We start from the raw sequence: 90,881 nt of genomic DNA on the forward strand, positions 1-90,881 counted from the left end.
GCCTGTAGGCCTAACAGGTTCGTGTTCATCAATCATAATATGATATTCAGCAGCTTTTTGCGCTACGCGGACATAGTGGTTCACCATCCATGCACCATCATGGTGTTCTCCCCGAGGGATGATTTTGCCCACATAACCCGTTTTAACTGATGTGTAGCCATACTTATTCATAAAGCGGAAGGCTGTATCCATCTGCCGCTCATAATCAGTTGCAGAGCCCGATGTTTCGTTATGCATAATCATTACCACGCCTTTAGCTTTTGCATATTGCATTATAGCTGCTACATCAAAATCAGGATAGGGGGTAACAAAGCTAAATACGTTTTCCTTCCAGTTACCAAACCATTCTTCCCAGCCATAGTTCCATCCTTCAACCAAAACACCCTTTATGCCATTCTTCGCCGCGAAATCAATATAACGTTCCACATTGGCGGTATTGGCGCCGTGAGTATGGTTTGGTATAAGTAAACCATCGGCACCAACGGTATCGGCATTGTTTGAATAATTCCAGGTACTTTTACCGGTTTGCATTTCCCACCATACGCCAACAAATTTCATCGGTTTTATCCATGAGGTATTTTCAATTTTTGATGGATCATTCAAATTCAAAATTATTTTTGAAGTAAGTATTTCTCCTGCTTTATTACTTACAATTATGGTACGCCATGGCGTATGACAAGCAGCACGCATATAAGCCATATTACCAACCGCATCGGGTACTAAGCTTGCTTTAAGTTTAAAGGTTTTAGTGTCCACATGTAATTGCATCGCGCTATAATTTACTAGAGCAGCTTCGTGAATATTGATGTATAATCCATCGGCAGTTTTCATCATCAAAGGTGTTTGCACGGCGTATCTATCGGGGCATACCTTAACGGCAATATCATCCGAGCCGTTAACCATGCTGCGGTTATCAATTTCACTTATTTTGGTGGTGCTGTAAGGATATTCATTGGTATCGTAATCACCGGGTATCCAAAAGGTTTTATGGTCGCCGGTTAGAGCAAACTCTGTTACCTCATCCGATACAATAAAATATTTTAAGTTTGGTTGTATTGGAAATTCATATCTAAAACCGACACCGTCTTCAAACACCCTGAAAACAATATCCATTAACCTGCCCAGATTGTTTTTTTGCTTTAGATGGATGGTTACCTGCTCATAATGGTTACGTATGGTACTCACTTCGCCCCAAACAGGTTTCCATTGCTCATCAACAGATTTTCTTTCTGTATTTATCACCATGAAATTGCTGTCGAGCGAAATATCATTTGCAAGTTTTATTCCCATGCGCGATGTATTAATTAATGGTTTTTCGGCATAGTCAACCTTATATTTAGGTCGCCCACCTGCATCAAGTATAAAATCAAGCTTAACTTTATTCATACTTGCACTAATGGGTGTAGCCTGCTGCGCTGTAACATGGTTAAGCAATAACAGACTAATGATGCAGGTAAGTATCTTTTTCATTTTTTGGATAATTTAATTGTGTAAGCTTCATAGGTTGAAGCATTGATTGCAAGTATGTTTTGGGTGAAAAAATAGCATAAGTGTTCACCCAAATAATTTCATTTGGTTAGCATTTGTATAAGATGATTTTTTCCGGAGAGATTAAAAAGCACGAAGCCTTTTTAGGGGCTCCGCGCTTAACCAACTATTAATGAGTATATCCGGGATTTTGAACGGCTTTACTGTTTGTATTTAATTCACTTAGCGGTATAGGCCAGGTATATGATTTGCTATCAACAAATGTGGTTGTTAGTGGCTGCGTTGTATTTAAAGCAGAACCATAGTAGGCGGCTTCGGAGTCACCAATTTTCCATCTGCATACATCAAACCACCAGCTGCCCTCATTAAATAATTCAGCCCACCGCTCATAGTAAAGTGGGTTATGGCCCAATACAGGATCAGGATCAAGCGAATTATTTGCAGGGGTTGCAGCTGTTGTTGATGCATAATCAATAGCTGAAGGTGTGTTGATAGGTAAGCCATAAGCCCTGCGTTTTACTTTATTCAGATATTCCAATCCAACAGCGGTATTGCCACCTTGAATATTAGCTTCAGCATATAATAAATATACATCAGCTAAACGTAACAGGTAGTAATCCCATTTATCTGAATTTATAGTATTTTCGTTATAATCAATAGGTGAGTATTTTCTTACACTAAAACCATAATGATTAGTTTGAAAAGCGTAAATGGATGGTTTAGCTACTTTTGCAAAATTGACTCCATCAAATTGAACTGAATCAACCCATGGCTGCAATGCATTAACAAATAAGCGAGGATCGGCTGTTTGGTTGGTACGAACATTTAATGATGCCTGAGTATAAGCAGGGTCTTGTATCAGTTTTGGATTTTTATACGATGCTGTTTGTGAGGCATTATATTTAGGATTTGCAACAAGGTTATATACTGAGCTTAATGGAAAACCGAAACGTATTACGCTTTGATCGTGAAAAAACTCATTGCCGTAACCCATTGACAAGACACTGCCTTCTGTTCCATCACCGCCGCCAAATGTATTTGGCGACCAGATGAGCCCATTAATTGTAGATGAGTTTGCGGCACTGCTGTATATACCGTAGCCACCCATTGAATTTTGATCAACGTACAATTCCAGCAATGATTCGCTATTGAATTTATTACTACCATTAAAAGCATTGAAATACGTTGTATAAGGCATTAATGATTTACCGCTGTTTTGGATAACATCCAATAGGGTAGTTTGTGCATCGGCCCAATCTTCTGTATAAACATAAGCTTTGCCTAACAATCCTTTTGCCGACCACTCGGTAGCTCTTGCCAGATCAGCAGAACCCCATACCTGGCCTTTAAGCAAAGTTGCAGCTTGCTTTTCGTCGCTTTCTATTAAAGCCCAAACATCTTTTACAGGAGACCGGGGTATTTGAGTTCCTGCTAAGCTGTTAGGTATACTAGTATAAATTGGTACGCCCATTTCTGTGCCGTTTACACCACCAGCTTTCATATAATCCTGGCCGTATAGGCATTCCAGCTGCATATAATACCATCCGCGCAGGCAGTAAGCCTGACCTAATATCAAGTTAATAGTTGGCTGATCAGCCGGATCAGTCTTCATTAGCGCGGCGGCGGCAAAAATGGTAACATTGCAGTTTTTAATACCGGTGAAGCAAGCCGCCCATGTTTCTGATGCGTACTCATTACCAACTGTAAGATTATTGGCTGCCATTTCATTCCATCCCGGATCGCCGTTATATTCAGAGTTTACTGTATGCATTGAATTTGACAATGCTTTGGGTAAAAAGTGAAATCCGTACAAACCCTGGTCGCGAAGGTTAGCATAGCATGATACCAGTACTGTTTGCAGGTCATTTACGGTTTGTGGATAATCTGCAATGGCATATGCATTTTTTTGCCCGACGTTGGTTGGGTCTTTTTTACATCCCGCTAAAATAATAAGTGCGAGTGCTGCTATATATTTTTTCTTAATCATCTTTGTAATTTTAAAGGGTTATTATTGAAAACTAATGTCAACACCGGCTGAATAGATCCTTGCCTGCGGATAGTTTGTTACAGCATCAATACCTTGTGTAGTAGTACTAACTGTACCGCCTGTTGCAATCTCGCTGCCTAATTCAGGATCGAGGCCCTTGTAATGGGTAAATGTTAACAGGTTATTAGCCATTACAAATATTCTTAAACTTTTAACATCCAGTTGCTGTAAAACATTACCCGAGAAGGTATAACCTAATTGTATGTTTTTAAGCTTTAAATAAGCTCCGCTTTCAACAAAATAACTGTTTACCGAAGAGTAATTCTGGTTTGGATCTAAAGTGAAACCACCTGTAGTAGGGATGCCTAACCTTGGTTGAGAAGTAAGCCCGTTTGAACCAAAGAATGAATCGTTGAAGATTTGTTTAGTAGAGTTACCATCCTGAAAAACAGTTTGCTCATAGGCTTTTACGCCGTTGTATAACTGTACGCCAGCAACTCCATTGAATAACATGGCTAAATCAAACCCCTGGTAATTAAAGTGCAGATTAAAACCATAAACCATTTTAGGGTTAGGGTTACCTATAACCTGCCTGTCATTTTGGTCAATGGTAGCATCGCCATTTGCATCAGTGCTACCATCGGTATTTGCATAAATTAAGTCGCCAACATTAGCATGCTGACCGTTAATAACTTGCTTTTGAGCCGCTGCTTCGTTGCTGAATATACCAAGCACTTTGTAGCCATAGAATGAACCAAATGGTAAGCCTACTTTTGTAATGGTTAGTGTTTGGCTAGGCTGCGCGCTAAAAGCTACGTTACCAGGATCGGGTGTATACCAATTGTAACCACCGTAAACAGCATCTGTAGCGGCACCGCTTAACTTAGTAACCTTGTTTGTATTAAAGCTGGCGTTTGCATTTATATCAAAACCAAGTTTCCCGAATTTATTATGATAGCCTACCATAAAGTCAAAGCCGTGGTTATCTACATCGCCAATATTAGTTATGAAGGGGGCTGTAAAACCACTGCTTTGTGATAAGGTAAGATCATATATCATATCTGACGTTTTTTTGTTATACCACTCTGCAGTAAAATAGAGGCTGCCATGTAAGGCTTCTCCGTCGATACCAATATTGGTTTCGGTAATGGTTTCCCAATGTAAATTAGGATTTGGTATACCCGCTAAAGTATTCGCGATTTGGAATGGTGCACCCGGTGCAAACCCTTGTGCCCCGCCTGCAATACCGGTAGAAACGTTGTTTTGTTGGTATGGCACAGTAAACGAGTACGGAGGTATTGCGCTGTTACCTAATTGACCATAACTTGCCCTGAATTTGAAGCTATTTAATTCAGGCAGCACTTTATTAAAGAAAGGTTCTTCACTTATTGTCCATCCTGCAGATGCAGCCGGGAATACGCCTTTTTGTTTATTAGGGCCAAATACAGTGTAATTAGCATCCTGCCTGATTGATCCTGATAAAAAATATCGCTCATTAAAATTATAATTTACACGTGCAAATTGTGATTTTATTAGGCTTTGCGGATCATAAGTGCCTGACAGGCTTAACGCCGAGGCGGAAGTTTGAATAAACGAGTAACCCGGTTCACCTACCTGGCTTTCGCCTGCATCAATATTATTGGTTTTATCGGTAATTTGTTCATAACCAACTAATGCACTTACATTATGCTTGCCAAAGCTTTGGTTATACGACAACACATAGTTGGATAGCAATTGGCTGCTTTGATTGTATGATTTAGTAAGTGAATTGACATTGGATGATACCGGCCCAAAATTATAAGTGTTTTGGAAGAGGTCTTCAGTTTCCAGGTAATAACTATAGCCTAAGGTTGTTTTAAAATCTAAATGGAAAGGTAATTTCAAATCAGCATAAACATTGCCCTGGAAATTGTTTTTGGTATCCTGCGCACTTGCAGAGTTTACTGCTCCTAAAGGGTTAGGGCCTGAATATTGCGCGCCATAACCTGATGGTTCAGTACCGTAAGAGCCATTTGAATTATATATAGGGATGATTGGCTGCGTACGGAATGGGGCATTTGCCAGGAAAGCCTGCGCGCCTACCAGTGGTGATGTAATGCGTTGAGATGCATTGATTTGCTCGCCAATGGTTAGATACTTGCTTAATTTATAGTCTGTATTAACGCGTACACCTCCAATATTTGAGTAATTCTTGATGAAAATGCCTGTTTGCTGGTTGTAAAAGCCTGATATCAGGTAATTAATATTGTTTGAGGCGCCTGAAATTGACAGGTTATAATTTTGCTCGGTACCTGTACGGTAAAGTGCATTAACCCAATTGGTGTTTGCAAGTGTATCTAAACCACCTTTGCCTGCAAATACAGTAGGGTTTAGGATGTCCTCCACTTTTAAATAATCATCTTTGTCAAGCAATTGTATCAGTTTAGGTTTGGTTACGCCATATCTTGCACTAAACGTGATTAATGGTGGTGCACCCGCATTTGCTCCCTTTTTAGTGGTGATGAGAATTACACCGCCAGCTGCCGCCGAACCATAAATAGCTGCTGAGGCCGCATCTTTAGCAATATCTATTGATGCTATATCCTGCGGATTAATGCTGTTTAAATCTGATTGCCTTACCCCATCAACAATGTATAATGGGTTGGGCTGATAGAATGAAGCAACACCGCGTATAATAATTTGCGGAACTGCATCCGGCGCAGCCGAAGCGGTAATTACGTTTACACCGGCAACACGGCCTTCTAAAGCCTCTATAGGGTTAGTGATGGGTTGATCTTTAAATGTATCGCCTTTGACGGAAGCTATTGATCCGGTAAGGTCCTTTCTTTTTTGTGTGCCATAGCCAACTACAACAACTTCATTTAGTTCCTGGTTGTCTTCCTGCATACTAACATTTATGGTTTGGCGATTGTTTACCGGTATCTCTTGTTTGGCATAACCAATGCTTGTAAATACTAATACATCTGATCTTTTAGCGTTTATGGTATAGTTACCATTTCCATCTGTGTTTGTTCCGTTTGAGGTTCCCTTTATCAAAATGGTTACGCCCGGAAAGGGATTTCCTTTTTCATCGGTAACTTTACCTGAAACTGATACCTGTGCGAATGACGACATGGACATCAATAAAAGCAAAGGACAAAAAAGTAACTTTAAGAGTAATTGTTTTTTATACATAATGATTTCATTTTAGGTTATTAATGGATAAGTTGTTTGGTTACTTGTCTGCGGGCGGATAGCTTTATCCGGAAAGCAGGTGGGGGTTCAGCTGTTTTTTTTGCATATACGGTTTTGCGCATACAAAAAAGCAGTTCAATACCCGGTTAAGGTTTTGATACATTTTCATAATTCAATAAAAGTTTTTAAAAGCGGTTATAATCAGTAATTACAGCCTATGGTTTAGCTTGCCGTAATTCTCATATCAAAGAGAGGAGATTTAATTATCTGCAACAAGTTTCAAAACTAAAATATAAAAGAGTTGAAAGTTTTTTTGTATTTAAATGATTGAAAATCAATTCATTGTATGATGTGTTGCAGAAGCAAAATATAAACCCTATATAAACAATATAAAGTTTAGGCTGGTATTTATATGGCTTTTATGGCCATAATAGCATGCTCAAATTCATCATTATGGATGATGGATTTACTTTTAATGCGGGCTTTATAGTTATAGATGGTATTTACAGAGTATTCAAGTATGTGGGCTATCTTTTCGGTATCGCTAATTCCAAGCCTTATTAGGGCGAATATGCGCAGATCGGTATTTAATAATTGGTTGGGTAATAGTTTAATCCGGTTCTCCTCACAGAATAATTCATTATAGCCATGTACAAAATTCGGGAAGATTTTAAGAAATGCTTTATCGAAATTAATAAACAATTCTTCGCGCTCTTTTGTAAGGTTGATGTTGTTAACCAGTATACGTATATCCTCATATCGTTTTGTGGTGAGCTTGTTATCTACAGAGCGCTTAAACTTTTCGAGCTTGTTTATGTATTCTGATATCAGGTTGAAATAGTAACCTATATATTCCTCTTTAATCGTATTGGCTTCGTTTAACTCAATAATGCTTTTTTCCAGGTGATGGTTAGTGTCCAGTATTATTTTATCGGCAACCTTTAATTTTTGTAGCTGCTTATAAATTATCACCGAAAACACAATTACTATACTTACCAAAATAGTTAACAACGATGCGTAAAAGAAAAGGGCGCGTTTCTGCTCTTCCTCGTTATTTATCCTATCGCTGGCAATAACGGGTAGTATGGCGCTTACCTGTAGTTTCCTTTGCCTAGCACCATAAAATATGGCATCATCCATGGCTTGTTTAATATATACGTAGGCATTTTTTACATCGCCGTTCTGGTATAATAGCTGGGCAAGGTTTGTCATAGCAGCGGCTTCCTTGGTTGATGAGCGTACATCGGCCATGGCGGCTCTTATCAGTAAGGAGATGGCACTGTCGGGCTCGCTTTTACGAATATAAATATCGCTTAATGTGGATGCAGTAACCGCGAATTGATGGTCGGTAAGTTTGTATTTGTCTATCAGTTGTTTAAGCGCTGTAATAGCTTTATCAGTATTGCCTGTTTTAAGATATTTTAAGCCGGAATAATAAATATACTCAAAAGAGTTACTGTTACATAGCACGGTACCCGAGTCGGTATACAGGCTGGCGCGCTTAACATAAAGAGGAGTGTAATAATTATCCTTGTCGAAGTCGGATAAGTCGTAATATGTGCGGGCGGTTAAAAAGTAGTATTCCTTTTTCGCGTCATTATCTAAAATCTTTACATTAACTGTTTTAAGTGAATCAAAGGTTTCCTTAAACATCCCCGATGAAAGCAATATAAAGCCAAGCTTAATTTTACTAACGGCAATTTTTGATGGGTCGTTTAATAGATGAGCTGTTTGCTGTAGTTTCTGAACATAGTCATAAGCCTTATTATAGTTAAAAGATTTATACTCATTGTATAGGCTTAAATACAAGTTATATCTAAAATTCAGATCATTAATACGGTTGCTATTGAGGTAAGTCTCCAGCTTTTCAATTCTTGTTGTTTTTTGCTGGTCGAATGTTTTTTTGTTGTCTAAAACATCGTTCAGCTTATTCAATAAAGTATCATAGTTCTGGTGTGAAAATGCCGGATAAAAAAATAATAAAAAAGGAATCAGGAGTACAATTCTTTTCATGAATGATTTAATAATCAAGCAGTTTTCAAAAAATAGTGTATAAATTGGTAAATAATCAGCCGGTTAAGTATTGGGCTGATTTATCTTTCTTAAAATTAGAAAAAATAATCAATTTACCCTTGCAAATATTAAAAAACAGAGATCGTTAATCAACAAGTTCTGCCCATTGTGTCTAATAGGTTATCTTTGCCGGAAATGCATATTACATCCGAATGTTAGAGATTTTATATAGTGATGAGCATTTAATTGCTATAAATAAGCCACATGATCTGTTAGTCCATCGTTCATCCATAGCTGCGGATGTTGAAGAGTTTGCCTTGCAAATATTGCGCGACCAGGTAGGGCAGTGGGTAAATCCAGTTCATCGATTAGATAGAAAAACGGCCGGGGTATTGCTATTCGCTTTTAACAAAGATGCGGAAATAGCTATGCATCAGCAATTTGCTGATAATCTTGTGAAAAAGAAATATCATGCCATTGTGCGTGGGCATACGCTTGATAGCGAGGATATTGATTATCCGTTAAGAAAAGAAAACGGAACGCTGCAAGAAGCTTTTACAAGTTATATCACTTTAAAACGTGCCGAGATTGATGTGCCACTAGGCTCGCATCCAACATCCAGATATTCATTGATAGAGGTTACACCGTCAACCGGGCGCATGCACCAGATCAGGAAACATATGGCGCATGTATCACACCCCATTATAGCTGACCGTACCCATGGCTGTAATAAACAAAACCGCTTTTTTAAAGCAAACTGGGAAATGACTACCATGTTATTGCATGCATCAAGTTTGTCTTTTACTCATCCTATCACCAAAAATATTATCAATATTGAAGCGCCTTTACAACCTGAATTTAAAAGGGTTATGGCTTTGATGAATTGGTAAGCAGGCAATTTGCCCGTCAACTTTAAACAAAAGATCACTAAATCGGTTACTACACTATGAATACTTCTTTACAGCACGCGTTCAACTTAACAGACGGCAAACATGATATTACTATAACAGCTATTGATAGTGATATAGCCGTAGGTAGCCTATCAGAAAACGGAAATTACAGATTAACCGAGGGGGAGTTGAACCTGGGTGATATACAGTTTGATGAGGAAATGGATTATTGGATATACAATGGGCAAACTGAATTTACCCGAGATGAATTGATAACAATAGCCGATTATATCAAGCATCAGCAAAATAGGGCCGCCTAGTTAATAATAATTGGTATTTACTGTCGTGATAATTCGTACTATATTTGTTCTGTAATCCTAACATAATCACATGGACGAAATAGAAGATTATTCAGAAAAAATTCATGAGCAAAGTGATGAGCATGCCCATGAAATATTGCATCATAGCGAGAGCAAGGATAGATGGGTAATGTATGTAGCGTTATCTACAGCAGTTATAGCTGTGCTGGCTGCTATTACCGGCCTTTTGGCGGGTAACCATGCAGATGATGCCATGTTAACCCAAATACATGCGTCAGACCAATGGGCATTTTATCAGTCGAAAGGGATTAAAGCAGAGTTGCTTGCCTCTACCGATCATGTATTGGTTGTAATGGGCAAACAATCAGATACAGTTGACGCTAAAAAAATAGCAACATATAAGCATCAGCAACAGGACATTATGAAAAAGGCTACTGAGTATCAGAAAGAATCTGACACGCACGTTGAGCGGCATGATGTACTTGCACGAGGTGTAACACTATTTCAGGCTTCTATCGCCATTGGCGCAATATCCATTATAACCCGCCGGAAGCCGTTGTGGTTTGTGAGTCTTGGCTTTGCGGCAATAGGCTTGTTTTTCCTGATACAGGAGCTTTTTTTCTGACAATACGTACTATTTAACCCCTTAATGCATTAAGTTGATTTTGCGGGGATTGTAATGGTTATCTTTGCACTTTCTAAGCAAAGCAAATGATAAAAAAAGTACTGGAGAATTTAAAAATAACCGCGTTAAACGAAATGCAAAATGCGGCGCTTAATGCCGATAAAAAAAGCGACATCATTTTGCTAGCGCCAACCGGTTCCGGTAAAACCCTTGCATTTTTATTACCCCTGCTGAGTGTATTAGATGCGAATGTGCCATTGGTACAGGCGTTGATATTAGTTCCCTCGCGTGAGCTTGCTTTACAGATTGAACAGGTATTTAAAGCCATGGGGAATGGTTTTAAAGTGAACTGCTGTTATGGTGGCCACTCTACAAAAATAGAAAGTAACAACCTATCGCAACCACCGGCCTTGTTAATTGGTACCCCTGGCCGTATAGCGCATCATTTGCGCCGCGAAACCTTCAGGACAGATAAAATAGAAACATTGATACTGGATGAGTTTGACAAAGCGCTTGAATTTGGTTTTCAGGAGGATATGTCGTACATCATCAGGCAACTTCCTTCCATAAAAAAACGAGTGCTGACATCTGCTACTCAAATGCAGGATATACCTTCATTTACCGGGGTGAAGCACCCTGTAGAATTGAACTTTTTGCGTAATAAATCAAATACACCTGATTTAAAATTGAAAGCTGTTATAGCTGATGGCGAGGATAAGTTAGATGTGCTTTTTTCATTGGTATGCAAAATCGGTAACGAGGCTACACTGATATTCTGTAATCATAGGGATGCTGTGGAACGGATTAGCGAGCTGTTATGGCACCAGGGATTGGTACATGATATATTTCATGGCGGGATGGAGCAGGAGGATAGGGAACGCGCATTGCTAAAATTCAGGAATGGTAGTCACCGTTTGTTGATCACTACTGATTTGGCCTCACGAGGATTAGATATTCCAGAAATTGAGCATGTGATCCATTATCAGTTACCACATAATGAAGAGGCCTTCCTGCACCGCAATGGCAGAACAGCACGTATGCATGCCAAGGGAACATCTTACTTGATACTTACCCCTGATGAACTGCCATCGTACTTAAAAGCAGTTCCTGAAATTGAGGAGTTACCGGCACATAATACCTTACCGAGGCCAACGCCTTGGGAAACCTTATACATCGCCGCAGGCAAAAAGGATAAAGTTAATAAGGTGGATATTGTAGGTTTATTACTTAAGAAAGGTGAATTGGACAAAGAAGATCTGGGTTTGATTGAGGTTTTAGACCATACTTCATATGCCGCCGTAAAAAGTAATAAAATTGCAAAGGTTGTAAGTTTGATAAAAACTGAAAAAATCAAGAATAAAAAGGTTAAAATTGAAATCTCAAGATAATTACGAATATGAGCAACAATGATATTATGAAAAAGCTTAGGGTTGCCCTAAAGTTTACCGATGATGACATTATTGAGGTGCTACAATTAGCAGATTTTAGAATAACTAAAACTGAACTGGGAGCAATCTTCCGCAAGGAGGATCATCCGAATTTTAAGCCCTGCGGTGACCAGATACTACGTAATTTTTTAAATGGACTCATCATATACAAACGCGGGCCAAAAGCCAGTTAATGGCCTGATCCGCCGCTTGTTTGTATTAGTTTAAGCTTGCCACTACGTAATTCGCTTTGTTGTTGCGGCGAAAATGATTCCCGGCCGCCAAAGTCCTGCACCCAATAGCTGTGGTTTTCGGCAACGCCAACTTCCTTAAATTTGGGGTTCAATAAATTTTTGCAATGGCCGGGGCTTTTAATCCAGCCGTCCATTACTTGATTAATGTTGGTTTGGCCAAAGGCTATGTTTTCGCCTATCGCGAAGCTCTTAAATCCGTTAAAAATATATCCCGCGAAAACTATACGGTCTTCCATACTGCGGCCATCCTTACTGGTATGGCTGAAATAGTTGTTGTTCGACATGTCCCAGGCATGGCCTGTAGCAGCTTTTTCCAAATTATCATTCCAAACCATGGGTGGGGCAGGAGGCATATAGGTAGTCCCGCAAGTGCAACCCGTTGACCTAACATGGTTAATCTGTTTTAAAAATTCATGTTTAAATTCTGGTGTGCCTGTTGCTTGGCTATATGCCCTAATGCCTGTTAAGCATAATACAGTAAACAAACAGCTTACAATTAATTTTTTCATATCTGTTTTGTTCGACTATAGAAACCGGCAGTAGTTTAATTGTGATGCCTGCGTTTACGACGACGACGTCGTCTGTAGAAAAATATAGTAACGGTTATTAATACAATAACAACTATTAAAACTATAACAAGGCTATTCTCCTGGATGAGTTGGTTTTGTAAAGCCGCTTGTTGCTTGTTAGATATACTTTTTTTTTGCGCTGAATAGAATCTGTAGCTATGGCTACTTTTGCATCCTGACTATGTAAGATACTATCGTTTATAGCGTCATGTCTTTTTAAAGCTATATCTGCTTTAGTGTACAGTTTCATGTTATTATAAAGCGTAACATAACCCATTTGTACATCAGCTTCTGTTTTTGGGAAGTGATGTTTTGACGATAGGGTTAATGCCTCGTTTAAATCACGCATGGCAAGCTTGTAATCTTTGATGTCGGTTTTAATCAATGCTAGCTCAAGCAGAGATGAGATAATATTAGGGACATCATTTTTAGCGCGTGATAAGGTATTTGACTGCAAAATGAACCATTTGGCCTGGCTGAACTTCTTTTCTGACCTGTATACTTTAGCCAAGTTGTCAAAACTTAAACGTAATCCGGTGGTATCGTTATATCTTGAATAATAATGAATAGCCTGTAAAGTATAACCAATGGCATTTTCCTGATATATATATCTTTTCCTTTTACTCGATATTGTATCATAGTTAAGATAAGTGCCTGCAATTTGGGTATATAAAGGTGCTTTTAATGAGTCGCTGGTTACGGCAACTTGTTGCTTCAGGCTATCAGGATCAACCGGAGTTGCTGATAGTTTTGCGATGCCCAAAAGCATGAAAGCTGAAATTGTAAATAGTATCTTCATAAAAACTAGCCTTGAATATAATCACTATATTCAAATAGCATGCCTGTTTAATGCGTTATTAAACCAGCGGTATATAATGCCGCAATGATAGGTTAAATTGCTGTGAGCCAGAAGGAAATGTGGAAAACTATTTCAGTGTGAATAAACAGATGGATAGGGATTAGAATGTAATAGTATACTAATTAGTACACTAAATACTACGCCCATTGATTATCGAATAATGGCCTCGTATTTATCTATAAAGCGCCTTATAAAGCCAACATGTTTTACAAGCAAGTTAAAAAGGGTGATGCCAATGGTTGCGGTTAGTATGCCCGCAATAACATCCAATACATAATGATGGCTTGCATATATTGCTGTAAACCATATGCCAAGCATTACAATTATAAAACAAACATTGGCCCATTTTAAACGGTTTTTTAAGCCATAGTAAACTACTATAACAGGATATGCAGAATGTAACGATGGCATAGCCGCGAATACATTAGATCCCTTTGAGTAGATGGATTTAAATAGATTGATATGGAAATAGGCATCGAACTTAGATAAGCCGCCGGTACTGCCAAGTGTTAGTGGGTGGAAAGTAAAACCATAGGTTTGTATATACCAGGGTGGTGCCGCAGGGTATAAATAGTATATTACAAAGCCCAGCAGGTTAACCAGCAAAAATGTGAATGCGAAATACAAGAATTGCCTTCTGTTTTTGAAAAATAAATATGCTGCAAAGGATAGGGGAACGGGTATCCAACATAAATAAAACAGGCCGGTTACTACATTTAGAAATGTGGTTCCTTTAATTTTAAGGTACTCGTTAGGGGTAACTAGTTTACCATTTAGGTTGATACCGAAGATGTGCTTTTCAAAGTGATAAAGATCGGCAATGTGTACCGTATTGTAATTATAATTAGGGATGGCCTTCATATAATCAAAAATCACCCAGTAAAAAATGAATATTAAAAAGCCTAAAATGAATTTACGTGTATTGGTGAATACAATAAATTTGCGTGTGCCCGGGAATATATTATTAACCTCTGGAAGATAGAACATGATATTGAATAAGAATACCAATGTTAGCTGATCAGATTTGTATCCAATCAAAAATGAAGATAGTAAAAGGTACGCAACTGATAGAAGCGAGACAATTACTACCGATTTGAAATTAATTTTTATGCTATTATCAATAGCCCCCATTACGCTATTTTTTTATAAAATCTGACCGGAATATTTTGTCCCATAGGGGAGAGCTAACACCATAACCTTTACCGGGGTCTTGATAATGATGCAGCATATGGTGTTGTTTTATTTTTTTCCAGATTTTACCTTTAAAATTAAAATGATGTATGGCATAATGCGATATATCATAAAAAAGGTAACCTAAGATAAATCCAGGGAAAAAGGCAAAAATGCAATTAAGGGGTAATATCGCTTTAAATAAAAAGTAGAATCCTGTTGCCAGGGGAATGCTTACAGATGGTGGTAATACCAGCCTTTTAGCGTCGCTCGGGTAATCGTGGTGTACGCCATGGAAAATAAAGTGCATGCGCATAGCCCATGGCTTATTAGGTGGCATATAATGGAATACAAAGCGGTGCATTATGTATTCAACCAAAGTCCAGATAAATAAACCAAGTAAAAAGAATTCGGCAAAAGTGATGATGCCTAACGAAAGCTCAAAGCATTTGTAAATGCAAATGCCAATAACAGGTATAAATATAAATAAGGGCACTGTAAAATGAACCTTGGATAAGTTTTCCAATAGATCACTTTTAAACATCCTTACTGATTCCTCTGAATTGGAGATATAGTTTTTTTTCATGGTACATCAGGGTTTAAAATGTTTTAAATTTCTCTACCTGTTTATGAAATTATTAAAAATAAGTATTGTGTAGACTGAATTTAACCGGCTACAATTTTACTAAAGATTTTTTGAAGTATAAATGCTTCGTGTAATTATTGCTAAGATATGATATTTTACAGCGATTGAGGTTCTCAACATGAAAATGATCATATCTAAGCAAGCATGTTAATCTTCTTTGTTGTTTTTTTCCATTTCTTCAATGGATTTTTTTGATCCCATCAACCTGTTGTATGCTGTAATGTTTGTTAATATCGCCATCATAGTTATTGGGATGGTAAATATCGACATGGTTTCAAAAACGTGAAATCTAATACCGGGTACATATAATTTATAGTCGCCGCCCATATATAATGATGCCACACCACATATAATAGCGAAAACACCTAATGTAACTACACGTTCAGGGCGTTGCATTAAGCCACCACTGCATTCAATTCCTAAGCCTTCAGCACGTGCGCGCACGTAGCTAACCATCATTGACCCCATTAGGGCTATAAAAGCGAATATAGAGCTCAGGAAGTAGTGATGTGCAACCAGATAATAACAAATACCCAGGAACATTATTTGTTCGCTATAACGGTCAAGTACTGAATCGTACAAAGCACCAAAGGTCGACTTCATATTACCGAGCCTTGCAACCTGGCCATCCAGCATATCAAATAAGCCGGCAAACAATATTAAAGCGCCTGCCCAGCCAATGTAGGTAAGATCGCCACGGTTGCCTTTTTCTCCACCTATGATAAAAATAACCGCTACGCCAATATTCAACACAAAACCAATGGTTGTTACAGCATTAGGGGTAAGGCCAAGTTTTATTAATACCTTAACAAAAGGATCAATAACTTTGTAGATACCCAGTTGAAGATTTTTCCGTGCGGATGTTTGCTGTTCCATCATTAATTATGCAATGTTAGCTTGTTTTAATTAAAAATCAAATTGAACTAATACACGTATGCCGTATTTAGCAACATCAGGGTTATCCAAATAAGTGAATCGCCTAACAAAGTCTACACGTACAAACTTAAAAATATTTTCAATACCAACACTGGCCTCAATATATGGCGTACTTCCTAATGCGTAAGTAATTGGCCTGCCATCAGGATATAGTGGGTATTGATATAAATTAGAGTGTAAAGCAGGATTATTTTGATCGCTTAAACCACCCCATATTCCCTTAAATGATGCAACCTCGCGCCATTTTAATTTTTTTAATAATGGGATCTTGTTAAAGAAGAAACCCTGGAAATGCTGATCAATATTTATACTCTCATAATGATCACCAACAAACTCCAGGAAGTTCATTAAGTTATATGAGTATAGGTCATATGCATACGTTTGATTCGCCCGGAATATATTTAACAAAGGGTAAGGAACCTGGCCGAATATATGGGCTACTTCAACCCTTACGTCAGCAAATCCAAACTGTGAATTATAAAAGCGTTTGTCAATTTGTGCATGTACTTTTTGATAGGAATAACTGCTGTTAAACACATCCTTAAATCCTTGTGTATAATCAAGTTCGTATACCGGGAAAGCGTTAGGGATTGGTGTACGATATATTTTGCCCTGATAAAATTGCTCACCCGGTGCATAGCGGAATTGTAAATTAGCTTCAGAAGTAGTTAAATCCTGGATATTAGTAGTATTACCATTATCATTTGTTAAAAATGTTAGTGAACCGGCAGGTGTTTGTGTACGGTTAGTGAAAGTTAAGTTATACGAGAAATGACTGTCAAATTCGTGTGTATAATTTAACCTGTAAAACTCGTTGTACAAATACTTATCGTTATTGCCACGTTTGAATGATAACAAGAAGTTGTCTTCCTGTACGAATTGCAGATCTTCGCCCGGTATGGTTACATCCTTCTGATAACTTGCCCGGATATAATCTTGCGGGAATTTATAAATAGACTTATCGTTCAACGAGTAAGTTGCACTTAAGAAATACTTCCACTTTTCATCTTTAAAACCGTAAGCAGCGTAAGTTTCAAAATAATACCTCGTGCTTAATTGCGGCGTGGTACGGCCTCCTAAACGCAGTCTGAAACCCTCAACCGGGTTAAAGCTGTAAAAAGTATTGGCGGGCCCAACCTCAAACCATCCAAAGCCTTTGTAACCTGCTAGTAATAAGGTGGCTATATCGGTAAGGCGTTTAAACGACGGCATGTTTCTTAAGCTATCGGTGTTTTTATAAACTTTTGATTCAGCAGTAGTTAAAGTATCCAAACGATTTTGACTCCAGTACTGATCACTCTGACTTGAAGAGTTCTCAAGCTCTGTAACCTCATTACCCGCATAAGTACTATCGGGCTGGGGGGCATTTACTTTATAATCGCTAAATGTTATTGTTCGGGTTCCATACAAACCGCCATCCTTATTTTTATTGAAACCAAAATCAGCAATCATGCTGTTTTTACTTAAGTGATAACGGCCGTCAGGGTTTTTTTCAAACGTGAGATCAACATTCAAATCCTTTACAAAATTCAAGTTGATGTTTTTATTAGCATATAGCCTGGCTTTTTGTACCGCGTAGTTGCCATCAAGGGTAATATATATTTTACCCATGAATAATAAATCGGTGGTATTGCGTGGGGTAAAACTTAATTCAACCACTTTTTTGCCATCAACAACTAACGTATCGGTAATAAAATATTTATAAAAAGTTGGCCCGCTGGCAGCAATAGGGCTAAGGAAGTTATTGGTCATTAAAAATATGCTGTTTTGATATATATCAATATCGGCATACATATGTTTAAAATATTGGCTAATACCGTTTGCATCCAAGGCTGCGCCAAAATCTACTTTCTTTTGAGCTAATATATTTGTTTTTGTTTTAGACGGGTTTTTACGGTAATAAACCTGTGATAATTTTTCGTCGAGATAAACCGGTAATAAAGATTTACCGGGTACAGTTGTACTGTCGCGATTATCAATAATGAATTTATATTTTTGAAAGAATTTTTTATCCGAAAATGTAGTGGAAACGTTGGCAAATGAAAATGCCATTTTATCATATTCTTTGTACTGCACGTAATCATATGAAGTGGGGCGGTTCTGCGGCTTATGGTCAATAACCTCGCGGATCAGTTCAACAGCAGGGTTACCTTTATTACGATATTTTGGTTTTTTGCCAGCTTTTATCGTCACGGTATTAAGCTGCTGTGCTTGTGGAAACAGCCTGACATTTACAACCTGTGTTTGGCCTGCTACGATAGGTAAAGTAGCATCTTTATAGCCAACAAATGATATTTTTATATGGTCAAATGTTTGTGTGGTGCTTATGCTGAATTTTCCATGGCTATCAGTGTTAGCACCTATAGAACTACCTGCAAATAAAACAGTTACATAGGATAACGGTTTTTTAGTACTTGCATCGTTTACCGTACCACTCACAACAGTAGTTTGCGCCAACAAAGTGTTGGTAAGTAGTAGAGCAAATGCTAATAATGAAAATTTCTTTAGTAAATATTTATAATCCATGTATTTTATGCAAGTGAACAAACCAGTTTTTGTTTTACAAATGGTATTATTAAGTGATATAGTTAACAATCCATTACAATAAGCGTTTTTTAATTTAATGCACTATTAAAGAGCATGTTTGAGTTACGTTTTTACTTAACTCAAAGTTTTATATTATAGTATCAAATCAAATACTGATTGCTGTGCTGCAAAGTTAATTAATCGTTTGATTAATTTTATATGTGAAAAGCAATAAGTTGTCAGTTAATGTAGTTTAAAGGTAAAAAAATGTGGATCGCTATTTGTTGACCTATATTTTTTATTGTTATATGCTTGTAGATTAAGCAAATACGAATTTTTTTTGTAGCATGTAGTTATACCCTACACCAACAATAATGGCTACTATTATTTTTGATATAAAATAACTAATGCCGCAATAGTGTGTTACAACAAATACACCAAAGGTGGTTAACAGCATGTTGCCGCCCCATATTATTAAATATTTGATAAGCTGGGCATGTACTTTTTTATCGCGGCCATCAAAAACCCATCGCCTGCCAAGTGCAAAATTTGTAACTCCGCCAACAAATGTGCCTGCAAAGCTGGCAGCGACGTACCAAACTCCAAAAAACTCTTTGCAAACTATGGTAGTAAGAAAATCGAAAAATGTAGAAATAATTGAAGAGGCTTGCGCCTTGATAAAAGTGGTTGACATTAAAATAATTTAAATGCTACAACGGCTTGTAGCAATATGTTAGTATAAACACCTGCCAACATGTCATCGGCCATTACGCCCCATCCTCCGTTAAAATGTTCCATTTCCTTTATAAAAAGGGGCTTTCTGATATCGAAGAACCGGAAAAGTATTAATGCACATAACACATATGTTACATTCACTGGCAAAAAAAGTAAACTAAAGCACATACCTGCAACCTCGTCAATTACCACACGTTGGTGGTCTTTGCCCCAAAGGGGCTCAACTTTATTCCCTGCCCAAACACCTAAGATGGTGATAAGCAAAGTAATTATTACAGATAATATAGCGGGTGGATAACCACCAGCCCAGGCGAAATACCAGCAAATACAACACGCAACAGCTGCTACTGTTCCGGCGCCTTTGCCAATATAACCTATGCCAAGGCTGGTGGCACTCAGTTTAAAAAACAACATTTACTATAAAGTATCAACCAATTCCTGGTAGTAATCTAAACCCAGGTGAGTGATCAAATCTTCGCCCATCATGTGGCGTAAAGTGTTTTGTAGTTTCATTAATTGCTTGAAAATATCATTTTCAGCAGGCAGGCCTGGTGCTGTTTGTGGCGATTTTAAGTAGAATGATAACCATTCCTGAATACCGCTCATTTCAGCTCTCTTAGCCAAATCGATAAATAAAGCAAGATCTAATGCAATTGGTGCTGCTAAAATAGAATCGCGGCAAAGGAAATTGATTTTGATTTGCATTTTGTAGCCTAACCAGCCAAAAATATCGATGTTATCCCAGCTTTCTTTATTATCGCCGTGTGGCGGATAGTAGTTGATACGTATTTTGTGATACAGATCGCCGTATAATTCAGGATTTTTTTCAGGTTGAAGAATGTCTTCTAATACACCTAATTTTGAAACTTCTTTTGTTTTAAAATTATCCGGATCATCCAAAACTAAACCATCACGGTTACCTAATATGTTGGTAGAGAACCAGCCCGAAACACCTAATGAACGTGCAGCCAAACCTGGTGCAAGTATAGTTTTCATTAAAGTTTGGCCTGTTTTAAAGTCTTTACCTGCAATTGGGGTATTTGTTTGTTTAGCAAGTTCAACCAAAGCAGGGGTGTCAACAGTTAAGTTAGGAGCACCGTTTACATAAGGTATGCCCATTTTTAATGCTGCATAAGCATATATCATACTTGGTGATATTAACTTATCATCATCTAACAATGCTTGCTCAAAAGCAGCAACAGTTTGGTGTATAGCTGAGGTTTCGTAATAGATCTCAGTTGATCCGCACCAGATTAGAACAATACGATCGCAATCATTTTTTGCTTTAAAGTCTTTAATATCCTGCATTACCTGTTGAGCAAGCTCATAACGGGTACCTGTTTTAACGTGGGTAGCAGTAAGGTTTTTAGCATAGTTTTGGTCAAAAGCAGCCTTCATTGGCACAATTGCTTCTAATCCGTCTTTTACTTTATTTAACAAGCCTTCTTCAAGTACCTTAGCATGCATTGCAGCCTCGTATACGTTATCTGAGTATACATCCCATCCACCAAAAACAATATCGTTAAGGTCGGCAATTGGCACAAACTCTTTAATCTTTGGGTTACGGTTTTCCGTTCTCTTACCTAAACGAATGTTTCCCATTTGAGTTAGGGAACCTACTGGTTGTGATATTCCTTTTTTTACAGCCTCAACACCGGCAATCAGTGTAGTAGCTACCGCGCCTAATCCTGGTATTAATATTCCCAGTTTTCCTTTGGCAGGTTGAATGTTACTTTTCATTTACTTTGTTTTATGTTAACTTATTTGTAGCTAAAGCCATTTATTTGTTTTGTACCAGTTAAGTGTTTCAGTTAAGCCGGCATCGAGGTTAAACAGGGGATAATAACCGAGGTCGTATTTAGCTTTGTCTATTTCACAAGACCAATTGACGGCCATTAATTCCAGCAATTTTTCGGAATTGAGTACAGCTGCTTTGCTGCTCAAAGAACCGACTTTTTCTGATATCAAAGCGATTAATTTCACAAAATTTACAGGGAGATGAAACTTTACGGTTTTCAAATTTAGCACATTTTTGGCAATTGTAGCTAATTCATAGCGGTTATAAAAGTTGCCATCGCTTAAATTATAAGTGTTCTGGTTGCTGATATAGAGTGCTTTAATGGCTACCGCTGCCAGATCTTTAACGTAAATAAAGCTTAGCTTTTGTTCCGTGTGGCCTATATAAGGCTCAATTCCCGCTTTTAACTGTTTGAAAAAAATAAAGATGTCTTTATCTCTGGGGCCATATATAGCCGTAGGCCTTAGAATAGTATAGTTTAATGAAGTAATGCTTTTTAGCTTTTCTTCGGCTAAAAGCTTGCTTTTGCCATAAGCTGTAATAGGATTTGGCGGGGTCTCCTCCGTAATTATTCCTGATAAGGTATTAAGGGGGCCCACTGCTGCAAGGCTGCTTATTAATACGAAGGATTTTAAATTTATATCCGTTGCCTTTGCCGCTGCTGCCAGGTTAAAAGTATACTCTGCATTAACGGTATTGTATTCGTCGGCGGTTCTGGCGGTGGTAACACCGGCGGCATGTATAATATAATCGTATTGTTTCTCTTTTAATTCCTTTTTTAGGGCGATAAGGTTGCCTAAATCAGGGTAAGTATAGGTAATGTCGAAGTGTTTAAGATGATCGATCTTGCTGGTTTTACGTACCGCTACATACACATCCAGACTACTGCGCAGTGCTTCTTCAATCAGATGATAACCCACAAAACCACTTGCACCGGTTATTAAAACCCGCCTTTTCATATATCTTTTTCGTAAAGCCTGTATTTTTTATACGGATCGCCTTTTATGGCGATGATGGCATTGTTTATAAGCACATTGTTTTCAAGCGTCCATCCGGCTTCGGCGCATTTAAAGCCGCGTTCCTTGTATCGTTTAATAATAGTGCCATACAAGCAAGCCTCGATACCCGTTTTACGGTAACCCTCAACTACGCCCAAGGCGTAAATGCGTATGCGTGATATTTTCTTTTTGTTAAGCAATAGTTTGAAGATACCTGTTGGCAGCAACCGGCCACGTTTAATAGTTTTAAATATTTGGTTATAATCAGGCAGTGCCAATCCGAAGCCAACTATTTTACCTTCCTTCTCTGCTATTAAGCAAAAATCAGGATCAAGTATTAGCTTAAGATCTTTGGCAAGGTAATCAAACTCATCATCGTTCATTGGAACGAAGCCGGTGTTTTGATCCCAGGCTGTATTATATACCTCCCGCAATTTAATGGTTTCATTCTTGAAATCTTTAAGGTTAACATTGCGGATAACAATATTGTTACGTTTTAAGCGCTCCTGTAGGGTGTTTAATAACCTTACCGATTTATCATCATAATTTTGGCCTTCCCAATTCCATGATATTAGGTCGATCTGTTTTTGATAGCCTTGTTTTTCTACCAGATTGATATAATAGGGCGCGTTATAGGTATCCATTAAAACCGGTGAACTGTCAAACCCTTCAACCAATAAGCCGCAAGGCTCATTAGTTGAAAAGTTTACCGGGCCGATAATTTTTTGGGTTACACCTTTTTCTTGAAGCCAGTTTTTAACGGTACTAAAAAGCTCAGCTGCTACAGCATCGTCATCAATACAATCAAAAAAACCAAAGAACCCATCATTGCGCTTATTAAACTCATTATGGGCATTGTTTAAAATAGCGGCAATGCGGCCTGCTATTTTGCCATCTTTATAAGCTATAAAAGTTTGTAATGAGTTGTGTTTGTGGAAAGGGTGCTTAGTTAGCAGATCCCTTTGAGCGATGAATAATTCCGGAACGTAGTATGGATCGTTTTTATATAGATCGTGGGGAAAATCTATAAAATCTGTCAGCTCTTTTTTTGAGCTGACAGGAATTATTTCAATCATATTTTTTCTTTAACAGCGGTTACGCCTACTTCTTTAAACGCTTTAATTATCTTTTCAATTGCTTCATCAATTTGCTCAAATGTATGAGTTGCCATTAATGAGAAACGCAGTAAAGATGAATCAGAAGGTACAGCAGGAGAAACAACCGGATTTACAAAAATGCCTGCTTCCTGCAGATATTTTGTAACCAGGAAAGTTTTATCGTTATCACGAACATAAATAGGCAATATCGGGCTTTCAGTAGGGCCAAGGTCAAAACCCTCGTCCAATAAAAGTTTCATTGCATAATTTGTGTTATCCCAAAGTTTTTGGATACGTTCAGGCTCTGATTCAATAATATCCAGAGCTGCAATAACACTGGCTACAGAAGCCGGTGTCATACTTGCGCTAAACATTAATGAGCGTGCACGATGTTTTAAATAATCAATAGTTATAGCATCAGCAGCAATAAAACCACCTAATGAAGCTAATGATTTACTGAATGTACCCATTATCAGGTCAACATCATCAGTAAGGCCAAAATGCGAGGCAGTACCTGCGCCTTTATGCCCGATAACACCCAGGCTATGGGCATCATCCACCATAATATTAGCGCCGTATTTCTTAGATAGCTCAACAATTTCAGGTAATTTAACAATATCACCTTCCATGCTGAATATACCATCAACTACAATAAGTTTAACAGCTTCTTCCGGCAAAATGCTAAGCTTGCGCTCAAGATCTGCCATGTTGTTGTGCGCGTATTTTATTACTTTTGAAAATGAAAGGCGACTACCATCAATTAATGATGCGTGGTCATATTCGTCTAAAATAAGATAATCATTACGGCCTGTAATGCAAGATAGTACACCAAGATTTACCTGGAAACCCGTACTGAAAAGTACTGCAGCTTCTTTGCCAACATAAGCGGCTAATCTGTTTTCTAATTCAATGTGAATGTCAAGTGTGCCATTCAAAAATCTTGACCCCGCACAACCTGTACCATATTTATCAATTGCCTTTTTTGAAGCTTCTTTGATCTTCGGATGACTTGTTAAGCCTAAATATGAATTTGAGCCAAACATAAGCACCCTTTTATGATCGATCATCACCTCAGTGTCCTGTCCTGACTCAATTGGCCTGAAATAAGGATATAGCCCCTTTTCCCGGATCGCGTTTGCATCCTGAAACTGAGCAATTTTTTCCTGTAGCTTTTTAACCATGTATTAACCCTGCTTAAATTTTTTGTAAAAATACCATGAATAAGTTTATAACCTAAATTTAGTGTGTAATTTTTTTTAACACTAAGTTTTTGCACTATTATTCATACTCGGCAAATTAATTAATTTTTTTATAAATATGGTATCACTATTTTTCATTTTGTTGTAAAAACATTAATGCACACTGTAAATAGTGTTGTTTTTATAATCAAACGGTAATTTTTTTTATGTCTGGTTTACGTATTGGATATAAAAATAAAATAATTAATCTAACTTTCGTATATTCCCCAATATCAAAACAAAACCTAAATTGATTTGGTTGAAATAGTTGTAAGCCAGTTCTAATATATGAAAAAAATCTATCTACTTGTCATAGTTAATTTAACATTCTGTTTACCTAAAGTTGTTTTTGCCCAATCATCTAGCGACACTGTAGTTACGTTAAAACAGTGTATTGGGTTTGCATTACGCAATCAACCGGTGCTCCGCCAGGCCGAAATTGACGAGCAAATTAATGAAAGAAACATCCGAATATCACTTGCAGATTGGTTGCCTCAGCTTAATTCATCAAATGAATATTTACATTATTTTAAAGGCAGCCCGGTTACAAGCGCTAATCCGGCAGTAGTTTCTCCGATCAATGAATATTCCAGCTTAGGCTTGCAAGCCAGCCAGGTTATATATAATAATGATGTTTTACTGGCTGCCAAATCAGCTAAATATTCACGCTTATATTACAAACAGAATACCGTAAGCAGCCAGATAAATGTGGTATCGGATGTTAGTAAAGCCTTTTTTGATGTGCTGTTATCAGAAAAGCAACTGGATATATTAAATGAGGATATAATAAGATTGCAACGTAGTTTAAAGGATGCCTATAATCGTTACCTGGCTGGTGTTGTTGATAAAACAGATTATAAACAGGCAACTATAGCATTAAATAATTCAATTGCAACCCGGAAGCAAACGCAGGAGGCTATAAAAAGTAAATCAGCTTACCTGAAACAAATTATGGGTATAGGTGCCGATAAAAATTTATTGTTAAGTTATGATTCAACCCATTACGTAAGTGAGGCTAGTATTGATACCAACCAGCAATTAAATTATAATAACCGTATTGAATACCAATTGCTGCAAACATCAAAAAGCCTGCAAAACTTAAATGCCCAATATTATAAGTGGAGTTTTCTGCCTTCAATATCAGCAGTTGGGGCTTATGACCTGATTTATTTAAATACAAAATTTTCAAACTTGTACAATAACAACTATCCAAGTTTATATGCCGGGCTTACCTTATCATTCCCAATTTTTACCGGAACTAAACGCTTGCAAAATTTAAGTAAAGCCAGGTTGCAGGTTGATCGTGCCGACCTGGATGTTGTAAACTCGGTGAATACTATTAATACAGAGTATGTGCAGGCTCTTGCAGATTATAAAAGCAACTACACCAACTGGCAGTTATTGAATCAGAATGTTAGCCTTGCTAAAGATGTATATAAGGTAGTAAGTCTGCAATATCGGGAGGGGATAAAAACATATCTTGATGTTATTGTGGCGCAATCTGATTTGCGTACTGCCGAATTAAATTATTATAATGCGTTATTCCAGGTGCTATCCAGCAAAATAGATCTTGAAAAAGCATTAGGTATACTTACTGTACAATAACTATGAATTATCACTATATGAAGCACAAATATATATTACTAATAAGTCCGTTAGCCGTGCTGTTTTTTTCGGCATGCCATCAAAGTGGTGCAAAAAGTACAGCATTACCACCAACACCTGTATATGTTGCTGAAGCAAAAACTGCCGACGCTGTTTATTACGATCCCTACCAGGGCTCGGTAGTAGCGCTAAACTCAGTAGAGCTACGCAGCCAGGTGGCAGGTTTTATTACGGCTATTTATTTTAAGGAGGGCGATGTTGTACAAAAAGGTGCACCATTATACGAAATAGACCGCCGAAAATATGTTGCTGCTTATGATCAGGCAGTGGCTAATTTGGCCAGCGCTAAGGCAAACCTGGTTAAGGATCAAAAGGATATTGACAGGTACACCATGCTGCTTAAAAACGATGCGGTTGCCCGCCAAACTGTTGACCAAGCCCAGGCGGCTTACGAATCAGGGAAAGCAAATGTTCAGGTAGCTAATGCTGCGGTACTATCAGCCAAAACAGATCTTTCCTATGCTACTATAGCAGCGCCTTTTACCGGCAGGATAGGCATATCTCAGGTTAGGTTAGGTTCTGAGGTTAGCATCGGTACTACATTATTAAATACCATATCAAGCGAGCATCCAATTGGTGTTGATGTTGTGGTAAATGAACAAGATATCAGTAGGTTTTATGCCTATCAAAAACATGCTACCGATTCAACTTTTAAGTTGCAATTATCAGATGGAACCACATATAACAAACCCGGGAAAATTTTAACTATTGACAGGGGCGTAAACAACGGAACCGGTACGATAACAGTTCGTGTGCAGTTTAGCAATGATGATGATTTACTTAAAGATGGTATGAGCTGCGTGTTAATGGTGCTTAATAGTGCATCAGGAGAACGTTTGCAAATCCCTTACAAATCGGTTTCGGAGCAGATGGGTGAGTATTTTGTTTTTGTATCGCAGGATACTATTGCCATAGAGCATAAGGTAAAATTAGGCCCACGCATAGGTAATGATGTAGTTATTTTATCAGGGTTGGAACAAGGTGATAAGGTAATAACCGATGGGTTTCAGCGCCTGCGCGATAAAGGTAAAATAACCCTTGGCAAACCGGGAGCGGCCGGTGCTAGTGGCAGTACAGGAGCAGCAAAATAAGCAGCTATAATAAATTAATAACACTGAACTAATCTTCCTAATAGCAAACGAATGATCGCAGATACTTTTATAAAAAGGCCGGTTACAGCAATAGTTATTTCAATAGTAATTGTTGTGGTTGGTATTTTGGCTATAAGCACTTTATCAGTAGGGCAATACCCTGATATTACACCACCAACGGTACAGGTTACGGCTAATTATCCGGGGGCAGATGCCGTAACATTAGAACAAACGGTAGCAACTCCTATTGAGGTACAGGTAAATGGTACGCCGGGCATGACCTACCTGCAAAGTAATAGTACCAGCCAGGGCCAAATGAGTATGATAGCCAACTTTGAGGTAGGTACCAATATAGATATTGCCGCGCTTGATGTGCAAAACCGTGTAGGTATTGCAACGCCAAGTTTACCGCAGGATGTGCAACGTTTGGGTTTAACCGTGCGTAAAAAAAATCCAAGTATATTAATGCTGGTGGCTTTGTTTGCCCCTAAAGGAACGCATGATGTTACCTTTATGGATAACTATACTAACGTATTTATAAAGGATGCCTTAACTAGTACTGCCGGTGTTGGTGACGTTATTACCCGTGCGGATGACTTTAGTATGCGTATTTGGCTAAAGCCTGATAAATTGGCTGCACTTGGTATGACCGTGGCTGATGTTACCGCAGCGCTAAACGAACAAAATGCGCAAGTTGCGGCCGGTATAGTTGGCGGTACCCCCCAGGAGAAACAACAACCCTTTGAATATACGGTATTAGTGCAAGGCCGCTTAACACAACCCGAAGAGTTTGGGAATATAATAGTAAAAACACAGCCCAATAAAGGTGCGGTAGTACATTTAAAAGATGTAGCACGTGTTGAGCTGGGAAAATTTAACTACGCTAATAATTCATATGTTGATGGTAAAAGGGCTTCGTACCTATTAATATACCAGGCACCGGGCAGTAATGCGCTTGCAACTGCCGATGCAGTTTACGCGACTATGAATGAGTTGAAAAAATCGTTCCCTGCTGATATTGACTACGTGGTTCCGTTTGAATCCATAACCGTGGTTAAGGTATCGGTACACGAAGTTGTTGAAACACTGCTTATAGCGTTGGCATTGGTAATTATAGTGGTATTCCTGTTTTTGCAAAGCTGGCGTACCACACTGATACCGGTATTGGCAATCCCGGTGTCTATTATCGGTACGTTCATCTTCTTTATACCATTAAACTTCACCATAAATACATTAACGCTGTTTGGTTTTGTATTGGCGATAGGTATTGTTGTGGATGATGCCATTGTTGTGGTAGAAGCCGTTCAGCATTATATGGATGAAAAAGGCATGTCGCCCAAAGAGGCTACCCAGCATGCAATGAATGATATTTCTGCGCCGGTAGTAGCTATCGCGTTAATATTGGCAGCGGTTTTTGTACCGGTTGGGTTTATACCGGGCATAGTAGGGCGGCTTTACCAACAATTTGCCATAACCATCGCTATATCTGTATTGATATCAGCTTTCGTAGCATTATCGCTAACTCCGGCATTGTGTACTTTGATCTTACGCCCACACAAACTTGACGAAAAATCAGGCGGACTGGATAAGCTGTTCTTTAAATTTAACGCGTGGTTTGAACGGGTTACAGGTAAATATAAAAATGGGGTCGACAGGGCGATTAAAAACTCAAAATTTGTAATTATTATACTGGTATGTATAGTTATAGGAACCATCCTGCTATTTAAAAAGAAACCAAGTGGTTTTATCCCATTGGAGGATGATGGTCGTTTATATATTACTTATGATTTGCCCGAAGCGGCATCAACCCAACGTACAGTTGCCGTATTAAACCAAATGATGCATGTATTGGATAGTGTACCCGGCATATTGCATTATGCGGCCTTAGGTGGATTAAATGTGGTAAGTTTTGCGAGTAAATCAAGCAGTGCTACCATGTTTGTACAGCTTAAACCCTGGGATGAACGTACTGCTGATAGTTTGCAAATAGGGGCTATTACAGCCAATTTACAAAAGAGACTATCAAGATTTAAAGAGGCTAACTTAGTGGTAATTCAACCTCCTGCTATACCTGGTTTGGGTAGTACAGGTGGTTTCTCATTTATATTGGAACAAAAAGCTGCCGGTGGCGATATTAAGGTTTTTGAACAGGTACTTAAGAACTTTACCATCGCTATTAATAAACGGAAAGAAATAGCCAAAGCATTCTCGTTTTTTACCGCGAGTACACCTGCCTACCAATTAACCATCGATCGGGAAAAGGCTAAAAAGCTGGGCATCTCAATCAGTGATATAAATAGTGCCCTGCAAACTTATATGGGGAGTTCATATATTAATGACTTTACCATTTATGGGCGCGATTTTCACGTAGTAGCACAGGCCGATACTAACTATCGGACAAATATCCAGAATATCGGTCAGTATTTTGTGCGTAACCAGCAAGGTGGGATGGTTCCTTTAAGTACATTAACATCGTATAAACTAATACAAAATGCACCATTAATATCACACTATAACCTATTCCGTTCTGCGGAAATAGACGGTGGTTCGGCCCCTGGATATAGTAGCGGTGATGCATTAACGGCATTGAAAGAAGTGGCAGACCAAACACTGCCGCAGGGCTTCGGCTATGAATTTTCAGGGTTAAGCCGTGAAGAATTGTTATCGGGTTCAAAAACTGTGTACATCTTCATGTTGTCTATTGGCTTTGTATTCTTATTCCTGGCTGCTTTGTATGAAAGCTGGTCGGTACCATTTTCGGTATTGCTTGCGGTGCCATTGGGCGCGTTTGGGGCCATACTCTTCCTGAACTTTAAGCCGGGCTTAACAAATAATGTTTATGCGCAGATTGGTTTAATTACACTGATAGGTTTAGCTGCTAAAAATGCTATCCTTATTGTAGAATTCGCTAAAGAGCGAGTCGACAGGGGGATACCGCTTGAAGAAGCGACCCTACATGCTGTAAGATTACGTTTAAGGCCAATTATCATGACTTCAATGGCATTTATATTGGGCGTATTGCCATTAGTATTTGCCTCGGGCGCAGGTGCGCAAGCAAGGCAAACCATTGGCTGGACAGTATTTGGTGGTATGCTTGCAGCAACTTCATTAGCTATATTTATAGTGCCTGTGTTATATTATACCATAACTAAGTTTGCTTATGGCAAAGAGAAATTGGCCGAGTTAGAGAAGAATTATAAACCGGATGAAGGTGAGTTATAAGTAATTCTATAGAATAAATTTATTAAGGCCCGTGTAAACGGGCCTTTTTTGCTTTTGTAAAGCCTAAATAAATGTCATATCAATCAAATAAAGATTAAAAAGGAGGCTGTTTGGCATGAAAAATAGATGAAAAATCACATTATTTTATCAACTTAACTTTTCTGATACTCTTAAAAAGGACACTAAAATAGACAGTTGTTTTTTTTCAAAAGTTATGGAAGTGATTTTTTTGGGCATATTGAAATGTTAAATGTACTTGTTTTTTAATTTGAAACAGATTTAGCTAAAAACGTTTGACTATCAATGGCTAAAATATCGTTAATGACTTGTAACTGCCTGAAGATTTACTTGAAAATTAGTCATTTGATTAACTTTAAGTTACAAGTTTGGCACATTGGCAGAGTATTTGTAAACTCCATGTTAAATAACTAACAGTTTATTTATACAACTTACAATTACACAACAATGAAAAAAGTAACAAATTTATTAGCCGCAGCAACAGTAGCAGTGGCTATATTTATTGGATCGAGTGCGAAAGCACAAACAATTACACCAGATAAATTCCGTTTTGGAATAGGTGTTGAAGGTGGTATAGCTACCGGAGCAGCGCACGATTATTCAAACCTTGAATTAGGTGGTACAGGAAGGGTACAATATGGTGTATCAAATAATTTAGCTATTACGCTTACATCTGGTTATTATAATTTCTTTGGTAAAACTGAACCAGGTACAGACAGTAAATATCAATCATTGGGTATGGTGCCAATTAAAGCAGGTATAAAAGCCTTTTTTACTCCAAACTTATATTTTGGTGCAGAAGTAGGTGCCGGTATTGAAACTAAAACTTTCTTACCACAAGGTGTAGATGAAAATTTTGCTGAAAAAGATACCAAATTGATTTTATCACCAGCTATAGGTTATGCCAGCAAACATTATGATGTTGGTGTACGTTATGAAAATTACTCAGGCCAGGGTAATAACTACGGCTTAGTAGCTTTACGTGTAGCCTACGGATTTGGACTATAATTTAAAGAAACCTATATAAAAGAAAAACCCCGGCCAAAACTGGCCGGGGTTTTTCTTTTATATAAACTTTAGGCTATTTTAATTTAGCTAAAGCTGCTTTTATGCGTTTAACTGCTTCAGTCAATTTCTCTTCGGAAGCAGCGTATGATAAACGTAATGATTTCGGGTCACCGAAAGAATCGCCACCTACCGTTGCTACGTGGGCCTCTTCCAACAGGAATATAGCTAGCTCATCAGAATCATTAATGGTTTTGCCATTATAGCTTTTACCGAAGAACGAAGTTACATTCGGGAAGAAGTAAAATGCGCCATCAGGCAGGTTTACTTTTAGTCCTTCAATATCGCTTAATAAACTATAAACTAAATCGCGGCGTTTTTTGAATTGTTCACGCATCTGCAAAACAGTTTCTAAACCACCTTCGTAAGCTGCAACACCGGCACGTTGGGTAATTGAGCAAGTACCTGAAGTGATCTGGCCCTGTAGTTTATCAAAAGCAGCAGCAGTTTCTTTGCTTGATGCTGAGTAGCCAATTCTCCAGCCAGTCATCGCGTAAGATTTTGAGAAACCATTAATGATTATCACGCGATCTTTAATGCTATCAAACTGTGCGATCGACTCATGTTTTTCGCCATAGTTGATGTGCTCATAGATCTCATCAGAAATAATATAGATATGCGGATGTTTTTCAAATACTTTAGCTAAACCTTCCAGTTCGCTTTTGTTGTAAACGCTACCGGTTGGGTTGCTTGGCGATGAAAACATGAACAGCTTTGATTTCGGTGTAATTGCCGCTTCTAATTGCTCAGGAGTGATTTTGAAATCCTGCTCAACTGTAGTATCAATAAATACACTTTCGCCTTCGGCAAGTTTTACTACTTCGCTATATGATACCCAGTAAGGGGTAGGAATGATAACTTCTTCGCCAGGATTAACCAAACATAATACCGCGTTAGCGATAGCTTGTTTTGCACCTGTTGAAACTACGATCTGGCTGAAATCATAATCAAGATTATTTTCGTCCTTCAACTTCTTAACAATCGCCTTTCGTAGCTCAGGGTAACCCGCTACAGGTGTATAATAGGTGTAGTTTTCATCCATCGCCTTTTTAGCAGCATCTTTAATATGCTCAGGTGTGTGAAAATCCGGTTCGCCAAAACTTAGGCTGATTACGTCTACGCCCTTGGCAGCAAGCTCACGGCCCATTTTGGCCATTTTAATTGTTGCCGACTCAGACAAGTTGTTGATCCTGTTACTTAGTGCACTCATGTTTTTTTGTTCTTAATGCGGCAAATATATAAAAACTCGTAAGTCTTTGACCTGATGTGTTAAGTCAATATGAATTTTTACAGATAATTAAATGTGGTTAACTTAACACTTGTAAGTTTCGAGTTTAACCCGAAATAATACAGTTGTTATTTATAAATTTGGCAATAAATTACAACGCTTTGCGCGAACAAAAAAAGATCATACTATTTTCGCTTGTTACCGGTATCATACTGATGACAGCCAAATTCGGGGCATATTTCTTAACCTCATCCAATTTTGTACTTACCGATGCTGCTGAGAGCATTGTAAATGTGCTTGCAAGTTCGTTCGCGTTTTTTAGTATCTACCTGGCATCTCAACCCAGGGATGAAAACCACCCTTACGGGCATGGTAAGGTTGAATATTTTTCTGTTTTTATTGAAGGTGCATTAATTGGTATAGCAGGTCTTATTATCATCGTAAAATCTGTTTACGGGATATTTTACCCCAATGCAATTCATAATTTGCTGGTTGGTGCTATTATTATAGGTGTAACAGGTGTAGTTAACGGTGCCCTGGGTTTTTATATGATAGGGAAAGGCAAGTCTATCCCCTCAATAACTATTGAAGCTGATGGGCGCCACCTGATAACCGATATGATAACCAGTTTAGGTTTGGTGATTGGCCTGCTATTAATCTATTTTACCAAGATATTATTGCTGGATAGTTTGCTATCAATCTTTGTAGGCCTGTATATAGTATTTACAGGATATAAGTTGGTACGGAGATCTGTTGCCGGTTTAATGGACGAGGCTGATTTTGACGTAGTAACAGAAATAGTAAAGATATTGGATGAAGAGCGCCGCGATGAATGGATCGATCTGCATAATTTCAGGGCACAAAAGTATGGTAATGAGCTGCATATTGATTGCCACATGACATTGCCAAATTATTTAGATTTGAATAGAGTGCATACCGAGGTATCATTAGTTGATAAATTGGTGAACAGCAGGATCACTAAAACAGAGTTATTTATACATGCCGACCCATGTTTACCTAATTGCTGCTATTATTGTAGCATGCCTAATTGCCCAATACGGTCTGAAGCGCAAACGACCCGGATACCGTGGACAATGGAAAAAGTTATCCGAAACAAAAAACATTTTGAAGATTAATGTATCAATTTAATGTACGTGTGTATGGCCTGCTAATTAACGAACACCAGGAGGTTTTGGTGAGCGATGAGCAGGAATATGGGATGCAATTTACTAAGTTCCCCGGTGGGGGATTAGAGTACGGCGAAGGATTAACCGATGGCCTGAAACGAGAATTTGTTGAAGAATGTAATGCGGAAGTTGAAGTTATCAGTCACTTTTACACCACGGACTTTTTTGTGAAATCTGCTTTTAATGATTCACAGATCATCAGTGTTTATTATCTGGTAAGAAATATCAATGCCCTGGATTTAAACTTTAAAATCAAAGTCTTTGATTTTGATGGCGAGGGAGATGTGTTGCAAGCATTTCGCTGGGTAAAGTTAAGCGAATTGAGAGAAGATGATTTTACCTTTCCGATAGACAAACATGTCGCAGGGCTTTTAATAAAGAATTTATGAGTTTAGCTGAAAGAGATTTAGCAGTTATATGGCATCCATATACACAAATGAAAACCGCGCAAAAGCCAATACCTATAGTAAGGGGTGAAGGCGCTTGTTTGTATGACGAGAATGGTAAAAAGTATATTGACGCGGTATCATCGTGGTGGGTTAACATTCATGGGCATGCTAATAAATACATTGCCCAAAAAGTAGCGGAGCAGTTATTAAAGTTAGAACATGTAATTTTCGCGGGATTTACGCATCCCACAGCCGTTGAATTGGCTGAACGGTTACTTGAAATATTACCATCGAACCAAAAAAAAGCATTTTACTCTGATAATGGTTCAACAGCTATTGAGGTTGCTATTAAAATGTGCCTGCAATACTGGAATAACCAGGGCAAACCACGCACAAGGATGCTGGCGTTTAAAAATGCCTATCATGGCGATACCTTTGGGGCGATGGCCGTAAGCGGCCGTAGTGCTTTTACCGCCGCATTTGATTCGTTATTATTTGAGGTTGAATTTATTGATCTACCTGATGAGTTGAATGTTGAAAGTTTAAAGTCTAAAGTTTCGAGTCTTAAGTCTGATCTGGCTTGTTTCATTTTTGAACCACTGATTCAGGGTACAGCAGGAATGGTAATGTACGAAGCCGAATACCTGGATGAGTTGCTTAAACATTGCCGTAATGAGGGTGTATTAACCATTGCTGATGAAGTATTCACCGGTTTTGGTCGCACAGGTAAGTTATTTGCCTGCGATTATTTAAGCCAGCAACCGGACATCATGTGTTTTTCAAAAGGGTTGACTGGTGGCACTATGGCATTGGGTTTAACTACTTGTACGCAGCAAATTTATGAGGCTTTTTTGTCGGATGATAAGTTGAAAACGCTTTTCCACGGGCATTCTTATACTGCTAATCCGGTTGCCTGCTCGGCAGCATTAGCAAGTTTAGATATAACCTTGCAGGATGCTACCATGCTGAATATCCAACGGATTGGGGCTCTACATAAAGAATTCGCCTCAAGAATAAAGTCTCACCCTAAAATAAGAACCATCCGCCAAACAGGTACTATTGTAGCTATGGAATGGGAAATAGGCGATAATACATCATATTTTAGTTCGTTGCGCGATAAACTTTACCAGTACTTTTTAGATGCGGGCATAATTATGCGGCCTTTGGGTAACATCATTTATATTTTACCCCCGTATTGCATTACCGATGATGAGCTGAACTATATTTACAGCAAAATTGAACAAGCGCTGGAGGAAATCTAAAAAATGGAACTATCAACTATATTACCTAATATTATTGCCGATAAACAATTGCATGCCCGCTGGTTGAATACGCTGTCGTTAATGGAAAATACAGGCGCAAGGAAAATATCAGCAAGTGAAGACCCGGTTACCGTAACCTATATTATTTTAAAGCATGCGGCTGAGGAGCATCGCCATGCATTCTACCTGAAAAAACAAATAGAAAAAACAGAAGACGGACTATGCCCAACCTATGCGGGTGAGTATTTATTAGCTCCGGCTTACAGTAAATATTATTTGAACCAGCTGGATATTGATGTTTGCCGTTATTTAAAATCAGAACTTAAGCTAACCGGCCGCGAGCTTAGGTTTGCAGCATATTTATTAGTCACCTATGCTATTGAAGTGCGTGCAGATGAACTTTACCCGATTTACCAGGATGCGTTGGATAACGCAGGTAGCAAGGTGAACGTGAAATCGATTATTTTAGAGGAGGAAGGACACCTGGAGGAAATGATCAATCAGTTACAACACTTTTCGCCGGATTGGCAGTTGCATGCTCAAAAAGCAGTTGATATGGAAACCCATTTGTTTAAAAGCTGGGTTAATGAGTTGGGTGCGGTTATAAATAACTAACGTTTAATATTTAAGCGTCATTGCGAGGAACGAAGCAATCCCAAGCTATGCAGAGCCGCTCTGTAAGTAGGGGATTGCCACGCTGCGCTCGCAATGACAATTCTTAAACATCTTCTAAGATTATTTCCCAATACTGTTCGAAGTTTTTAACTTCAGGCGGTGGTAAATAATAACAGGATGAAAAGCTTTTTCACAATTGTTTTTTACGTTGAAGTGCGAACTTGGCTGATAATTCACTAGTTATTTTCTCAGTATCACTTACTGATGCGACTTGGTCGAAGATTGATTCTCTTTCATTACTACTCATTTGATATAGCTGTGGATAATCCTTTTTTAAGATTGACTGATAAATAGCAATTAAACGAGGAGTACCAAAATATTCTATAGGATGGGTAATTCCAGCAGACCTAAGACACGCAATTATTTCATTCGCATTCTTGGCATGTGGTAAACTCGCATGCAGTTTTGCATTTGTTGCATCATTTATATTGTATCTATTTGACATGATTTTTAAAGCAAAAAGGGTCCTCGATTTCAAGTAAGCATGTGCGAATTTATCCTTCTTTAACTTTTCAACCAATGTATCTGTGTGAGCAAAATTTCTTCTGCAATTGGTTGATAATATTGCCATGACTAATATTAATGTGATTCTGAGTCTCATTGTATTTCTTAAAGTGAGCGTGTTAACTAGTGGAATACTTTTTAAATACAATAGCCGATTTTAGTTTACTCCAATACTGTTCGGAGTTTTAACTTCGGACGACTATGACTGGGTGCGGTTATAAATAACTAAGCAACTGTTTAAAAATGATAAAACTATCGTCATTGCGAGCGAAGCGTGACAATACTAAGCTATGCAGAGCCGCTTTGTAAGTAGGGGATTGCCACGCTTCGCTCGCAATGACGTTTTTGTTTTATATAAAAGAGGCTGTCCTTTTGAGACAGCCTCTTTTATTATTATCAGTTCTTTTTTAATTATTGACCTGAGTTTAAGTCTTCCAGGTTAACTTTTTCAAAATCGCTACCGATTGCGAAAGTACCGGCTGGTGCTTTACCTTCGGTTATACTTTTAATTGTGATGTTTAATTCCTGACCTTGTTGGAAAGAAGTGTATTGGATAGGAAATCCGCCTGCGGCAGTATAATAAGGAGCTATAGCCGATTGCGGAACGCTTATATCATTGGTGATCCATAAATCATAGCTTTTGCCACTTTTAGCCTCTTTGGCGATCACTTTTTTACAGTTAAAACCTGAAATTACTTTGGTTTCGGCTGTTGGTGTAAAAGTGAATGACGGTAAGCCTGCAAAAGCTTGTTCTATTTCAGCAGCAGAAGCAACTCCTGCCTTTTTCAAGCCAGCAACCGGAATATTCAGTACAATAGCAAAGTAATCACGTTTGGCATCAGATAGTATTTTTACATTTCCTGCACCAAAAGTTATTACGCTTGCTGATGAATCTGGTGTGAAATACGATTTAACAGTTGCCGGGTTACCCCTTAATTCTGTATCGTATGCAAAGTAGCCTTCTTTATAAACTTTTTGGGCGTTCGCGTTAATAAGGGTACCTACTGTTAAGGCAATGCTTAATGCGGCTCCTAATACTTTATTATTCATAGTTTTTTAGATTTTAAACCAATTTAGGGATTTGTTTATTGAAACCAAATCTTTTTATTTTTTAATTAGATACGGCGATGAGTGCTTTGTTACGCTTCAACAGAATAAAATTTTCCACCGGCCACTTGATCTGCTGAATTTGATCTACGAATCTGTCGCTGTTTGCCGCGCTTATAATCAACTGTTGGTACATGTAGTTTTTATTTATGTTGTTAAAATTGCTGTATGGATTGCCGGTGATGTAAATGTAATTGGCTGTTAGTTTACTGTTTAATGCGCAATTGCTTATAGATTTATCAAATAACAATATCCGTTTATCAAAAAACTGGATGAGGTTTGATCGTTTCAAAGCATAATTGCTGTTAACATTCTGTTTTGGGTTGTAAACGGTAATATCTGTTAACTTGCAACTATCTAAATAAGGCTGAATAGAATAGCGGTAATTTTTATTGGTGTCGCTAAGGTCTGACAATACAATCGCTTGATTGCCGTTTCTCATCACAATGCCCATATGGCTGCGCATATTTAAGAAGGCGATGGAATGGGTATTTGCTGATGTGATCCTTTTATAGCTAAAACTAATGCTGAGCAATAACAAGCAACAAAGACTTAATCGTAGTAACCATATCTTTCTATCAAACAAAAAATAAAACAGGCTGATTATCATCGCGTATAACAACAGATACTCAGCTGTATTTAACCAGATTTTGTTGATGGTTGATAGTGGGAATTGCTCAATATTTGATAAGCCTTTATTCATAAGCAGGATCGTTTTTTCTAAGATCCATCCGAGGTAGTGCGATACATAAGCTATCTGCGGCAGCAATAAATAAAGGATTCCGGTATACATGATGATGGCGGCGGGTATAATCAGCAAAACATTACTCACCAAAAAATAAACGGGGAACTGGTGGAAATAAAACGCGCTAAGCGGAAAAGTGATGATTTGCGCGGCGATGGAAACCGAGCAAATCGCCCATAATTTATCGACGAATTTGTTTTTGAACTTGAACCAATCATAAACTACCGGCCTTAAAACGATCAATCCGCCAACGGCTAAAAATGCCAATTGAAAGCCGACTTCGGTAATTAAATAAGGATTGTACAAAAGCAATACAAATGCCGAGAATGCCAGTATATTAAGCGTATTGATGTATCGGTTATATATTTTACCAATCACAACCATACTCACAACCAATACCGCACGGCATATGGCAGGCGAAAAGCCAGTAAGCAGGGCATAATACCATAAAACGCCTATAATGATTGTTGCCCTTAGTAATCTGCCGTATTTGTGTCTGCTTAAAAAGCTTAGGGCATAAGTCAGCAGGAAATAAATGATGGCCACTTGTGAGCCGGAAACAGTAAGTACATACACGGTACCTGTACTGGAGTAAGCTTGCAGTACATCGTTACTTAAATCTGCCCGGTAACCTAGTAGCATGGTTGATGCCACAGCGATGGCATCGGGGTTATGCAAGTTGGCTTTAAGCTTTTTGACTAATTGCTGCCTTAATTTTAATGCATAAACTACAATGGGATTCCCGGCATCATGAGCCAATATCACGTATTTATGGCCATATAAAAACGATTGATAATAGATGTTTTGATGAGTTAAATACTGTTTGTAATTAAACTCGGCGGGGTTAAATGGTGGGTCGACAAGGGTGTAATTTGCAGGGATGAGTACTTCATCGCCGTAAGCGAGCGTTTGGGCCAGGCTATCTTTTAAGGTCACTAATAAAGTGCCGCTGGTTGTTGCTTTATTGCCTTTGTTGATACTTTGTTCAACCTTGGCTGTGAATCTTATTAATCCATTTTTTAAAATGGGCTCGTTGTTAATTCGGATAATGACGAATTGGGCGGGAGATTTTGAGAAGTGGTTTGGGCGGTTTAATTCACTATAATTGGCTATGCTGATCCAGCCAAAAATAAACAATATTAAATTGATGAGTATTCCGCCAAGCCATCTTAACTTATAAATGTTGAATTTTTTATAGCCGATATTTAGGGTGATGAAGGCAGTGCTAAGGGTAAGCAAAAGAATTAATAGGATGGTTGTGCTAGCAAACTGAGCAAAGTTTAACCCAAGGGTTATCCCCAGCAAAAAAGGTATCAGTAAAATAACAAAAGGAATTTCGCCTTTGTGATTTGCTATCATTGTGATTTTGGTTATCTATCCCTTGTCATTCTGAGCGTAGTGAAGAACCTGTAAAGTGGTTTATACCAGTACAGATGCTTCGTTCCTCAGCATGACAATCTTATTTATAAAACTCATTGTCATTCTGAGTGCAACGAAGAATCTTCTAAATTATGCAAAGCGAATTATACAAGACGAAGAAGATTCTTCGTCCCTCAGAATGACAAACGTGGAATAAAGATACTTTTTCGCGGAGAAATTACAACTGGTCGCGGACTTCCAGCAGGAATTTTTTTATGTTTTCGAGGGAATCGATTACACGTTGGGTTTCTTTGGTTTCACCGGAATTGTTTTTCAGGTGATCTTTGGCGCCGTTAAGGGTGTAGCCTTTATCGCGTATCAGGTGGAAGATGATTTTTAGGTTCTCGATATCTTCAGGGGTGAAATAACGGTTGCCCTTTTTGTTCTTTTTGGGTTGAAGAACGTCAAATTCTTTTTCATAAAACCTTATCAACGATTGATTAACATCAAACATAGCCGATACTTCACCCATGGTGTAGTACATCTTGCTGATCTCGCGTTCTTTGTAAGGCATATGCAAAGGTAGTAATTATCTGAACCAGGATTTATAGGATTAAAAAGATTTTTAGGATGATAGAGACTTAAATATAATATCCCGAGAATCCTTAAAATCCGTTAAATCAAGGTTCAGACAGTTTCCAACAAATAATTACATTTGCATTCTATGACCGCTACCCAGATACGCCAGGCTTTTTTAGATTTTTTTGCTGCTAAAGGACATACTATTGTGCCTTCAGCGCCTATTGTTGTTAAGGATGACCCAACACTGATGTTCACTAATGCAGGGATGAACCAATTTAAGGCCATTTTTTTGGGCGAAGAACCAGCGAAGTTTCCTCGCGTAGCGGATACACAACGTTGTTTGCGGGTATCGGGCAAGCATAATGATTTGGAAGAGGTGGGTATTGATACCTATCACCATACCATGTTCGAGATGCTGGGTAACTGGAGTTTTGGCGATTACTTTAAAAAGGAAGCCATCGACTGGAGCTGGGAACTATTGACCAAAGTTTACAAACTAGATAAAGACCGCCTGTACGTTACCTATTTTGAGGGCGACGAAAAAGAAGGCTTGGCAAAAGATACAGAAACCTACGACTTGTGGAAACAGTATGTAGATGAAGCGCATATCCTCCCCGGCAACAAAAAAGATAATTTTTGGGAAATGGGGGAGACTGGTCCGTGTGGGCCGTGTTCTGAAATACACTTTGATAGTCGACCAGACAATGAACGCAAGGAAGTTAGCGGCGCTGTTTTAGTAAACGCCGACCATGACCAGGTAATTGAGATATGGAATAACGTATTCATGCAGTTTAACCGCCTGAAAGATGGTTCGCTGCAATCGTTGCCTGCGCAACATGTGGATACGGGTATGGGTTTTGAGCGCTTGGTTAGGGTGCTACAAGGGAAGACATCAAACTATGATACTGATGTTTTTCAACCGATGATCCAGTTCATCGCGGAGAAATCAGGTAGGAAATATAACAGCGCTGCTAAACCCGGCGATAACGATTGGAGCGAAGCAGTTGCCATGCGTGTAATGGCAGATCATATCCGCGCGATCAGTTTCGCGATAGCTGACGGGCAGTTGCCGTCGAATAATAAGGCTGGTTATGTAATCCGTCGTATTTTACGCAGGGCGGTTAGGTATCAGTATCAATATTTAGGCTTTAAAGAGCCATTTTTAAACCAATTAGTGCCTTTGTTAGCAGAGCAGTTTAAAGGGGTGTTTGATGAGTTGTATAGTCAGAAAGATTTTGTGCAAAAGGTTATTTTGGAGGAAGAAAATTCATTTCTGAGAACCTTGGAGAATGGTATAAACAGGTTTAATAACTATTTTATAAACCCAGACTATATCAATCCAAACCCAATATTAAAAAGAGGCCTTATTAAAGGTTCTAATAGAGAGGAACTAGATAAATCACTCCACGATGAGAGAAGCGTTGATAATGAAATTGTTTCTGGAAGCTTTGCTTTTGAATTGCAAGATACTTATGGTTTTCCAATTGACTTAACTGAGCTGATGGCTCGTGAGAAAGGTTGGGCTGTTGATTTAAAAGGTTTTGAGGAAGCTCTACAGGCTCAAAAATCCCGCTCACGTGCTGCAACTAGTATTGATACCGGCGATTGGGTGGTTTTAAAGGATGATGACAAGGTAGAGTTTACCGGTTACGATGAAACGGAAACTATCGCCCATGTTGTAAAATACCGTAAGGTAACTGCTAAGGGAAAAGAGCAATACCAGATTGTTTTGGACAAAACACCATTTTATGCAGAAAGTGGTGGTCAGGTAGGTGATACCGGGGAATTGGTTTTCCCGGATGGTGAGGTGATAGAGGTAACAGATACTAAAAAAGAGAATGGACTTATCGTTCATTTTGTAGATAAGTTGCCTGAGGATATTGATGATGCATTAACCGCTATTGTTGATAACGAGAAACGTAATAATACTAATAGCAATCACTCGGCTACGCACTTGCTGCATGCTGCTATGAAACAGGTTTTGGGTAGCCACGTAAATCAAAAAGGTTCACTGGTAAATGCGGAATATCTGCGTTTCGACTTTTCACACTTCGCCAAAGTAACTGAAGAAGAACTAGCAAGAATTGAAGCCATTGTTAATGAAAAGATACGTGAGAACATCGCCCTTAAAGAAGAGCGCGATGTGCCTTATGATGTGGCTATAAAAAGCGGCGTAACAGCCCTGTTCGGCGAAAAATATGGCGACAAAGTAAGGGTGATCACTTTTGATGATACCTTTAGTAAAGAGCTTTGCGGTGGTACGCATGTTAAGGCTACGGGTTATATCGGTTACTTTAAAATAGTATCTGAGAGCGCGGTTGCCGCTGGTGTTCGTCGTATTGAGGCTATTACGGGTATTGCCGCGGAGAATTTTATTAATGAGCAAAGCAAGCTGGTTCAGCAATTAAAAGAGCTGCTTAAGAACCCCAAGGACATATCCAAAAGCGTTGAAAGTTTGATCGAAGAAAATGCCAGGCTTAAAAAAGAAATAGAAAAATCTATCCTTGAAAAATCATCTGGTTTAAAAGATGAGCTAGCCCAAAAGGTAGAAAATATTAACGGAATAAACTTCATCGCCCAAAAAGTGGAGTTGCCTAATGCTGACGCTATAAAAAATGTGGCTTACCAGCTTAAAGATATTGTAAGCGATTTGTTCCTGGTATTAGCTGCTGATATTGACGGCAAACCAAATCTAACCGTAATGCTGAGCGAAAACCTGGTAAAAGAAAAAGGATTGAACGCGGGTAATATTGTTCGAGAATTAGCTAAGGAAATACAAGGTGGCGGCGGCGGTCAGCCATTTTTCGCGACCGCAGGTGGTAAGGATGTAAGCGGGATTGACCGGGCGTTGGAAAAAGCTAAAAGCTTTACAGCCTAAAACAAAAAGCGCCGGCTATTATCCATAGGTGTCGGACGATTAAAAGGTTGTCATTCTGAGCGGAGCGAAGAATCTGTAAGGTGGTTTACACGTGTACAGATGCTTCGTACCTCAGCATGACAAATCATTTTTATATCCCTTGTTAGTGTCCTCACTAACAAACTGCACCTTTTTGATTTGTTAGTGAGGACACTAACAAAGGAAGTAAAAACAAAACGCGCCGGGTTTATTGTCCGGCGCGTTTTAATAAAATAATTCCTGTATTAAAGGGTAGGGGATTTGGCTTTTAGGCTCGGTACTAACCTCATAATCGCGTTAATAATTTCGTTGCCTATTTTTTTATGAGAGCCGGGTAATTGCTTTAGCTTGTCGGTATAAACTCTCACCTCTTCCTCATTATCAAACAACAAAACCGCATCATTATTTACCGCATTGTCAATTCCTTTTGGAGGTACCGGAAGCAGGTAATTCATAAACGACGAAAAATTAATTTTCGATGGCCCATTAGATGGAATGCTTATTCGTAACATGGGAAATGAATTTTTTGGTTTATTGTAACTATTAATAAACAATATGGGGTAAAAGATGTTTGCGGCTGATTATGCCTTTTTTGTAATAATTCTGTCACATAAATAATGATCCATTGGCATTAATTAAATCCTCCTGGTCATTTTGAAATAAGCCACGCTTTCAGTAACTTAAGGCAGATTAAAACGTGACTATGACTGATGCCACAACCACGCAATTAAAACGAGTGTTGAAGCCCATACACCTTTGGGCTATAGCTGTTGGTTTAGTTATATCAGGTGAATATTTTGGCTGGAATTATGGCTGGAGTGTATCGGGTACCATCGGGTTTTTGATCGCCACTGTCATCATTACGGTGATGTATGTTACCTTCATCTTCAGCTATACTGAATTAACTACCGCCATACCACATGCAGGCGGTGCATTTGCCTACGCTTACCGGGCCATGGGGCCATTTGGTGGCTTGATAGCAGGTTATGCAACACTTATCGATTTTCTGTTTGCTACGCCTGCTATTGCAGCGGCATTGGGCAGTTATTTGCATTTCCTATATCCATCAATGCCTATTATTCCATCAGCTTTGTTTTTTAATGTGTTGTTTATCGGAATCAATGTATCCGGCATGAAAGAGTCCGCTGTGTTTTCTGTAGTAATAACCATATTGGCGGTTGCGGAGCTGTTGCTATTTATGGGCGTGGTTGGTCCACATTTTAAGATGAGTAATTATATAAATCACCCCATGCCTTTTGGTTGGGGCGGTGTATTTGCAGCTCTACCTTTTGCCGTTTGGTTTTACCTGGCGATAGAAGGCGTAGCCATGGTTGCTGAAGAGGTGAAGGAGCCTAAAAAGAATATACCTCTAGGTTATATCTCCGGCTTAGTTACATTGATATTTTTAACTTTTGGGGTGATGATATTGACCGGTGGAATTACCGACTGGCACAGGTTAAGCAATGTGCTAGATCCATTGCCTGAGTCGATAGCGATTGCTTTGGGCAAGGCTAACGGGCTTACTAAAATATTTGCCAGTATAGGTTTGTTTGGGTTGATCGCATCGTTTCATGGTACTATACTGGCATCATCAAGGCAGGTTTATGCTATGGCGAGGAGTGGTTATTTACCGAGGTTTTTATCTAAGTTAAACCAGCGCTTTCAAACACCTTATTGGGCGCTGATTGCGGGTGGGGTTATTAGTATGGTTGCTTTATATTTTGATAATACAGCTGAGAATATTGTGATACTATCCGCTATGGGCGCGGTGTTTATGTATATGATGAGCATGATCAGTTTGTTTATATTGAGGAAAAAAGAACCTGACCTGGAGCGCCCGTTCGCATCGCCTTTTTACCCGGTGTTTCCGGCGGTGGCGTTAATTATATCAGCGGTATCGTTGTTCGCTATTATTTATTATCATTTTATGGTGAGTTTGGTGTTTTTCGCGTTTTTAATTGTAGCGACTATTGTTTTTGTGGCAATCGGCAAGCATAAAGTGCAGTTGGTTGAGGATAATATGATTGCACCTGTTGTTTGAACCATGATTTACTTGATTGTCTGAACCATGATTTGCTTGATTTTAGGATTGCTTGATTATATATTACAATGAGTTATAAAACCACCATTCACGGACGAGTTTACAGCTTTAGTGATCTGAAGAGTTTGCTTGCTAAAGCTTCGCCTTTCCGTACCGGGGATGCGCTGGCGGGTTTGTGTGCGGAAAGTTATGAGGAACGGGTGGCGGCGCAAATCACTTTGGCGGATGTGCCGTTAAAGGTGTTTTTAACAGAGTTGGTTATTCCTTATGAAAGTGATGAAGTTACAAGGCTGATCGTTGATAGTCATGAGTTGAATGCCTTTAGTTTGATAAGCCATTTAACCGTTGGGGAGCTGCGTGATTGGTTATTAATGGATGAAACAACCACATCAACCTTAAAAAGCATTGAGGCGGGCTTAACTCCCGAGGTGGTTGCTGCGGTATCCAAAATTATGCGCAATCAGGATTTGATCGCGGTAGCAAAAAAATGTGAGGTGATCACTAAATTTCGCAATACTATTGGTTTAAAAGGGCATTTTGCAACACGCCTGCAACCTAATCACCCGACAGATGACCCTAAAGGAGTTGCGGCTAGTATTATTGAAGGTTTGCTTTATGGCAGTGGCGATGCCTGTATCGGTATCAATCCGGCTACCGATAGCCCAAGCCATGTGATGAGTTTGTTGCGCATGATAGATCAGCTTAGGCAGCAGTTTGATATTCCTATGCAGTCGTGCGTGTTAAGCCATATCACCACAACACTTGAACTTATAAATAAGGATAAAGATGCGCCCGTTGATTTATGCTTCCAATCTATAGGAGGTACTGAATTAACGAATACCAGCTTTGGTATAAATTTGGCATTAATCGAGGAAGCTTATCAGGCCACTTTATCACTAAATCGTGGTACTATCGGCGACAATGTAATGTATTTTGAAACCGGGCAGGGGAGCGCACTATCAGCCAATGCGCATCATGGGGTTGACCAACAAACCTGTGAGGCGAGAGCTTATGCTATTGCGCGTAAATTCAGGCCTTTATTGGTAAACTCAGTAGTGGGTTTTATTGGTCCGGAGTATTTATATGATGGCAAACAGATTATCCGCGCAGCGCTGGAAGATCATTTTTGTGCTAAACTATTAGGTTTGCCAATGGGTGTTGATGTTTGCTATACGAACCATGCGGAAGCGGATCAGGATGATATGGATAATTTACTGACCTTATTGGGTGTGGCAGGTTGTAATTTTATTATGGGCATACCGGGCTCGGATGATATTATGCTGAATTATCAATCTACCTCTTTTCATGATGCTTTGTATTTAAGAAAGGTGCTGGGACTAAAGGCTGCTCCGGAGTTTGAAGCTTGGCTAATAAAGCAGGGAATCGTGGATGCCAAGGGGCAATTAACTTCTACGAATCAAGTTGATTTGTATAATCATTTCGGATCATTATGGATAAAGTGATCAAAGCTGTGCCGAATGCGGATGGCCCGTTAAATCCCTTAAAGGAGTTTACAGCTGCGCGTATTGGAATTGGACGGACAGGTACCAGTATTCCTACCAAACAATCCCTGGCTTTTAAACTGGCGCATGCCCATGCCCGTGATGCAGTTTATTCCCGTTTGAATATTGATTTGCTGTCAGCGGATATCAAGCAATTCAATCTTCCGGTTATCGTATTGCATAGCAAGGCAGGCAACCGGGGGGAATATTTGCAGCGGCCTGATCTCGGTAGAAAATTAAAAAAATCATCCGCAAACCGGTTGAAGGAGCATGTAGGTGGTTATGATGTGTCGATTATCATAGCTGATGGGCTTTCCGCATCGGCTATTAATGAAAATGTTATTGGTTTGTTGCATACGCTGATACCATTGTTTATGGCTGCTAAGTTGAAATTAGCACCCATATGTTTTGTAGAACAGGGAAGGGTGGCGGTAAGCGATAAAATAGCGCATTTATTAAATGCAAAATTATCCATTATACTGATAGGCGAACGACCCGGGTTGAGTTCGGCGGATAGTATCGGGGCTTATCTAACGTATGATCCTAAACCCGGTTTAACCGATGAATCGCGCAATTGTATATCCAACATCCGTCCGCAAGGATTAGCGTTTAGGCCCGCCGCCGAAAAGATATTTTACTTGGTGCAGGAAGCTTTTAGAATGAAGCTTTCCGGCGTTGGGTTAAAGGACAACCAAGTATTAATTGGACATTAATTACTTGTCGTCATCTTTAATATACCCCTGAAAGGTAATTGCATCGCGTGAATTGCTTGCAACCTGCAACGTAGCCGATCCATTTGTGAATACGTCTAAGAAGAGTTTTTGGCTTCGCCTTACATCGTTTAGTACAATTGTAATTGTCCAGCCACCCTTTTTCTTTTCGACTATTTTATAGTCAAATTTGGTGGATGTGAATTTAATTCCGTCATCAGTTGAATTGTAGGGTACGTCCATATAAGCTCTTCCAAAGTATGGCAACCAAGCTATTATAGAATCTCTTTTGACACGCAGATCGTAATCAGAAGTCAGGTATTTCTGGCCACCACGTAAGGGTTGCGCGTATTGTGCTATGAAGGTATATTTTTGCGCGTTTATTTTATGTTTAATTGAGGCTGCTTTTTCCTGAGCTTTAATTTGCTTGGCAGTTTGCTGTGCATTTGCATTTACAATCATCAACATTAATAAAAATGGTAATGATATTTTAAGCGGGGTTTTCATAAGATATTGATTTAGAGGTTAACGCAGATAGGTTTAATGATAATATAAAGTTAGGAAAATATTATTTGTTTGGTGTGAATGATGATTTTTGTTGGTGAGGGCACCAACAAAGGGAGATGAGCGTTTTTGTCATTGCGAGGAACGAAGCAATCGCACGGAGAAAAGCGAATATGCAAAGTTCGCGATTGCTTCGTTCCTCGCAATGACATGGTGGAGAGAACTGCTTAAATAATTCATTGTTGCGTTAGTGATAGGAGCGGATACCGGCTTGTGGCTAAGGCTTGGGGAGTATGAGCGCCTGCCTGCCGGCGGGCAGGGATAGCACGGACCGGAGGTAACGCCCAAAGCATCTTTCGCGCTTCGTTGACTCACCCGGTCTTGCTTCGCCCGACCACCCTCTCTTCGCCTGCGGCGGAAAGAGGGAAAGAAATAAAGAAGTTTTTTCCCCTCTTTGCCGCAAAGCGGAAGAGAGGGGAGGTTGAGCGGCTGAGCGAAAACCGGGTGAGTTATCTACAAGCGTAAACTACTTTACAGATTCTTCACTGCGCTCAGAATGACAAAGGTGGTTTTATAAAAAAGATTGTCATGCTGAGGAACGAAGCATCTGTACTGGTGTAAACTACTTTACAGATTCTTCGCTGCCGCTCAGAATGACAAAGGGAGATAGTATAGGGTGGTAAACAAAAAAGCCGCCCAAAAGGCGGCTTTCTCATAAACTTATTTAAAACTTAAATCAAATTAACACTTCTGTTCACAAACTCGGTTAAGTCGGCTCCTTTTAACAGGCCTTGTGATAATAGGGCCAGATCAAAAGCTTGTTTTGCTAAAGTTGCCTGCGCATCTTCGTTATCATCCTGCAAAATACGGCTGATCAGTTTGTGGTTGCCGTTAACTACTACCTTGTAATTATCGGGCATGCTGCCATAAAAGCTCATTCCACCGCCCATCGCTGCCATATCTTTCATGCGGCGCATAAACTCATCCATGGTTACCGTAACGGGTAGCTCATCAGGGTTAAGGCTTTCCAGTTCAACTTTGTAAGCTGGTTTGTTTATGGCCTTATCAAATATGGCTTTTACCTTAGTGATCTGCTCTTCAGTTAAAACTGATTCCGGATTTTCATCCTTCGCGATCAATTTGTCAGCAACATCCGCATCAACACGTTTTAATGATGTTTTCTCCAATTTTTGCTCTAACTGGCTGATAAAGTGTGTGTCGATAGGAGAATCCATCAATAATACATCATAACCTTTTTTATTAGCTGACTGGATAAATGCATCTTGTTTAGATGGATCGTTGGTGTAGATGTAAACCAATCTGCCATCTTTATCGGTTTGAACAGGTTCAACTTTTTCTTTGTATTCTTCTAATGTGAAGTTTTGTTTAGTGGTGTTAGTTAGCAAAACAAAATCCTTTGCTTTATCATAAAACTTGTCTTCGCTTATCATGCCGTATTTTACAAATACGCCGATGTCGCTCCATTTTTCTTCGAAGCCCGCGCGGTCATTTTTGAAAAGCTCGGCTAGTTTATCAGCCACTTTTTTAGTGATGTAGCTGTTGATTTTCTTAACGTTATGATCGGCCTGTAAAAAGCTGCGTGATACGTTCAAGGGAATATCCGGTGAATCAATTACACCGTGTAATAACATTAAAAATTCAGGTACAATATCTTTTACCTCGTCGGTAATAAATACTTGGCGCGAGAATAGTTTTATCTTGTTTTTCTGTACTTCGAAGTCGTTTTTCAACTTAGGGAAGTAAAGTACACCCGTTAAGTTGAACGGATAATCCACATTCAGGTGAATCCAGAATAAAGGATCTTCGCTGTATGGATAAAGCTCTTTATAGAAGTTTAAATAATCTTCATCTTTTAATTCAGATGGAGCTTTAGTCCAGATAGGGGTGGTATCGTTGATGATATTATCAACCTCAACTGATTTGTATTTTGGTTTGCCTTCTTCATCAACACCGTCTTCTTCCTCTTCGGTAGTGGTGCCAAATTTGATTGGTACAGGTAAGAATTTGCAGTACTTATCCAGTATTTCCTGTAGTTTTTGTTTGTTTAAAAACTCCTCAGATTCGCTGTTGATATATAAAGTAATTTCGGTACCGCGTTCGGCTAATGTGCCTTCGCCAATTTCAAATTCGGTGCTGCCGTCGCATACCCAGTAAGCCGGTTCAGCGCCATCCTGGTAGCTTAAAGTTTGTATTTCAACCTTATCAGCAACCATAAACGCAGAGTAAAAGCCTAAACCAAAGCGACCAATAATTTCATTGGCATCTTTAGCTTCCTTAAATTTCTCCATAAACTCGGTAGCGCCCGAGAAAGCTATTTGATTAATATATTTTTTAATCTCATCGGCTGTCATACCTAAGCCGTTGTCGCTGATGGTGATTGTCTTTTTGTCTGCATCGAAAGCAACTTCAACACGCAGTTCGCCAAGCTCGCCATTGTATTGGCCTAATGAGGCTAAACGTTTGATCTTTTGGGTAGCATCAACCGCGTTTGATACCAGCTCTCGCAAAAATATCTCGTTATCTGAGTATAAGAACTTCTTAATTATCGGGAAAATGTTCTCGGTATGTATCGAGATCGTTCCTTTTTCTTGCATAATATTTTCTGTAAATTATTTATTAATGATTGTTACTGGTACACATCAATGCCTGTTCCAAAAGGGAGCAGCTTGTCAAATTGGCAGTAGAGGGTTGCGTTAACGTTATTACCATATTAAAGAATATTGTAATATTGCATTATCAACTTATCACATGCAAAAACACGAGATACTTACAATTATAATTTATCTTCTATTTCCTTTTATAGGCCTAATGATTTTCCTTTGGCTTAGGAGAAAGATGAAGAAGGAGAATATTCCAAGTCCGCCTGCATTAGCTTTCTTTATAATTTTCTTTAATTATGGAGGGTTGTTGGTAGTAGTTCTAACAAATTATCTTTTGCAATGGTCAGGAATGGCATCTTTAGGAACATTTTATTTACTACTTATAGCCCCAATATTAATGGTAGTAATAGCCTTTTATTATTATAAAAGCAGACAATTATCTATTTATCATAAAAGTGCTTTTATGTCTGGTGCTTTATATTTTATAATTTTTCCTTTAACCCTTGCAATTATATTTTTTATAAGCTAATAAATCTTTGAATACTACGATTTCAAGTCAAATCAGGTGTTTCAAGGTGAAACAGTTTAGGCTGTTTTAATCATGCTTTTTGATGTAACAGCTATAAAAAGTGTTGATTTTCAATCAAAAATTAGTGAAAAATGAGCAAAAGGTGTTGTTTTTGAGTCGTTTTTAGAGTTAAAACAGGCGTTTTTTGACTAAAAACGACTTTCAAAGTGATGTAATAACCGCATTTTTGAGGTTGTTTTGGGCGTTTTTAGGGCTAAAAGTGTACCGAATGTACCATGTGTTTCACTTGTTCCGTGGTACAGTTGGCGCAGAGTTGACTCACCCGGTCTTAGCTTCGCTCGACCCCCCTCTCTTCCGCAAGCGCAATGTCTTAAGTTAAGGGGGCGCCAAGCATATAGCCCCCTCTAAATCTCCCCCGGAAGGGGAGACTTTAGCTTCGCCCGCGTTTGTTTTTTTAAGTCCTCCCTACCGGGGAGGATTTAGGTGGGGCTTAACTTAATGACATTGTCCGCAAGCGGGAAAGAGGGTAGGGAGAATATATGTGTTGAGAATTAAATCTTCTTAAATACCACGATACCATTATGACCACCAAAGCCGAATGTATTGCTCATGGCTACGTTTACTTTATGTTCGATGGAATGGTTGGGTACTAAATTTAAGTAGTCAGGAAAAGCAGGATCAAGTTCACCTGTATTTATGGTTGGTGGCAATGCCTGGTGTTCTATCGCCAGCAAACAAATAATGGCCTCAATAGCTCCGGCTGCGCCTAAAAGGTGGCCCGTCATTGATTTGGTTGCACCAATTTGCATGGTGTTAGGCCCAGTGCCTGTTAATGATGTTACCGCTTTAAGCTCGGATAGATCACCTACCGGAGTTGAGGTGGCGTGCATGTTTAAATAATCAACATCAGCCATGGTAAGTCCGGCTTCAGTTAATGCCAATTGCATTGCTTTTGCCGCGCCTAAACCTTCGGGGTGGGTTGAGGTCATGTGGTAGGCATCGGCTGTCATTGCCGCGCCGGTTAGTTCAGCATATATTTTCGCGCCGCGTTTTACGGCGTGTTCGTAATCTTCTAAAACTAAAGCGCCTGCGCCTTCACCCATAACAAAGCCATCGCGGTCAATATCAAACGGCCTTGATGCACCTTGAGGATCATCGTTACGTGCCGACATAGCCTTCATAGCGCTGAAACCACCTATAGAAGCCTCCACAATTGGTGCCTCTGATCCGCCTGTAATAACAATTTTAGCTTTACCCAAACGGATATAGTTAAACGCATCCATTATAGCTGTATTTGATGTTGCACATGCAGATACAGCGGTATAGTTGATACCCATATACCCATGGCGCAAGGAGATCATGCCTGAGGCCATATTGGTTAAAAACTTAGGTACAAAGAAAGGGCTATAACGTGGACTACCGTTACCCCTTGCATATTCGGTAACCTGTTGTTCAAAGGTTTCCATACCACCCTGGCCAGTTCCCCAGATTACACCTACATCAAATGGATCCATTTTTGAGAAATCAAAACCAGAGTCTTTTATTGCTTCATCAGATGCAACAATAGCGTATTGCGTAAATGTATCGGTACGTTTAATATCGGCTCTATCCAAATGTGCGGCAGGATTGAAATCCTTCAGTTCACAAGCGAATTGCGTACGAAATAAAGATGGATCGAAGCGTGTAATGCGGTTCGCGCCGCTTTTGCCGGCTAAGGCATTTTCCCAAAATGATTTTATATCGTTTCCTATCGGAGTTAAAGCGCCTATGCCTGTTACAACAACTCTATTCAGCATTATAATTATAATAAATGATCACAAAATTAAATAAAATATACCAAATGGTATTATTCTATTCACTTGCAAAGGTAAAATTTATATTAATATTTAGGCCTCTCCCCAGGCAGTAATTACCAAGTTGCGATTACCGCCATAATTGCGGTGTTCGCATAAATAAATACCTTGCCAAGTGCCTAAAGCTAATCTTCCGTTGCTGATAGGGATAGTTACCGAGCTGCCCAACATTGCCGCTTTAAGGTGTGCAGGCATATCGTCGGGGCCTTCATCGTCGTGCTGGTATTCGGGGTCATTCTCGGGTGCGATTTTATTGAAATACATTTCAATATCTTTCCTAACGGTAGGATCTGCATTCTCGTTTATGGTGAGTGATGCTGATGTATGCTGAATAAACACTTGCAAAATACCTGCCTTAAATTCGCTGATCTGCGGTAAAGCATTTACCACCTCAGCGGTAATGATATGAAAGCCCCGCCTTTTTTGTAGGGTGAGCATTTGCTGGTACATTTTCATATTCAGGTAACGTTTGGATTGAAGAAAAGTTCAAACATTATCTTATCACCATTTGCGCGGTGTTGCGACTTATTTGCTCTAATAAAGTCACTTTGCCTTCGGTTAGTTTTTTTAAAGACTCTGGTGTATAATGACGGGTTGTTAGCAGACTGAGATTGTTATTGTATTTCGCTTTGAAATTTTCACTTACCGCCTGTAATAGCTTTTTAAAACGCTCTTCATCTTCATCAAAACAAGCGGTAAAGCTTAGGGCCGAGGTTTGCATCATGTTAATTTTAACATGGCTTTGCGCAAACAAGTTGAATATTTCGCTTAGATGAGTTTCTGAAATGAAAGCGTAATCCTTTGCCGAAAGAGAAAGCAATACCTGGTTTTGTTTTAAAATGATTATTGGTTTGGCATAATGGTCGTGACCGTTTTCTTTAATTACGGTACCCGGTGCGGTTGGGTCATTAAAAGGCTTTACCAGCAGCGGTATTTTGGCGTTTTGTAAAGGTTTTATTGTTTTTGGGTGGATAACAGATGCCCCGTAATAAGTCATTTCAATAGCTTCGGAATAGGGCAGTTCATCAAACTTAATTGTGTCCTTAAATAATTTAGGGTCAGCGTTTAGAATCCCGGGTACATCTTTCCAGGTAGTGACAGATTCAGCGCCTAGGCAAGAAGCCAAAATTGAAGCCGTGTAATCTGAACCTTCACGACCTAAAGTGGTGGTGAAGTTTTCAGATGTTCCACCCAAAAAGCCTTGTGTTATCACGATGCTTTTTTCCAATAGCGCAGGGATGCCTTTCATAATGCTCTCCTTGGTTTTTGCCCATTGTACTACGCCTTCGCGGTAAGTATTATCAGTATGAATATAGCCGCGAACGTCTAACCATTGGCTTTTTAAACCAATTTTGTTGAGATAGGCATTAACGATGCGCGTAGAAACCAGTTCCCCTACGGAAACAATTTGATCGTATATGAAATCATAATCATCCTGTGGTTCATCTTCCAGCATCCAGTCTATTTCTACAAAGGTGTTGGCTACTTCATCAAAAATAGCAGCGTTGCTATCAAAAACCTCCGATAGGATATGATAATGATATTGTTTTATCTCTTCGTAAATATCATGTACATCCTCGGTTTGGTTAAAATAGGCTTTAGTAAGTTTCTCAAGTGCATTGGTGGTTTTACCCATTGCTGAAACGACGATTAGCAACTGATCGTCTGTATAATTTTCAACTACTTTACCAAGATTTATTATACCGGCTGCATCTTTTACCGATGCGCCTCCGAATTTAAAAACAAGCATTTATTTAATGTATTGTGAGATTACCGTATGCGGCAATATTAACGAATTTATTTTAGCGTAAAGGAGTACTCAATATTTTGATGCCTGCTCTTTTGATAGTGATACATTTAGCCACCCTTCCTCGATATTAGCCTCATATTTTTTGTAAAAGCCAATAGCAGGTTCATTCCAATCTAATACCTGCCAAACCATTCCGCTGTACCCCAATTCTTTGGTTTCCTTTATTATCTGTTCGAATAGCAATTTACCTATACCTTTACCACGGTATTCCTCGGTAACAATAAAATCCTCTAAATAAACACGACAACCTTTCCATGTCGAAAAACGGATATAATACAAAGCAAAGCCGATAATTACATCATTATCTACAGCTACAAACGCTTTCCAAACCGGGTTGTTACCAAAACCGGCATCCTCAAACTCTTGTAATGATACGGTTACCTCTTCGGGTAATTTTTCAAATACAGCAAGCTCGTTAACTAATTCGATCAAACGAGGGCAGTCTTCTTTTTTGGCAATTCTTAAAGTTATACTCATAGTGCTAGTTTAAATCGGGATTAACGTTTTTAAAATGCTTAATACCCCTGCTTCCAAAAATGGTACTGCCTAAGCGCACCATGTTGCTGCCTTTTTCTATGGCGATCTTATAATCAGACGACATACCCATCGACAAGATATTAAAATCTTTATCTTTTCTGAAAAAGCTTGCTTTCACACCTTTGAAAAAGGTGTTCAGTTCATAATACTCATCGGCTATTTGTTTTTCGCTTTCGGTATTGGTGGCAATTCCCATCAATCCACGAATCCTGATGTTTTTTAATTCGGCAAATTCATCTGATCGAAGTAATTCTATCGCCTCATCAAAGCCTAAACCAAATTTGGTTTCTTCATCGGCAATGTAAATCTGCAATAAACAATCAATTACACGGTTAGCTTTTAAAGCATGCTTATTTATCTCCTGCAAAAGCTTCATACTATCAACAGATTGTATCATGCTGATGAATGGCGCTATATATTTTACCTTATTGGTTTGCAGGTGGCCAATCAGGTGCCATTCAATATCTTTAGGTAATTGTTCGTGCTTTTCAACCAATTCCTGTACCTGATTTTCGCCAAATAAACGTTGCCCCGCTTCATAGGCCTGCAATATATCTTCGTTCGATTTCGTTTTTGATACTGCTAAAAGGGTGACTTTTAATGCGCCGGTTTCTTTTTTTAGGCTGATGATATTATCTGCAATGCTCATTTATGCGTATTTTTGCTGAATTAAACCGCTAAATTACAGAATGCACAAATATATAATCTTGTTTTTTTTAGTATTGACCTTATTATGTTCATGCGGTAACGATGATAGCGCGCCTGACGGTATCCTGAAAAAGTCTGAAATGGTAAACGTATTAGCCGATGTACATGTAGTGGACGGTGGCTTAGTTAATATTTCGCAAGAGCCAGATACGCTGTACAAATACGGTTATCCCAGATATTTAGCTGTATTTAAAAAATACAATACTGATTCAGCCGAATTTAGGAGGAGCTTTAAATATTACTCGCTTAAGCCATCGGTATTCAGCGATATTTATGATAAGGTTTTAAAAAGGCTGCAGGCAAAAACAGACTCACTTACCAAATTGCTGACGATCCAGAATAAAAAAAATCATGTTACATCTACACCTACAGCTACCGGTGGGCGTGTGAACTCGCCAGTTCCCACTGCCCCTGCACAAGCTACGCCTTTAAGGCCGGGTATGATGATGAACCCAAGTCAGCAGGCCATTATGAAATTTAATGCCCACAGAGATTCGGTGATTAAACAACGTTTAAAGGAGAAAAATGCTTTACCCAAAAAGTAGTGTTGATAAGCTTGGCTTTACCGAGATAAAGGAACTGATAAAAAAACATTGCCTGAGTGTTATGGGCCAGCAAATGGTTGATAAGATACAGGTAATGAATAATTACGACCTTATCCACAAGTTTTTGAGCCAGGCCAATGAGTTTATGAATATTTTATTGAATGATGCAGTATTGCCTATACAGCATTTTTTTGATATAAAATCACTTGCTAACAAAGCCCGTATAGAAGGCGTTTTTTTAAGTGAGGAGGAGTTTTACCAGGTACAGGCATCGTTAACCACTGTATTCGCGGTTATCGCTTATTTTAATGAGCGGGAAGGCCAATACCCTAATCTGGAAGCCTTATTTGAGCATTTACCGATTGAAAAGTCGATATTAAAAAAGATTGACCAGGTTATTGACCCAAAAGGCAAGATCAGGCCTAATGCATCTCGCGACTTGATGGATATAACATCCGGCATAGCCAAAGCCGAGCAAGAAGCCAGAAAAAAGATAGATCAGGTTTTTAAAGCTGCATCGGGTAATGGTTGGACGGCCGATGGGTCATTAACTATTCGTGACGGTCGTTTGTGCATACCATTGTTAGCCGAAAACAAACGTAAGCTTAAAGGATTTATTCATGATGAATCAGCATCGGGCCAAACGGTTTATATGGAGCCTGAGGAGGTATTCACCCTCAACAATAAAATAAGAGATCTTGAATTTGACCGCAGGCGCGAGATTGTCAAAATACTAACCGCTTTAACCGATGAATTAAGGCCTTATGTGCCACTTTTATTAAGTTATCACGGCTTGCTTACCAAATTGGATTTTGTGCGGGCCAAGGCGCTGTTTGCCATTGACATTGAAGCCGAAATGCCGGTAGTGGTGAATGAACCCAGCCTGAAATTAATTAATGCAAGGCACCCACTATTGTTTCTCAATTTTAAAAAAGAGCATAAGACTGTAGTACCGCTAAATGTGCGTATTGATAATATTACACGCATTGTAGTGGTATCAGGGCCTAATGCAGGCGGTAAATCTGTTTGTATGAAAACGGTTGGCCTGTTGCAAATGATGGTGCAGGCCGGTTTGCTAATCCCTGCTGATGAAGCCAGTGAGATGGGCGTGTTCAAAGAGTTTTTTGTTGACATTGGTGATGACCAGTCGATTGAAAGTGATTTGAGTACCTATAGCGCGCATCTATCTAAAATGAAAACCTTTGTGGAGCAAGCTAACGGTAAAGCGTTGATATTGATTGATGAGTTTGGTACAGGTACCGACCCACAATTTGGCGGCCCGATTGCTGAGGCTGTACTGGAATCGCTGAATAACAAGAAGGTGAGGGGGATGGTTACTACCCACTACTCTAACTTAAAGATTTTTGCCAGCCATACAGAGGGTTTGGAGAATGCTTCGATGTTATTTAATAATATAGAGATGAAGCCACTTTATATTTTGGAAGTTGGTAAGCCGGGTAGTTCTTATGCATTTGAGATCGCCCAAAAAATTGGTCTGCCTCAAAATGTGCTTAACCTGGCTAAGAGTAAAATAAGTGCCGGACAGAAAAAGGTGGATACTCTGTTAGTTGATCTGGAGCGGGAGAAAAAGGAAATTTTCGACACCAAACTAAAATTAGACAGACAACAAAGGCAGGTTAATACGCTTTTAACTGAAAACGAAAAGCTAAAAAGCTACCTGGAAGAAAACCAGAAGGCATTAATTCGTGATGCGAAACAGGAAGCTAAAAATATCATCCTGAACGCCAATAAGCTGGTTGAAAATACCATCTCGGAAATTAAAAGCAGTAATGCTGATAAAGAGAGAACCCGTGAATTACGTGAAAATTTAACTCGCGAAGTACAGAAGAATACAATTAAAGCAGAGGTGAAGAAACCGGTGATTGATCCGGATGAATTGAAGGTTGGTGACTGGGTAAAATTAAACGATTCCGATACGACAGGACAAGTAATGGAGTTTGCGCGCGACAACGTGATTATAGCCATTGGCGATTTAAGAACGGTTGCCAAAAAGAACAAGATTCATAAAGTATCCAAAAAAGAAGTGCCGAAAGAGGTTAGGAGAAACTTTAGTTCAAATACAGATTCTATTGCCAGTTTTAGTCCTGAGATTGACGTGCGTGGTATGCGCACCGAGGATGCTTTGGGCTCTATAGAACGTTTGTTTGACAGGGCGGTTATGATGGGCTTTGGTACCCTGAAGATCCTTCATGGTAAGGGCGACGGCATCCTGCGCAAAATGATCAGACAATACCTGAAAAAATACGACCAGGTTGATCGTATGGAAGATGAGCACGCAGATAGAGGCGGAGATGGGATTACTTATGTATATTTAAAATAGATTTTAATATTTTACGCTTATTTAAATGAACTACAAACATCTTATTTTATGCTTTGCAATTGCATTAAACTTTGGTTGCAGCGCTCAGGTTACTATTAAGGCGAACGATCCGCATATTGAATATATGGGGCGTGTTGCCATGCAGGACAATGCGGCGGTATTGTCATGGTCGGGTACTACGGTTGACATTAACTTTGAGGGCACAAGCATAAGCTATAAAATGCGTGATGAGCGGGGCGACAACTACTACAACATACTGCTCGATGGTAAAATAATTAAAAAAGAGAGTGAAACTGCTGACGGAATTACCACGCAAACTATTGACGGGCTTACACCCGGTCCGCACCATTTGGAGCTGTTTAAACGTACGGAGTGGGCTATGGGTAAAACCTGGTTCTACGGTTTTGAGTTAGCTAAAGGTGGTAAAGTTTTAGCACCCTCAGCTACGCGTAAACATAAAATTGAATACTTTGGAGATTCTATTAGTTGTGGTTATGCTGCGGAAGATAGCACCGGACAGGATAGGGGCTCTGCACCCTATGAAGATGGATATGTAAGCTATGCAGCCTTAACAGCAAGGCATTTTAATGCTGATTTTCATAATATATCCAAAAGCGGCATTGGCATCACCATTAGTTGGTTCCCGCTTATTATGCCTGAAATGTATGACAGGCTGGATGCAACTGATTCAACCAGTAAATGGGATTTTTCTAAGTATACTCCGGACTTGGTAGTAATCAATCTTTTTCAGAATGATTCATGGCTGGTACTACAACCCAATAACCCGCAATTTAAAGCCAGGTTTGGTGCTACTGCTCCAACGCCTGAATTTATCATCAACGCTTATAATAGTTTTGTGAGAAATATCAGAGGTAAATATCCAAAAGCTCATATCGTTTGCATATTGGGAAGTATGGACGCAACAAAAGCTGGTTCACCATGGCCGGGCTACATTCAAAAAGCAGTTGATGGTATTCATGATAAAAATATTTACACCCACTTTATCGCCTACAAAAATACTCCGGGCCACCCAAATGTTAAAGAACAACAGGCAATGGCTGATGATCTGGAAGCTTTTGTTGCTCACAATATGAAGTGGTAGTAACCTTTTTATCTCTTAGGTTTCTATGTGATTTTCATTGTCACCACCCTCACCAACTTTTTGCTGGTCGGGTAATTCATTAGGTCCGGGAATGTTTGTTTCTCTTTCTTCTTTGGCAATATCATCACCATCGGATGCGTCGTCGTCAACGGTGCCTTCATAGTATGGATGTTGGGGATGCGGGCGGTCGTTTTCGCCATCGCCTCTTTTGACCTCTTCCGGTTTGGGGGATGTATTTTCCATGATTTTACTTGTTGATGTTGCTTTGCTGTAATTTGGTGCGCCTTCCTGATCTTTCGCGGTAAAGTTGCTATCCTCAGGATGCTCTTCAGATGGTTCTTTCCTGTTGAAATAAGCATTGGTGCTACCGGCAAGCTGCGACGGATTGTTTTTGTCGTTTCCGGCAGGTGTTAAATTTTCTTTGCCAAATTTTTGTCCGCCAGTACCATGCCCTTCAGTTGGATGAGGTTCAAAATTGCCTTTGCCGAATAGATATTTTTTTTTCAGGTCTTTTTCGTCCAGTCCCGCACCATCATCTGTACGATAGGCGTTAGGTTCCGTGGTGTTTGTTGCTTTTGAACTGTCGATGTGTCCATCGCCTAATTCATCATCTTTGTAAATCATAGCTTTTATGTTTTGATGATATTATTATAATCGCTCAAACAGCTAATTGTTTTACTTAATCATCATCAAAAAAGCCTAATTTTACAGCACCAATTATATAAATTCATGAACAAAGTTGTTAGCGGAGCCGATGAGGCTATTCGTGATATTGAGGACGGCATGACCCTTATGCTGGGTGGTTTTGGCCTATGCGGTTTGCCCGAAAAATGTATTGCTGCGCTAGTTAAAAAGGGCGTTAAGGAGCTTACCTGCATATCCAATAATGCCGGGGTTGATGATTTCGGGATAGGCCTGATGTTAAAACAACGTCAGGTTAAAAAGATGATAGCTTCCTATGTTGGCGAGAATGCGGAATTTGAACGTCAGCTGTTAAGCGGCGAACTTGATGTAGAACTGATACCGCAGGGTACCCTGGCGACGCGTTGTATGGCAGCAGGCTACGGCATGCCCGCTATATTTACCCCCGCAGGTATCGGTACAGAAGTAGCCAAAGGCAAAGAAGTAAGAAACTTTAATGGGAAAGACTATTTAATGGAGATGGCTTTTGATGCCGATTTTGCCATTGTAAAAGCTTGGAAGGGTGATACGATGGGAAATCTGATCTATCGCAGCACAGCCCGTAATTTTAACCCCGTAATGGCTATGGCAGGCAGAGTGACCATTGCAGAGGTAGAGCACCTAGTTGAGCCGGGCGAACTTGGCCCTGATTACATCCATACACCGGGAATTTATGTGCACCGGATTTTTCAGGGTAAGGATTACGAAAAACGAATTGAGAATAGAACGGTAAGAAAAAAGATTTAAAAATATTAAACGCGCGTCATTGCGAGGAACGAAGCAATCTCTACATAGGATCAGCAATCTGCTCTGTATAGTATATAGATTGCTTCGTTCCTCGCAATGACGGTTTAAAGAATTTTATATGTTAGATAAAGAAGGAATAGCAAAACGTATCGCTAAAGAAATAAAAGACGGTTACTATGTAAACCTCGGTATTGGTATACCAACATTGGTAGCCAATTACATCCCGGATACGATGGATGTAGTGCTGCAATCTGAAAATGGATTGCTTGGCATGGGGCCGTTTCCATTTGAAGGTGAAGAAGACGCGGATACCATTAATGCCGGGAAACAAACCATTACTAAATTACCGGGATCAGCCATATTTGATTCAGCGATGAGTTTTGGGATGATCAGGGCGAAAAAAGTAAACCTGACTATTTTAGGCGCCATGGAAGTATCTGAAAATGGCGATATAGCCAACTGGAAAATTCCCGGTAAAATGGTGAAAGGAATGGGCGGTGCGATGGATCTGGTAGCATCGGCTGATAATATTATTGTGGCAATGCAGCACATCAATAGGGCAGGAGAATCTAAATTATTACCAAAATGCAGCTTGCCGTTAACCGGTGTTAATTGCGTTAAAAAGATAGTGACAGAATTAGCGGTACTGGATGTATTACCGGGAGGCGGTTTTAAGTTATTGGAACGAGCTCCGGGTGTTAGCGTGGAAGAGATTATTAAAGCTACAGCAGGTAAGTTGGTTGTTGAGGGGGAGATTCCGGAAATGGATGTCTAAGCCTGACAATTACTTATCCCCCAAAACCTTTTTCCTCAGCTCTTTTGATATCTCCTCCGTAACGCAAACAATATCCTCAGCTACGTGCGAATTGTTTACGATAACCTGGTCACATACATTTTTGTAGGGTAGCAGGAACTCTTTGTAGGCAGGCACCACATGGTATATCCATTTGTACATTACATCATCGTGCGAGTAGCCACGCTCAATTAAATCACGTTTGATGCGGCGCTGAAGGGCAACGTCGTCATCGGCATCAATAAATATCTTAAGGTCGAGTTGTTCAGCAATTTTATTAAAATGGAGGATAAATAGCCCCTCAACAATAATAATCGGTGCCGATTTGATTTCAAGCATTTTAGGAATTGCACTTGGATTATTAAAGGTGTATTCCTTTTTAGTGATGGATCGGCCCTCCAGCAAGCTTTGAATATCTTCTTCAAAATGCTGGTGATCGATAGTATCCGGAAGATCGAAATTGAAGTGTTTATTTTCTTCGGCCGTCATATCCGGCGGTACGGGAAAATAATAGTCATCCTGCGATACCAACGAAACTTCGCTATCGCTGAAATGCTTTAAAAAACACTTTAAAAAAAAGGTTTTGCCTGAGCCGCTTCCCCCTGCAATCCCGATTATAAAAGGTTTATTCATTCGGGCTACCGTAGCTAATACTTACATGAAAACGCTTGTCTAAAGCACCTAAGGAGTCGGCAACGTTTTTGGTCACCACAATAATAACATCTTTATTGGCCTCATTATCCGTAAAACGACCTACAACTTTAGCATAAGTTGTTAAATTGGTCATTGGGTTAGTTATTTTAATAACAGTACCTATAGGCGCGGTACGGTGCAATACTAATTTTTTGTTTGGATCAAGATCGGCATCATCCATCCAGGTGGCAACACCTTTTTCATCCTTTTCATATAAACCGAAATGATTGGCGTTGAACTTAACCGCATTGGCGCTATCCGCGGGAACAACTACCGATGTTGCATCCTGCTTTGCTGTAACAGGTGCACTTTGAACAGGAGCAGGGGCTTGCCCTGCTCGAACTTTAATTAGTTCGCCTGGGGTTAATGTAGTTGATGTTAATCCATTTATACTGGTAATATCTTCAACCGTAGTGCCGAAACGTTTTGCTATTGAAAAAAGTGTTTCGCCTGCTGATACCTTATAATCCTGGGTCGGCGCATTGTTGCTGGTTACTACCGTTTTTTGTTCAGGTTCTGCTTTTTGCTCCTGTGCTGGCGGAGACGTGTTTACCTGCTGCTTAACAACCACGGGTGCCGCTGACTGAGGTTTTTGTGGTGTATTATATGACGATTCTAAAAAAGGCCTGTCGGTGGGTACTTTAATAATTACACCAATTTGCATGGTTGCGTTATTGTTGAATTGGATGATCGCCTTCGGGCTAACTTTATATCGTCTGCCTATGGAATAGTAGTTGTCTTTCGGATCTACTTTGTGTAGTATAATTTTTTTGCCGTCTTTATTCTCAACGCCGATAGAGTCGCGCAGTGAGTTAGCAAAAAGAGAGGTTGTTGATGTTAAGAGAATGGCAACGATTAATAAAATCCTAAATTTCATAATAAATTATAATACAGTAATTTATAAGCTTAAAACTTTTAATTCTGACTTGTTTTTAATATAAATCAAGCGGTTTTTGTGTAATATAAACGCTTCGGGTTGTAACTTTTGTATATCATTATTTAATAAATCCTCATATACCTTAACCGTACCATCCAATATATACAGATACTGTTTAAGCATCCCCGCTTGCAAAGCGTGCAAAGATACAATTCTGAAATTATTGTATTCGAGATAATGCACACTATTTCCAAAAACAGGAAAAGCTAGTGCATCATGCGGCAAAGTATCAGGCGATAATACACCCGGAAGGGTGATATTGGTTTTTATTTCCGGTAACATTGTGGGTTCATAAATACGCTCGACTATTCCGGTTTTGATATCAATTAGAAAAAGTTTTTTTGGGTGGATGTGAGTGTCATAAAGGATAGGCCCCTTTGTAGTTAAGTGATCAAAAGCGTATATGTAGTTGGTCCACAAAACAGTGCCGTCGGTATCAATAGCGGTTAATCCACGATGTGCCGGGCCGGTCGCTGATTGATAATTGTGTAGAAGCAATACACCGTTATAGGCGGTTTCTATGCCAGTGAGCCATCTTTCAGGCGTTACCAGATCTTTAAAATTGAGGTTGCCATTGTTTAGATCAATTGATGAAAAGCTTACCTGTTTTTCGGTATCGTTACGGATTTCTATAAAAATAGTATCGCTTATTTCATCAATTTCCATACGCCAGATGGAGCCGTTAAATTGCTGATTGATGTATGGTAGATGCACTGTCATAAAAGGTAAAAATATGGTTATTTATATTAATGGAACCCGAAATAGTTGAAATTACTGCCAATTCCGGAATGATAGTATCAATAATATGTTTAACCGTTTTATGCAGTTTAAAGAGAAAATACCTGGATGCTGCGCTCATTTATTAGTTAAAATGTCATTGCGAGGAACGAAGTAATCGCGAACTTTGCTTCTGTGCGATTGCTTTGTTCCTCGCAATGACAATAGTGTTTTATTCTCCTGCCGGGAAATCTGCACCGGTTGTGGTGTCTTCCCAAGTATCAAAATCTTTCTTTAATACTTCCAGTTTATTGCGTGCACCTTTAAGGGCCGCAGCACCCAACAATAAATGCAACGGCGGGTTTTCTGATTCTACTGCATCAACAATAGCTTTTGCTGCGCGAACCGGGTCGCCGGGTTGTTTACCGCTGTAACCACGAATGGTATTCTTATTGGTTTCGGCAGTGGTTTTGTAATCATCAATTACAATTTTGCTATTATTTGCTGATCGCCCGGCCCAATCGGTACGGAAACCGCTCGGACAAACAACCGTAACCTTAATGCCTAACGGCGCGGTTTCCTTTGATAATGCATCCGAGAAACCATCAACAGCAAACTTGGTAGCATTATAATAACCAACAGCCGGGAAACCCACCAAACCGCCAATAGATGCGATGTTAACGATGTTGCCACTGCGTTGTTTACGCATTAATGGTAATACAGCCTTTGTTATGTTGGCTAAACCCCAAAAGTTTATCTCGAACATCCGGCGTACTTCATCGTCTTCACTTTCTTCTATCGCTCCGAAATAACCTATACCTGCATTGTTTACCAATACATCGATCTGTCCGAATTTTTTGATTGCTTCTTCAACTGACGATTTAATCTCATCAGAATTCGTTACATCAAGCTTTACAGCTATTGAAGTATCAGGATAATCCGTCACAATATCGGCTACATCATCTGTTTTGCGCGATGCAACTACCGCCTTGTGCCCCAATTCTAAAACTTGTTTAGCTAATTCGCGACCGAACCCGGTTGAACATCCAGTTATAAACCATACTTTTTTCATAAGTTTTTTATCTAATAATCAAATTAACAGTTATAGGAAGAAATGTTTGTCAGGATAAAGCCATTGTGGATAATTATAGCGTAAAGTTAACTTTAGGTTGTTATAAAACGTTTATATTGAAGCCTTAAACTGTTGACAATTCAATAACCTTTTGCCTTATGACAGAAACCATCACCTCAAAATATAGCTTGTTTTTCTGGGCTAAAATATTGTTGGGCATTATTTTCGAAGGCTTTATTGTATTCCTGGTTTTTCAGGAGGGGATAAAAAATTCAATCCCTGAAAAATTAATTACGGCTAATAATCTTATGTTTATTTTAATTGTTTTAATAGCGGGAGTTATCGTAACACTTTTATTTCCACCTAAAAGCGTAATAGTTTCAGCTGATCTGGTTGTTTTTCGCAGTTATATCACCCAAAAGAAAAGGAAAATCACCTACCCTGATATTGATAAAATAAGAACTGTAAGAAAACAAAAATTTATAAGGGGCGGAGATGAAATTAACTATCAGCAGTTGGAGTTAGTGCTGATAAACGGGGATGTGTACGCTTTTAATGAAGATGATTATGATAATTATGAATCATTAAAAGCAGCTATCTACGACCACAAATTTCGGGGGCAATAGATAGCTGTTTATATAAAGACCGACTATTTATAAGTCGATAAATGTGTAGTTTTTATGCTTAGCAGGAAGGTTTTACCAACAGCTATTTTTACGCTTTTATCCAGGAACATAGTTTTAATAGTTTCGTCAGATCTTAAAGCTTCGTAAAGGTCGCGGGCTACGGGTGAACCGCTTAAGCTGGTTGTTACTTTACCATTTTCAATTATTATGCTGAAAGTGTAACCTGATTTACCGCGATCGCCGGCTGACTCAAAATCTGTAATGTTTAATTTAAAGCTTTGATCTTCGGTCAAACTTCTTTTTAAATGCAGGCGAATAACCGGAAGATATTTTTTCCAGGTTTGTAGATAAGTTCTTTCTTCCATGTAGGGTGTAAAGGTATAATTAAAAACAAGGAAATGAGGATAATTATGCGATTGCACGTGTGAAAGAACAAATTGAACGATAAGCGTTGTTTTAAATACTATTTTCCGCTCGTAAATCCAATTGATTTTGGTTCCTGGTTTTCAACTACTAAGCCTTCAATGTAAAGCTGCCCGTCAACTATCTTATAGTCTAATGAATTTTCGTCAATTTTAAATTTTTCATCTTTTATGGCATCCTTCAACTGTGCTATAATAGCCTTTCTACTAAAAGATTTACTTATTTTCAAGTTGTCATTAACCACTTCCAACTTTACACTGTCAACTTTATATGAAAATATTTTTGCTTTCATTTTCGTGGATTATTAATCTTTATGTGCATTTACTTTCATTAATGAACTGGCAGCTACTAACGCTAAAAAGGTTATGGCAGCAGCAACCGACAGATAAAAGCCTACGTAAGTAAGCCCATATTTTGTAGCCAGCGTAGTAGCTAAAAAGGGTGTCAATGATGCTCCCAATATCCCGGCCAATGTAAAGCACAATGATGCACCTGTATAACGTACAGATGCGGGGAAAATTTCTGCCAGGGCGGTACCGATGGGCCCATAAGTTAAGCCCATTAAAAACATGCCGATAACCAGGAATAACACGGTTACCGCCCAAATACCTGTGCTGAATAATTGTGAAAAGAATAAGCCAAATATGAAAATGCCAATAGTAGCTATGATCAGCATTTTGTTGCGACCGATCTTATCGGCTAAAACAGCCGAGATAGGTATCCCTAACCCAAAAAATAACATCGATATCATTTGAGCGATCAGGAAACTGGTTTTGGAATAATGCAATGCCGATGTGCCCCAACTTAAGGTAAATACCGTCATCAAATAAAATAGTAAAAATGTAGTTATGGTTGCGATAGTACCCAGTACGATGGCTTTTGTATGCTTGGTAAATACATCAGCTAAAGGTAGTTTTACGCGGTCATTCTTTTCGATGATCTTTAAAAAATCGGGAGTTTCGGTAATTTTCAATCGAACATACAGTCCAACCCAAACTAATAACGCACTAGCTATAAAAGGGATGCGCCAGCCGAAATCTAAAAACTGTTGGTCGCTCAGCGTTTTGCTCAGCAACAAGAAAATACCGCTTGATGCCAGGAATCCAATTGGCGCGCCCAATTGCGGAAACATGCCATACCAGGCTTTTTTACCCTCGGGTGCGTTTTCGGTGGCTAATAATACCGCGCCACCCCATTCGCCGCCCAGGCCCAGGCCCTGCCCAAAACGGAATAAACATAATAGGATAGGGGCGAGTACCCCAATAGAATGATAAGAAGGCAAAAGACCAATAGCTACGGTTGATGGCCCCATGGTCATTAAAGCTGCCACCAGGGTAGCCTTGCGTCCTTTACGATCACCAAAATGGCCAAATAATGCTGCACCTAAAGGTCTGGCAAAAAATGCCAATGCAAATGTTGCTAGTGATGCAAGCGTGGCAGCTGTTGGATTACCAGCAGGGAAAAATAGTTTAGGAAACACCAATACTGCCGCGGTAGCGTAAATATAAAAATCAAAAAACTCAATAGTGGTTCCAATCAGGCTTGCCACTAATATTCGTCTTACCGGGTTTCCTGTAGTATTTGTGTGATTCATTAGGGTTTATTTTTACGTTGAATAAAAGTAAACCCAAACATATCATATTTCAATCAATAATTCTATATGATCCATTGCCGAAAATGAACTGATTTTAGTTAACCATTAAAGTATCATAACTACTCGCTCGCTACAATTGAGCTTTGCGGCATAGCTGGAAAACAGGTATTTTTCGATCTTTGAACAATGTATTAGGAAGACATTAATTAAAACAACCCCTGTGTTTTGTTGTCTTAAATCCAATATCGAGGCATTTAAAAGCGTTTAATGATAATATCATCAATATCAGGAGCAGGCTAAAACAGATGGCAGGGGATAAACATACTTATTTTGCACAATCCATTAAGGGGAAGATCATTATCGCCTCGGTTTTGGGGTGCCTTACTTTATTACTGGCCTGGGGTATCACCAAGGTGGCTTTTAATCACATGCTTACCGCTGTTGAAAAAATATCGACCCCAAACGATAAATTACGCTTGGTTAATGAATTAACGCACAGGGTTGTACAGCTTGATCAGGCGCAGAAAACGGAGATATTAAATAATCCGGCAAATTACTACAGCTTGTTTAGCGAAACAAAAAAGCAATTGCTGATTATTGATACCCTGCAAACTCTATATGCCGATGATGACAAACAGGTAAAACGTATTAACTCACTCAAAAAGTTACTTATTGATCATGATAAGCTTTTTATAAGCTATTTAAAGGTAAGGGAAGGCCTGGTGAATAACAAGGCGTTTTCGGGTCAGGTTAAATTGCTTAATGACCTGGTTGACAAAAGTGCCACGCAAAATGACAGCAATGTTGTTACAACTGAAAAGCAGGTGCGTACCACCACGGTTACACCGTTACACTGGGATACCACCAAAGATAATCGTGGCTTTCTTAGTAAGTTATTTGGCAAAAAAAAGAAAGAGACAGTAAAACCATCTTTCAATATAGTTCATGTTGAGTTGGATACCAAGCATGACAGTGCCTCAATGGCCAAGCAGGACAGCATTCTTAAAGGTATGGGACGAACCATGCGCCGGCTGGAAAAAGGACAGTTACAGCGTAGTGCATTGTTTGTAAATAAGGAGGCTATTTTAAATAAAGTTGATAATAAGCTTATCAAGCGGATACTAGTTATACTTAAACAAGTTGAGGCAGAGGCTGTAAAACAAACAGCTTTAAATAATAGTGCGGCTAAAAATGTGGTTAATACAAGTGTTACCCGCATAAGCTATATAATTTTAGCGTTCCTGTTTATTACTATCGGTTTATTGTATTTTATTTTAAGGGACATTGGCCGTATCAATCAATACAGAATAGATATTGAAGCCGCGCGCGACGAAGCAGAATATCATGGACAGGCAAAGCAACGCTTTCTATCAAACATGAGCCACGAAATCCGCACCCCGTTACAATCAATTATAGGTTATGCTGAACTGATGCGCCAACAGGATCATGCGAGTAAAAGTGATATTGATGCCATTTACCGCTCGTCAGAACATTTAATGCACATTGTTAATGAGGTGCTTGATTACAATCGTATCATATCGGGTAAATTCAATATTAATAACACGGTTTTTAATATGGCCGAACTGCTTACTGATGTATTATCAGCAATGAGGTTGCAAGCTGTTAAGAAGGATATTCAATTGGTTGCTGATTATGACATCCCCGCCAGCCAATATTTATTAGGCGATGCCTTCAGGCTAAAACAGATACTATATAATTTGTTGGGTAACGCCATTAAATTTACAGATACCGGGGAGGTGAAATTATCAATAGTAACTATTGTAACCAGCAAAGGGATACGATATGTTTTTACCGTGAGTGACACGGGAGTTGGATTATCTGCTAAAGATATAAACCGGATATTTAATGAATTTGAGCAAGTATCCGGAAATCCCAGTAATATAAAAGGAACAGGATTAGGGCTACCCATTAGCAAGGCGCTTGTTGAGGCTCAGGGCGGCAGCATGGGTGTGAAGAGTAAATTGGGGCAAGGCAGCAGCTTTACATTTAATTTAAGCTACGAAAACGCTGAAGAACCTATTATTGAAAACATCGAATCTCAAAGTAAGCCTCAGCGAACAAATTATGGCAAAGTATGGCTTGTAGATGATGATACTTTTATAACCGATTTATGTAGTGCTGTATTTAGCTTACATCATATAAAACATAGGTGCTTTGCTTCGGCAAGCGAAGTTTTGAATACAGCTTTTGACCCGGAGGTGAAATGTATTTTGCTGGATATAAGAATGCCTGAAATGAGTGGAATAGAGCTATGCAGGCTGTTAAAACAGCGTATCCCGAGCGATGTGTTGATCTATGCGATAACAGCACAGGTATTACCTGGCGAATTGGAATCAATTTTAAATAAAGGTTTTAGTGGGATATTGATGAAACCATTTAGGGAGCGGGAATTACTGGCGCTGGTATCGCCGGTAATTAATGAAGTTGACCATCAACCTGAAGTGAAACTTGACCTGACCATGATCAAGAAAATGACATTGGGCGATAACAGGCAATTAAACAAAATATTAAAACGCTTTACCGAAGATTGTATAGATGATATTGCCGAATTAAGGTTGGGCATGGGTAATTACGATAACGAGAAGTTGATATTATTGGTGCATCGTATTGCTGGTCGTACCGCTCAAATAGGAGCTGCTGACCTTGCTGCCGACTTTAGAATGGCTGAAATAGATTTTGTGAAAAATGACTTATCCGACGCCGCTAAAATAGAAACCATTATTTCATTAACTAACCGGTTGCAAACGCTGGTAAGGCAGGTAACAAGTATTTACCTTGACGATGACACACCTGAGTACATAGATAATTAACTATCTAAACCGTAACGTTCTATTTTACTGTATAACGTTTTACGATCGATGTTAAGTAGCTTTGCCGCCTTTGATTTATTGAATTTTACCTGATGAAGTGTTTTCTGGATCATCTCCTTTTCAGTTGCCTCATTCAACAGCTTCAGATCAGATTCAGATGTGTTTTTTGAGTGAGTTACTGTAAAAAGCATTTCATCGGGCAATGTCTCAATTCCTGCGGTGCTTGATGTTGTTAACAACACCATTCGCTTTATTACATTCCTTAATTCACGTAAGTTACCGGGCCAATCATATTGTTGTAATACTTTTTTAGCCTGCGGCGAAATGCTTTGCACATTTCGCTTTAATTCCTGGTTGGATAGCGTGATAAAATGGGTAATAAAAAGCTCAAGGTCATCACCTCGATCGCGTAAAGGAGGCAGCTGGATCTTAAATTCATTAATGCGGTGGTAAAGGTCCTGCCTAAAATCGCCATTGCTCACGCTATTTACTAAGTCGTCGTTAGTAGCGGTTATAATACGCACGTTTACCGGTATTTGCTTGGTGCTTCCAATTGGTTGTATTGTTTTTTCCTGTAAGGCTCTTAAAAGTTTAACCTGTACCTCATAGCTTAGGTTACCCACTTCATCTAAAAAAAGGGTTCCACCATTAGTAGTTTCAAATAATCCCTTTTTATCTGTTATAGCCCCTGTAAATGCACCTTTAATATGGCCAAATAATTCACTTGCAGCTAACTCTCGTGATAGCGCACCACAGTCAATCGCTGTAAATATTTTGTCGGCGCGTGTGCTTAACCGGTGAATAGCCCTTGCTGCATATTCTTTACCTGTGCCGGTTTCACCTTGTATAAGTACCGACATGTCAGTAGGGGCAACAATGTCTATATATGCATGTAGCTTATCGGCATCGGTGCTATTTCCCTTTATAAATCCATCAATAGGGCCAGCCAATTGTTCCGTCGTATCTGCTTGTTGGTTAAGCGCATCGCCAATGATCATCAGTAATTCATCGGGGTTAACCGGTTTGGTAATATAGTCAAAAGCGCCTGCCTGCATTGCCTTTACGGCTGTACGAACATCATTAAAACTGGTCATGATAATGGCTGGTATCTTTTCGCCATTTTCAGATGCTTTTATAAACACATCAAGCGCAATACCATCCGGTAAACGGTAATCAAGCAGCAGCAGTTCAAATTTATCCTGCTCTAATAATTTAAAGCTTTTTTTAACAGTATTAGCAGCCTCTACCACGTGACCATTTTTAGCCAGAAAATGCTGTAGCAATTCGGAGAATGTTATATCATCTTCAACAAGCAGTATTTTAGCCATAATTTTTTAAGGGGATACAATGGCGAAAATACAAAAGTGATGGCTATTATATGGATTTAAAAAGATTTAATTAATTTTTAAGAAATTTTATTACACAAATTCACTAAAAACAAAAAGCTGCCTATGATTATCATAGACAGCTTTTTGTTAGGTTGAAAGCTTATTTTTTAAGTTTCATAACCGGTGGTTTTTTCTTTGCAGTGTCTGCTTTTGATTTTTTAGTAGTATCAGTTTGCATTTTTTCAACTCTACTACCAGCATACGCATAAGCACTTCCGAAAGAGATTGCTGCTAAAGCAACCATTGCTATTAACTTTTTCATAATTATGTTTGTTTTAATTTGATAAGTGTTAATACACAACTGTGCCAGAAAGGAATTTATTTGTATTGTGCTGAAAATCAAATGAATGTATTTTTTAACTTATTTTAGAAGTGTGGAATGTATCCACAATTTGATGAGGTGTGCTACATATTGCCGTATTGATTTGAGATAAGTTTTATAAAAATCTACCCCGGCCGCTATTTTTGTACTGTAAAAGTGTTAATCATGCGGATTGTCCCATCCGGGTTATGGCATAGTCTGGTCATCTTAACATTTCTTAAGCTTGTTCTGCCCGAAAGTTCTGTATCATGATAAAAGATATACCATTTGCCTTTAAATTTTATAATAGAATGATGGGTTGTCCAACCCTGAACAGGTAACATAAAGTGCCCGGCATAGGTAAAGGGGCCTTCGGGGCTTTTTCCTATAGCATATGCAAGGAAATGCGTGTCTCCGGTAGAATAAGTAAAATAATATTTTCCATTGTATTTATGCATCCATGAGCCTTCAAAAAAACGGCGATCATGATCTTTTGTCAGGAGTGGATGCCCGGCACTATCTACAATAAGCGCGTCGTGAACAGATCCGTCAAATTCAAGCATGTTGTTTTTTAGTTTAACCACTTTACAATTTAGCGAAGGTGCATTATCATCTTGCAGATCTGTTTTAGAACCATTAGGATCATATTTTCCATCTTTCCACCGTTGTAACTGCCCTCCCCATATTCCGCCAAAATACATATACGCGGTGCCGTCAGCATCTACAAAAACTGCCGGATCAATACTAAAGCTACCAGGAATAGGATGTGGTTGCGCCTTGAATGGGCCTGCAGGATATTTGGAAGTAGCCACACCGATCTGGAATACATCCTGTTTATTCTTTAGTGGGAAGTATAAGTAATAAGTGCCGTTTTTATAAGCGGCATCGGGTGCCCAAAGCTGGCGGCCTCCCCATGGAATATCTTTAATATCCAGCGCGACACCATGATCGGTAACCGGGCCGCCGATATGATCCAATGATAAAATATGATAATCGTGCATTGCGAAATGGTCGCCATTGTCATTCTCAGGAATGCCTGCATCAATATCGTGCGAAGGATAAATATATATTTTACCATTAAAGACGTGAGCCGAAGGATCAGCGGTGTAAATATTTTTAATCAAAGGTTCGGAGAGATATTTTATTTTCTCCTTTTTTTGTTGAGCTGAAGTCTGGTTAATATAGAACAAAGCGGTTCCTGCCAGCATAATTAGTTTTAGGTTGGATTTGATAATAGTTTTCATTGGCTTTTTATGGTTCGGTAATTAATTGGTACAACAAATATAAACAAATTGCAATCGATTGCATTAATTATTTGTGTTCACTTAAACCATGCGACGAGGGCACCCTGGTTGAATTGGTAGGACGGGTTGAACGCATTGGGCAACCCCGGTATAGAAATACAAGTGGATATTTTTTAGAAAAAATGAGAGAAGAATTCAGGGAAAAAGTAGTAAGCGGTGCTTTTACTTTAGTAGCCATCGATGAAGAGACCAGATCTGTTCCGATCTTGTGAAAAGTATCGTTGGAAGTTTCGGATTAATTGGCTAAAAGTTAATATTATATGAGTTTTTATTCTCGCACATTACAAATGTACTATGCGTGCTTCCAATACTTGTTACCGATCCCAATTTGTTAAACACAAAATCCTGGTAGTGTTTCATGTCTTTCGCATAAACTTTCAGAAGAAAATCGAAATCCCCGGAAATATTATAACATTCAACAACTTCTCTCAGCTGCAGGATGTCGGCAACAAAGTCATGGCCGATGCTTTTATCATGCTGCTTAAGCTTGATATTACAAAAAACAATTAATCCATAATTGAGTTTTTCGGCATCAATCAATGCGATATATTTTTTGATGTATCCGTTTGTCTTTAATCTTTTCACCCTTTCAAAAACCGGTGACGAAGAGAGATTTACCTTGGCTGCTAATTCTTTAATGGTTACCCCGGAATCTTCCCCCAATAACTTTAGCAGCTGAATATCTGTATCATCCAATTCTTCCATAGAATATTTTTCTATTATTATAATGATTATAGTATGTGAAAAGTATTATATTCTTTAATATAGAACGAAGTTAGATTTTTATGCTGAATTTATATCATTAATTAAGTGATTAAATCTTTCTTGGTAGATTTGTTCGGAATATAATCCCATTGTTGGGTTGTATTCCGAACAAAAGTTCTTTTCTTTACTTTATCAACTTGAAAAGGTTTTCGAGAGATCGGAATTAAAAGGGAACCGTGTGAAAATCACGGACTGTCGCGCAACTGTAAATAACAAAAAAGTTTTAGCCAGTATGTCCACTGAACGCCAAAGGCGCTTGGGAAGGACGGCTGAAATGTTATAAGTCAGGAGACCTGCCTGTTCTGGAAGGACAATGCTTTCGCGAAATAAAGCAAATGGTCTTATCTGATGGTTTATTATATCGGCTGGCAATCTGCCTGGCTGGATACCACAGTATACCCTTTTTTCGTGAAGCGTTGCAAAGTTTGTCAAAAACATTTTTTAACATTTTTCTAATTAAATCTTTTAAAGAAATGCTAACGCAAAACCTGGGTTACCCGCGAATCGGTAGCCAAAGACAACTTAAAAAAGCCTGCGAACAATATTGGGCGGGCAAAATCGACCTGAGAGAATTGAAAGAGGTTGCCCGTAAGATCAAGGCAGAGAACTGGCAAACCCAACTGGATGCCGGTATTGACCTTATACCGTGTAACGATTTTAGCTTTTATGACCAGGTACTGGACACGAGTTTGATGCTCGGTGTCATCCCGCAACGATACTCATCAGTACTGTCAGAAGTGAAAGCTAATGGCGAAATTGACCTTTATTTCGCGATGGCTCGTGGCTATCAGAAAGATGGGCTTGACATTACAGCAATGGAAATGACCAAATGGCTGGACACCAATTACCATTATATCGTACCGGAATTTACTGCCAATCAAGAGTTCCATATTTTCAATGAAAATGTGTTCGGTGAATACAATAGTGCCAAACAACAGCTGGGACAGAAAGCCAAGCCAGTGCTGGTTGGGCCGGTAAGTTATTTGCTATTGGGTAAAGAAAAAGAACAGGGCTTTGAACGTATCGACCTGATCAAAAAACTGGTACCTGTTTATGTTGATATTATTAACCGCCTGAAACAATTGGGTTCTGAATGGATTCAATTAGACGAACCTTGCCTGGCGCTTGATCTTTCGAAAAAAGAGAAAGAAGCATTTGAATTTGCTTATCGCAGCATAGCCAACCGGGTGAGCGGTGTTAAACTATTAGTGGCTACATATTTTGATGCATTGTTGGATAATACACAATTGGCGGTAAGCCTTCCGGTAAATGCATTGCATATTGACCTGGTTCGCGCTCCGGAACAGTTGGATGAAGTACTTGCGCTTATCCCTGAAGGTCTTCAGCTTTCCCTGGGGGTAGTTGATGGACGTAACGTTTGGAAGAATGATTATGAAAAATCATTAAATCTGATTAAAAAAGCCGTTGAAAAATTGGGTACTGACAGAGTGCTTGTTGCTCCGTCTTGCTCATTGCTACATAGCCCGATCGATCTTGATCTGGAAACTGCTATTGATCCGGAAATTAAAAACTGGATGGCATTTGCCAAACAAAAATTAAATGAAGTAAATGAAATTAAGCAGATAGCCGAAGGAAACAATGGTTTGCTGCAAGCTAATAAAAAAGCTATTGAAGCCAGGCGGTCATCAGAGAAAGTGCATAAGCAGGCCGTGAAAAACCGTGTTGCAGCCATTACTGAAGCCGATGCAGCCCGTACAAGTGCTTTCCCGGTACGCCAGCAATTACAGCACGAGCGCTTCAACCTTCCTGCATTCCCAACAACTACTATCGGTTCATTCCCGCAAACGGATGATATTCGCCAGTTACGCGCCAAATTCAAAAAAGGCGAACTAAACGTTGTGCAATACGAAAACGCTATTGAGCTGGCCACCATCGATGCGATTCGCTGGCAGGAAGAGATAGGGCTTGATGTATTGGTACACGGCGAATTTGAGCGTAATGACATGGTTGAATATTTCGGCGAACAGCTCGACGGATTCCTTTTCACAAAAAATGGCTGGGTACAAAGCTATGGCAGCCGCTGTGTGAAACCGCCGGTTATTTATGGTGATGTAAGCCGCCCCAAAGACATGACTGTACGTTGGAGCAAGTTTGCTGCTGCGCAAACCGATAAGCCAATGAAAGGGATGTTAACCGGCCCGGTAACTATTTTGCAATGGTCGTTTGTGCGTGATGATCAGCCGCGCGAGGTGACTACCAATCAGATCGCTTTTGCGATCCGCGATGAAGTTGTTGCGCTGGAGCAGGCAGGTATCGGTATTATTCAAATTGACGAGGCTGCTATACGTGAGGGATTGCCTTTACGGAAAGCTAAGCGCCCGCATTATCTGGACTGGGCAGTTGGCGCATTCAGAATTACCGCCAGTGGCGTTCAGGATAAGACACAAATTCATACCCACATGTGTTACAGCGAATTCAACGATATTATTGAACACATCGCGGCTATGGATGCAGATGTGATTACTATTGAGACCTCACGGTCGCAAATGGAGTTGTTACAGGCGTTTGCCCACTTTGAATATCCGAACGAGATCGGCCCTGGTGTATATGACATCCACTCTCCACGTGTACCGGGTACCGAAGAAATGGCATCTCTTTTAGCTAAAGCGGCGGATTTGCTGCCGGCACGCCACTTATGGGTGAATCCAGACTGTGGTTTGAAGACACGCAAATGGCCGGAAACGAAAGCTGCCCTAATAAATATGGTTGCTGCCGCCAAAGAGGCACGCGAGCAAATTAGTACAGCAGAAGTGATTTAATCATAAGAAAGCGGGCAATATCGCCCGCTTTCTTATTTTAAATATGGTTATAGTGTCCTTGCCATAGTTTTTAACCTTAGTTTTCATCTATCGATGAACTTAAAAATCTGCTTAAGATTAAATGATAATACATGTTACGCGCAGAGAAACTTTCAATGCCGCACATAGAATGTACCGGGAAGAATGGAGCGCAGAGAAGAATGAAGAAATATTTGGTAAATGCTCCAACCCGAACTGGCATGGCCATAACTACAGCCTTTTTGTAACCGTTAAGGGCGAAGTTAGCTATGCAACTGGCTACCTGATCGATCTGAAACAGCTTAAGGTGATTATACATGATCATGTGATTGAAAAACTCGACCATAAGAACCTGAACCTGGATGTCGATTTTATGAAAGGAAAAATGGCTACGACAGAACTGCTTTGTATGGAGATCTTTAACCAGTTAAAAGCCTCGATAGAAATCAATAAAGGTGTTTTTCTGCACTCAGTCAGGCTACATGAAACTGAAAATAATTCTGCAGAATACTTCGGAGAGTAATTCGGTGTATGGTTTTTCCCATTTAGATACGCACCGGATTTTGCTCATTTTTATTGCGTTTTAGTGCATAATATGGTGTTTTGATGCCTATAAGAACCCGTAAACTTTTTGGATTTGCAGGTTTTTTAGTACTTTTTGGTATTGTTTTTCGTAGCCCGTAAGGGAGTCAACACAATTAATTACCAACAGGTTACAATGCTTTATATGGTTGTTGATGTACTACGCACCGAATTACTAACCATTTTTTGATGCAGATTAATTATCCGGATAGTCAACACAACTATTTGTTCTAAAGCGCACGGAATAGACTGTTCAAATCTCCCAGAATACCCAGTCCTGTACATCCAGGCGGGAAACTAATTTTAGTCTCAACCAGTCGGTTATCAATATATTTTTTAAGCTGAAACTTCTTGACTCACGGAATTACTCATTGCAATCATTTATGCCTGTATTTAGCCGGGCAAAGTGTCAAGGTCTGGCAAACCCATTGAAATCAGTCAAACGGCCCGTTTGTATAATCTTCACGTTTTTACCAGACTCAGTCAAAGCTATAGTTTGAGACTTAAAAATGATGTTGTTCTTTTTTAAGTATTTGAAAAATAGTATTTTAAATGTTTTTATAATATTCTTTTTATCCAAAATTTACACCTTTCTGGTCTATTTTTACCCCTTTTTATTTCCCCAAGCCACTAAGTTTGCTTATACCGACAATCGATTACAGACTGGGAGGTGCCGTCATTTATTTCCCTCGAGACCAATTACTAATACTAACAAATTAAAAACCAATAATTATTTATTTCAGAAACTAAAACCCGAGATTATGAGAAAAAACTACTTATTAATTTTTCTGCTCCTGCTACTCAGTACTGGTGTTTTCGCCCAACGAAGGGTGATAACAGGTGCAGTGATAGACAGTGCCAGCAAAGAAACATTGCCCGGAGTGACCATTACTATTAAAGGCAGCAATGCCTCCGCAACCTCTGGTAAGGATGGTAATTACGCTATTAAAACGGCTAACAACGAAAGCGTAACTATCGGTGCTCATTTCATTGGGTACAAATACGCGGAAATTACGCTGAAACCAGGCCAGAACAATGCCAACTTCGTACTGGCGTCTTCTAACAAAGATTTGAGCGAGGTGGTGGTAACTGGTTATGGTACTACCCTCAAAAGTAAATTGTTAGGTGCTGTAACAGAGATCAAAGCCCAGGATGTGCAGGATATTTCTGTAGCCAATTTCGGTCAATCCCTACAAGACCGCGTAGCGGGAGTAGGTGTAAGCGTTGCTTCCGGTAAACCAGGGGCTAGCTCTACACTGAGTATTCGCAGCCCTACGGTTTTCGGTTCCGGTCTTGGCATCACCTCAGATCCGTTGTATGTTATCGATGGTATAATTGCGCAGAAAAGCGATTTTGACAATCTGGACGCCAGCCTTGTAGAAACTGTTTCATTTTTGAAAGATTCTCAGGCTGCTATTTACGGTGCTGCGGGTGATAAGGGCGTTGTGCTGGTTACTACCAAACGCGGTAGGCCTGGCAAGCCACAAATTTCATATACCGGGTATTACGGTACTGCTACAGCTACCGAGGAGCCTAAAATGATGACTGCCCTGCAACTGGCGCAATATCTCAATGATGATTATGCACTTAACAATGCCCCGGCTACCTCAAGATTCTCATCAGCTGACTTAAGCTATATTGCGACCCATCCTCAAAAAAGCATCTTTGACCAGCTTTGGCATCCGGCTGACATGCAGCGACACACCCTCAACCTGAGCGGTGGTTCAGATAAGATTATCTTTTTTGCAGGCGGCAGCTATTATAATGAGGGTGGTAATTTTGGCGACATTTCAGTTACCAAGTGGAATATCCGCTCGGATGTGACTGCGCACCTTACTGATGACATCACTGCTTATGTGAGCGTTAATGGCGGCTATGCTACAAGCTACGATAATGGTGCAAAAGCTGAGTCATCGGATACTGAAAATTACATGATACTTTCAATGGTCACTACACCAGGCTGGATACCGCTATACATAAACGGGAGGCCTAATGGCTTTACCACCTCCGGGCCAGGTTTTTGGAATCCTGTTTCTTATTTAAACTCCGGTAGCTATAGCGAACCTGCCAGCCAAACGCTTAACCTAAATAGTTACCTGGAATGGCGGCCGCATTTTGTTAGAGGTTTAACAGCCAAGGTTCAGTATGGTAAAACCAACTATTCCACTAATGCAAAAAATTATTATCCATCGTATACCGTTGCTCAATTTAGCGCTTCCGGCCAGAATGGTTTATTGTATGGCAACACCTATACAACTAAAACTATTTCAAACAGCGATCAAATCCTCGAAAGTTACGGCTACAACAACACTTATGAGCTGATTGGTTCGCTTGATTATGCACGCAGCATCGGCAAAAATAATTTCGACGTATTGTATGTGACCGAGCAGACAGAGGCAAATGCTGACCAGATTCAATTCTATCGTACCGGGCAGCAAATTCCGGGCGTTGATCAGTTCTTTGCATATAATTCCGGTACCACCACATTGCAAACAACTGCACCATCCGAAACTGGTAAACGCTCTTATCTTGTTAGGGCCAACTATGACTATGAAAGCAAATATCTGATGGAATTCATCGCTCGTGAAGATGGCTCATCAAACTTTCCGCCCGATAAGCGCTGGGGGCTCTTTCCGTCGGTGGCAGTAGGCTGGCGTATCAGTGAGGAGGATTTCTTTAAAAATAGCTTCCTTTCAAAATTTGTTAACTCATTAAAAGTGCGCTTTAACGAAGGTTTGGTAGGCGATGACAGGGTTACTCCTTATCAATACGCTTCGCATTTTACGCCATACTCCGGTACTATGCTTTTTGGCAGTTCAGTAGTGAATGGATTGACCAACGGTATTTTACCTAACACCGATCTTACCTGGGAACATAGCCGTACCCAAAATTTAGGTATCGACGCAACATTTCTTAATAACCGCTTAACGGTAACGGTCGATCGTTACAGCAAACACGTATACGACGGGTTCGTGGATATTTCTACGCTGGGTTACCCCGCCACGCTTGGTGTTGCCAGCGGAATTATCAACTATGCATCTGCTAACTCCTGGGGCGAAGACTTCAGTGTAGGTTGGAACGACAACATCAACAAAAACTGGCGTTATGGCGTAAGCATGGTTTTCGGTTGGGCTAACGGCGAAAATATTCTCCAATATTACAACCCGCTTACGCTTGGTGAATTTACACAGAACCAGCTAATTACTACCGGCGAGAAGAACAGTACCAACGGCCCTTATGGTTTAATTGCTACCGGTATTATCAGAACCCAGGCACAGTTAAATGCTATTCTGAAAGCAAACCCGAACTATACAATCGAAGGTCAAAAGCCACAGCTCGGTTTCATGAACTTTGAAGACGTAAACCATGATGGGAAGATCAATGCTGATGATATTACCCAAATGTATAAAAATACCAATCCATGGCTGTCAACTGGTTTTACGTTCAACGTTAGTTACAAACAAGTTTCTTTAAGTGTTAACGGACACCTAACACTCGGAGGTAAAGTATTTATCGGCGGGCAGGACGTAAAAGCTCCGACAACCACTATAAATGGCCCGGAATTTTGGGCAGATCATTGGACTCCGTCAAACCCCAATGCAGAATATCCAAGGGCAGATGCGCCTGATGCCGGTAGCACGTCAACCTTTTGGGCACGTAATGGCACAACTGGTTACATTAACAACGCAACACTGTCTTACACAATGCCAAAATCAATCTCGGACAAGCTAAAAATACCCTCACTGCGTGTGCTTGTTAGCGCCCTCAACCCCTGGGAGTTTATTGATCCATACGATTATAAGGATTCAAGAACAAGTAGCATCACCTATTATCCTACACTTAGGACAATCTCTGTCGGTTTAAACGCAACATTGTAATTTTTAAAGAAGAGAAAATGAAAAAAATATCAAAAAAAACGGCGACGCTTTTAATTATAACTGCTTTGTTGATAGGGGCTGCCGGCTGTAAAAAGAACATATTCGATAAACAAGACCTCAACGCGGTGGATGGTACCATCTGGAATACCGCAACTGCAGCCAACTTGTTCCTGAATGGTACTTATGATGTGGTAATGCCGAATTGGCCAACGCCCGGTTCCATCTACAATACGAGTGACGAACTGAACAACACAACAGCGTCTATCCTTTATGGAACGCTGACCGGCTCTGGCAACGAAGTGACCGAAATTTACACCAAATCAGCGCTGGGAACGGATCAGTATTTCAGCATTTATCGTTGCAATCTGGCTATCGAAGGCATTAATGCCGGCACCATGGCAGCTGCAGACAAAGCTACGCTGAAAGGCCAGTTCTTTTTCCTACGGGCTTTCATCTATTTTCAAATGGTGAAGCTGTACGGGGGAGTGCCGATTGTATTAACTACGCAAAACCCGGCAACGGATAATATTCAAGTGCCGCGTGCTAAGAGCAGTGTGTGTTTTGCGCAGATTGCTTCCGATCTTGATTCTGCTGCCGCGATGTTGCCAGCTTCCTGGAACTTATCAACAGATGGTGGCCGTATTACAAGGGCCGCGGCAATGGCTATGAAAGGTAAAGCTTTGTTATACTGGGCCAGCCCTCAGTTTAACCCCAATAATGATGCTACCCGCTGGCAGGCCGCTTATACTGCTAATAAAGCAGCTTATACTCAGGCCCAGGCAGATGGGTATGCCTTATATCCGGCATTTGCTAATATCTGGCTGGATGAAACTGCCAATAATAAAGAGCGTATGATCTGGCGCACACTGGATGCGGTGTCACTCAATCCTGCTCACGGTACCAATACCGAATATATTACCCGCCCATATTCACAATCAAACGGTGGCGGCAGCAACCAGCCGACGTGGAACCTGGTACAGGCCTTCCCGATGGCCAACGGTTTACCTATTACCGATCCGAACTCTGGTTACAACCCGGAATTATTCTGGCAAAATCGCGACCCTCGTTTTGCTGCTACTATTGCATATAATGGTTGCATCTGGAACCTGAGCGGATCAAGCAACCGCCTTGAATGGACATATCAGAGCTTTCTGGATGATGCCAAAAGCCCTTCGGCTACAGGTTTCTACTGTCGCAAAATTTGTAACCCTTCAATTACTATAGCAGCGGCACTGTATAATACCAACACAGGTGGCGGCAGTGGTATGGACTGGATTGAAATGCGTTTTGCCGAAGTATTGCTCAACTATGCAGAGTGTGCTAATGCTATTGGCAACTTGGCAGAGTGCAAGGGTTTGGTTGCCTTGTTGCGCGCCCGTGCAGGCATAGCCGCAGGTAGTAACAATTATGGACTAAACGCGGTTACAAGTCAGGCGCAGATGACCAGCTTTTTGCTTACCGAGCGCGAAATTGAATTTGCGATGGAAGGTAAACGTACTGATGACCTACGCCGTACGCGCACATTTGATAAGTTGACCGGCACACAACGCTTAGCTTTCCGATGGAATGTAAATCTGCCATATGTAGCAGGCGCTGTACCCACCTCAGGTGCAGTTGCCGGCAGAACTTACATTGATGTATATGATGCTTCAGGCGGCCGTGTTTGCGATACGATCAACGTTAACAATAAAGCTGAATATGAGCGGTTTTTTTCTACAACCACGCAGAGTATCGAGCCTGCAACAACGCCGGTAATCAACTACCCGACCACCTATTACTTTTATCCGCTGCCGCAAAACTTTATTGCAACTAGCAGCGTGATCCAGCAAACCGTGGGCTGGCCGGGTGGCACATTTGATCCATTACAGTAAGTTGAACCAGATTAGAAAACAAGTATTAAAAATCAAGAAAATGAGAAAATATATCACCCTGGTTGGCATTATAACAGCATTTGCTGTAATGCTTTCGGGCTGTGCAAAAACAACGCAACCTATTAACGCGAACATTGTTACCATTACATTTATTAAAGCGGGACCGAAATTTTTGACTAACGATGTCACCGTTAACCCGAAAGACAGTATCCAGTTCCAGTATACGATCAAATCGCCTAAACCGATGACCACTGTAGAGTTGGCCAAAAGCCTGCCTTCGGCCAACACCGCTACTGTAGATGCTTTTAAAGACTCCGTAAAAACGGGCGATCGGCGCACCTTTACGATGACACACAAAATTGTTGCTGATAGTATTGCCGGTATCTATAACTTCAACGTAATCGTGCGTGACGTCAACGGTATCTACATGGGCTCAAGTAAGGTTATTAATGTTACCGTTACGCCCGATTTTTATTATTACACAAACCGCCAGATGTATGTGCCTGATACAACGGCTAAGACTAACCTGTGCTACTATTCAAGCAGCGCCAACTCTTCGTTCAGCTATACCAGCGCTGGCGCAACCAACAGCGCGAAGATCGATTTTGGTTATTACTTTAAGACAGATTCAACTTATACAAAAGGTAAAGCAACCAGTGTTGTCGGACACAGCATTTATGCGCTAACGATAACACCAACACCGTCACAGATCGCATTTAATGATATCAGCAGCTGGACAAAAAACGCCACCGTACTGAAAGTGGGAACCTCGCCGACCTTTGCCAGTCTGACTTCGGGCGGTGCTATCAAACAGGGGGCTTTGACTAACCTGAAATCGGGCGCGACTAACCAAGTGCCGGTAGTTACTACTGCTGTTTCAGGCGGTTTACGCACCGATACTTACGCCCCATTAGTAGCCGGTAATGTGATCTGGTTTAAAACTGTCGACGGTAGATATGGTGCATTGACGATTACTTATATGAATCAGGCTAATGCCTCTAAATCAACTTATATGAATTTCGAGGTGAAAGTCACCAAATAAAGTTAATTAATTAGGTTATATTGGTTTGAAGGGGGGTGACGACTCACACGTCCCCCCTTCTTTTTTACCGTTAAATCTAAATCAAAGAAATCCGGTATCTTATCCATTTATCGAGTGCCTTGGATCAACAGGCTCAGTTAAGTAAAATTATTTCAGATGCTTTGTTGTAATGTTAATTTTTTACTCTTAAGGTATTCGCTTGGAGAAATCTCATAATATTTTTTAAAGCAGTTGCTAAAATATTTTGGATCACTGAAGCCGACGGAGTAGGCAATTTGGGCAATATCATTTTCTCCGGCATCCAAAAACTGGAGGCTTCTCTTCAGCCGCATTTCGCGGATAAATTCTACAGGCGTCAGACTGGTAAGACCCTTAATTTTTCTATAAAAAGCGGATCGGCTCATCCCTATCGATTCAGCCACTGACTCTATATTAAAGTCAGTGTCGATCATGCCATCTTCAACAATTTTAATAATCTTCTTTAAGAACTCTTCGTCTTTTGAGGTGATAACGATTTGACTCGGATTTAAATCCATTATGCAATTGCCAGCAATCAGTTTCTCAAATAAATGTTTGCGTTGCTTTAGTAAATTTCCTGTCAACGCCAGTATCAAATCATTATTAAAAGGCTTTGTGATATAATAATCGGCCCCATATCTCAATCCTTGGATTTGACTTTCAATAGCCGACTTTGCTGACAAAAGCACCACGGGAATATGGCTGGTCTCGGCCTCGTTTTTCAGTTTATCCAATAATTGAATGCCATCCATTTTCGGCATCATTATATCGCTGATAATCAAATCAGGTTGTAGCTTTAAGGCTTTATCCCAGCCAATTTGACCATTATCAGCTTCCACTACGCGATAATAATCGCTTAGTTGTCCAGCCATGAATTTTCTCAGATCGTAGTTGTCTTCTACAAGTAATATCAATGGGATGTCCGAATCATGAATGACATTATTGAAGGAAGGTTCATCTATCTTTTCCTCAAATAAACAATTTTCGTTTTTTGCGCTTTTGGCATATTCTACAAAACTCGAAGTTGTATTTTTAAAATAACCTTTACCGAGGTGAAGGCATAACTCTATTGTAAGCCCCGCAAGCGGATTATTGACCGCTTTTATGCTACCAAGATGCAATTCTACAATCTCTTTAGCCAACGCCAGCCCAATGCCAGTACCATTCATAGGGTTTTCAGTTAACGCATCACCTCCTTCATAATAAAGCTCAAAAATATCATTAAGCTTAGCCACTGGCACGCCTGGGCCCTCGTCACTGACGCGAATACTAAATCGGCGATTCGCTATATCCTGGTCAATAGTTACTGTTATAAGGGTATCGTGTTCGCTAAATTTAAAAGCATTGGCCAGCAAATTGTAAATTACAATTTCCAATTTCTCGCCATCAATCCAGGCAAATAACTTTTTTGGATTGGATACAATTTTAAGGCTTATATTTTTTTCGATGGCAATTTCGGAGAAACAGCAGGCTATATCGTTTATAAAACTTCCAATTTCTATTTCAGAAATATTTAACACTGTTTTACCATTCTGTAGTTTTCTTAAATCAAGCAGTTGATTGACAAAACCGACCATGCGCTTTGCATTCTTTTGGATTACCTGTGCATGTGCTATACCCTTGGAAGAAAGCTTTTCTCGACGAAGAATGTCCTCGATCGGATTCAGGATTAATGTAAGCGGCGTCCGCAATTCGTGCGAGATATTTGTAAAGAAACTGAGTTTTAATTCCGTTAGTTGCTTTTCACCTGCAATGCGTTCTTTTAATTTGAGCATGGTAATGGCGTTGCGTCTGATCAGTCTGATTAAAAGTAATCCAATGCAAACATAAATCAGATAAGCCCACCATGTATCCCATACTGGCGGCAGTATAGTAATAGCCAAACGTTTAACCGGGGCATGAAAATACAGCTCATTATTAAGGCTCTTTACTTCAAACAGGTATTTACCGGGTGGTAAATGGGAATAAGTAGCCCTGCGCAGGTTTTTGTTGTCAATCGTCCAATTCATATCAAAACCCTTTAGCCGATAAGCGTAGACATTTTTATTACTTGATCTATAGTCGAGCATGCTGTAGCCAATCTCTATTAGGTTTTGATTATATTGAAGAGTTATGTTATTAGTTTTATTGATGTCGGAAGTTAATGTTGCATTAGAACTGCCATCAGCGATGAAATTTTCACTATTTACCATAAATCCGGTTAGTGCCATGTTCGCTTCAATTTTATGATCAATGATCGAATCGGGGTTAAAAGATACATAGCCACTTACAGCCCCAAAAACCAAATGTCCGTTAGAAAGCCTCGTGCACGATGACTCAGAAAAACCGTTTTTAGGCAAGCCATCATATGAGTCGAAATTTTTAAAATGGCTCCGGTCAGCAACAAATTCGGAAATGCCCTTTTGTGTGGCCATCCAAAGGTTGTGTTTAGAATCTTCACTACAATTAAGGATATAGTCATTTGGAAGGCCATCTCTCATTGTATAAGTCCTAAACTTGAGCTGATCAGTCGGGTAATTTCCTATAGCCATACTAAGCCCGCCGCCTGATGTTGCCAACCACATCGTGTTTTTTGTATCGCGGAAAATAAATTGTATATCATTGGTTCCCAAGCTGGAGCTGTCTCCCGGAATTTTATTGTAAGTTTTAAAATTTAAATCATCAGGATTGTTGTGGTTAATATCCGCCACCAGTAAGCCATTTATTGTAGCAATCCACAAATTGCCCTTGGCGTCAAAAGCAATGTTTCTAATTTTATGATAAAGGCCTTTAGGGTAATTTTTTAAAGATTTTTTTACGTTATAAAAAACGTATCCATCTTTTTGCCGGCTGATAATTGTTAAGCCATTATCATAGGAAGCTACCCAAATACGGCCCTTATAATCTTCCAATAAACTGTAAACAACGTTACTTCCTAATCCAAGGTTGGCATTTCTGTCTGCCAGATAATGAGTAACTTTATAGTGTGAGCGTTCGTTATTCACTGGATCAGCCCTATATAATCCGTTGGATTTGGTCCCAAGCCATATACACCCCAGATGATCTTCCAAAATAGTATAAATCCCTATATTGGGAGCTGATGGCACCTGATCAAACAGATTTTTAACAGGTTTACCGTCTTTAGTGATATATAGATTTCCTTGTTTGGTAGATACCCATAATCGTTTTTCATGATCCTCATAAACAGCCCGTACTTCATTCTCCGATTTAATAATTGAATTCGGAACAATGGTTTTTTGATGAAAATCATTCTCTTCAAAAATTACCTTATCTAAACCGCGGTCGTCGGAACTTAGCCATAAAATACCAGCGGGATCGAAATATTGACAGTTTACCAGATTCGAAAAATAATGTTCTTTAATATCAGGAGAATTATGAAAGTAATTGATTTTATCCGTTTCGGTATCGTAATAACCAAAACCATAGCCTTTCATGTTTACCCATAAACGCCCTTTAACGTCTTCAAAAACATTGTAATACTCCGAACCGTTAGAAAAGTTAGAGTCATTTCGCTGCGTAAAATGTTTTACGGCACCAGTTGTCGGGTCAAATTTGATGGCCCCTAATTCTTCCGGTTCTAACCAAACCAAACCTTTATGATCTTCGTAAACTGACAAAATGGGGCCAGCATCAATAGTAGCAGTCTGAATGAGATGCCAATCACTCAAACTAAGAGTGAGTAAAGTACCAAGTGAGGTAGAACAATAAATTACCGGTCGCTTGCGCGATAGACAAACTCCATTTATTTGTCCGGCGCTTATCAACTGTTGCTTGACACAGTTAGCAGAAACCTCGTTAAATGCTATCAAATAGCCTTTTGAAGTAGCAAAGAGTATGCGATCATGTTTCGCGTCCTCGGTGGCAGAAATAAAACCGATAGGGGAAGAAGACCGTTGGCTGAACACATTTGTAGCTGTAAATGATGATCCTTTTTTTCTGATGAGGATCATCCCTGCATCTGTACCAACCCAATTTTGCCCTAAATGATCGCAATAAACAAAATTGGTTTTATCAGCTGGCAATCTGAAATCACCGGTAAGTGCTGCAGCAAAATGCAGCAACGCAGGGTGGGCTTGATGGCTTCCAACGATAGTGAAAATCCCCTGGTTTTTGGTTATCAACCAGATTGAGCCATCTTTATGCAATACAAGCTTTCCAAAAGAATAATTATTCTTATTATTATCGTTCAGAATTTTGCTAACAGCCACAAATTTCCCGGTCATTTTGTCAAAACGATAAATTTGCTGATCGTCGGCCTTTATCCAAAGGTATCCCGAATTATCATCTACCATTTGATCGATACGGTTATTTTTGAGCTCAGATCTGTCACCCATATAGGATTTGTAAACAATGAAATTGTGCCCATCGAAACGATTGAGACCATCCCAGGTACCGAACCACATAAAGCCCTCCTTATCCTTTAAAATCGAAGTAACCCGCTCATGAGACAAGCCATCTTCGGTCGAATAATGCAGGATCTTGCACCGTAGCTGGGCATGAAGATTAAATGCGATAGCTACTAACACGATAATTATTAACAATAGTTTACCATAGAATCTTTTGAGCATCGGTTTTATTAGGTTTAGAAATGGTCTTTCGCAAACGGTATTTAATCCAAGCAATTATTAACTTGGAATTAGTCCTGAACTAAAAATTAATAAATGAGCAATTGCCGTCAAAAGCCATTATGGCGTTAATGATACGTTCAGTTGTAATTGGTTCTTAACAAATATCAGGTGTTTATTAAACCTATAGTTTGAAAAATTATCAATTCATTATATGATTTTATCACAATATATTTCCTTATGCAGTTGAGTGGAAATATAAAAAGTATGAATTTTGGTGTAATATATAGCTGCACATCACCGCTGAAACTCATGGGATATTTATGTCGGCATATACTGATCCCGACAAACTACGTACCTTATACTTCGGTCAGTTTATATTTTAATATAAGCCAATGTAAAAGTTATATTAAATCTAAGTATTTTTGTTGTTACAAAACTATGCTTAAGTCCAATCCCTTAACTGATCAACAATTGGCATCCTTGCTGAGGGACGGTGACCACGGAGCGTATAAAGAAATCTATAACAGGTATACCGGTATATTATATAGGCATGCTTTTGCCAAGCTTCAGGATCGCGAGGAGGCGAAGGACATTGTTCAAGAATTGTTTATTACCTTATGGGATAAATATGAGCAAATTGATTTTCAAACCAATTTGGCCGGGTATTTATACCGAATGCTACAGAACAGAATTTTAAACTTAAT

Annotated in this window: 74 protein-coding genes, 1 pseudogene and 1 riboswitch; of the genes and pseudogenes, 31 read left to right on the forward strand and 44 right to left on the reverse strand. The window is 39.5% G+C overall.

All coding sequences use genetic code 11. The features are described from left to right. The 4 genes from GSQ74_RS09625 to GSQ74_RS09640 all read right to left on the reverse strand — a co-directional run. Nucleotides 1-1,470, reverse strand: a 1,470-nt coding sequence (locus GSQ74_RS09625) for a glycoside hydrolase family 97 N-terminal domain-containing protein (protein WP_158992590.1), incomplete at its 3' end; no start/stop codon positions are given. Nucleotides 1,471-1,657: 187 nt separating this feature from the next. Then, a complete protein-coding gene (locus tag GSQ74_RS09630) occupies nucleotides 1,658-3,475 on the reverse strand; it encodes a RagB/SusD family nutrient uptake outer membrane protein (protein WP_158992591.1) in 1,818 nt (605 codons plus the stop codon). A 21-nt stretch (nucleotides 3,476-3,496) separates the two neighbouring features. Further along, nucleotides 3,497-6,589, reverse strand: coding sequence for a TonB-dependent receptor (locus tag GSQ74_RS09635; RefSeq protein WP_254060842.1), 3,093 nt, complete (start codon nucleotides 6,587-6,589; stop codon nucleotides 3,497-3,499). A gap of 468 nt (nucleotides 6,590-7,057) precedes the next feature. Continuing rightward, nucleotides 7,058-8,662, reverse strand: a complete 1,605-nt coding sequence (locus tag GSQ74_RS09640; RefSeq protein WP_254060843.1) for a DUF6377 domain-containing protein — start codon at nucleotides 8,660-8,662, stop codon at nucleotides 7,058-7,060. Between the two features lie 212 nt (nucleotides 8,663-8,874). On the opposite strand from GSQ74_RS09640, the gene GSQ74_RS09645 reads away from it, so the two are divergent. The 5 genes from GSQ74_RS09645 (at nucleotide 8,875) to GSQ74_RS09665 (ending at nucleotide 12,118) form a co-directional block, all read left to right on the forward strand. Continuing rightward, on the forward strand, nucleotides 8,875-9,552 hold the full coding sequence (locus GSQ74_RS09645) for a pseudouridine synthase (protein ID WP_158992593.1): 678 nt from the start codon (nucleotides 8,875-8,877) through the stop codon (nucleotides 9,550-9,552). Between the two features lie 56 nt (nucleotides 9,553-9,608). Then, nucleotides 9,609-9,872, forward strand: coding sequence for a hypothetical protein (locus GSQ74_RS09650; protein WP_158992595.1), 264 nt, complete (start codon nucleotides 9,609-9,611; stop codon nucleotides 9,870-9,872). A gap of 70 nt (nucleotides 9,873-9,942) precedes the next feature. Then, entirely contained in the window at nucleotides 9,943-10,497 is a 555-nt protein-coding gene (locus tag GSQ74_RS09655; RefSeq protein WP_158992597.1) for a DUF4337 domain-containing protein, read from the forward strand. An 86-nt stretch (nucleotides 10,498-10,583) separates the two neighbouring features. Continuing rightward, nucleotides 10,584-11,885, forward strand: a complete 1,302-nt coding sequence (locus GSQ74_RS09660; RefSeq protein WP_158992599.1) for a DEAD/DEAH box helicase — start codon at nucleotides 10,584-10,586, stop codon at nucleotides 11,883-11,885. A gap of 26 nt (nucleotides 11,886-11,911) precedes the next feature. Continuing rightward, nucleotides 11,912-12,118, forward strand: a complete 207-nt coding sequence (locus GSQ74_RS09665) for a DUF1456 family protein (RefSeq protein WP_254060844.1) — start codon at nucleotides 11,912-11,914, stop codon at nucleotides 12,116-12,118. On the opposite strand, the gene GSQ74_RS09670 is transcribed toward GSQ74_RS09665, so the two are convergent. The 12 genes from GSQ74_RS09670 to GSQ74_RS09725 all read right to left on the reverse strand — a co-directional run bounded on the left by GSQ74_RS09670 (nucleotide 12,115) and on the right by GSQ74_RS09725 (nucleotide 24,693). Next, nucleotides 12,115-12,687, reverse strand: a complete 573-nt coding sequence (locus GSQ74_RS09670; protein WP_158992603.1) for a CAP domain-containing protein — start codon at nucleotides 12,685-12,687, stop codon at nucleotides 12,115-12,117. The genes GSQ74_RS09665 and GSQ74_RS09670 overlap by 4 nt on opposite strands. Nucleotides 12,688-12,808: 121 nt before the next feature. After that, nucleotides 12,809-13,546 (reverse strand): hypothetical protein, encoded by a 738-nt coding sequence (locus GSQ74_RS09675; RefSeq protein WP_158992605.1) that lies wholly within the window; start codon nucleotides 13,544-13,546, stop codon nucleotides 12,809-12,811. 210 nt (nucleotides 13,547-13,756) lie between these two features. Then, a complete protein-coding gene (locus GSQ74_RS09680) occupies nucleotides 13,757-14,593 on the reverse strand; it encodes a phosphatase PAP2 family protein (protein WP_254060845.1) in 837 nt (278 codons plus the stop codon). Nucleotides 14,594-14,741: 148 nt separating this feature from the next. Then, the gene (locus GSQ74_RS09685) at nucleotides 14,742-15,362 is read right to left on the reverse strand and encodes a sterol desaturase family protein (protein ID WP_158992609.1); all 621 of its coding nucleotides are present in this window, start codon (nucleotides 15,360-15,362) and stop codon (nucleotides 14,742-14,744) included. A 207-nt stretch (nucleotides 15,363-15,569) separates the two neighbouring features. After that, the gene (locus GSQ74_RS09690) at nucleotides 15,570-16,301 is read right to left on the reverse strand and encodes a CDP-alcohol phosphatidyltransferase family protein (protein ID WP_254060846.1); all 732 of its coding nucleotides are present in this window, start codon (nucleotides 16,299-16,301) and stop codon (nucleotides 15,570-15,572) included. Nucleotides 16,302-16,328: 27 nt separating this feature from the next. Next, complete coding sequence (locus GSQ74_RS09695; protein WP_158992611.1) at nucleotides 16,329-18,884, reverse strand: DUF5686 and carboxypeptidase-like regulatory domain-containing protein; 2,556 nt, start codon at nucleotides 18,882-18,884, stop codon at nucleotides 16,329-16,331. A 319-nt stretch (nucleotides 18,885-19,203) separates the two neighbouring features. Further along, nucleotides 19,204-19,578: a GtrA family protein gene (locus tag GSQ74_RS09700; RefSeq protein ID WP_158992613.1), complete on the reverse strand. Its 375-nt coding sequence runs from the start codon at nucleotides 19,576-19,578 to the stop codon at nucleotides 19,204-19,206. Continuing rightward, nucleotides 19,578-20,033, reverse strand: a complete 456-nt coding sequence (locus tag GSQ74_RS09705) for a phosphatidylglycerophosphatase A (protein ID WP_158992615.1) — start codon at nucleotides 20,031-20,033, stop codon at nucleotides 19,578-19,580. The genes GSQ74_RS09700 and GSQ74_RS09705 overlap by 1 nt, the downstream gene beginning before the upstream one ends. A gap of 3 nt (nucleotides 20,034-20,036) precedes the next feature. Next, nucleotides 20,037-21,359 (reverse strand): inositol-3-phosphate synthase, encoded by a 1,323-nt coding sequence (locus GSQ74_RS09710; protein ID WP_158992617.1) that lies wholly within the window; start codon nucleotides 21,357-21,359, stop codon nucleotides 20,037-20,039. Nucleotides 21,360-21,389: 30 nt separating this feature from the next. Continuing rightward, nucleotides 21,390-22,376 carry an NAD(P)-dependent oxidoreductase gene (locus GSQ74_RS09715; RefSeq protein ID WP_158992619.1) on the reverse strand — a complete coding sequence of 329 codons (987 nt, stop codon included), beginning with the start codon at nucleotides 22,374-22,376 and terminating at the stop codon, nucleotides 21,390-21,392. Further along, a complete protein-coding gene (locus tag GSQ74_RS09720) occupies nucleotides 22,373-23,491 on the reverse strand; it encodes a GNAT family N-acetyltransferase (RefSeq protein WP_158992621.1) in 1,119 nt (372 codons plus the stop codon). Before GSQ74_RS09720 ends, GSQ74_RS09715 begins: the two co-directional genes overlap by 4 nt. After that, a complete protein-coding gene (locus GSQ74_RS09725; RefSeq protein WP_158992623.1) occupies nucleotides 23,488-24,693 on the reverse strand; it encodes a pyridoxal phosphate-dependent aminotransferase family protein in 1,206 nt (401 codons plus the stop codon). Before GSQ74_RS09725 ends, GSQ74_RS09720 begins: the two co-directional genes overlap by 4 nt. 345 nt (nucleotides 24,694-25,038) lie before the next feature. Here GSQ74_RS09725 and GSQ74_RS09730 point away from each other — a divergent pair, with 345 nt between their 5' ends. From GSQ74_RS09730 to GSQ74_RS09745, 4 genes are all read left to right on the forward strand, one after another. Then, nucleotides 25,039-26,355, forward strand: a complete 1,317-nt coding sequence (locus GSQ74_RS09730) for a TolC family protein (protein WP_158992625.1) — start codon at nucleotides 25,039-25,041, stop codon at nucleotides 26,353-26,355. Between the two features lie 2 nt (nucleotides 26,356-26,357). Continuing rightward, nucleotides 26,358-27,506 (forward strand): efflux RND transporter periplasmic adaptor subunit, encoded by a 1,149-nt coding sequence (locus tag GSQ74_RS09735; RefSeq protein WP_254060847.1) that lies wholly within the window; start codon nucleotides 26,358-26,360, stop codon nucleotides 27,504-27,506. 51 nt (nucleotides 27,507-27,557) lie between these two features. After that, nucleotides 27,558-30,728: an efflux RND transporter permease subunit gene (locus tag GSQ74_RS09740; protein ID WP_158992629.1), complete on the forward strand. Its 3,171-nt coding sequence runs from the start codon at nucleotides 27,558-27,560 to the stop codon at nucleotides 30,726-30,728. A 465-nt stretch (nucleotides 30,729-31,193) separates the two neighbouring features. Next, entirely contained in the window at nucleotides 31,194-31,754 is a 561-nt protein-coding gene (locus tag GSQ74_RS09745; RefSeq protein WP_158992631.1) for a hypothetical protein, read from the forward strand. A 73-nt stretch (nucleotides 31,755-31,827) separates the two neighbouring features. Here the strand turns inward: GSQ74_RS09745 and GSQ74_RS09750 are convergent, their stop codons facing one another. Further along, the gene (locus GSQ74_RS09750) at nucleotides 31,828-33,021 is read right to left on the reverse strand and encodes a pyridoxal phosphate-dependent aminotransferase (RefSeq protein WP_174236923.1); all 1,194 of its coding nucleotides are present in this window, start codon (nucleotides 33,019-33,021) and stop codon (nucleotides 31,828-31,830) included. A 179-nt stretch (nucleotides 33,022-33,200) separates the two neighbouring features. Here GSQ74_RS09750 and GSQ74_RS09755 point away from each other — a divergent pair, with 179 nt between their 5' ends. The 4 genes from GSQ74_RS09755 to GSQ74_RS09770 are packed head-to-tail and all read left to right on the forward strand — an operon-like array spanning nucleotide 33,201 to nucleotide 36,492. Next, nucleotides 33,201-34,175, forward strand: a complete 975-nt coding sequence (locus GSQ74_RS09755; RefSeq protein ID WP_158992633.1) for a cation diffusion facilitator family transporter — start codon at nucleotides 33,201-33,203, stop codon at nucleotides 34,173-34,175. Then, nucleotides 34,175-34,615 carry an NUDIX domain-containing protein gene (locus GSQ74_RS09760; protein ID WP_158992635.1) on the forward strand — a complete coding sequence of 147 codons (441 nt, stop codon included), beginning with the start codon at nucleotides 34,175-34,177 and terminating at the stop codon, nucleotides 34,613-34,615. Before GSQ74_RS09755 ends, GSQ74_RS09760 begins: the two co-directional genes overlap by 1 nt. Beyond that, nucleotides 34,612-35,877: an adenosylmethionine--8-amino-7-oxononanoate transaminase gene (gene bioA / locus GSQ74_RS09765; protein WP_158992637.1), complete on the forward strand. Its 1,266-nt coding sequence runs from the start codon at nucleotides 34,612-34,614 to the stop codon at nucleotides 35,875-35,877. Before GSQ74_RS09760 ends, bioA begins: the two co-directional genes overlap by 4 nt. 3 nt (nucleotides 35,878-35,880) lie before the next feature. Beyond that, nucleotides 35,881-36,492 (forward strand): hypothetical protein, encoded by a 612-nt coding sequence (locus tag GSQ74_RS09770; protein WP_158992639.1) that lies wholly within the window; start codon nucleotides 35,881-35,883, stop codon nucleotides 36,490-36,492. A 190-nt stretch (nucleotides 36,493-36,682) separates the two neighbouring features. Here the strand turns inward: GSQ74_RS09770 and GSQ74_RS09775 are convergent, their stop codons facing one another. From GSQ74_RS09775 to GSQ74_RS09790, 4 genes are all read right to left on the reverse strand, one after another. Then, on the reverse strand, nucleotides 36,683-37,123 hold the full coding sequence (locus tag GSQ74_RS09775) for a hypothetical protein (RefSeq protein WP_158992641.1): 441 nt from the start codon (nucleotides 37,121-37,123) through the stop codon (nucleotides 36,683-36,685). Between the two features lie 344 nt (nucleotides 37,124-37,467). Then, nucleotides 37,468-38,106, reverse strand: coding sequence for a hypothetical protein (locus tag GSQ74_RS09780; RefSeq protein WP_158992643.1), 639 nt, complete (start codon nucleotides 38,104-38,106; stop codon nucleotides 37,468-37,470). 61 nt (nucleotides 38,107-38,167) lie between these two features. After that, nucleotides 38,168-40,267 carry a ComEC/Rec2 family competence protein gene (locus GSQ74_RS09785; protein ID WP_158992645.1) on the reverse strand — a complete coding sequence of 700 codons (2,100 nt, stop codon included), beginning with the start codon at nucleotides 40,265-40,267 and terminating at the stop codon, nucleotides 38,168-38,170. A gap of 238 nt (nucleotides 40,268-40,505) precedes the next feature. Beyond that, nucleotides 40,506-40,841 carry a MerR family transcriptional regulator gene (locus GSQ74_RS09790; RefSeq protein ID WP_158992647.1) on the reverse strand — a complete coding sequence of 112 codons (336 nt, stop codon included), beginning with the start codon at nucleotides 40,839-40,841 and terminating at the stop codon, nucleotides 40,506-40,508. 150 nt (nucleotides 40,842-40,991) lie between these two features. Between GSQ74_RS09790 and alaS the strand changes: the two genes are divergently transcribed. Next, entirely contained in the window at nucleotides 40,992-43,727 is a 2,736-nt protein-coding gene (gene alaS, locus GSQ74_RS09795; protein ID WP_158992649.1) for an alanine--tRNA ligase, read from the forward strand. Between the two features lie 263 nt (nucleotides 43,728-43,990). Here alaS and GSQ74_RS09800 read toward each other — a convergent pair whose 3' ends face one another. Next, nucleotides 43,991-44,200, reverse strand: a complete 210-nt coding sequence (locus GSQ74_RS09800; protein ID WP_216846710.1) for a hypothetical protein — start codon at nucleotides 44,198-44,200, stop codon at nucleotides 43,991-43,993. Between the two features lie 248 nt (nucleotides 44,201-44,448). Here GSQ74_RS09800 and eat point away from each other — a divergent pair, with 248 nt between their 5' ends. The 3 genes from eat (at nucleotide 44,449) to eutC (ending at nucleotide 48,001) form a co-directional block, all read left to right on the forward strand. Beyond that, on the forward strand, nucleotides 44,449-45,786 hold the full coding sequence (eat, locus tag GSQ74_RS09805) for an ethanolamine permease (protein WP_158992653.1): 1,338 nt from the start codon (nucleotides 44,449-44,451) through the stop codon (nucleotides 45,784-45,786). Nucleotides 45,787-45,854: 68 nt separating this feature from the next. Further along, nucleotides 45,855-47,249 (forward strand): ethanolamine ammonia-lyase subunit EutB, encoded by a 1,395-nt coding sequence (locus tag GSQ74_RS09810; protein WP_158992655.1) that lies wholly within the window; start codon nucleotides 45,855-45,857, stop codon nucleotides 47,247-47,249. Next, nucleotides 47,237-48,001 carry an ethanolamine ammonia-lyase subunit EutC gene (eutC, locus tag GSQ74_RS09815; protein WP_158992657.1) on the forward strand — a complete coding sequence of 255 codons (765 nt, stop codon included), beginning with the start codon at nucleotides 47,237-47,239 and terminating at the stop codon, nucleotides 47,999-48,001. Before GSQ74_RS09810 ends, eutC begins: the two co-directional genes overlap by 13 nt. Here the strand turns inward: eutC and GSQ74_RS09820 are convergent, their stop codons facing one another. Together GSQ74_RS09820 and htpG are read right to left on the reverse strand one after the other, a co-directional pair. Continuing rightward, a complete protein-coding gene (locus GSQ74_RS09820) occupies nucleotides 48,002-48,505 on the reverse strand; it encodes a DUF4251 domain-containing protein (RefSeq protein ID WP_158992659.1) in 504 nt (167 codons plus the stop codon). It lies immediately after the preceding gene. Nucleotides 48,506-49,233: 728 nt separating this feature from the next. Continuing rightward, entirely contained in the window at nucleotides 49,234-51,117 is a 1,884-nt protein-coding gene (gene htpG / locus GSQ74_RS09825) for a molecular chaperone HtpG (protein ID WP_158992661.1), read from the reverse strand. A 241-nt stretch (nucleotides 51,118-51,358) separates the two neighbouring features. On the opposite strand from htpG, the gene GSQ74_RS09830 reads away from it, so the two are divergent. Continuing rightward, nucleotides 51,359-51,652 (forward strand): hypothetical protein, encoded by a 294-nt coding sequence (locus GSQ74_RS09830; RefSeq protein ID WP_158992663.1) that lies wholly within the window; start codon nucleotides 51,359-51,361, stop codon nucleotides 51,650-51,652. A gap of 551 nt (nucleotides 51,653-52,203) precedes the next feature. Here the strand turns inward: GSQ74_RS09830 and fabF are convergent. The 5 genes from fabF to GSQ74_RS09855 all read right to left on the reverse strand — a co-directional run bounded on the left by fabF (nucleotide 52,204) and on the right by GSQ74_RS09855 (nucleotide 56,501). Continuing rightward, a complete protein-coding gene (gene fabF, locus GSQ74_RS09835) occupies nucleotides 52,204-53,448 on the reverse strand; it encodes a beta-ketoacyl-ACP synthase II (RefSeq protein ID WP_158992665.1) in 1,245 nt (414 codons plus the stop codon). A 90-nt stretch (nucleotides 53,449-53,538) separates the two neighbouring features. Continuing rightward, nucleotides 53,539-53,955 (reverse strand): secondary thiamine-phosphate synthase enzyme YjbQ, encoded by a 417-nt coding sequence (locus tag GSQ74_RS09840; protein ID WP_371724294.1) that lies wholly within the window; start codon nucleotides 53,953-53,955, stop codon nucleotides 53,539-53,541. 43 nt (nucleotides 53,956-53,998) lie between these two features. Further along, on the reverse strand, nucleotides 53,999-55,255 hold the full coding sequence (locus GSQ74_RS09845) for an aspartate kinase (protein WP_158992669.1): 1,257 nt from the start codon (nucleotides 55,253-55,255) through the stop codon (nucleotides 53,999-54,001). A 69-nt stretch (nucleotides 55,256-55,324) separates the two neighbouring features. Then, nucleotides 55,325-55,792: a GNAT family N-acetyltransferase gene (locus GSQ74_RS09850; protein WP_158992671.1), complete on the reverse strand. Its 468-nt coding sequence runs from the start codon at nucleotides 55,790-55,792 to the stop codon at nucleotides 55,325-55,327. A 4-nt stretch (nucleotides 55,793-55,796) separates the two neighbouring features. Continuing rightward, complete coding sequence (locus GSQ74_RS09855) at nucleotides 55,797-56,501, reverse strand: YggS family pyridoxal phosphate-dependent enzyme (protein WP_158992673.1); 705 nt, start codon at nucleotides 56,499-56,501, stop codon at nucleotides 55,797-55,799. Between the two features lie 40 nt (nucleotides 56,502-56,541). Between GSQ74_RS09855 and GSQ74_RS09860 the strand changes: the two genes are divergently transcribed. Genes GSQ74_RS09860 through GSQ74_RS09870 form a run of 3 tightly spaced genes read left to right on the forward strand, consistent with a single transcriptional unit; the run spans nucleotide 56,542 to nucleotide 60,548 of the window. Then, entirely contained in the window at nucleotides 56,542-57,105 is a 564-nt protein-coding gene (locus tag GSQ74_RS09860; protein ID WP_158992675.1) for a DUF4296 domain-containing protein, read from the forward strand. After that, on the forward strand, nucleotides 57,086-59,446 hold the full coding sequence (locus tag GSQ74_RS09865) for an endonuclease MutS2 (RefSeq protein ID WP_158992677.1): 2,361 nt from the start codon (nucleotides 57,086-57,088) through the stop codon (nucleotides 59,444-59,446). Before GSQ74_RS09860 ends, GSQ74_RS09865 begins: the two co-directional genes overlap by 20 nt. 25 nt (nucleotides 59,447-59,471) lie before the next feature. Then, nucleotides 59,472-60,548 carry an SGNH/GDSL hydrolase family protein gene (locus tag GSQ74_RS09870; RefSeq protein WP_158992679.1) on the forward strand — a complete coding sequence of 359 codons (1,077 nt, stop codon included), beginning with the start codon at nucleotides 59,472-59,474 and terminating at the stop codon, nucleotides 60,546-60,548. A 15-nt stretch (nucleotides 60,549-60,563) separates the two neighbouring features. Here GSQ74_RS09870 and GSQ74_RS09875 read toward each other — a convergent pair whose 3' ends face one another. Beyond that, complete coding sequence (locus GSQ74_RS09875) at nucleotides 60,564-61,172, reverse strand: hypothetical protein (protein WP_158992681.1); 609 nt, start codon at nucleotides 61,170-61,172, stop codon at nucleotides 60,564-60,566. Between the two features lie 105 nt (nucleotides 61,173-61,277). Here GSQ74_RS09875 and GSQ74_RS09880 point away from each other — a divergent pair, with 105 nt between their 5' ends. Together GSQ74_RS09880 and GSQ74_RS09885 are read left to right on the forward strand one after the other, a co-directional pair. Beyond that, nucleotides 61,278-61,976: a CoA transferase subunit A gene (locus GSQ74_RS09880; RefSeq protein ID WP_158992683.1), complete on the forward strand. Its 699-nt coding sequence runs from the start codon at nucleotides 61,278-61,280 to the stop codon at nucleotides 61,974-61,976. A gap of 118 nt (nucleotides 61,977-62,094) precedes the next feature. Beyond that, nucleotides 62,095-62,751 (forward strand): 3-oxoacid CoA-transferase subunit B, encoded by a 657-nt coding sequence (locus GSQ74_RS09885; protein WP_158992685.1) that lies wholly within the window; start codon nucleotides 62,095-62,097, stop codon nucleotides 62,749-62,751. Nucleotides 62,752-62,760: 9 nt separating this feature from the next. Here GSQ74_RS09885 and GSQ74_RS09890 read toward each other — a convergent pair whose 3' ends face one another. From GSQ74_RS09890 to GSQ74_RS09910, 5 genes are all read right to left on the reverse strand, one after another. After that, on the reverse strand, nucleotides 62,761-63,402 hold the full coding sequence (locus GSQ74_RS09890; RefSeq protein WP_158992687.1) for a uridine kinase: 642 nt from the start codon (nucleotides 63,400-63,402) through the stop codon (nucleotides 62,761-62,763). Further along, nucleotides 63,395-64,339, reverse strand: coding sequence for a LysM peptidoglycan-binding domain-containing protein (locus GSQ74_RS09895; RefSeq protein ID WP_254060848.1), 945 nt, complete (start codon nucleotides 64,337-64,339; stop codon nucleotides 63,395-63,397). Before GSQ74_RS09895 ends, GSQ74_RS09890 begins: the two co-directional genes overlap by 8 nt. A gap of 21 nt (nucleotides 64,340-64,360) precedes the next feature. Further along, nucleotides 64,361-65,119 (reverse strand): DUF4905 domain-containing protein, encoded by a 759-nt coding sequence (locus GSQ74_RS09900; protein WP_158992689.1) that lies wholly within the window; start codon nucleotides 65,117-65,119, stop codon nucleotides 64,361-64,363. After that, entirely contained in the window at nucleotides 65,082-65,258 is a 177-nt protein-coding gene (locus GSQ74_RS09905) for a hypothetical protein (RefSeq protein WP_158992691.1), read from the reverse strand. Before GSQ74_RS09905 ends, GSQ74_RS09900 begins: the two co-directional genes overlap by 38 nt. Before the next feature lie 90 nt (nucleotides 65,259-65,348). After that, nucleotides 65,349-66,188, reverse strand: a complete 840-nt coding sequence (locus tag GSQ74_RS09910; protein WP_158992693.1) for an oxidoreductase — start codon at nucleotides 66,186-66,188, stop codon at nucleotides 65,349-65,351. A gap of 158 nt (nucleotides 66,189-66,346) precedes the next feature. On the opposite strand from GSQ74_RS09910, the gene GSQ74_RS09915 reads away from it, so the two are divergent. Next, nucleotides 66,347-66,814: a hypothetical protein gene (locus tag GSQ74_RS09915; protein WP_158992695.1), complete on the forward strand. Its 468-nt coding sequence runs from the start codon at nucleotides 66,347-66,349 to the stop codon at nucleotides 66,812-66,814. Nucleotides 66,815-66,837: 23 nt separating this feature from the next. On the opposite strand, the gene GSQ74_RS09920 is transcribed toward GSQ74_RS09915, so the two are convergent. From GSQ74_RS09920 to GSQ74_RS09930, 3 genes are all read right to left on the reverse strand, one after another. Further along, the gene (locus tag GSQ74_RS09920) at nucleotides 66,838-67,179 is read right to left on the reverse strand and encodes a hypothetical protein (RefSeq protein ID WP_158992697.1); all 342 of its coding nucleotides are present in this window, start codon (nucleotides 67,177-67,179) and stop codon (nucleotides 66,838-66,840) included. 98 nt (nucleotides 67,180-67,277) lie between these two features. Further along, nucleotides 67,278-67,529, reverse strand: coding sequence for a hypothetical protein (locus GSQ74_RS09925; protein WP_158992699.1), 252 nt, complete (start codon nucleotides 67,527-67,529; stop codon nucleotides 67,278-67,280). A 12-nt stretch (nucleotides 67,530-67,541) separates the two neighbouring features. Next, complete coding sequence (locus GSQ74_RS09930; protein WP_158992701.1) at nucleotides 67,542-68,831, reverse strand: MFS transporter; 1,290 nt, start codon at nucleotides 68,829-68,831, stop codon at nucleotides 67,542-67,544. 305 nt (nucleotides 68,832-69,136) lie between these two features. On the opposite strand from GSQ74_RS09930, the gene GSQ74_RS09935 reads away from it, so the two are divergent. Next, the gene (locus tag GSQ74_RS09935; RefSeq protein ID WP_158992703.1) at nucleotides 69,137-71,662 is read left to right on the forward strand and encodes an ATP-binding protein; all 2,526 of its coding nucleotides are present in this window, start codon (nucleotides 69,137-69,139) and stop codon (nucleotides 71,660-71,662) included. Here the strand turns inward: GSQ74_RS09935 and GSQ74_RS09940 are convergent. The 4 genes from GSQ74_RS09940 to GSQ74_RS09955 form a co-directional block, all read right to left on the reverse strand. Next, nucleotides 71,659-72,990: a sigma-54 dependent transcriptional regulator gene (locus GSQ74_RS09940; RefSeq protein ID WP_158992705.1), complete on the reverse strand. Its 1,332-nt coding sequence runs from the start codon at nucleotides 72,988-72,990 to the stop codon at nucleotides 71,659-71,661. The two genes, GSQ74_RS09935 and GSQ74_RS09940, sit on opposite strands and share 4 nt — an antisense overlap. Before the next feature lie 160 nt (nucleotides 72,991-73,150). Beyond that, nucleotides 73,151-73,312: a hypothetical protein gene (locus GSQ74_RS09945; protein WP_158992707.1), complete on the reverse strand. Its 162-nt coding sequence runs from the start codon at nucleotides 73,310-73,312 to the stop codon at nucleotides 73,151-73,153. A gap of 197 nt (nucleotides 73,313-73,509) precedes the next feature. Beyond that, nucleotides 73,510-74,595 (reverse strand): glycoside hydrolase family 43 protein, encoded by a 1,086-nt coding sequence (locus tag GSQ74_RS09950; RefSeq protein ID WP_254060849.1) that lies wholly within the window; start codon nucleotides 74,593-74,595, stop codon nucleotides 73,510-73,512. A gap of 303 nt (nucleotides 74,596-74,898) precedes the next feature. Beyond that, nucleotides 74,899-75,360: an Lrp/AsnC family transcriptional regulator gene (locus GSQ74_RS09955; protein ID WP_158992709.1), complete on the reverse strand. Its 462-nt coding sequence runs from the start codon at nucleotides 75,358-75,360 to the stop codon at nucleotides 74,899-74,901. A 186-nt stretch (nucleotides 75,361-75,546) separates the two neighbouring features. Further along, a riboswitch (cobalamin riboswitch) is annotated at nucleotides 75,547-75,736 on the forward strand. A 157-nt stretch (nucleotides 75,737-75,893) separates the two neighbouring features. Here GSQ74_RS09955 and metE point away from each other — a divergent pair. The 5 genes from metE (at nucleotide 75,894) to GSQ74_RS09980 (ending at nucleotide 85,591) form a co-directional block, all read left to right on the forward strand. Further along, the gene (gene metE / locus GSQ74_RS09960; protein WP_158992711.1) at nucleotides 75,894-78,200 is read left to right on the forward strand and encodes a 5-methyltetrahydropteroyltriglutamate--homocysteine S-methyltransferase; all 2,307 of its coding nucleotides are present in this window, start codon (nucleotides 75,894-75,896) and stop codon (nucleotides 78,198-78,200) included. A 124-nt stretch (nucleotides 78,201-78,324) separates the two neighbouring features. Continuing rightward, nucleotides 78,325-78,741, forward strand: coding sequence for a 6-carboxytetrahydropterin synthase (locus tag GSQ74_RS09965; RefSeq protein WP_158992775.1), 417 nt, complete (start codon nucleotides 78,325-78,327; stop codon nucleotides 78,739-78,741). A gap of 820 nt (nucleotides 78,742-79,561) precedes the next feature. Continuing rightward, complete coding sequence (locus GSQ74_RS09970) at nucleotides 79,562-82,678, forward strand: SusC/RagA family TonB-linked outer membrane protein (protein WP_158992713.1); 3,117 nt, start codon at nucleotides 79,562-79,564, stop codon at nucleotides 82,676-82,678. Between the two features lie 17 nt (nucleotides 82,679-82,695). Beyond that, a complete protein-coding gene (locus tag GSQ74_RS09975) occupies nucleotides 82,696-84,549 on the forward strand; it encodes a RagB/SusD family nutrient uptake outer membrane protein (RefSeq protein WP_158992715.1) in 1,854 nt (617 codons plus the stop codon). 40 nt (nucleotides 84,550-84,589) lie between these two features. After that, nucleotides 84,590-85,591, forward strand: a complete 1,002-nt coding sequence (locus GSQ74_RS09980; protein WP_158992717.1) for a hypothetical protein — start codon at nucleotides 84,590-84,592, stop codon at nucleotides 85,589-85,591. 152 nt (nucleotides 85,592-85,743) lie between these two features. On the opposite strand, the gene GSQ74_RS09985 is transcribed toward GSQ74_RS09980, so the two are convergent. Both GSQ74_RS09985 and GSQ74_RS22975 read right to left on the reverse strand, forming a co-directional pair. Then, nucleotides 85,744-89,817 (reverse strand): two-component regulator propeller domain-containing protein, encoded by a 4,074-nt coding sequence (locus tag GSQ74_RS09985; RefSeq protein WP_254060850.1) that lies wholly within the window; start codon nucleotides 89,815-89,817, stop codon nucleotides 85,744-85,746. A gap of 183 nt (nucleotides 89,818-90,000) precedes the next feature. After that, a pseudogene (locus GSQ74_RS22975) lies at nucleotides 90,001-90,177 on the reverse strand (two-component regulator propeller domain-containing protein); the annotation flags it as partial. Between the two features lie 438 nt (nucleotides 90,178-90,615). On the opposite strand from GSQ74_RS22975, the gene GSQ74_RS09990 reads away from it, so the two are divergent. Next, nucleotides 90,616-90,881, forward strand: a 266-nt coding sequence (locus tag GSQ74_RS09990) for an RNA polymerase sigma factor (RefSeq protein ID WP_305777730.1), incomplete at its 3' end; no start/stop codon positions are given.

The organism is Mucilaginibacter sp. L196 (assembly GCF_009765905.1).
Taxonomy (GTDB): domain Bacteria; phylum Bacteroidota; class Bacteroidia; order Sphingobacteriales; family Sphingobacteriaceae; genus Mucilaginibacter.

Coding starts and splice junctions, on each gene's coding strand:
- GSQ74_RS09745 (WP_158992631.1), top strand. CDS start 31,194: ATGAAAAAAGTAACAAATTTATTAGCCGCAGCAACAGTAGCAGTGGCT.
- fabF (WP_158992665.1), bottom strand. CDS start 53,448: ATGCTGAATAGAGTTGTTGTAACAGGCATAGGCGCTTTAACTCCGATA.
- GSQ74_RS09850 (WP_158992671.1), bottom strand. CDS start 55,792: ATGAGTATAACTTTAAGAATTGCCAAAAAAGAAGACTGCCCTCGTTTG.
- GSQ74_RS09840 (WP_371724294.1), bottom strand. CDS start 53,955: ATGTACCAGCAAATGCTCACCCTACAAAAAAGGCGGGGCTTTCATATC.
- GSQ74_RS09880 (WP_158992683.1), top strand. CDS start 61,278: ATGAACAAAGTTGTTAGCGGAGCCGATGAGGCTATTCGTGATATTGAG.
- GSQ74_RS09810 (WP_158992655.1), top strand. CDS start 45,855: ATGAGTTATAAAACCACCATTCACGGACGAGTTTACAGCTTTAGTGAT.
- GSQ74_RS09930 (WP_158992701.1), bottom strand. CDS start 68,831: ATGAATCACACAAATACTACAGGAAACCCGGTAAGACGAATATTAGTG.
- GSQ74_RS09920 (WP_158992697.1), bottom strand. CDS start 67,179: ATGGAAGAAAGAACTTATCTACAAACCTGGAAAAAATATCTTCCGGTT.
- GSQ74_RS09750 (WP_174236923.1), bottom strand. CDS start 33,021: ATGAGTGCACTAAGTAACAGGATCAACAACTTGTCTGAGTCGGCAACA.
- GSQ74_RS09785 (WP_158992645.1), bottom strand. CDS start 40,267: ATGATAGCAAATCACAAAGGCGAAATTCCTTTTGTTATTTTACTGATA.
- GSQ74_RS09665 (WP_254060844.1), top strand. CDS start 11,912: ATGAAAAAGCTTAGGGTTGCCCTAAAGTTTACCGATGATGACATTATT.
- GSQ74_RS09870 (WP_158992679.1), top strand. CDS start 59,472: ATGAACTACAAACATCTTATTTTATGCTTTGCAATTGCATTAAACTTT.
- eutC (WP_158992657.1), top strand. CDS start 47,237: ATGGATAAAGTGATCAAAGCTGTGCCGAATGCGGATGGCCCGTTAAAT.
- htpG (WP_158992661.1), bottom strand. CDS start 51,117: ATGCAAGAAAAAGGAACGATCTCGATACATACCGAGAACATTTTCCCG.
- GSQ74_RS09955 (WP_158992709.1), bottom strand. CDS start 75,360: ATGGAAGAATTGGATGATACAGATATTCAGCTGCTAAAGTTATTGGGG.
- GSQ74_RS09690 (WP_254060846.1), bottom strand. CDS start 16,301: ATGATGGAACAGCAAACATCCGCACGGAAAAATCTTCAACTGGGTATC.
- GSQ74_RS09860 (WP_158992675.1), top strand. CDS start 56,542: ATGCACAAATATATAATCTTGTTTTTTTTAGTATTGACCTTATTATGT.
- GSQ74_RS09670 (WP_158992603.1), bottom strand. CDS start 12,687: ATGAAAAAATTAATTGTAAGCTGTTTGTTTACTGTATTATGCTTAACA.
- GSQ74_RS09735 (WP_254060847.1), top strand. CDS start 26,358: ATGAATTATCACTATATGAAGCACAAATATATATTACTAATAAGTCCG.
- GSQ74_RS09725 (WP_158992623.1), bottom strand. CDS start 24,693: ATGGTTAAAAAGCTACAGGAAAAAATTGCTCAGTTTCAGGATGCAAAC.
- GSQ74_RS09635 (WP_254060842.1), bottom strand. CDS start 6,589: ATGTCGTCATTCGCACAGGTATCAGTTTCAGGTAAAGTTACCGATGAA.
- GSQ74_RS09855 (WP_158992673.1), bottom strand. CDS start 56,501: ATGAGCATTGCAGATAATATCATCAGCCTAAAAAAAGAAACCGGCGCA.
- GSQ74_RS09975 (WP_158992715.1), top strand. CDS start 82,696: ATGAAAAAAATATCAAAAAAAACGGCGACGCTTTTAATTATAACTGCT.
- eat (WP_158992653.1), top strand. CDS start 44,449: ATGACTGATGCCACAACCACGCAATTAAAACGAGTGTTGAAGCCCATA.
- bioA (WP_158992637.1), top strand. CDS start 34,612: ATGAGTTTAGCTGAAAGAGATTTAGCAGTTATATGGCATCCATATACA.
- GSQ74_RS09715 (WP_158992619.1), bottom strand. CDS start 22,376: ATGAAAAGGCGGGTTTTAATAACCGGTGCAAGTGGTTTTGTGGGTTAT.
- GSQ74_RS09905 (WP_158992691.1), bottom strand. CDS start 65,258: ATGAGCGCAGCATCCAGGTATTTTCTCTTTAAACTGCATAAAACGGTT.
- GSQ74_RS09820 (WP_158992659.1), bottom strand. CDS start 48,505: ATGAAAACCCCGCTTAAAATATCATTACCATTTTTATTAATGTTGATG.
- GSQ74_RS09970 (WP_158992713.1), top strand. CDS start 79,562: ATGAGAAAAAACTACTTATTAATTTTTCTGCTCCTGCTACTCAGTACT.
- GSQ74_RS09640 (WP_254060843.1), bottom strand. CDS start 8,662: ATGAAAAGAATTGTACTCCTGATTCCTTTTTTATTATTTTTTTATCCG.
- GSQ74_RS09760 (WP_158992635.1), top strand. CDS start 34,175: ATGTATCAATTTAATGTACGTGTGTATGGCCTGCTAATTAACGAACAC.
- GSQ74_RS09675 (WP_158992605.1), bottom strand. CDS start 13,546: ATGAAGATACTATTTACAATTTCAGCTTTCATGCTTTTGGGCATCGCA.
- metE (WP_158992711.1), top strand. CDS start 75,894: ATGCTAACGCAAAACCTGGGTTACCCGCGAATCGGTAGCCAAAGACAA.
- GSQ74_RS09890 (WP_158992687.1), bottom strand. CDS start 63,402: ATGAATAAACCTTTTATAATCGGGATTGCAGGGGGAAGCGGCTCAGGC.
- GSQ74_RS09915 (WP_158992695.1), top strand. CDS start 66,347: ATGACAGAAACCATCACCTCAAAATATAGCTTGTTTTTCTGGGCTAAA.
- GSQ74_RS09845 (WP_158992669.1), bottom strand. CDS start 55,255: ATGCTTGTTTTTAAATTCGGAGGCGCATCGGTAAAAGATGCAGCCGGT.
- GSQ74_RS09700 (WP_158992613.1), bottom strand. CDS start 19,578: ATGTCAACCACTTTTATCAAGGCGCAAGCCTCTTCAATTATTTCTACA.
- GSQ74_RS09865 (WP_158992677.1), top strand. CDS start 57,086: ATGCTTTACCCAAAAAGTAGTGTTGATAAGCTTGGCTTTACCGAGATA.
- GSQ74_RS09790 (WP_158992647.1), bottom strand. CDS start 40,841: ATGCCTTACAAAGAACGCGAGATCAGCAAGATGTACTACACCATGGGT.
- GSQ74_RS09950 (WP_254060849.1), bottom strand. CDS start 74,595: ATGAAAACTATTATCAAATCCAACCTAAAACTAATTATGCTGGCAGGA.
- GSQ74_RS09910 (WP_158992693.1), bottom strand. CDS start 66,188: ATGAAAAAAGTATGGTTTATAACTGGATGTTCAACCGGGTTCGGTCGC.
- GSQ74_RS09800 (WP_216846710.1), bottom strand. CDS start 44,200: ATGAATTACCTGCTTCCGGTACCTCCAAAAGGAATTGACAATGCGGTA.
- GSQ74_RS09645 (WP_158992593.1), top strand. CDS start 8,875: ATGTTAGAGATTTTATATAGTGATGAGCATTTAATTGCTATAAATAAG.
- GSQ74_RS09875 (WP_158992681.1), bottom strand. CDS start 61,172: ATGATTTACAAAGATGATGAATTAGGCGATGGACACATCGACAGTTCA.
- GSQ74_RS09685 (WP_158992609.1), bottom strand. CDS start 15,362: ATGAAAAAAAACTATATCTCCAATTCAGAGGAATCAGTAAGGATGTTT.
- GSQ74_RS09655 (WP_158992597.1), top strand. CDS start 9,943: ATGGACGAAATAGAAGATTATTCAGAAAAAATTCATGAGCAAAGTGAT.
- GSQ74_RS09720 (WP_158992621.1), bottom strand. CDS start 23,491: ATGATTGAAATAATTCCTGTCAGCTCAAAAAAAGAGCTGACAGATTTT.
- GSQ74_RS09830 (WP_158992663.1), top strand. CDS start 51,359: ATGAAGAAGGAGAATATTCCAAGTCCGCCTGCATTAGCTTTCTTTATA.
- GSQ74_RS09710 (WP_158992617.1), bottom strand. CDS start 21,359: ATGAAAAGTAACATTCAACCTGCCAAAGGAAAACTGGGAATATTAATA.
- GSQ74_RS09740 (WP_158992629.1), top strand. CDS start 27,558: ATGATCGCAGATACTTTTATAAAAAGGCCGGTTACAGCAATAGTTATT.
- GSQ74_RS09980 (WP_158992717.1), top strand. CDS start 84,590: ATGAGAAAATATATCACCCTGGTTGGCATTATAACAGCATTTGCTGTA.
- GSQ74_RS09895 (WP_254060848.1), bottom strand. CDS start 64,339: ATGAAATTTAGGATTTTATTAATCGTTGCCATTCTCTTAACATCAACA.
- GSQ74_RS09695 (WP_158992611.1), bottom strand. CDS start 18,884: ATGGATTATAAATATTTACTAAAGAAATTTTCATTATTAGCATTTGCT.
- GSQ74_RS09680 (WP_254060845.1), bottom strand. CDS start 14,593: ATGTTCTATCTTCCAGAGGTTAATAATATATTCCCGGGCACACGCAAA.
- GSQ74_RS09900 (WP_158992689.1), bottom strand. CDS start 65,119: ATGACAGTGCATCTACCATACATCAATCAGCAATTTAACGGCTCCATC.
- GSQ74_RS09775 (WP_158992641.1), bottom strand. CDS start 37,123: ATGGCAATATTATCAACCAATTGCAGAAGAAATTTTGCTCACACAGAT.
- GSQ74_RS09630 (WP_158992591.1), bottom strand. CDS start 3,475: ATGATTAAGAAAAAATATATAGCAGCACTCGCACTTATTATTTTAGCG.
- GSQ74_RS09780 (WP_158992643.1), bottom strand. CDS start 38,106: ATGAATAATAAAGTATTAGGAGCCGCATTAAGCATTGCCTTAACAGTA.
- GSQ74_RS09885 (WP_158992685.1), top strand. CDS start 62,095: ATGTTAGATAAAGAAGGAATAGCAAAACGTATCGCTAAAGAAATAAAA.
- GSQ74_RS09660 (WP_158992599.1), top strand. CDS start 10,584: ATGATAAAAAAAGTACTGGAGAATTTAAAAATAACCGCGTTAAACGAA.
- GSQ74_RS09935 (WP_158992703.1), top strand. CDS start 69,137: ATGGCAGGGGATAAACATACTTATTTTGCACAATCCATTAAGGGGAAG.
- GSQ74_RS09925 (WP_158992699.1), bottom strand. CDS start 67,529: ATGAAAGCAAAAATATTTTCATATAAAGTTGACAGTGTAAAGTTGGAA.
- GSQ74_RS09945 (WP_158992707.1), bottom strand. CDS start 73,312: ATGAAAAAGTTAATAGCAATGGTTGCTTTAGCAGCAATCTCTTTCGGA.
- GSQ74_RS09650 (WP_158992595.1), top strand. CDS start 9,609: ATGAATACTTCTTTACAGCACGCGTTCAACTTAACAGACGGCAAACAT.
- GSQ74_RS09940 (WP_158992705.1), bottom strand. CDS start 72,990: ATGGCTAAAATACTGCTTGTTGAAGATGATATAACATTCTCCGAATTG.
- GSQ74_RS09705 (WP_158992615.1), bottom strand. CDS start 20,033: ATGTTGTTTTTTAAACTGAGTGCCACCAGCCTTGGCATAGGTTATATT.
- GSQ74_RS09770 (WP_158992639.1), top strand. CDS start 35,881: ATGGAACTATCAACTATATTACCTAATATTATTGCCGATAAACAATTG.
- alaS (WP_158992649.1), top strand. CDS start 40,992: ATGACCGCTACCCAGATACGCCAGGCTTTTTTAGATTTTTTTGCTGCT.
- GSQ74_RS09730 (WP_158992625.1), top strand. CDS start 25,039: ATGAAAAAAATCTATCTACTTGTCATAGTTAATTTAACATTCTGTTTA.